The organism is Bacillus sp. FJAT-49711 (assembly GCF_018343715.1).
Classification (GTDB): Bacteria; Bacillota; Bacilli; order Bacillales; family Bacillaceae_C; genus Lederbergia.
Genome location: NZ_JAGYPL010000004.1, coordinates 288,358 through 403,700 on the forward strand (window position 1 = coordinate 288,358; position 115,343 = coordinate 403,700).

At 36.7% G+C, this 115,343-nt stretch carries 111 protein-coding genes, 2 pseudogenes and 2 riboswitches (2 of these 115 only partly in view); of the genes and pseudogenes, 20 read left to right on the forward strand and 93 right to left on the reverse strand.

All coding sequences use genetic code 11. The annotated features are described in order from the left end of the window. On the forward strand, window positions 1–419 hold the final stretch of the coding sequence (serA, locus tag KHA96_RS19040) for a phosphoglycerate dehydrogenase (RefSeq protein WP_213130896.1). 1,192 nt of this gene lie to the left of the window's left edge; only the last 419 of its 1,611 coding nucleotides appear in the window; its start codon lies beyond the left edge, outside the window; it ends in the stop codon at window positions 417–419. Between the two features lie 152 nt (window positions 420–571). Here serA and KHA96_RS19045 read toward each other — a convergent pair whose 3' ends face one another. The 3 genes from KHA96_RS19045 to KHA96_RS19055 form a co-directional block, all read right to left on the reverse strand. Then, window positions 572–799 carry a hypothetical protein gene (locus KHA96_RS19045; protein ID WP_213130897.1) on the reverse strand — a complete coding sequence of 76 codons (228 nt, stop codon included), beginning with the start codon at window positions 797–799 and terminating at the stop codon, window positions 572–574. 167 nt (window positions 800–966) lie between these two features. Beyond that, complete coding sequence (locus KHA96_RS19050; RefSeq protein ID WP_213130898.1) at window positions 967–2,103, reverse strand: HAD family hydrolase; 1,137 nt, start codon at window positions 2,101–2,103, stop codon at window positions 967–969. 65 nt (window positions 2,104–2,168) lie between these two features. Next, window positions 2,169–2,402, reverse strand: a complete 234-nt coding sequence (locus KHA96_RS19055; protein WP_213131106.1) for an excisionase family DNA-binding protein — start codon at window positions 2,400–2,402, stop codon at window positions 2,169–2,171. Window positions 2,403–2,470: 68 nt separating this feature from the next. Here KHA96_RS19055 and KHA96_RS19060 point away from each other — a divergent pair, with 68 nt between their 5' ends. Beyond that, on the forward strand, window positions 2,471–2,683 hold the full coding sequence (locus tag KHA96_RS19060; RefSeq protein WP_213130899.1) for a hypothetical protein: 213 nt from the start codon (window positions 2,471–2,473) through the stop codon (window positions 2,681–2,683). Between the two features lie 32 nt (window positions 2,684–2,715). Here KHA96_RS19060 and KHA96_RS19065 read toward each other — a convergent pair whose 3' ends face one another. From KHA96_RS19065 to KHA96_RS19095, 7 genes are all read right to left on the reverse strand, one after another. Next, complete coding sequence (locus KHA96_RS19065) at window positions 2,716–3,432, reverse strand: ATP-binding cassette domain-containing protein (protein ID WP_213130900.1); 717 nt, start codon at window positions 3,430–3,432, stop codon at window positions 2,716–2,718. Then, entirely contained in the window at window positions 3,429–4,223 is a 795-nt protein-coding gene (locus tag KHA96_RS19070) for a hypothetical protein (RefSeq protein ID WP_213130901.1), read from the reverse strand. Before KHA96_RS19070 ends, KHA96_RS19065 begins: the two co-directional genes overlap by 4 nt. After that, complete coding sequence (locus KHA96_RS19075) at window positions 4,216–4,767, reverse strand: RNA polymerase sigma factor (RefSeq protein ID WP_213130902.1); 552 nt, start codon at window positions 4,765–4,767, stop codon at window positions 4,216–4,218. The genes KHA96_RS19070 and KHA96_RS19075 overlap by 8 nt, the downstream gene beginning before the upstream one ends. Before the next feature lie 2 nt (window positions 4,768–4,769). After that, a complete protein-coding gene (locus KHA96_RS19080) occupies window positions 4,770–5,456 on the reverse strand; it encodes a hypothetical protein (RefSeq protein ID WP_213130903.1) in 687 nt (228 codons plus the stop codon). Beyond that, window positions 5,453–7,573 carry an ABC transporter permease gene (locus KHA96_RS19085; RefSeq protein WP_213130904.1) on the reverse strand — a complete coding sequence of 707 codons (2,121 nt, stop codon included), beginning with the start codon at window positions 7,571–7,573 and terminating at the stop codon, window positions 5,453–5,455. Before KHA96_RS19085 ends, KHA96_RS19080 begins: the two co-directional genes overlap by 4 nt. Beyond that, complete coding sequence (locus KHA96_RS19090) at window positions 7,570–8,445, reverse strand: ABC transporter ATP-binding protein (RefSeq protein WP_213130905.1); 876 nt, start codon at window positions 8,443–8,445, stop codon at window positions 7,570–7,572. The genes KHA96_RS19085 and KHA96_RS19090 overlap by 4 nt, the downstream gene beginning before the upstream one ends. Window positions 8,446–9,133: 688 nt before the next feature. Next, complete coding sequence (locus KHA96_RS19095) at window positions 9,134–9,271, reverse strand: DUF2292 domain-containing protein (RefSeq protein ID WP_213130906.1); 138 nt, start codon at window positions 9,269–9,271, stop codon at window positions 9,134–9,136. Window positions 9,272–9,365: 94 nt separating this feature from the next. Continuing rightward, a riboswitch (SAM riboswitch) is annotated at window positions 9,366–9,479 on the reverse strand. Between the two features lie 162 nt (window positions 9,480–9,641). Continuing rightward, window positions 9,642–9,686, forward strand: a riboswitch (PreQ1 riboswitch). A gap of 8 nt (window positions 9,687–9,694) precedes the next feature. Between KHA96_RS19095 and KHA96_RS19100 the strand changes: the two genes are divergently transcribed. After that, a complete protein-coding gene (locus KHA96_RS19100; RefSeq protein ID WP_213130907.1) occupies window positions 9,695–10,183 on the forward strand; it encodes a QueT transporter family protein in 489 nt (162 codons plus the stop codon). Window positions 10,184–10,212: 29 nt separating this feature from the next. Here the strand turns inward: KHA96_RS19100 and KHA96_RS19105 are convergent, their stop codons facing one another. From KHA96_RS19105 to KHA96_RS19175, 15 genes are all read right to left on the reverse strand, one after another. Next, a complete protein-coding gene (locus KHA96_RS19105; protein WP_349305800.1) occupies window positions 10,213–11,034 on the reverse strand; it encodes an STAS domain-containing protein in 822 nt (273 codons plus the stop codon). A gap of 261 nt (window positions 11,035–11,295) precedes the next feature. After that, window positions 11,296–11,676 carry a hypothetical protein gene (locus KHA96_RS19110; protein WP_213130908.1) on the reverse strand — a complete coding sequence of 127 codons (381 nt, stop codon included), beginning with the start codon at window positions 11,674–11,676 and terminating at the stop codon, window positions 11,296–11,298. 145 nt (window positions 11,677–11,821) lie between these two features. Next, a complete protein-coding gene (locus KHA96_RS19115; RefSeq protein ID WP_213130909.1) occupies window positions 11,822–13,210 on the reverse strand; it encodes an extracellular solute-binding protein in 1,389 nt (462 codons plus the stop codon). 121 nt (window positions 13,211–13,331) lie between these two features. Beyond that, a complete protein-coding gene (locus KHA96_RS19120) occupies window positions 13,332–14,165 on the reverse strand; it encodes a carbohydrate ABC transporter permease (protein WP_213131108.1) in 834 nt (277 codons plus the stop codon). An 81-nt stretch (window positions 14,166–14,246) separates the two neighbouring features. Continuing rightward, entirely contained in the window at window positions 14,247–15,191 is a 945-nt protein-coding gene (locus KHA96_RS19125) for a carbohydrate ABC transporter permease (protein ID WP_213130910.1), read from the reverse strand. Between the two features lie 289 nt (window positions 15,192–15,480). Next, window positions 15,481–16,542, reverse strand: coding sequence for a Gfo/Idh/MocA family protein (locus KHA96_RS19130; protein WP_213130911.1), 1,062 nt, complete (start codon window positions 16,540–16,542; stop codon window positions 15,481–15,483). 12 nt (window positions 16,543–16,554) lie between these two features. Further along, window positions 16,555–17,418, reverse strand: coding sequence for a sugar phosphate isomerase/epimerase family protein (locus tag KHA96_RS19135; protein ID WP_213130912.1), 864 nt, complete (start codon window positions 17,416–17,418; stop codon window positions 16,555–16,557). Between the two features lie 51 nt (window positions 17,419–17,469). Continuing rightward, window positions 17,470–18,453 carry a Gfo/Idh/MocA family protein gene (locus KHA96_RS19140; protein WP_213130913.1) on the reverse strand — a complete coding sequence of 328 codons (984 nt, stop codon included), beginning with the start codon at window positions 18,451–18,453 and terminating at the stop codon, window positions 17,470–17,472. A gap of 1 nt (window position 18,454) precedes the next feature. Next, window positions 18,455–19,438, reverse strand: coding sequence for a Gfo/Idh/MocA family protein (locus KHA96_RS19145; protein ID WP_213130914.1), 984 nt, complete (start codon window positions 19,436–19,438; stop codon window positions 18,455–18,457). A gap of 19 nt (window positions 19,439–19,457) precedes the next feature. Further along, window positions 19,458–20,429, reverse strand: coding sequence for a Gfo/Idh/MocA family protein (locus tag KHA96_RS19150; protein WP_213130915.1), 972 nt, complete (start codon window positions 20,427–20,429; stop codon window positions 19,458–19,460). 11 nt (window positions 20,430–20,440) lie between these two features. Further along, a complete protein-coding gene (locus KHA96_RS19155; RefSeq protein ID WP_213130916.1) occupies window positions 20,441–21,262 on the reverse strand; it encodes a sugar phosphate isomerase/epimerase family protein in 822 nt (273 codons plus the stop codon). A 98-nt stretch (window positions 21,263–21,360) separates the two neighbouring features. After that, window positions 21,361–22,569: an ROK family transcriptional regulator gene (locus KHA96_RS19160; RefSeq protein ID WP_249315756.1), complete on the reverse strand. Its 1,209-nt coding sequence runs from the start codon at window positions 22,567–22,569 to the stop codon at window positions 21,361–21,363. A gap of 118 nt (window positions 22,570–22,687) precedes the next feature. Continuing rightward, a complete protein-coding gene (locus KHA96_RS19165; RefSeq protein WP_249315758.1) occupies window positions 22,688–23,407 on the reverse strand; it encodes a LutC/YkgG family protein in 720 nt (239 codons plus the stop codon). Further along, complete coding sequence (locus KHA96_RS19170) at window positions 23,404–24,834, reverse strand: LutB/LldF family L-lactate oxidation iron-sulfur protein (protein ID WP_213131111.1); 1,431 nt, start codon at window positions 24,832–24,834, stop codon at window positions 23,404–23,406. The genes KHA96_RS19165 and KHA96_RS19170 overlap by 4 nt, the downstream gene beginning before the upstream one ends. Before the next feature lie 131 nt (window positions 24,835–24,965). Then, window positions 24,966–25,682, reverse strand: coding sequence for a (Fe-S)-binding protein (locus tag KHA96_RS19175; RefSeq protein WP_213130917.1), 717 nt, complete (start codon window positions 25,680–25,682; stop codon window positions 24,966–24,968). A gap of 186 nt (window positions 25,683–25,868) precedes the next feature. On the opposite strand from KHA96_RS19175, the gene KHA96_RS19180 reads away from it, so the two are divergent. Further along, complete coding sequence (locus KHA96_RS19180) at window positions 25,869–27,509, forward strand: DUF4091 domain-containing protein (protein ID WP_213130918.1); 1,641 nt, start codon at window positions 25,869–25,871, stop codon at window positions 27,507–27,509. Between the two features lie 118 nt (window positions 27,510–27,627). Here the strand turns inward: KHA96_RS19180 and KHA96_RS19185 are convergent, their stop codons facing one another. The 14 genes from KHA96_RS19185 to KHA96_RS19250 all read right to left on the reverse strand — a co-directional run bounded on the left by KHA96_RS19185 (window position 27,628) and on the right by KHA96_RS19250 (window position 44,698). Continuing rightward, entirely contained in the window at window positions 27,628–28,113 is a 486-nt protein-coding gene (locus KHA96_RS19185; protein ID WP_213130919.1) for a DinB family protein, read from the reverse strand. Window positions 28,114–28,344: 231 nt separating this feature from the next. Further along, complete coding sequence (locus KHA96_RS19190) at window positions 28,345–30,714, reverse strand: glycoside hydrolase family 95 protein (RefSeq protein WP_213130920.1); 2,370 nt, start codon at window positions 30,712–30,714, stop codon at window positions 28,345–28,347. A gap of 91 nt (window positions 30,715–30,805) precedes the next feature. Next, window positions 30,806–32,050 (reverse strand): alpha-L-fucosidase, encoded by a 1,245-nt coding sequence (locus KHA96_RS19195; protein ID WP_213130921.1) that lies wholly within the window; start codon window positions 32,048–32,050, stop codon window positions 30,806–30,808. Window positions 32,051–32,155: 105 nt separating this feature from the next. After that, on the reverse strand, window positions 32,156–33,028 hold the full coding sequence (locus KHA96_RS19200) for a sugar phosphate isomerase/epimerase family protein (RefSeq protein ID WP_213130922.1): 873 nt from the start codon (window positions 33,026–33,028) through the stop codon (window positions 32,156–32,158). 18 nt (window positions 33,029–33,046) lie between these two features. Further along, window positions 33,047–34,324, reverse strand: coding sequence for an alpha-L-fucosidase (locus tag KHA96_RS19205; protein ID WP_213130923.1), 1,278 nt, complete (start codon window positions 34,322–34,324; stop codon window positions 33,047–33,049). A 123-nt stretch (window positions 34,325–34,447) separates the two neighbouring features. Beyond that, a complete protein-coding gene (locus tag KHA96_RS19210) occupies window positions 34,448–35,278 on the reverse strand; it encodes an amidohydrolase family protein (protein ID WP_213130924.1) in 831 nt (276 codons plus the stop codon). Between the two features lie 21 nt (window positions 35,279–35,299). Further along, entirely contained in the window at window positions 35,300–36,229 is a 930-nt protein-coding gene (pfkB, locus tag KHA96_RS19215) for a 1-phosphofructokinase (protein ID WP_213130925.1), read from the reverse strand. A 182-nt stretch (window positions 36,230–36,411) separates the two neighbouring features. Further along, entirely contained in the window at window positions 36,412–37,674 is a 1,263-nt protein-coding gene (locus tag KHA96_RS19220; RefSeq protein ID WP_213130926.1) for a Gfo/Idh/MocA family protein, read from the reverse strand. A gap of 38 nt (window positions 37,675–37,712) precedes the next feature. Next, window positions 37,713–38,876, reverse strand: coding sequence for an N-acetylglucosamine-6-phosphate deacetylase (gene nagA, locus KHA96_RS19225; RefSeq protein WP_213130927.1), 1,164 nt, complete (start codon window positions 38,874–38,876; stop codon window positions 37,713–37,715). Between the two features lie 45 nt (window positions 38,877–38,921). Next, window positions 38,922–39,761: a carbohydrate ABC transporter permease gene (locus KHA96_RS19230; RefSeq protein WP_249315759.1), complete on the reverse strand. Its 840-nt coding sequence runs from the start codon at window positions 39,759–39,761 to the stop codon at window positions 38,922–38,924. Between the two features lie 13 nt (window positions 39,762–39,774). Next, window positions 39,775–40,719, reverse strand: a complete 945-nt coding sequence (locus KHA96_RS19235) for a carbohydrate ABC transporter permease (RefSeq protein WP_213130928.1) — start codon at window positions 40,717–40,719, stop codon at window positions 39,775–39,777. A 289-nt stretch (window positions 40,720–41,008) separates the two neighbouring features. Beyond that, window positions 41,009–42,286, reverse strand: coding sequence for an ABC transporter substrate-binding protein (locus KHA96_RS19240; RefSeq protein WP_213130929.1), 1,278 nt, complete (start codon window positions 42,284–42,286; stop codon window positions 41,009–41,011). A gap of 105 nt (window positions 42,287–42,391) precedes the next feature. Beyond that, on the reverse strand, window positions 42,392–43,123 hold the full coding sequence (locus KHA96_RS19245) for a GntR family transcriptional regulator (RefSeq protein WP_213130930.1): 732 nt from the start codon (window positions 43,121–43,123) through the stop codon (window positions 42,392–42,394). A gap of 594 nt (window positions 43,124–43,717) precedes the next feature. Further along, complete coding sequence (locus KHA96_RS19250; protein ID WP_213131113.1) at window positions 43,718–44,698, reverse strand: 2-hydroxyacid dehydrogenase; 981 nt, start codon at window positions 44,696–44,698, stop codon at window positions 43,718–43,720. A gap of 113 nt (window positions 44,699–44,811) precedes the next feature. Here KHA96_RS19250 and KHA96_RS19255 point away from each other — a divergent pair, with 113 nt between their 5' ends. Both KHA96_RS19255 and KHA96_RS19260 read left to right on the forward strand, forming a co-directional pair. Continuing rightward, entirely contained in the window at window positions 44,812–44,976 is a 165-nt protein-coding gene (locus KHA96_RS19255) for a hypothetical protein (protein WP_213130931.1), read from the forward strand. A 131-nt stretch (window positions 44,977–45,107) separates the two neighbouring features. Beyond that, window positions 45,108–45,722, forward strand: coding sequence for a YktB family protein (locus KHA96_RS19260; protein WP_213130932.1), 615 nt, complete (start codon window positions 45,108–45,110; stop codon window positions 45,720–45,722). 422 nt (window positions 45,723–46,144) lie between these two features. Here the strand turns inward: KHA96_RS19260 and KHA96_RS19265 are convergent, their stop codons facing one another. Beyond that, window positions 46,145–46,966 (reverse strand): ABC transporter ATP-binding protein, encoded by an 822-nt coding sequence (locus KHA96_RS19265; protein WP_213130933.1) that lies wholly within the window; start codon window positions 46,964–46,966, stop codon window positions 46,145–46,147. 132 nt (window positions 46,967–47,098) lie between these two features. Here KHA96_RS19265 and KHA96_RS19270 point away from each other — a divergent pair, with 132 nt between their 5' ends. Next, window positions 47,099–48,568, forward strand: coding sequence for a cellulase family glycosylhydrolase (locus tag KHA96_RS19270; protein WP_213130934.1), 1,470 nt, complete (start codon window positions 47,099–47,101; stop codon window positions 48,566–48,568). Window positions 48,569–48,603: 35 nt separating this feature from the next. On the opposite strand, the gene KHA96_RS19275 is transcribed toward KHA96_RS19270, so the two are convergent. The 3 genes from KHA96_RS19275 to KHA96_RS19285 form a co-directional block, all read right to left on the reverse strand. Beyond that, window positions 48,604–49,788, reverse strand: a complete 1,185-nt coding sequence (locus KHA96_RS19275; RefSeq protein WP_349305801.1) for an MFS transporter — start codon at window positions 49,786–49,788, stop codon at window positions 48,604–48,606. Between the two features lie 96 nt (window positions 49,789–49,884). Next, entirely contained in the window at window positions 49,885–50,676 is a 792-nt protein-coding gene (locus KHA96_RS19280) for a histidinol-phosphatase HisJ family protein (RefSeq protein ID WP_213130936.1), read from the reverse strand. Window positions 50,677–50,694: 18 nt separating this feature from the next. Next, the gene (locus tag KHA96_RS19285; protein ID WP_213130937.1) at window positions 50,695–52,092 is read right to left on the reverse strand and encodes an ABC transporter substrate-binding protein; all 1,398 of its coding nucleotides are present in this window, start codon (window positions 52,090–52,092) and stop codon (window positions 50,695–50,697) included. Window positions 52,093–52,281: 189 nt separating this feature from the next. On the opposite strand from KHA96_RS19285, the gene KHA96_RS19290 reads away from it, so the two are divergent. Together KHA96_RS19290 and KHA96_RS19295 are read left to right on the forward strand one after the other, a co-directional pair. Further along, the gene (locus KHA96_RS19290; RefSeq protein WP_213130938.1) at window positions 52,282–53,127 is read left to right on the forward strand and encodes an AraC family transcriptional regulator; all 846 of its coding nucleotides are present in this window, start codon (window positions 52,282–52,284) and stop codon (window positions 53,125–53,127) included. A 139-nt stretch (window positions 53,128–53,266) separates the two neighbouring features. Further along, window positions 53,267–53,677: a YuzC family spore coat inner layer protein gene (locus KHA96_RS19295; protein WP_213130939.1), complete on the forward strand. Its 411-nt coding sequence runs from the start codon at window positions 53,267–53,269 to the stop codon at window positions 53,675–53,677. Between the two features lie 123 nt (window positions 53,678–53,800). On the opposite strand, the gene KHA96_RS19300 is transcribed toward KHA96_RS19295, so the two are convergent. Next, window positions 53,801–54,112, reverse strand: a complete 312-nt coding sequence (locus KHA96_RS19300; RefSeq protein WP_213130940.1) for a DUF3892 domain-containing protein — start codon at window positions 54,110–54,112, stop codon at window positions 53,801–53,803. 44 nt (window positions 54,113–54,156) lie between these two features. Then, on the reverse strand, window positions 54,157–54,765 hold the full coding sequence (locus KHA96_RS19305) for a class I SAM-dependent methyltransferase (RefSeq protein ID WP_213130941.1): 609 nt from the start codon (window positions 54,763–54,765) through the stop codon (window positions 54,157–54,159). Between the two features lie 73 nt (window positions 54,766–54,838). Between KHA96_RS19305 and KHA96_RS19310 the strand changes: the two genes are divergently transcribed. Further along, window positions 54,839–55,879, forward strand: a complete 1,041-nt coding sequence (locus tag KHA96_RS19310; protein ID WP_249315762.1) for a mechanosensitive ion channel family protein — start codon at window positions 54,839–54,841, stop codon at window positions 55,877–55,879. On the opposite strand, the gene KHA96_RS19315 is transcribed toward KHA96_RS19310, so the two are convergent. The 6 genes from KHA96_RS19315 to KHA96_RS19340 all read right to left on the reverse strand — a co-directional run bounded on the left by KHA96_RS19315 (window position 55,854) and on the right by KHA96_RS19340 (window position 60,595). Next, window positions 55,854–56,411 carry a hypothetical protein gene (locus tag KHA96_RS19315; protein WP_213130942.1) on the reverse strand — a complete coding sequence of 186 codons (558 nt, stop codon included), beginning with the start codon at window positions 56,409–56,411 and terminating at the stop codon, window positions 55,854–55,856. The genes KHA96_RS19310 and KHA96_RS19315 overlap by 26 nt on opposite strands. Before the next feature lie 3 nt (window positions 56,412–56,414). Continuing rightward, entirely contained in the window at window positions 56,415–57,047 is a 633-nt protein-coding gene (locus KHA96_RS19320) for an SCO family protein (protein ID WP_213130943.1), read from the reverse strand. Between the two features lie 115 nt (window positions 57,048–57,162). Continuing rightward, on the reverse strand, window positions 57,163–58,842 hold the full coding sequence (locus tag KHA96_RS19325) for a cbb3-type cytochrome c oxidase subunit I (RefSeq protein WP_213130944.1): 1,680 nt from the start codon (window positions 58,840–58,842) through the stop codon (window positions 57,163–57,165). 13 nt (window positions 58,843–58,855) lie between these two features. Continuing rightward, on the reverse strand, window positions 58,856–59,323 hold the full coding sequence (locus tag KHA96_RS19330) for a cytochrome c oxidase subunit II (protein ID WP_213130945.1): 468 nt from the start codon (window positions 59,321–59,323) through the stop codon (window positions 58,856–58,858). A 15-nt stretch (window positions 59,324–59,338) separates the two neighbouring features. Continuing rightward, window positions 59,339–59,473: a cytochrome C oxidase subunit II gene (locus tag KHA96_RS19335; RefSeq protein ID WP_213130946.1), complete on the reverse strand. Its 135-nt coding sequence runs from the start codon at window positions 59,471–59,473 to the stop codon at window positions 59,339–59,341. A gap of 492 nt (window positions 59,474–59,965) precedes the next feature. After that, complete coding sequence (locus tag KHA96_RS19340; RefSeq protein WP_213130947.1) at window positions 59,966–60,595, reverse strand: hypothetical protein; 630 nt, start codon at window positions 60,593–60,595, stop codon at window positions 59,966–59,968. 141 nt (window positions 60,596–60,736) lie between these two features. Here KHA96_RS19340 and KHA96_RS19345 point away from each other — a divergent pair, with 141 nt between their 5' ends. Beyond that, window positions 60,737–61,141, forward strand: coding sequence for a hypothetical protein (locus KHA96_RS19345; RefSeq protein WP_249315763.1), 405 nt, complete (start codon window positions 60,737–60,739; stop codon window positions 61,139–61,141). Window positions 61,142–61,182: 41 nt separating this feature from the next. Here the strand turns inward: KHA96_RS19345 and KHA96_RS19350 are convergent, their stop codons facing one another. Both KHA96_RS19350 and cyoE read right to left on the reverse strand, forming a co-directional pair. Beyond that, window positions 61,183–61,854, reverse strand: coding sequence for an RluA family pseudouridine synthase (locus tag KHA96_RS19350; RefSeq protein ID WP_213130948.1), 672 nt, complete (start codon window positions 61,852–61,854; stop codon window positions 61,183–61,185). Between the two features lie 84 nt (window positions 61,855–61,938). Beyond that, entirely contained in the window at window positions 61,939–62,847 is a 909-nt protein-coding gene (gene cyoE, locus KHA96_RS19355; protein WP_213130949.1) for a heme o synthase, read from the reverse strand. Between the two features lie 127 nt (window positions 62,848–62,974). Between cyoE and KHA96_RS19360 the strand changes: the two genes are divergently transcribed. Continuing rightward, the gene (locus KHA96_RS19360; protein ID WP_249315765.1) at window positions 62,975–63,397 is read left to right on the forward strand and encodes a cupin domain-containing protein; all 423 of its coding nucleotides are present in this window, start codon (window positions 62,975–62,977) and stop codon (window positions 63,395–63,397) included. A 229-nt stretch (window positions 63,398–63,626) separates the two neighbouring features. Here KHA96_RS19360 and KHA96_RS19365 read toward each other — a convergent pair whose 3' ends face one another. Next, window positions 63,627–63,809: a hypothetical protein gene (locus KHA96_RS19365; RefSeq protein WP_213130950.1), complete on the reverse strand. Its 183-nt coding sequence runs from the start codon at window positions 63,807–63,809 to the stop codon at window positions 63,627–63,629. A 101-nt stretch (window positions 63,810–63,910) separates the two neighbouring features. Next, the gene (gene speD, locus KHA96_RS19370) at window positions 63,911–64,723 is read right to left on the reverse strand and encodes an adenosylmethionine decarboxylase (protein WP_213130951.1); all 813 of its coding nucleotides are present in this window, start codon (window positions 64,721–64,723) and stop codon (window positions 63,911–63,913) included. A gap of 281 nt (window positions 64,724–65,004) precedes the next feature. Here speD and KHA96_RS19375 point away from each other — a divergent pair, with 281 nt between their 5' ends. Both KHA96_RS19375 and KHA96_RS19380 read left to right on the forward strand, forming a co-directional pair. Continuing rightward, window positions 65,005–65,490, forward strand: a complete 486-nt coding sequence (locus KHA96_RS19375; protein WP_213130952.1) for a GNAT family N-acetyltransferase — start codon at window positions 65,005–65,007, stop codon at window positions 65,488–65,490. Then, window positions 65,483–65,665: a PspC domain-containing protein gene (locus tag KHA96_RS19380; protein WP_249315769.1), complete on the forward strand. Its 183-nt coding sequence runs from the start codon at window positions 65,483–65,485 to the stop codon at window positions 65,663–65,665. Before KHA96_RS19375 ends, KHA96_RS19380 begins: the two co-directional genes overlap by 8 nt. A gap of 7 nt (window positions 65,666–65,672) precedes the next feature. Here the strand turns inward: KHA96_RS19380 and glsA are convergent, their stop codons facing one another. The 5 genes from glsA to KHA96_RS19405 all read right to left on the reverse strand — a co-directional run bounded on the left by glsA (window position 65,673) and on the right by KHA96_RS19405 (window position 71,946). Then, a complete protein-coding gene (glsA, locus tag KHA96_RS19385) occupies window positions 65,673–66,602 on the reverse strand; it encodes a glutaminase A (RefSeq protein WP_213131118.1) in 930 nt (309 codons plus the stop codon). A 264-nt stretch (window positions 66,603–66,866) separates the two neighbouring features. After that, window positions 66,867–68,240, reverse strand: coding sequence for an MDR family MFS transporter (locus KHA96_RS19390; protein WP_213130953.1), 1,374 nt, complete (start codon window positions 68,238–68,240; stop codon window positions 66,867–66,869). Between the two features lie 198 nt (window positions 68,241–68,438). Then, window positions 68,439–68,654 (reverse strand): helix-turn-helix domain-containing protein, encoded by a 216-nt coding sequence (locus KHA96_RS19395; RefSeq protein WP_213130954.1) that lies wholly within the window; start codon window positions 68,652–68,654, stop codon window positions 68,439–68,441. A gap of 10 nt (window positions 68,655–68,664) precedes the next feature. After that, window positions 68,665–69,144: a DUF2975 domain-containing protein gene (locus KHA96_RS19400; protein ID WP_213130955.1), complete on the reverse strand. Its 480-nt coding sequence runs from the start codon at window positions 69,142–69,144 to the stop codon at window positions 68,665–68,667. A 180-nt stretch (window positions 69,145–69,324) separates the two neighbouring features. Further along, window positions 69,325–71,946 (reverse strand): putative bifunctional diguanylate cyclase/phosphodiesterase, encoded by a 2,622-nt coding sequence (locus KHA96_RS19405; protein ID WP_249315771.1) that lies wholly within the window; start codon window positions 71,944–71,946, stop codon window positions 69,325–69,327. Between the two features lie 305 nt (window positions 71,947–72,251). Between KHA96_RS19405 and KHA96_RS19410 the strand changes: the two genes are divergently transcribed. Continuing rightward, window positions 72,252–73,985 carry an ABC transporter ATP-binding protein gene (locus tag KHA96_RS19410; protein ID WP_213130956.1) on the forward strand — a complete coding sequence of 578 codons (1,734 nt, stop codon included), beginning with the start codon at window positions 72,252–72,254 and terminating at the stop codon, window positions 73,983–73,985. Window positions 73,986–74,474: 489 nt separating this feature from the next. Here the strand turns inward: KHA96_RS19410 and KHA96_RS19415 are convergent, their stop codons facing one another. The 5 genes from KHA96_RS19415 to KHA96_RS19435 all read right to left on the reverse strand — a co-directional run bounded on the left by KHA96_RS19415 (window position 74,475) and on the right by KHA96_RS19435 (window position 78,084). Then, window positions 74,475–74,669: a hypothetical protein gene (locus KHA96_RS19415; RefSeq protein WP_213130957.1), complete on the reverse strand. Its 195-nt coding sequence runs from the start codon at window positions 74,667–74,669 to the stop codon at window positions 74,475–74,477. Window positions 74,670–74,689: 20 nt separating this feature from the next. After that, complete coding sequence (locus tag KHA96_RS19420) at window positions 74,690–76,144, reverse strand: DUF4153 domain-containing protein (protein WP_213130958.1); 1,455 nt, start codon at window positions 76,142–76,144, stop codon at window positions 74,690–74,692. Between the two features lie 65 nt (window positions 76,145–76,209). Further along, window positions 76,210–76,848, reverse strand: a complete 639-nt coding sequence (locus tag KHA96_RS19425; protein ID WP_213130959.1) for a DUF1700 domain-containing protein — start codon at window positions 76,846–76,848, stop codon at window positions 76,210–76,212. Then, window positions 76,829–77,176, reverse strand: a complete 348-nt coding sequence (locus KHA96_RS19430) for a PadR family transcriptional regulator (protein WP_213130960.1) — start codon at window positions 77,174–77,176, stop codon at window positions 76,829–76,831. Before KHA96_RS19430 ends, KHA96_RS19425 begins: the two co-directional genes overlap by 20 nt. A 122-nt stretch (window positions 77,177–77,298) precedes the next feature. Further along, window positions 77,299–78,084, reverse strand: coding sequence for a pirin family protein (locus tag KHA96_RS19435; protein WP_349305803.1), 786 nt, complete (start codon window positions 78,082–78,084; stop codon window positions 77,299–77,301). A 360-nt stretch (window positions 78,085–78,444) separates the two neighbouring features. On the opposite strand from KHA96_RS19435, the gene KHA96_RS19440 reads away from it, so the two are divergent. Beyond that, window positions 78,445–79,521, forward strand: coding sequence for an RNA-guided endonuclease TnpB family protein (locus KHA96_RS19440; protein ID WP_213130961.1), 1,077 nt, complete (start codon window positions 78,445–78,447; stop codon window positions 79,519–79,521). Between the two features lie 343 nt (window positions 79,522–79,864). Here the strand turns inward: KHA96_RS19440 and KHA96_RS19445 are convergent, their stop codons facing one another. The 21 genes and pseudogenes from KHA96_RS19445 to KHA96_RS19545 form a co-directional block, all read right to left on the reverse strand. After that, complete coding sequence (locus tag KHA96_RS19445; RefSeq protein ID WP_213130962.1) at window positions 79,865–80,866, reverse strand: LacI family DNA-binding transcriptional regulator; 1,002 nt, start codon at window positions 80,864–80,866, stop codon at window positions 79,865–79,867. A 25-nt stretch (window positions 80,867–80,891) separates the two neighbouring features. Then, the gene (locus tag KHA96_RS19450; protein ID WP_213130963.1) at window positions 80,892–81,935 is read right to left on the reverse strand and encodes a Gfo/Idh/MocA family protein; all 1,044 of its coding nucleotides are present in this window, start codon (window positions 81,933–81,935) and stop codon (window positions 80,892–80,894) included. Between the two features lie 7 nt (window positions 81,936–81,942). After that, the gene (iolE, locus tag KHA96_RS19455) at window positions 81,943–82,839 is read right to left on the reverse strand and encodes a myo-inosose-2 dehydratase (RefSeq protein ID WP_213130964.1); all 897 of its coding nucleotides are present in this window, start codon (window positions 82,837–82,839) and stop codon (window positions 81,943–81,945) included. Window positions 82,840–82,854: 15 nt separating this feature from the next. Further along, complete coding sequence (iolD, locus tag KHA96_RS19460; RefSeq protein ID WP_213130965.1) at window positions 82,855–84,789, reverse strand: 3D-(3,5/4)-trihydroxycyclohexane-1,2-dione acylhydrolase (decyclizing); 1,935 nt, start codon at window positions 84,787–84,789, stop codon at window positions 82,855–82,857. 11 nt (window positions 84,790–84,800) lie between these two features. Continuing rightward, on the reverse strand, window positions 84,801–85,088 hold the full coding sequence (locus tag KHA96_RS19465; protein ID WP_213130966.1) for a hypothetical protein: 288 nt from the start codon (window positions 85,086–85,088) through the stop codon (window positions 84,801–84,803). Between the two features lie 4 nt (window positions 85,089–85,092). Next, complete coding sequence (locus KHA96_RS19470) at window positions 85,093–86,535, reverse strand: CoA-acylating methylmalonate-semialdehyde dehydrogenase (protein ID WP_213130967.1); 1,443 nt, start codon at window positions 86,533–86,535, stop codon at window positions 85,093–85,095. A gap of 21 nt (window positions 86,536–86,556) precedes the next feature. After that, window positions 86,557–87,555 carry a 5-dehydro-2-deoxygluconokinase gene (gene iolC, locus KHA96_RS19475; protein ID WP_213130968.1) on the reverse strand — a complete coding sequence of 333 codons (999 nt, stop codon included), beginning with the start codon at window positions 87,553–87,555 and terminating at the stop codon, window positions 86,557–86,559. A gap of 2 nt (window positions 87,556–87,557) precedes the next feature. Continuing rightward, window positions 87,558–88,370, reverse strand: coding sequence for a 5-deoxy-glucuronate isomerase (iolB, locus tag KHA96_RS19480; RefSeq protein ID WP_213130969.1), 813 nt, complete (start codon window positions 88,368–88,370; stop codon window positions 87,558–87,560). Next, window positions 88,363–89,391: an inositol 2-dehydrogenase gene (iolG, locus tag KHA96_RS19485; RefSeq protein ID WP_213130970.1), complete on the reverse strand. Its 1,029-nt coding sequence runs from the start codon at window positions 89,389–89,391 to the stop codon at window positions 88,363–88,365. Before iolG ends, iolB begins: the two co-directional genes overlap by 8 nt. 478 nt (window positions 89,392–89,869) lie before the next feature. After that, window positions 89,870–90,213, reverse strand: a pseudogene (locus tag KHA96_RS19490) (transposase); the annotation flags it as partial. 55 nt (window positions 90,214–90,268) lie between these two features. After that, entirely contained in the window at window positions 90,269–90,730 is a 462-nt protein-coding gene (locus tag KHA96_RS19495; RefSeq protein WP_213130971.1) for a VOC family protein, read from the reverse strand. 209 nt (window positions 90,731–90,939) lie between these two features. Then, entirely contained in the window at window positions 90,940–91,506 is a 567-nt protein-coding gene (locus tag KHA96_RS19500) for a DUF1697 domain-containing protein (protein WP_213130972.1), read from the reverse strand. Window positions 91,507–91,584: 78 nt separating this feature from the next. Continuing rightward, window positions 91,585–92,007 (reverse strand): VOC family protein, encoded by a 423-nt coding sequence (locus KHA96_RS19505; protein ID WP_213130973.1) that lies wholly within the window; start codon window positions 92,005–92,007, stop codon window positions 91,585–91,587. A gap of 83 nt (window positions 92,008–92,090) precedes the next feature. Beyond that, entirely contained in the window at window positions 92,091–92,528 is a 438-nt protein-coding gene (locus KHA96_RS19510) for a hypothetical protein (protein ID WP_213130974.1), read from the reverse strand. An 11-nt stretch (window positions 92,529–92,539) separates the two neighbouring features. Next, window positions 92,540–93,214 (reverse strand): alpha/beta family hydrolase, encoded by a 675-nt coding sequence (locus KHA96_RS19515; protein WP_213130975.1) that lies wholly within the window; start codon window positions 93,212–93,214, stop codon window positions 92,540–92,542. Continuing rightward, window positions 93,207–94,037 (reverse strand): PP2C family serine/threonine-protein phosphatase, encoded by an 831-nt coding sequence (locus KHA96_RS19520; RefSeq protein WP_213130976.1) that lies wholly within the window; start codon window positions 94,035–94,037, stop codon window positions 93,207–93,209. Before KHA96_RS19520 ends, KHA96_RS19515 begins: the two co-directional genes overlap by 8 nt. Window positions 94,038–94,522: 485 nt before the next feature. After that, window positions 94,523–95,540 (reverse strand): annotated as a pseudogene (locus tag KHA96_RS19525) (alpha/beta fold hydrolase). A 624-nt stretch (window positions 95,541–96,164) separates the two neighbouring features. Further along, on the reverse strand, window positions 96,165–96,926 hold the full coding sequence (locus KHA96_RS19530) for a CsxC family protein (RefSeq protein ID WP_249315775.1): 762 nt from the start codon (window positions 96,924–96,926) through the stop codon (window positions 96,165–96,167). A gap of 162 nt (window positions 96,927–97,088) precedes the next feature. Next, complete coding sequence (locus tag KHA96_RS19535; RefSeq protein ID WP_213130978.1) at window positions 97,089–98,438, reverse strand: BC_2427 family protein; 1,350 nt, start codon at window positions 98,436–98,438, stop codon at window positions 97,089–97,091. Between the two features lie 318 nt (window positions 98,439–98,756). Beyond that, complete coding sequence (locus tag KHA96_RS19540) at window positions 98,757–99,635, reverse strand: aminoglycoside phosphotransferase family protein (RefSeq protein ID WP_213130979.1); 879 nt, start codon at window positions 99,633–99,635, stop codon at window positions 98,757–98,759. Window positions 99,636–99,721: 86 nt separating this feature from the next. Beyond that, window positions 99,722–100,453: a class I SAM-dependent methyltransferase gene (locus KHA96_RS19545; protein ID WP_213130980.1), complete on the reverse strand. Its 732-nt coding sequence runs from the start codon at window positions 100,451–100,453 to the stop codon at window positions 99,722–99,724. 718 nt (window positions 100,454–101,171) lie between these two features. Between KHA96_RS19545 and KHA96_RS19550 the strand changes: the two genes are divergently transcribed. Together KHA96_RS19550 and KHA96_RS19555 are read left to right on the forward strand one after the other, a co-directional pair. Further along, on the forward strand, window positions 101,172–101,684 hold the full coding sequence (locus KHA96_RS19550; RefSeq protein WP_213130981.1) for an RNA polymerase sigma factor: 513 nt from the start codon (window positions 101,172–101,174) through the stop codon (window positions 101,682–101,684). Then, window positions 101,671–102,888, forward strand: a complete 1,218-nt coding sequence (locus KHA96_RS19555; RefSeq protein WP_213130982.1) for a hypothetical protein — start codon at window positions 101,671–101,673, stop codon at window positions 102,886–102,888. Before KHA96_RS19550 ends, KHA96_RS19555 begins: the two co-directional genes overlap by 14 nt. A 103-nt stretch (window positions 102,889–102,991) precedes the next feature. On the opposite strand, the gene KHA96_RS19560 is transcribed toward KHA96_RS19555, so the two are convergent. Then, window positions 102,992–104,095: an SH3 domain-containing protein gene (locus KHA96_RS19560; RefSeq protein WP_213130983.1), complete on the reverse strand. Its 1,104-nt coding sequence runs from the start codon at window positions 104,093–104,095 to the stop codon at window positions 102,992–102,994. A gap of 508 nt (window positions 104,096–104,603) precedes the next feature. Here KHA96_RS19560 and KHA96_RS19565 point away from each other — a divergent pair. Further along, a complete protein-coding gene (locus KHA96_RS19565; RefSeq protein ID WP_213130984.1) occupies window positions 104,604–106,034 on the forward strand; it encodes a hypothetical protein in 1,431 nt (476 codons plus the stop codon). Window positions 106,035–106,353: 319 nt separating this feature from the next. Then, window positions 106,354–106,815 carry an SRPBCC family protein gene (locus KHA96_RS19570; RefSeq protein ID WP_349305815.1) on the forward strand — a complete coding sequence of 154 codons (462 nt, stop codon included), beginning with the start codon at window positions 106,354–106,356 and terminating at the stop codon, window positions 106,813–106,815. Window positions 106,816–107,275: 460 nt separating this feature from the next. Here the strand turns inward: KHA96_RS19570 and KHA96_RS19575 are convergent, their stop codons facing one another. The 6 genes from KHA96_RS19575 to KHA96_RS19595 form a co-directional block, all read right to left on the reverse strand. Further along, window positions 107,276–108,109 (reverse strand): YitT family protein, encoded by an 834-nt coding sequence (locus KHA96_RS19575; RefSeq protein WP_481748256.1) that lies wholly within the window; start codon window positions 108,107–108,109, stop codon window positions 107,276–107,278. Window positions 108,110–108,720: 611 nt separating this feature from the next. After that, window positions 108,721–110,652 carry a ribosomal protection-like ABC-F family protein gene (abc-f, locus tag KHA96_RS19580; protein WP_213130987.1) on the reverse strand — a complete coding sequence of 644 codons (1,932 nt, stop codon included), beginning with the start codon at window positions 110,650–110,652 and terminating at the stop codon, window positions 108,721–108,723. 600 nt (window positions 110,653–111,252) lie between these two features. After that, window positions 111,253–111,648: a VOC family protein gene (locus KHA96_RS19585; protein ID WP_213130988.1), complete on the reverse strand. Its 396-nt coding sequence runs from the start codon at window positions 111,646–111,648 to the stop codon at window positions 111,253–111,255. 578 nt (window positions 111,649–112,226) lie between these two features. After that, window positions 112,227–112,577, reverse strand: a complete 351-nt coding sequence (locus KHA96_RS19590) for a VOC family protein (RefSeq protein WP_213130989.1) — start codon at window positions 112,575–112,577, stop codon at window positions 112,227–112,229. Between the two features lie 76 nt (window positions 112,578–112,653). After that, window positions 112,654–112,782 (reverse strand): hypothetical protein, encoded by a 129-nt coding sequence (locus KHA96_RS23305; protein WP_283248475.1) that lies wholly within the window; start codon window positions 112,780–112,782, stop codon window positions 112,654–112,656. A 404-nt stretch (window positions 112,783–113,186) separates the two neighbouring features. Next, on the reverse strand, window positions 113,187–115,343 hold the 3' portion of the coding sequence (locus KHA96_RS19595; RefSeq protein ID WP_213130990.1) for an AAA domain-containing protein. 72 nt of this gene lie beyond the right edge of the window; only the last 2,157 of its 2,229 coding nucleotides appear in the window; its start codon lies beyond the right edge, outside the window; it ends in the stop codon at window positions 113,187–113,189.

The following is a 115,343-nucleotide window of genomic DNA, read 5'->3' on the forward strand; positions in this document are numbered from 1 at the left end:
CTTCAAATGTTTCTAAACATCCTAAGAGTAAAGGCTTTGCAAGTTACGTGGAACTTACTCTTTGTAGAGATGGCGTCAAGTCCAATATTGGAGCAACGGTTTTGAACGGATATGGAGCTCGCATTGTTAAAATGAATGATTATCGTATTGACGTTCGCCCGGAGCCATATCTTTTATATATAAAACATCATGATATCCCAGGCATGATTGGCCGCGTCGGCTCTACACTTGGCGATTTTGATATCAATATTGGCACGATGCAGGTGGGACGTTCTGAAGTCGGCGGCGAAGCGATCATGGTACTCACCCTTGATAAAATTGCCGATAAAGACGTGATTTATGCTTTAACAGTAATAAGAGGTCTAGAATACGCACAATTCCTTGAACTTCCCAATGGTGGAATTCCAGTGATGAGTTAATTTTTTTAGATAGCAGTTAAGGTGCAAATATTGTTTTTGGGACAGAATCTCCGGGATGTATGCGGGGGGCTGTCTCCTTTTTTATTTGCTTTTGGAGTGGGTTGATTTTTGAATTTCTCAATAGTTTTACTCTCTGATGGATAATTTTCGATTCATGCAACGATTTTGTCCAGCATAACCTCTCTGATGGACAAATTTTCAAATCGTACAACGATTTTGTCCAGCATGACCTCTTTGATGGACAGATTTTCAAATCGTACAACGATTTTGTCCAGCATAACCTCTCTGATGGACAAATTTTCAAATCGTACAACGATTTTGTCCAGCATGACCTCTTTGATGGACAGATTTTCAAATCGTACAACGATTTTGTCCAGCATAACCTCTTTGATGGACAGATTTTCGAATCATGAAACGATTTTGTCCATCATAACTACTTTGTTGGACAAATTTTCGAATTAGAGAAATGGTTTGTCCATCATGATCTGACCAACCCTATTACATCATAAAAATATCCGAAGGAAGCAGGATCTTCCTCCGGATATTTTTATTTTACTAATGAAAGTACTAAATCTTTTATATCTAGTACACTATCTAGAATGTAATCCGCATTATGTTTTTCAAACTCTTCTCTTGCGTCTTTTCCTGATAAGCCTGTCAAGACTGCTGCAAATGTACATCCCATTTTTCGAGCCGCGAGTAAATCTGCAAAAGAATCTCCTACAACCAATGTTTCTTTACCTTTTGGAATGGGCATTTTTTCCTTAATGCACTCTAAATCAGTTTTCGTTTTTCCGGATAAGGCCTTTACGTATGTAAAAGGATTTGGTTTTGAAAGCCCTGTCATCTCTGGAATTGAGCGTTCCGCATTTAAAACATCGTCAGCTGTAACAATATAATTTACATCAAAATGTGTTAACCAGCCTAAATATTTAAATGGCTCAATTGTTTCGAGCTCTGGGCGCCCTGTCCCGATACCGATTGTAACGCCTGCTTTTTTCAATGAATCAAATAACTCCGAAATATCTGCTGCCGGAGCTAAAACTTTTTCAGAAGATAAAAATCCTTCTTTTCCGGTTTGAACAGAAGGCCTGCCCGTCGATGCCAATACATGCTGATCCCCTACATACCACTCTTGAGAAACATGTTCACAAGTTGACCAAAGTTCCCCGATTTCTCCAAATACAGTTTTTTCAACCCCGAGCTTTTCTTTTGCTAGAAAATCAAGATGTGAAAATAAGCCCTCTTTCGTACGTTCTGCCTGTTTGAAATCATCAAGCAAGGCAGCAAAATCAAGTTGTATCTCTTTTTCAGCCAAAGCTTTTCCAATTTCCTGTAAAACAGTACGATCAATCTCTTTGGAAACCCATTTCGCAACTTGTTCGGATTCTTTTATTTGTTCTAAAAAGCGAATCAGCTGGTATGCTACCGTTATATAAATCATGTCCCAATTCGCATTCAATCCACAGGACTTTTGAAATTTTAGAACGAGATCGTTTTCAAAAACGCAGGCGCGAATATTCTCGATTTCAGAATCAGTATAATTCACTTTATATTTTTCCGGATTCAAGGCCAAGTAATTTTGGCTGTATAATATTTCCCAAACTGTTAACGCTGAGGCATCGAAATAGCGTTCCTCACTCAGTAAAACTCCATCCACATCGAATAAAACCGTCTTTATCATAATTCGTCTCCTTGCATACATGATCGGCACTTCTATCCTTTAGTGTAACATAGTATAACTCGGTTTCAATCCTCATCTTTTACATCTATATCTTCCGGAATCGGTTCGTTCGCCAATTCTTCTACAAGTACTTTATATTTTTCGAGCTGCTCAAAATGTGTTCTGAATTGCTCTTTATAAATCAATACTGCCCCTTCACTATCCCGCAAAAAGCGGATTTTCCCTTGTAAAATTAATTGCTCCACATAAGGAATAGAAACTGATAAGTACTCTGCTGTTTCTTCAATCGTTAAATACATTTTCATCACCCTAACGCATAATTCTTATTATATAATACCATCCTTATGCTTAAAGGAGTGAATAAAAAATGCCAAGAAAAACAAGAGACACAGGCTCGCAGGCGTCTTCCCATTTTGACGGGGAATATGAGGATATTATTAATGATCCAGGGCTGCAAAGTCCACAAATGGGATTGAATATAAATATTACTGGTAAACAAAACCCCTTTCATGTATCCGAGCTTCCTAACGACGATCTGAAAGATTTTGAAGAGCTGACGAGAGGTAAAAGTGTAGAATAAAAAGCATGAATGGACGGTAATGATAACGTCCTTCATGCTTTTATTAAATCTTTATTTACTTCCTCAAGCTTTTCCATTCCACCAAAATAAGCTATTTTCCCTTCGCTTATATAGATTAATTTATCATCACTAGACTGCTGAATCTCATCGACTAAATGGGTGCTAATGATTATTATACTATGATAAGAAAGCCGCTCGAGAATGCGTTGAAAGTGAAGTCGCTCCTCGACGTCCAACCCTTCAAATGGCTCATCTAAAATACAAATTCTCGGTAAATTGATGAGTGCCTGGATGAGACCAACCTTTTGCCTTTGTCCCCCTGAAAGTTGACGAAGCTTTCTCCGCTTTTCTTGAGATAATTTGCTTTTATTCAACCAATGCTCAACCGTCTTTTTTACAAGATTTCGGGGTATCCCCTTATGAAAAGCGATGTATGTTACATACTTTTCAACTGTCATATCTAAATGACCAGTAAAATGCTGTGGAAGAAACCCAATGATTTTTCTAATCTCTTCAATATTTAGCTTTTTTCTATATGTTCCATGCTCCTCATCTCGGACTAATAAAGTATAATTGATTTCACCATGTTCCGGTTGTATGGCGGTGGCAAGAAGCTTCAAAAGTGTAGATTTTCCGGCTCCATTATTCCCAACAACATACGTAATCCCTCTAGAAAAGGAACATGAAATACCATTTAATACTTTCGTATTTTCAATCGCGTATCCAATGTTATTTAGTAATATTCTCATTCCACGTTCACCGAAAACCGTCTCTTAAATAAAATACTGCTTAATATAAGAATAGAAAATCCTAAAATGATCGCATTCATCACTAGAAAGTCGTGATCACTTGGAGATAGGAACAAAAGCTTTTTCTTTAATAATACTTGACTGAACCAAATGATCAGTGTAATCGACAATCCTATTTTTTGCCCTAACCAAAAAATCGCTACAAAACCGATCACTCCAAAAAAGAAAACAGGTATAAATGAACTCACTAAATACAATATTGTGCTTTCTTTCCCTACAACGACAAAACTTAACGGAAGCGCCAGTACTATCTGGAATCCCATTACAATCATAAAACGGGTAAATATTTGTTGTATCATCGGATAATAGCTTAAAGTTTCAATGATCTCATTTCCTTCATTTTTAGATCGGAACGAATAACCAATAACCGCAATGACAAGAAGCGTGATCCACTTAATCCAACTTGCGAATCCAGTAATAGCGTCGCCATAATTTTCACTTATAGTAAAAGTAATAGCAATCATAAGAATTCCAGTTAGCAACCAGCTTGTCATGCCGTAAAAATTCCATTGCGATAAAAACATATTTATTATTTTAGATCCAGGAGATAGGGAATTTTGAGTCGTTTCCAGCTCTACACGCAAATCAGCTGGACTTTCATTCTCCTCAATATTCTTTATTCGTTGAATCAAATCGAGCGTCATTTCTCTCGTCGGCTCTGGGGCAGTAAATCTTTCAAAATGAGTCTTCCATTCTTTTTCCATCTTCGACAGTTCTTGATTTTCACTCATTGATCCCAACCCCTTTCCGTTCATCTTCAACTAAGATGTTTTCTAGCTGTTTTAAACCACGTGCAATACGTGTTTTTACAGTATTTATCGGCATATCTAAAGCCATTGCGATTTCCGAGTATTTCAAATCCTGATAAAAACGTAAATAAAGAACCGTTCGATAATCAAGTGAGAGTTGATTCAATGATTCTACCATCCATTGGCGTTCAAGTTGATGATCAATAATGTGATGGACCCGTCCTTTTCCTTCAATTTCTTTATCCGTTACATATTCCATACGCGACACAGGCTTTCTCCAATAATCCTTACAAGTATTCGTCGCTATTTTATACATCCACGGTTTAAATTGATCAGGGACAAAACCTTTTTGCCCTTGTTGATAGATTTTCAAAAATGTTTCTTGAACAACGTCTTCAGCCAATTTTTCATCATCCAACAATCTGTATACATAGCCGAACAAAGGTTTATGATATCGGAAAACGAGGATATCGAACGCAGAATCTATCCCAAGTGTTAGTTGTCGCATATAGTCTTCATCTTGCATTCTTATCCCTCCGTTTTTCGATTAGTTTTAAAAACAGCTCCTACCATACATAATACTCCTAGTCCGATATAAAACAATCGGTTTAAAAGGATCCAACGATTTTCTCCTGCTAAAAAGCCACTGTCTCCACTTACAAAGCTTTCAACACTTCCATAAATAAGCAAAATTGCATTTAAATCGCGCAATAATGGACCACCGAATAGGATCATCATCCAAAAGAAGATTCCTGCTATTATTCCACCGAGTGAATGCTTCCCTATCATCGTTCCGAAAATAACAAATGCTCCTATTGCCAAGTTTACGGGAACGGTAAAAACGAAGCCTTGCCACATAAACTTTCCAAATATAAATCCTAAAGGAAACGTAACGATACTTGTTAATCCGAAAAAAAGAATGGCTGAAAATAAGGCTCTCTCTAATAAAAATTTCCACTTCGCTATCGGATACGTAATGAGTTGATTGTAAAATTTCGAATCTAAATCGATCGAAAAGCACCACTGAATAATAAATACAAACCATATTGTGGCTGTTTTTTCATAAACAAGGCTAGATACATCATCTACAGTATACGACCCATAGTTGAATATAATTAGACCGACAATCGGAATAAGCAATATGGACATAAGGGAGTATATGGAAGTAAACCATAGTTTTAAAAATAGTTGCAGTCGAATCAAACATCCCTTCATCGCGTTGATTCTCCTTCGTATTTCTTTAAGGATGCTTCCATGTCAAAATCCAGTTTGTTCTCAAGGCCTTTCCAATCGTTGAAAAGATATTTTACGACCTCTTTGAATGATTCTAAACCTTTTTCCTCATAAGGCTGCAATAAATTTAAAAGTGTAAGATCCTCGCCAGCACCCCACCATGTTGATTTATACCATTCCGAAAAACTAATCTGTTCATGTAATTGATTCATAATCAGCCATACCATCGCATCATTGATTATTCTAAAATCGTCATTATAACCTTCCGAGATTTCTGGAGATATTTCATTAATAATGTCATATCCAATATCCCAATCATCCAAAGCTGCACTTCTCATCACAAAAAAATCGTGATTAGCGCCATTTTTTATTAGAAAATAATAGTTATCACTCATTACATAAATAACGGAAGGACTCAGCGAAATTCCAAGCCACTCTTCTGTAAAATTCCAAGCGCTTTGATATCTTTCCACCTCATTTTTAGCACCATTAAATGCTTCAGGATGGGCAACAACTCGAACCGATCCTACATTCTCTTCCTTGAAATTTCCCCCTACCAACGATAGACCATATTGGGAAACTCCTTGAAACGTATCTTTACTTACTTCCGGAATCGTCAATACAAGCGGAGTTTTTTGATTTTTTCTTTTAACCTCAACTGAAAACTCCGTAGGAAAATCTTCTACAAGCCGCGCATTTCTTAGTTCAAACTGTGCATACAGATTATTATGGTCCCGAGCAATGACTAGATTACGATTCCCAATTAACGGATACCAACCCGCTTCTTTTGGAAGATACACTCGCTCATTTTTTATAAAAGCTTGTTCTATATAGCCATCATCGCGATATTGCAAGATTTTTCCGTCATAATGAAGATCTAGGTCAAATGTTTCATCTGGCTGGATCGCTTGTTCAAAATGTAGTGTGATTAAATCTCCTTCCCGTGAACATGATACAGCCTTATCGCTCGTACAATCTTTAATCTTTAGCCCATGATATAAAGTCAGGAATACATCATTTACTGACTCGGTACCGTTATTTTTTATTGTTAAAGCACTTCGGACTCCAATGTGATCATCCTCATGAAGATCCACACTTAAATTTGTTTTTTCCATTGCAAATTCATATGGTTTATCGTCTTTATATTCTTCATAGTAGGAATTCATCCATTCGTCATAGTTACCCTCTCCATCAAACGATTTAGCATATCGCTCGCCTGTTGAAATAAATTGTTTAAGTGCCGAATCATACTGCATGTAACGCATTCCACTTAACACAATTGTTGGAATAAGGACGATTGAAATAAGAATGGGAATCATCTTTTTTTCTGTACTGCTTCTACGATTACGTCTAAACAAAAATAGAGCTAAAGCGATTATTGCAATCCCCCAAAAAACAATGGCACTTTGATGGAAAATGGTATTTTTAAATACATGTTGAATCCCCCATATCCCTTCATATGGCGATCCAACAAACATAAAATCAAATGGAGTTAATAAATGGAACTTTGGATAATCCCATATTTGGGCTTTTCCAGTATAGTCAAAGGGTAAAAGTAAACTTAGTACCAAAAGAGCTGGAATAGCAAGATACGCGATCATTGATTTAATCAATATCGCAAATAAAAAAGCAATCGAGATAAGAAGAAATAATGCACCTTCCATTTGTATAAACACGTAAAAAATATTATTAAACCAATCTCCTATTGTCATTTCCGCACTTATGAACCATACAGCTTGAACAACAATCGTAATGGCCGCGATACATAAACCGTAAAGTTGAGTAATCAGCCATTTCCCAATAATCCAATCCACATTCTTCACATTGTACGTTATAATTAACTGTTCAAAATCGTTATCCCTGTCTTTACTTGCCATATAAACGGCAAACAGCCCTACAATGAGAAGGTTTAGCAGCATTATCCATAAGAAGCTTTCGTAAAATGAAGCTGCACGTTCTTCATAATGGATGGGCTGCATTTCATAAGAGATAATGACATATCCCCAATACAAAATATTAAGGAACAGCGGTATGGCCATAAATTTATTTCGAAGTAAAAGCAACCCTTCATTTTGAAAAACGGATTTCATTACATTCATGACATCACCCCGTTTATAATAGCCATGTAGCCATCCTCAATGGATGGTTGTACGGGGATCACTTCACCTTTTGGAGTTTCTTTTGAAATAATTCGAAAAACAACTCGATCTTTTTCTTTTCGACTGGAAATAATGACATATTCTTTTTCTACTTTATCGTATTCGGAAAAAGGCGCCGCTAACTCCCAAACTACTTTTTTCGCCTTCTCCGCTAAATCATCGGTGGATCCTTGGAAAAGAACCTCACCATGATTAATGACTGCCACATTTTCACAGCTTGATTCAATATCACTAATGATATGGGTTGATAAAATAATAGAATGGTCTTTACTCAATTTTTCTATCAAATTTCGAAAACGAATCCGTTCCGAAGGATCAAGACCCGCTGTCGGTTCATCCAGGATAATCAATTTCGGATTTCCGATTAAAGCTTGGGCGATTCCAAGCCGTCTCTTCATCCCTCCCGAATAGCCTTTTATTTTTTTGTTAGCTTGCTGGACAAGGTTAACTTCTTCTAGAAGTTTCTCTACTTGGGCGTTTCTTTCCTCCGAATCTGCAACACCCTTCATGGAAGCAACATAATGTAAAAATTCCCTTCCCGTAAATTGTGTTGGCACGTTAAAATGTTGTGGCAAATAACCGAGCAGCTGTCGCACCTTATCTCCTTCTTTTATAAGATCAAAATCGTAAATCGTTATGGTTCCTTCTTGAAAAGGAAGGATCGTACTAAGAATTTTCATTAGCGTTGATTTTCCCGCACCATTTGGACCAAGAAGACCGAATAATCCTGTTTCCATATGTAGATTAATATTTTTTAATGCTTGAAATGTACGATAGGATTTTTGTAATCCTTCTATTTTTATAGTCAACATCTTTTCCCCCTTAAAAACATCATTCTGAACCTTACACGGAAGGAAGAAATAAAATGTTTCGTTTTTAATAAATTTCTTTTCACAGAGAGGTGTGAGATTAGCGCTAAATTCCATCGCGAATCAAGATGATATTTCACGACCAAAATCAATTTCTTCTCAGTATCGTCGGGAATAAGTATCTAATTCTCGAACAAATCATAATTCCAAACAGTTTCATCGGGAATAAGTATCTAATTCTCGAACAAATCATAATTCCAAACAGTTTCATCGGGAATAAGCGTCTAATTCTAGACCAAATCCAAATTCTAATCTGTTTCATCGAGAATTAGTACCATTTCAGTTTCTTCCCAAGTCAGAAAAAAACCATGAAAATGAGTAACTTAAATAAATTCCATTTGTCTGTTTAATTGAAGGTGTTGAAAATTGAATAAAATAATTTGCAGATTATTTTTGATGCTTTTGAAAACGGAATGGCTACTAAATTGCCGATAGGGGCTAATATTTAACTACGAGGCGGTATATTACTATTAGAGGTAAATAATGAAGAATTGTATTATTTAACTTTAGTTGAAAGGTAGACATTTTGTTTAGCAATATAGTTTTTATAAAAAAATGAAAGCAAAAAAGTTTGGAGCTTCCAAACACTTTTTGCTTTTTTATTTGAGTGGACGATTTCGACTACACCTAATCACCAATTTTCAATCCGGATGATTTTAACGATCCTCCCATCTTCAACAGTGATTTGCAATTCACCTGAATTCATATTATTTAATGAATCAACAATTACTTGTAGTTGATCACTTTCAACCATAACTTTTTCAGCCATTCCCTTCACCCCTTAATCCAATTTCCGAAGCAACAAGAAAAAGACCCCTTAAAAAGATAAGAGGTCTGCGCTTTAAATATGTTTAAGCGTTTGTCTCTTATCTGTCAGATCATTAAAATCTGCTGGAATTGGCACCGTTTGAATAAAAGAATATTCAATGGTTGCCGAGGTTTCAACGGGCCAGTCCCTCCACCTCTCTTTATAAGAGTAAAGATTATGAAATTTTCACGTTAACATTAATTGTATTTGGAAAAAAATGAGTTGTCAACCAAGAAAAATGTTTTATATAACAGTAGTAAACTGAAAAATAAACTTCACTTTTTCTCTACTTTAGTTATAATAGAGCATGTTGACATTTTTTCAACAATCGAAAGACGTGGTTCGTGACCATCCCACGAAAAAAAACTAGGGAGAGAATTGAATATGAAAACAAAAACATTGGTGATCAACGGAATCATTGCAGCACTTTATATTGTTGTAACTCTTTTGATTAAACCATTTGGTTTTACAAGCATCCAGTTTAGAGTATCTGAGATGTTTAACCATCTAGTAGTATTTAATAAGAAATACTTTTTTGGTATTGTTGTTGGTGTATTTATAGCAAACTTGCTATTTTCGGAGTTGGGATTATATGATCTAATCTTCGGAGTTAGTCAATCGATTATCGCTTTATCTATTACGATATTTTCAGGCAAATTTATTAAAAGCATTTGGGGAAGAATGATTTTTAATACGATCATTTTTTCTTTTACGATGTTTTTTATTGCCACAGCGCTTAATTTAGCTCTCGGCTTTCCATTTTGGATTACTTGGTTGACGACCGCAATTAGTGAATTTATTGTGATGATCATCGGTGCACCTCTCATGATGGCACTAAATAAAAGAATTAACTTTGAAAAATTACTTTCATAATGTAAAAACCCCTTGAAAGGGGTTTTTATTTATTCAGAGATATGGTTTTTTAACGCTTGTTCCAACGAAGCGACTATATTAGCTTGTTCAAAAGTAATTCCTAAAAGAATCATATTTTTTACAACGTCTGGACGAAATCCGGATATAATTGCTTTACATCCCATCATCACAGTACCATCAATGACCTTTTTTAGCTGGTCGATGACATCGGGTTCCATTTCAGCAACTCCGGATAAATCAAAGATTAAAGTTTGAACCTTCAAATTGGAAATTTCAGTTAATACTTTTTCCATTATAAAGGTAGCTCGATTCGAGTCAATGGGTCCAATTAGAGGCAAGACACATGTTTTTGCATTTACTGGGATGATCGGGACGGAAAGATGCTCAACAATTTTATTTTGCTGCTCTATTAATGAATCCTTATACTCAGAGTAACTCATAAAAAAGCAATTCAAAAATTGGTCAATTTGATTATTAATTTTGTTTTCAAGACTATAGAAATCTTCTTTATTAATCTTGTTATTCTTAACGTTGTCAAACTTATGTAAAAAAGTCCAAATTGTTCTTCTAATAGCGTGAAGCCACTCTAGCTTGAAAGCCAAAGTTAATGAAAACTTCGCCCAAATTATACCCTCTTGTTTTGCAAATTCAATTACCTCTGACTCTCTTTCTTCAATTACATAAAGAATCAGACGGTGTGCATTTTCTACTAAATTTATATTTCCAATTGAATGAATCAATTCAATCTTATCTCTAACATTTACTGCTTCTGATAATAGATTCTCTTCAAATTCTTGACGATTTTCAATAAAAAATTCTTTTATTGCCTTTTCATCATATGCAGATTCCACGATATCTCTTCCCCTTTTTGGTGAATTGAATCCCATAATCTTGATCTTAATTCCTTTAATATTATCATAACCCAGCTTTTTATAAAAAGGTAGAAATAGCTTGCTTTGAAGTATAAAACCAGCCCCTTTATTGAGTAGGAACTGGTCATATATATTTATTAAACTACAGCGCCTATCGACTAGCAAACTTCTCTGCCTTCGCCTTACGATAAGGAAGCCAGACTCACACCATCCAACTGTAGGCGCTTCCCGTTTTTTGTACTATTTTCTTTCCGGTGGAACTTCTTTGTTTAGCACATCAAAGAATTTCAGAACTGTAAAATAGCTTAAGCCTAAATCTCCTAACCCTTCATATGCCGATACGATATCCACACTGCATCGCAATGGTTCGACTTGAAGAACGGTTACGACAATTTGGTTCTGCCTCATCGTCTTTTTCTCAATTAACATTTCGCCGCGATCCGCATCCAAATGCGTCAACTTCCACCCCGGAAGTTTATTATTCACGACATACGTAATTTTTTCAAGCAACACACGTTTATTCACTTTATAATATCGTGTTTTCAATTGTGGATCCTTGGCACGATCACTTGTCTCCGTACTATTTTTCCATAGTCCAGTTAATATACGGGCAATAGACACGCTTTTCCCCCCTTTATTAAAATATCTAGTAAATATGTAGATATGCGTATATTATATGTCTTTTCAGATGGTTATGTCTATTAAGCTGTAATTAAAATGCAAAAAGAAAAGAAAGTCCGAGTTTTGACTTCCTTTTCTTTCTACTTTATTGTCTTGCAGACCAATCTTCAGCCCGTTTTTGTAAATCATCTAAAAACTTTTGAATATCTGGAGCTTGATCATTTGCAGCCTGGCTAATAAATCCATTGATTGCCGGAGCAATTTCGCTGCTAAAGAACGGATTAGCTTCGTCCATCATAACTGAAGGAGAAACAGCTGCTACTTCCATCGCTTTTTGAACAAATTTATCTTCAGACGGTACGAAATCAGCTTCTGCTAAGGTTGGTGTCGCTTGGAAGTTCTCGTAATTCCATTTTTGAGTTTCATAGCCCGTTAAAAACTTCATAACTTCCCATGAAGCCTCTACATTTTTAGCATCTTTTGCCATAACAAATGGATCCATAGCTACCCAGCCTTCACCCTTCGGTCCAAGGTTTAAAACCGGTACAAAACGATCTAATAATTCTTTATCTTTGTTAGCGCGGTATTCACCCATTGTTGCACCACCTGAGTGATCTAGGGCAATGGCAATATTATTTGTTTCAATACCAAAGTTTTCAGCACCTTGAGCGTTCACGAAATCTACTGGAGGATATTCTGCTGCTGCCTTTAACCACTCCAATACTTTAACCATTTCAGGTGTGTTTAGTTTCCATTCGATATTTTTAAGGTCATCTAGGGAACCAGTAGCACCTTCTGCACCAAAAGCATGAGTTAAAGCAACAAAAGTAGAAGCATTTAAAGCATTGCCGCTCCACCATAAACCATAGTTATCTTCGCCAGTGACTGGATTTTTGCCTGTCATTTGTTTTGCTTTGTCTAGAATTTCTTCTGGTGTTGGATTTTCAGATAATGGTTCCACTCCCCAGTCTTCAAAAATCTTTTTGTCATAGATGGTCACCCTTTTTCCTAGGATGGCAGGAAGTCCAAAACGAGTATTACCATCAAAAGCAACAGTACTATAGGAGTTTTCCCAAATTCCTTTTAAATACATATCACCACTAAAGCCTGAATCATTCGATAATAGATCATCGATACTTCTTAAAAGGCCTTGCTGCATCCATTGAGAGGCAAAAGCTCCACCTGTATAGATAAGGTCGACATCACCTGATTGCAGCATGGCAGTTTGTTTTGCTTGAGCGTTTTCCCAAGGTACTTGATATACTTCTAGCTTAATATTCGGAAACCTAGGGTTAAATTCTTCTTTGATAAAAGTATCAAATCCTACGTTGTCTATGCCTGTAATGGGATCAATACCATCTTCAAGCTGCCAACCAGCTAAAGAAACGCGAACGGTTGCCTCAATATCCGAAACAACTTCGATATCGCTTTTTTTCTTATCTCCGCCTTTGCTGCCACTACTACCGGAGGAAGAACATGCCACCAATCCTAGAGCTATTAACATTACACTAAAAATCGTAAATAGTTTTTTCATTACTTGCCCCCTCATATTATTTTTGAAATTCAGTAACTACATCAAGGTCTTTTAAAGCTATCACCCCCTTTAATAGAGTTGATACTTAAAAGGAAAGGCTGGTAACATTGCAATAATATGTCTATTGCTTGATTCCTGACAAAGCAATACTTTCTACAATATACCGTTGTAAAAATAAATATAATGCTATGACAGGTATTAAACTTACTGTAGTTGCAGCCATGATGATAGAAGGGAGTGCTTGGTTTTTATTATAGGTAAACATAGCCAGACCAAGTTGAATCGTATATTTATCTGGTGTTTTCAATGCCAATAATGGCCATAATAAATCGTTCCAAACCCCTAAAAACTGAAGTATCGTCATCGTAGCAATGATAGGAACACATAAAGGTAAATAAACTTTAAAAAATACTTTAAACTCTCCAGCACCATCGATAATGGCGGCTTCCCTTAAAGAAGAAGGCAGCTGGTCAATAAAAGATTTCGCTAAAAATGTACCGAATGCGTAGTTAAGTGCTGGTAGGTAAAACGCCCAATATGTATCTAGTAAATTTATTTTTGCAAAAAGCAAATATTGTGGAATCATTGTCATTTCAAAAGGAATCATCATCGTGCTAAGTGCCAATACAAGCACAATCATAGACCCTTTGAATTTTAATTTGGAAATCGCATAGCCTGATAGAAGCGCCGACATCATACTAACAAAAATGACCCCAATTGAAATAATCATAGAGTTAACCATATATTTAAACATCGGGATATTTTTGAAAGCGAGTTCATAAGTTCTCGTAGAAAAATCCTTTGGCCAAAATCTTGGTGGAAAAGGAATGTTTAGCCTAGCTGCCCAATCAAAACTAGTCAGTAACATCCAAACAAAAGGAATAATCATAATTAATGATCCTAATAATAGGATAATTAAAAGTGTAAAGCTACCTAATAACTTTGATTTTTTCATCGACTTTCCCTGGAAGGATTTTGAATCTTCCACTTTCAAATTAGAAATGCTCATTGGATTGCCCATATCATTCACTCCCTCCTAATCAAGATTGCTCTTTCTATTAGATAGCAACATCACAACCGTCAGTATAAGAATAATCATAAATAAGATATACGAAGCTGCTGTAGCAATACCCATTTGACTTGCTAGGAAAGCATTTCTATAAATATATAAAACGACAGTCATTAAAGATCCAGCAGGATTTCCGGCCGTCCCTCCTATGAGCCAAACATCCGTAAACCGTTTCATAGCGCTAATCGTACTAATAATGACCATAAATAAAATGATTGGCTTTAAATATGGAACAGTAATATATGCCCATTTTTTAAACCAATTGGCTCCATCTACTTCCGCTGCTTCATATAAATCCCTTGGCACACTCGTCAATGCAGCAATAAAAATAATCGTATTATAGCCGAGCATTCCCCATAAAGTCATTAAAACGATGCTAAATCTTGAAAAGCTGGGATTTGTGAACCAGCCAATAGGATCCATTCCTATCCAGCTTAAAGTAAAGTTTAAAAGCCCCTCTTTACCGGGGTTAAATAGAAGTTGAAAGAGAATACTAGTGGCAACCAAAGAAACAACATTCGGAAGAAAATAAACACCTTTGAAAAAATTCCTCCACTTAAGCCAGGGGATATTATGAATAAAAGTAGCTAGAATAAAAGAAGCCGCAACTCCCAAAACTACCGCTAACGCACCCATATAAACAGTATTGTAAAGTGACTTCCAAAATATTGAATCACTTAGTACATGCTTATAGTTGGATAATCCGGTCCATTCGCCGCCGAATGAGGAAGCTGACTTTTGAAAACTTAATACAAGTGCTCCAATCATTGGATAAATGGCAAATACGAGCACCCCGACCACTAATGGTGCAGAAAACATGTACCCCGCCCAATCTGTCGATGTTAACTTTTTCTTTTTACGAGGATTTATTCGCACGCTTTTTTTCATAGAAAGTCCGGTTTTGGTTTCCATCCTTTCACTCCTTCACTATAAAAATGAAAATATCAGAAGCTTCTGTTTCAAAATGTTAGCGCTGTCATTAAATATTATAATGCCCCCTTCAAAAAAAATGAAAACTATCTTTCTCCAGTGCCTTTATTAAGTTTACAATAACATAAAATAAGGCGAGGAATCAACCATTTTTTATATTTTTAAAACAATCAGATACTTTGATTAAAACAGCTTTTTCAATTAAACAAACGGGTATTCATACTTATCTATAAAAATGAATACCCGTTATAATTAGATTTATCAATATTAATTATTCAAAATAAATTTCCTTGCCTTTTTCCGCAGATTCATAAATACCACATAAGATTTTTGTCATTTCGACACCATCTTGGACTGGGCTAAGCGTTTCTTTCTCACCTAAGACAGTATCGACAAAGTGATTAATCTCATTTTGGAAACCGTCGATGAAATCAAATGTTAAACTATCTACTTGTGGAGTGACATTTAAGATTGTATCGTGTTTTTCAGTAATGATTGCAAGTTCCGGCTCTACTTCTGCCCCACCTTTTGTACCATACAGCTTCACAGCAATTTCATCCTTTTTAGCATGAAGCGTAAAACTTACATCCACAAGCATGGAAGCGCCATTTTCAAAGCGGATTAATGCATTTGCCATATCTTCAACCGTATTTTTCTCTGGATCATAATCTGCCGCTTGGTAGAAAGATAGATTTTTAATATTTTTACGGTTTCCAAGTTTGTTATACGTATTGCCAGAAATAGATTTTACTTTTGGACGACCCATCAAATACCATAAAACATCAATGACGTGTACGCCGATATCAATTAAAGGACCTCCGCCAGATCTCTCAACATCTGAGAACCAACCACCGGGATTCCCGAGGCGACGGATACATGTTGCTTTCGCAAAATAAATCTCACCAAGCTCATCGTTTTCGATGAAATTCTTTAATATTTGTGTATTGGAAGCATATCTTCTCACAAATCCTACTTGCAATTTCTTACCGCTGCTATTCACAGCTTCTTCCAGCTTTAATGCTTTTTCAACACTTGTTGTCATTGGCTTTTCAGTAAGAACGTGTTTGCCACTATTTACTGCAGCTGTTGCAATTTCGGCATGAGTGTTGTTCCATGTACAAATACTTACAGCATCAATTTCCGGGTCATTCATTAATTCGTTATAATCAGTGTATACTTTCTTCGCCCCATATTTTTCAGCTTTATCTTTTGCTCTTTGTTCATTTAAATCACAGATAGCATAAAGTTCAACCTTTTCATTATTTACATAAGCACCTAAGTGCGCCTCTGAAATAGAACCTGCTCCGATAACACCAATTTTTAATTTACTCATATATTTTCCTCCTCACTCTTCTCCTAATAGTCTACGAACATTATCTAAAGCTATTTTAGAAGCTTTCTTGCATTCTTCCATACCTTCAAATTCAATTGAAATATACCCATCAAATCCTGAGTTCTTAACGATTCTTGCAATCTCTCTCATATCGATATCACCTTGGCCAACTATCGCGCCTCTTAAATAGTTTCCAGCGATTGTTTGGAAAAATCCTTCACCAGGGTTTTGATAGGATGGTCGAATATAAAAATCTTTAAAATGGACAACTGATGCATGTCCGATATTTTTCTTTACTGCAGATACGGGATCTTCATCTGCACATAAGAAGTTGCCGATATCGACTGTCGTTTTAAAGTTTTCCCGGTTCACTTCATTCAATAAACGAAGGACCCGGTCACTTGCTTGAACATGAAAACCATGATTTTCGATGCTTGTCGTAATGCCATATTGAGCTGCATAATCAGCAATTTGTTGGCAAGCATCCACGATTGCAGGAAGATCTTTTTCAAACTGAACTATTGAGGTATCTCCAGGTGCACGCCAAGCAACATCATGTCTCATGAATTTAACTCCGAGAGCATTGGCAATATCCACTTGTTTTTTAACTCTATCAATTTCAGCTTCAAAGGCATCCTTTGTTTCCGTCAAAAAGTTAGCTCCGATTAAATAATGTGATAGTTCAATACCCGCACTTTTTGCCTTTTCCTTGATTTGCTCAACCAGTTCCTCATTATCGTCTAGACTATATCCGATTGGAACAATCTCAATATGGTCTCCGCCATTATCCGCTACCCATTGTATAGCATCTAAAATTGTCATTTCGCCAGAATTGATCGCTTGGTATAAACTGTATGAACTTAATCCAATTTTCATTTTATCCACCTCGTATGGATGTTTCGAATTTTTGTTTCTTAGCTGCAGCGCTTATTGCCTTTCTAGCAATACTGTTTGGCCTTTTTCACTTGATTCATATGCAGCCTTGACGACCTCTAATGTACGCAATCCATCAGTGCCAGTAATAGAAGGACTTCTACCTTCTTTTATAGATGTGATGAAATCATTAACGAGCCCTTCGTCCATATCTTCTGCAAATGGAAGTTGCGAAATTGCTTTTGCATCATCATTGTAATAAACGGAATGTTGTTTAAATGCATCAACCTGTAAATTCCCTTTTGTTCCAATGAAGTTAATAATGGCGTCTCCCCATGTTGGGAATGTTTGTGGTCTTGACCAGCTAGGATCGATGGATACGATGACCCCAGACTCAAGCTCCAATGCAACCATTCCACAGTCTTCCACATCGATATCGTAAAATCTTCTACCAATCTCTGCGTAAACACTTTTCACTTCATCATTTAGTACCCAACGAATAATATCCATGATATGGACGATATGGTCCGTGGCAGCACCGCCCCCAGACAATTCCTTTTCAATAAACCAGCCTCCCGGCATCTTGCCGTGATTCGTTCCATTGATAGCAACAATTTCACCAAGAGCTCCAGAATTAATCAATTCTTTCGCTTTTTGGAATCCTGGTGCAAAGCGAACTGGGTATGCGATTTGCAGGATGACCCCTTCTTCTTCACAAGCCCTGATCATTTCTTTCGCATCTTCTATTTCAGTAGCAATTGGTTTTTCACATAAAATATGTTTTTTAGCTCTTGCCGATTTGACAACATGTTCTTTATGATTAGCATTTTCAGAGCAAATCACTACCGCTTCAATATCTGTACTTAGAAACTCGTCCAAGCTTGATAAAAATTCACACTCAAAATGGTTGGCCATTTCCTGTCCGCGCTTAGAATCTTCGTCCCAAATATATGCTAATTCAGTATCAGGATGATTCACTAAATGAGTTGCGTAACTATGCGCATGCATATGAGCAAAACTAATGATGCCGACTTTCATGTTATTTACCTCCTTTTCCTAGGGTGACGGGTTGTCCTTCTTCAGCTGATTGTAATGCGGCCTCAGCAACCCTTATCACATTTAACGCATCCGAAGCTGTTACGATTTGTTTTTCTTCTCCAGAAATACATTTTACGAAATGCTCCAGTTGACGTTGATACGGATCCTTTTCCAAAATAGTTCTCGGAATTTGCACATAATCTTCTGAACGGAATTGAACGGCTAATGGATAGCTATCATCGTAATTATATGTAATCATTCCTTTATCACCCGTTAATTCAAAGGAAGCCTTAAATTTCGGCTCTGCCCATGAAAGCTCAACATGCGCAATGGTACCGTCTGCCATTTTTAAATTAATAAATCCATACTCTAGATTTCCATCCTCACTACTTCGTTTTACACGTTTAGCCATTACTCGTTCTACATCGCCAAATGTCCAGAGCAGCCAGTCTAAATCATGTACACCAAGATCTACGAATAGTCCACCGCTTTTTGACTCATCGCTATACCATGAATCTGCAGCTGGGTGCGGAACACCTCTTGACATTCTAATAACTCCCGGATTACCAATTGCTCCATTTTTGACTTGATTTCTTGCATCCACATATTCCGGGAAAAAGCGAAGTGTTTGAGCTACAAAGAGTTGAACTTTGTTCTCCTCACAAACCTTGATAATATCTTCTGCCTCTCCACTGTTCAAAGCTAGTGGTTTTTCACAAATCACATGTTTCTTATGATTCGCCGCTTCCACAACAAGGGCTGCATGCGTATGAGTAGGTGTGCAAATATCAATTACATCAACTTCGGAATTTACTACAAGCTCTTCAATGCTGCTGAAAGCTTTTGTTCCATATTTATTTGCTACTTTATTAAGTCTCTCTTGATTTCGGGCGATCACTCCGACTATTTCTATTCCCTTTACTTTTGACCATGCGTCTAAATGTCTTTGTCCAAGTTTCCCCGAACCAATTACTGCTATTTTCATTTACAATCCCACCTCATAATTATAAATCGGACAATCTAATTACTTTATCTTCTTGATTTGATTGATTAGCCGCGAGTGTTACAGCTAATGTTTTCAAACCATCTTCGTAAGAAGCCAAGATTAGATCTTGATTATTCGTTCTCACAGCTTCGATAAAAGCACGATCTTGAACTTCGTAAAAATCAACTTCTGAATCATACGTTTCTGTATGATCTTTCTCAACAATTTTAAGACTAGTTCCAACTAACTCAACTCGGAAATCACGACCTAATACTTCAACTCCCATGCGATGATCTGGTTGAGTGAAGGAACAATCCAAATGTCCTACTGCACCGGATGAAAAAGTGACGTTAACAGAAGTTACATCCGGAATATCAATGTTTTCAATATCATCCATTACCTGTAGTGACATATTTGCACTAACCTTCTCAATTCCTCCTCCGAGATAAGCCATTAAGTCCATCACGTGGGTTGCTTGCTCAACCAATTGACCGCCGGATTTGCTCTTAATGCGATACCAAGGCGTTTGCACGAAACTAGAAATATATTGACCACGAACCATGGCAATCTCTTTATCTGCTAAATATTCCTTAGCCTTTTGGATTGTATCTAAATAACGAAGGCAATATCCAGAAGCATTAATGACACCAGAATCACGAATAACTTTTGCTTTTTCCTTCGCTACCTCAAGATCCAGTTCCACAGGTTTTTCAACTAGTAAATGAATTCCTTTTTTGATAGCTTTTTCTTCTATTTCACCATGTGCAAATGGCGGTACACTCACAAATAATGCATCCAATTGTTCATCTTCCAACATTAAATCAAGATCAGTATAGAAGGTAGCGTTATATGCTTCACCTTGTTTTTTTGCATTTTCTTCGTTTATATCACATACAGCAACGATTTCAGCATTTTCATTTTCAGAAACATTTTTTAAGTGGACAGTAGCTATACCACCAACACCAACAAACCCTACTTTTACCTTTTCCATAATTCACTCTCCTAAGCTTTTAAAATAACATCTAAATGACGTGCAGTATCATCGGCTAAAGTACTTGGACATAATGCATATGGTGATAGTTCCGCAACTAATGTATCATCATACCCAACTTGTTCAAGTGCATTTCTGACTGCTTTCCAATCAACATCGCCTGCGAGCAGGGGAACGAAGCCAGTAATATTTCCTACACTTGTACTAAAGTCTTTCACATGTACTTTAAAAATTCTTTTGCCTAAAATGTTGATCCATTGTTCAGGAAAACCAAACTGTAAAACATTCCCAACATCAAAATAGGCTCCAATGTAATCTGAATCTAGCTCATCAATGTATCTAGCCATCTCAAGTGGAGAGAGTAAAAATTTATTCCAAACATTTTCAATGCCAATTTTAACATTGTATTTTTCTGCTGTCGGGATAATTTTCCTAATCGCGTCTTGACTTCGTGTATAGCATTCATCGTAAGATACTTCTTTGGAAACGGCTCCTGGTACAAGTAAAATTGTGTCGATCCCTATGAAACTAGCGATCTCCAACATTTTCTCAATAACACGTATGCCTTCTCTTCTAACATTTTCATCAGGTGAGCTTAAAGGAGTTTTCCATAACAAAGATGTAGACAAGCTCCTTAGCTGCAATTGATACTCACCAGCAAGTGCAAGGATTTTCTCCGCTTCTTCTTTCGTTGTCTCTACTGTAAGTCCAACGCCGCCAGCTTCATTTAAATTGAGCTCGACAGCATCAAACCCAGCATTTCTGCTATACTCGAACACTTTCTCAATTGGCGTGCCCTCAGGATAACACCATTGATTAATTCCTTTTAGCATAAAACCCCTCCTAATTTATATAAAAATGTAAGAAAGAATACATTTTTTTAAAGAAGTTAATTTTTCACTAGCTAGCTCTAGGCGCCTTCCGCTTTTTGTTACTTTAATGTGAAATGAAATAATTCATGAAGTAACAATGATGCGGAACCCACTACCTCCGAATCGTTTCCAAATGAACTAGGCAATACTTCTAAATTGTGTGTATGCGTTTGCAGTGCGAATCTAGAAATATGGTCATTCACCTTTTTGATTAATTGCGGATTTTCAAATGCCAAATCCCCACCTAGAATAATCCTTTCCGGGTTAAATAAATGAATAAGATTGACCAAGCCTGTCCCAAGATAGAAAGCCACATCGTCGAGAATAGAATTTGCTAATACATCTCCATCGTAAATAGCCTTTCGAAATAAATCAGGTGTAATATTTGAAAGGTGCCCATTTACTTCTTCTACTAATAGGGATTTCTTTCCTGCCTTAATGTCTGAAACAATTCGTGAATAAATGGCGTGCCAGCTAACATAATTTTCAAGGCAGCCAACGTTTCCACAATTGCAAGTTGCTCCTTCGTAATCAATCGTTGTATGGCCAAACTCACCAGCTCCCCCATGGTAGCCACGAAAGATTGAATCATTAACAAGCATACTGGCTCCAACTCCATCACCAATTGTCACATAAATTAAGTTTTTGGATTGCTGATACATTCCAAAACCTTTTTCAGCCAGTAAACTTCCATTCGTATCATTATCTATATATGTAGGAATATTAAACGCTTCTTCTATTGCATTTTTTAAAGGCAGATCATGGATTTTAAGTTTTGGATTATAGGCCACAATTCCTTTTTCAGAATCGACAATACCTTGAATGGTGATCGAGATGCCAAGACAATCCTGAAGGTTTTTACACTTTTTGAAAAAATGCTCGATTATTTCTATCAGTTCAGTACTCAAATCTAGATCGACATTTTCTTCTAAAGAATGAACTTCCTTCCTTGTTACTTTAGCATTTAAATTTAATTCGGCTATCGTAATTTTTGAAGCATCAATCGCTACACCTATAAGAAAGCAAATATCTGGATTCAATTGTACTAATATGGGTTTTCTTCCACCGCTTGATTCCCCTGTTCCACCTTCTACAACGAGTGAATCGCGAATAAGATCGCTTACCGCAGATGTAACAGTGGTCGGGCTTATATTAATCTTCTTAGCAATCTCCGCCCTTGAAATAGGACCATTTTTGCGGATAATATCTAAGATTATTGACTTATTTAGTTCTTTAATAAGCTGTAGGTCGCCTGTTCTTTTCAACATAATCTCCTTCCATTGAAATCGCTTAATAAGTTTCTTTCTCCAGTGCCTTTATTAAGTTTAGAATAGCATAATGAACCTATTACTTTCAATCCAATACCTTTATTTACGAGAATTTTTTCTATAAATCTTGTATTACGATATATGCAGCATTTACCGGCCCATGAACCCCGACAACAAGATTCATTTCAATATCTGCGGAATTGCTCGGTCCAGTAATAAAATTTATGCATGAAGCAAGCCGTTCTCCATTTTTTACTTTTTCCCTGATCATCCTTGCAGCCTGGGTCATCCGTGGAACGATAGAGCTTTTGGGTATTAGGATAATAGATTTTAAAGGTAAAAAAGTAACAGATCTTCCATGATTTAAATCGCTGAATAAGACAGCAGTCCCCGACTCGGCTAAAGTAATATCACTTATCGTTATTCCAACATTCGCATTTTCCGCGTACTTAATATTTTCTTCACCTAGTTGTGGTTCCCATTCGTGAATTTCAATATTTTCAGCTGGCCATATTTCTTTAAATAACGGTGAAAGACCGTAATCATTAAAACGGGAATCTTTCCAGGTTACGATAGGTCCCCCACCATATTCCGAAACCATTTTTATCAACGTATGAACCAAGTCCGCCTTATTTGTTTCGATTAAATCTGTGTGAATTTTTGTGCATTGTGTTTTCAAAGCTTCCAATAATTCCTCTGCATCAGCTTCCTTTAATACGGCATCTTGAGGATGATAACTCCACTCGGGTCTTTCGACATTTGATAGGAATGTATCTCTCCCTAATCGGTTCGCAATTTTATTTAGAAAGGAGTCTCGATTTTGGACTGTTCCACTCATGATTGATCCTCTCCTTTTGTATGCTCCTTAAACCAATCTCGGAATCTCTCTTTATTCGGAGCAGGAAATTCACGAATATCAGTCCACGCTTTTAGCGGACCGACACCTTTGGAAATCTTATTGTCATTTGTAAAAGGGTTCATAGCTGTAGGAGCTATTTTTGAACCTATTTTATAAAGGGACGGGGACGCAGCGCCTAAACCAAAAGCTTTCATGGCTAGTTTTTCAGAGATTGGAGCTCGTCCTTCTTTTTCTACAATCACTTGTCGATGTTTATGCAATAAATCATGAAGAGGAATTTTTACAGGACATGCTTCTGTGCATGCACCACATAATGTTGAGGCATACGGCAATTCTTTATAATCATTATAACCACCTAATAATGGTGAAAGAACAGCTCCAACAGGACCTGAGTAAATTGATCCATAGGAATGCCCACCTACATGCCGATATACAGGACATACATTTACACAAGCCGCACAGCGAATACATTGAAGAATCGATTGAAATTCTCCGCCTAAAATATCAGATCTGCCATTATCAACGATAACTAAATGAAAATCTTCAGGGCCATCCACATCTCCCTCATCTTTTGCTCCTGTCAGTACCGTAATATAACTTGTCAGCTTTTGCCCAACTGCACTTCTTGTGAGTAGACCCACTAGGACTTCCAATTCTTCAAAAGTAGGGACAAGCCTTTCCATTCCCATTACTGTAATTTGTGTTTTTGGGAGAGCCGTAACAAGATCTGCATTTCCTTCGTTTGTCACTAAGCAGATAGATCCCGTTTCGGCCACTGCAAAATTACAGCCAGTAATGCCGACATCTGCCGTCAAATACTCCTGCCTTAGCATTTGCCTTGCATGCCAAGCCAGTTCTTCTGGTTTTTCAGTCTGCTGATAGTTTAGCTTTTCCGTAAAAACATCTCTAATTTGTTCTTTATTCTTATGTAAAGCAGGGGCAACAATGTGAGATGGTGGATCGTGATCATCTACTTGAAGAATATATTCACCGAGGTCGGTTTCAATGACTTCACATCCTGCCTCCTCAAGACAAGAATTCAAATTAATTTCTTCTGTTACCATTGATTTTGACTTGACGATCTTTTTTGCATTTTTCTTTTCGATTACATCACGAATGTATGCATTCGCTTCATCAGGTGTTTCAGCAAAGAAAACATGTCCTCCTCTGTCTGAGACATTCTCACTTAATTGATACAAATAATAATCAAGATTTTCCAATACATGCTGCCGGATTTCTTCCCCAAGAGAACGCCACTGTTCCCAGTTCCCAAGTTCTTTCGCTGCATCCAACCGCCTTGTCTGCAGCCTTTCTTGAGCACCTGAAACGGCTCCTCTCATGAAATTATTATGGATTCCAGTATCAACTCGCTTTTTAAAGTCGCCAGTATCAATTTTCATTGGCAATGTGATCACCCCGCTTTTTTATAAAAAGGCTTTTTCTAAATTTCAACGACGAATAGTAGTAGGTTCTATTTTAAAAAATAGAAACATCCAATAGAGAATAAAGCCATACTTTAAGAAAACGCCTACAAACATTACCGATGATTTAAAACTTCCGCAATATGCAGCACCTTTACCGGCTTTCCAACTCGGTCTATTCTTCCTCCGATATTCATTAAGCAGCCGCAATCAGCGCCGATTAAGTATTCCGCTTCCGTTTCTTCTACATGTTGTACTTTTTCATCGACCATTTGTTCCGAAATTTGAGACATCTTAACCGAGAAAGTTCCTCCAAACCCGCAGCACAGATGTTTCCCTGGAAGCTCTGTAAATTCAAGACCCTTTACATTTTTCAAAAGTTTCATAGGCGCTTCAGTAACCCCTAAAAGTCTTGTCATATGACAAGAAGTGTGATACGTTACATGCCCATTAAACGAAGCCCCAACATCTTCAACTTTTAAAACATCCACAATAAATTCGGTCAATTCATATGTTTTTTGCTTAAGAGCTTTTGCTTTTGGCTCCCATATGGGATCCCCTTTAAAAATATTCTCATATTCGTGAAACATATATGCGCATGAACCTGAAAGCCCAACGACATATTCTGAATCTACAAATGCATCCATCATTCTTTTCATCGCTTCTTTTGAATTTTTCACATAGCCGCTATTATATGCCGGCTGACCGCAGCAAACTTGAGACTCAGGAAAATCGACTTCACAGCCGAGTCGTTCCAGTACCTCGACAGCTGCTTTACCGACATGGCTATGAAACATGTCTACTAAGCATGTAGCAAATAAACTGACTTTCATTCTTTTCAACCTTCTTCCAAATATTGAAGATTCATATAATTCTACTTTATTCTTTTATCAATCTGTAGTCAACAGACCATCTTATGACTACTTTTTTACTATCCATTGATAAAAATCTCCTCTAGATTTAATATTATAACTGTGAATAGAAAAACGTTTACAATTCCATCAATGGAGGATTTATGAATGGCTAATTTTGAATTCCGGTTCACAGATTCATTAGAAAAGGTATTTCCAGTGAACCCGCCAAATGCGATACAAATGAATGATATTACAATTTTTCAAAATGAACATTTTTCTTTTCAAATTGCGTATTATTCTCACGAGAATAATAAAGTACATATTCTGCTAGAAGCTGATAATACAATCGAAACATCTATTAGCCTCGTTAAAAAAGTACCTTCTACTTTTCCAGCTTATGCTGATTCACATGATGAAAATTACCTTTCTATTTCACCAGGACTATTTCCCGATTTACTAAAGCCAGTGACTGCTGAGGGAATTGAGCTAGAGACGGATGGTTGGAACTCCATATGGGTTGATGTTTTACCTAAATCAGAAGCTTCTGGCGAGAAGAGGTTAAAAATAATCATTACGGATGAAAATCATCATTCTATTTACGAACAGTCTTTAACGATTCGAGTCATCCCATATGCTCTACCTGAACAAAAACTAATCCATACACAATGGTTTCACACAGACTGTTTAGCCGACTATTATAATGTGGAAGTTTTTTCGGAAGAACATTGGAGAATTATTAAAAACTTTATCCAAACAGCCAATGAAAATGGGATTAATATGATTCTCACTCCTATTTTCACTCCACCTTTGGATACGAAGGTTGGAGGTGAACGAACTACTGTACAACTCGTGCAAATTTCGTATAAAAATGGCAAGTACGATTTCGATTTTACACTACTGAAAAAGTGGCTAGAGCTTTGTATACGCAAGGGAATAAAATACATTGAAATTGCCCACCTATTTACACAATGGGGGGCAGAGTTCACTCCAAAAATAATGGTGTTGGAAAATGGGAAGCTAATAAAAAAATTCGGCTGGGACGTAGCGGCTGACAGTACAGAATATCGATTATTTTTAGATTCGTTTCTCCCTGAATTGACGGAGTTTTTAAAAGCAAACTGGAACTCTGATAAAATATATTTTCATATATCAGATGAACCAAATGAAACAAATATAGCGACATATTCGAAAGCAAAAGAAATAGCAGAGCCATATTTGAAAGAATTTAAAATAATAGATGCATTAAGCGATTATTCATTCTATCAAAACGGGATCGTTACGAAGCCTGTTGTTGCAAATGATCATATTCAAACATTTCTCGATCATCATGTCCCTAATTTATGGACTTATTATTGCTGTGCTCAAAATCAAAAAGTAAGCAATCGATTTATGGCGATGCCTTCCGCAAGGAATCGAATTATAGCAACACAATTATTTAAATACGATATCGAAGGCTTTCTTCACTGGGGTTATAATTTTTACCGCAGCCAATACTCGATAGAGCCGATTAATCCTTATGAGATTACAGATGCAAAAGGTGCTTTTCCATCAGGCGACACGTTCCTCGTCTATCCTGGGGAAAACGGAGAAGCGATTCCCTCTATTCGCTCTCGCGTCTTTTATCAAGCATTGCAAGATTTACGCGCGTTTCAATGGCTTGAACGATTAAAGGGAAAAGCCTTTGTTTTGAACATTATTGAAAAAAGTTACACGATTACTTTTGATGATTATCCGAAAGAAAAGGAATATATTTTCCAAATTAGAGAAGAGATTAATAGAGAAATAGAAAAAGCACTAAGTGAATAAAGTCAAAAGGCGATGGGATTGTCCTTCGCCTTTTTTGTCTTTTAAGTAAATGCCTCTTAACATAGACGTTGATTTCCGCTATGTAACATCGTGTGAAATTGGTTTTAATCTTATTTAACTATTCTATCCCTGACTGCCAATCCAATTGAAGTTCTTTTCTTATATAGACCATTTGTCCAATATGATAGGCATTATGAGAAGCATTTATTCCAATATACTCCCACCATATTGTATCTTCTGGATCGTTTATCATGAGTTCATCTAATTCTTCTTCTTTCAAAATATCTTTCCAATGCAGTAACGTACTTATTAATTTAGCTTTTTTATCTTCAAATGATTCTTCATAATCATAAGTAAATGTTTCTACAATTTTTATTGATTTATAAGCTTTTTTATCTCTAGCTAAGTAACGTTTCTGCCATATTTGATTCCAATATATCAAATGATTTACAAGTTCATATATACTATGTGCATTCTCAGAGGACTTCCACCTTGCTTCGTCCTCCGTAAGCCCTTCAACTGCTTTTTGAAAAGGTGAATAAGAACTAGGGCTGGAGGCATTCGCTATGAACAAATCAACTAGTAATGCTTTTACGTGTGTCATTTGTTCACTCCCTTTAGTATTTTAAGAAATGTAAATACGATATAAACGTTATCTAAATAATAAAATAACCTATCATTCTAGAAACTCGCTTTCCGCGGGAAGATCGGGATTTTCCTTGGCACTATGTGCTTTTAATATTTCCGGTGGACTCTCCTTCTTACAGGAGTCTTGAGCCTTTCGCTCCAATCAACAAAATTGAAAGGTCACTACTGAGCTTTCCCCATAGCCTTATTAAAATAATAGTTGATACTCCCCGTTTTTATTCATCTTAATTTCTATTAATTCATCAACAGGATCCACTATTCTATCCTTTTCTTCCTTTTCACGAACGATGATCGGTTTTTTTGATTTAAGAATAAATGACTTCCCCGCATTACAGGTTATTTTTACTGCCGCAACCTGTAATTTGTCCCAAGTAATATCCACTTCAAAACCGCCTTGAACGCGAATTCCCTTAATATAACCTTTAGTCCATGTGGATGGAAGTGCAGGTAGAAATTCAATATACCCCTTATGGGATTGTACGATCATTTCAACTACTCCAGCTGTATAGCTGAAATTCCCATCAATTTGGAACGGCGGGTGCGCCCCAAATAGATTCGGATATATCCCACCCCCAACGAAAATTTCTTTATTAGCATCAACTATATTAAATAATTGTTGAAATAATGCGTTAACACGTTCACCATCTTTCAATCTTGCCCATAGACAGATTTTCCATCCGAGACTCCAACCAGTTCCTACATCTCCCCTTCTGTTAAGAGTCTGCTTGGCAGCACTCATCAAAGGACCTTGTATGATTTGATTGCCCGGATAAACTCCATATAAATGAGAAACATGGCGATGGTGTGGTTCAACATCTTCGTAATCGATCGACCATTCCTGCAATTGACCATATTTTCCAACTTGCATTGGATATAAACGATCTTTTGCCTCTTTCACCTTATTAACCCATTCTTCTTCAATACCTAGTACTGCAGCGGCATCGATACAATTTGTAAATAGATCCCAAATGAGTTGCAGGTCCATTGTTGCACCTTTAGTGACCGAACCGACTTGTCCTGTTTTTACATAAAAGAGATGTTCCGGGGAAGTAGAAGGTGAAGTTGTTAAATAACCATTCCCATCGTCTACTAACCAATCTAAACAAAAATCTGCTGCACTCTTCATAAGAGGTAACGCTTCGTTTTCTAAATATGTTACATCTTGAGAAAACACAAAATGATCCCATAAGTGTCGGCAAAGCCAAGGGCCTGCCATTGGCCAAAACGCCCAGATTGGATCCCCATGGCGATTGCCTCCCACCGGGTCTGCTTTTCTCCATATATCTGAATTGTGATGCGCTGTCCATCCTTTTAACCCGTATCGCTTACTTACCATTTTCTCTCCGTTTACTGCTAATTCACTAACAAGTTTTAATAGAGGACGATGGCATTCCGCTAAATTCGTTACTTCTGCTGGCCAATAATTCATTTCAGCATTAATATTTAATGTATAGTTAGATGACCATGGTGGTCGTGTTGAATCATTCCAAATCCCTTGCAGATTTGCGGGCTGTGTCCCTTCCCTTGATGACGAAATCAATAAATATCGACCATATTGAAATAAAAGCTCTATCATTCCTAAGTCGTTCGCACCGAATTTTTTCACTCTTACGTCTGTATCAAGTACTCCTGCAGCCGGCTCGTGATCTAAAGAGAATTCAACACGATTAAAGAGACTTTGATAATCCCGAATATGTTCAGCTTTTAACTGCTCATATGAAATGTTCATCGCACTTGAAAGCAACTCTTCGTTTTTTCGAGTTAATTCGCTAAAATATTTCCCAGGCAATTGGTCGAAACCGTTAAATGAAGTTGCAACTGAAAAGTATAATATGGCTTTAGTAGCATTCGTAATGGAAAGAACACCATTTTCAGAACTGACTTCTCCGTGCTCTGCTAAAACTCCCAATCTCCCTTCACAATGAATCGCGTCAGTATCCCCGAATTCTCCATAAACAATAGGGAGTTCGTTTTCATGAACATAATTTGGTTCACAGTTTTCCGGACAAATTCCTTGTAAAATCAATTTATCTTCCGTATTTGAAATTTTATATTTTAACGGACTGTCGAGTGTAATATTTACATTTAATTTATTTTCTATTGAACTTGTAAGCTGGATGACTAGTACCTGATGTGGGTGAGAAATGAACGCTTCCCTTGTATATTCTGTTTTACCTGCTATGTATGTTACAGTTGAAATTGCCTCTTCTAACTTTAAATTCCTTTCGTATTTTTGAGCTTTATCGCCATGTAAATAATGAATTTTTAGATTTCCAAGAGGCATGTATGCTTGCGAATACGGACCGAACATATTTTTCGTTTCGCTAGCCGCTTCTTCATAATTTTCTTCATCAATAAGTTTTCTTACCTTATTAAGTGATTCCCGGTCATCATATCGCTTATCCTGTCTAGATGGGCCAGACCATAGCGTATCTTCATTCAACTGAAACTGCTCGACTTCAACGCCGCCAAAGTGCATTGCACCCATTCTTCCATTACCTAGAGGCATTGCTTCAGTCCAAGTTTTTGCTGATTTTTTATACGTTAATAAGTTCAATAGAGAATCCTCCGTTATAGTTATTTCCAAGCAAACATCATAATGAAAAAAGAATACACTTCAAGATCACGGTGTATTCTTTTCTATTCAGCTATATCTTTACATTCGTTCTGTAACAAGAAAATTCTTTAATTATTGGAGGGAGTACTGAATCCGTCACCCTCAATTTTAATTTATGCGTTTTAAGGGAAGGGACTTGCTTAATATACCGATGACCGATTGCTGATCCTTCTGCAATTACTGTCCACTCTCCATTGACCAAAGCTAAGATTTCAAATTCACGTATTCGTTCGCCATATTCAATATTTTCCATTAAAACAATATGATCTATACACATTTCATTTTCTAAAGTTAATTCCAGCTCCGAGCCATTACCAGATACCATCCCTAGAGGATTTGAAAATCTTTTGTTAATTTCAGCACCGAATTCTAATAGACGCTCCGCATCACATTCGGGAATTAAGCCACGATTGTCTGGTGCAACATTTAATAATAAGTTTGTCCCATGTCCGACAGAATTGTAATAAATATGCATCAGCTCATCTAAAGAGCGCAGACTTTCTTCATCATTTGGGTGCCAAAACCAGTGCAGCTTGCGGATTGGAACATCACATTCGGCAGGAAGCCATTCAGGTGTGTCCCGCAGCCACTTCACCTTTTCATCAGAAAACATGCTAATTTTAGCAGCACTTTCGGTATTCCAGCAAGGATATGGAGCTAAGCCCTCTTCATTGCCTACCCACCTAATGGTCGGTTGCCCCATATTAAAAATCATTGCATCTGGCTGATATTTTTTTACAATACTGATGATTCTTTCCCAGTTATACTCCCTGCCTTCTGAACCCGCACCATCAAACCACACTTCTACGATGGGACCATACTGTGTCAATAATTCTGTCAGCTGCTCGCAATAAAAATTATCGTACGCATTTGCATCATCATAACAAGGCTCGTGCCGATCCCATGGAGATAAATATAGTCCAAAGTAAATGCCTTCTTCTTTACAAGCATCTGCACATTCACGGACAACGTCGCCATTGCCATTTTTCCAAGGACTCGATTTTACTGAATAATCAGTCGTAGCTGTTGGCCAAAGACAAAAGCCATCATGATGTTTTGCAGTCAACACAAAATATTTAAATCCTGCGTCTTTTGCAAGCTTAACCCATTGAGCAGCATCCAATTCCGTTGGATTAAACAATTCCGGAGAATCCGTCCCTTCTCCCCACTCTTGATCACAAAAGGTATTCATTCCAAAATGGCAAAAAACACCTAATTCAAGGTTTTGCCAAGCTAGTTGTGATTTTGTAGGGAGTGCAAGTTTACTTATTTCCATTTTTGGTCACACCTTGTGTAATAAAATATGTAGACTTCTTCTTTAACAGATTGCTATTTGTAAAAATTAAAACAACATAATCTTTATATTTGTATTGTGATTCCCTTAAACCTCATTCCAAAATCTTCTTACATTATCCATACCAACCTTAGAACCTACCTTACAATCTTCCATTCCTTCAAATTCAACTGTAATATAGCCGTCGTACCCTGATTCTTTAACAAGCTTCACGACTTCTCGGATATTAATATCTCCTTGTCCAACAATGGCACCCCGCAAATAATTGCCATTCGCTGTTTTGAACCATCGGCCTTCCCCTGGATCTTGATAATATGGTCGATAATAAAAATCTTTAAAATGAACAAGTGAAGCATATGGTAAGTTTTTCTTGACCCCTACTAGGGAATCTTCATCTACACACATAAAATTTCCGATATCTACAGTTGTTTTAAAGTTAGGACGATTCACTTCCAGCAATACCCTTTGCACCCTATCACTTGCCTGCACACAGTGCCCGTGGTTTTCAATCGTGGTTGTTATACCGAAATCCGCGGCATAGTCAGCAATTCGTCTACTACCTTCTACCATTAAGTGCAAATTTTTCTCAAACCATTCAATTGTAATTTTTTCCGGAGGTAGTGTGAAGGCTGTAACATCATGGCGCATATGCTTAATTCCCATACGATTGATTAGATCAACATGACTTTTTAACCTTTCTATTTCCGCTTCGAATTCTTGCTCCGTTTCTTGTACAAAGTTTGCCGGCATAGAATAGTTGGATAATTCAATCCCGACTGACTCTGCTTTATCACGAACAGCGTCAGCAAGCTCTAGGTTATCGATGAGTGTAAAACCGTATGGAACGATTTCCATATGTTCCCCACCATTGTCAGCAATCCATTGAACAACATCGAGAACATTCATTTCCCCTGAATTTAGTGCGCCTAACAAGCTGTATGTACTTAAACCGATCTTCATAACAATTTCCTCCTTCTATTAATCTTCTACTAGTTCCAATTCAATGACTGTATCGCTTTCATCAGGAAGCCTTGCTCCTTCTAAATTGATGAATGCTCCGCTTTCTATATCTGAATATTGCTCTGCCATCCAAGGGGTTTCGACTTTTAACTCAGATCCATCAGCAAGTAATCTAGCTTTTTTAATTTTGCCTTTTAATCCGGCAAAATAAATTGGTCCAATGCCGCGGTCAAAGACATGTGCATAAAGTTTATTGCCATTCTTTGTATATCTGCCCCATTCCGGTTTTGGCAAGTTGGCGGCTTTACATCCGTATATACTTTCTCCGTTTCTTATCATCCATTTACCGACTTCTTGTAAAATTTTTAGCGATTCTTCTGGGATTATTCCTCTTGCATCAGGTCCTACATTTAATAGTAGATTCCCGTTTTTACTTACACACTCAACTAATGTTCGAATGACTTGTTTCGTTGATTTGTAATTTTTATCTTTTGAATGATAGCCCCAGTTATCATTTAGTGTGATACATGCTTCCCAAGGAATTTGTTCTCCATTTTCATCTATAATTCCTTCTGGAGGCACAATTTGTTCTGGTGAGTAAAAATCACCCGCATATATTTCTGGAGTGCTCGATTTTATGTTTCCGCCAAGTCTATTATCAATGATAATGTCAGGTTGGATATCGCGGATCATCTGAATTAGTTCAGTCGCCTTCCACTTTTCACCGGTCATATCATCGTAAGAAAAATCAAACCACATAATATCAATTTTCCCGTAATTAGTGAGCAGTTCTTTAACTTGTCCATGCATATATTCAAGATATTGCTCGAAATTAATATCTTTTTCTCTAAAACTTTCATTATCCCGCATTGGATGATTGCGGTCGCCAAAAGCAGGGTAATCCTCATGATGCCAATCAATGATTGAATAATAGAAGCCTACCTTCAACCCTTCTTCACGGAAAGCTTCTACATACTCTTTAATTAGATCTTTGTTTGCCGGAGTGTTGGTAGCTTTATAATCCGTTAGTTTACTATCAAATAGACAAAAGCCATCATGATGTTTCGTTGTAAGTACTGCATATTTTTGCCCTGCTTCCTTTGCTGCCCTTGCCCATTCTCTTGGATTGTAATGGGATGGGTTGAACTCCTCGAAATATTCCTCATAATCTTCATTACTTATCCTTTCAACACTTCTAACCCACTCACCCCTCGCAGGAATAGCGTATAAACCCCAGTGTATAAACATTCCAAACCTATCATCTAAAAACCATTTTGTACGGTCAGTTCTATTCATCCTTCGCCACCTCTTTCAATATACCCTTAAGATCGTAGAGCGTTTACATTAAAATTAGCACCTTACGAAATCGCTGTCAATTCGACTTGTTGTAAGAAAAAGATTTGAAACATCCAAGCTTGCTTATATTTTATAAAACCTTTTTGCATTTTCTCCAAAAAATAAGCCATTATCTTTTAGTGGCATCTTTTTCACTAGATTTTCATTGACGACTTGTATAACTTCATCATATGTAGCGGCAAGAAGACAAACAGGCCAATCACTTCCAAACATAATTCGGTCAGCGCCAAAACAATTGAGAATATGTTGTATATATAGTTCAAAGTCACTTAACTCCCATTTTTCGTGATCCGCCTCTGTTACAAGTCCTGAAATTTTACACATAACTGATTGAAATTTCGAAACTTCCTCTATTCCAACTGCCCACTGATTCCATTGTTCCTCTTTTATATTTGGCTTTGCACAATGATCAATAACGGCTCTTAGTGTTGGAAACTCTTGTAAGAGCTCTAAAACAACAGGAAGATGTTTCGGATAGATTAACAGATCTATAGGAAAATCATTTTCAATTAATATTTTAATACTCTTCTTTACTTTAGTTTTTAATATCCACCGGTCATCATCCATATTTTGAAGCATCGGTCTAATTCCTACAAATTTCGGATGATTGTTCAGCTGTGCAAACTGATCTGGAAATTGATCAGATGACAAGTCGATCCAGCCAACAACCCCTCCAATCGAATCGTATTGTTCCGCGAGCTCCAATAAAAACTCGCTCTCCTTAAAATGAGGAGCTGCTTGGACGGCAATTGTCTTTTCAATGTGATGTTTCTTTAAATGCGTCTCAAGATCTTCGGGAAGGAAATCGTGATAAATCGCCGTTAAATCAGAAGTTGGCCAATCAGTATGTTGATTTTCTAGCTTCCAATAATGTTGATGTGCATCGATTTTCATTTTATCCATCCTTATAAAATCTTATATTTTTGTTATTTTAATCTCCGACAATAACTTCTTTATTATGTTTGCTTGAACAAATCCAGTCTTCTTTTCCATAGCATTTGCCATTCCACAAGCACAAGCCATCTTAAGGCTATCCTTAAGGGAGTAGTTATGATAAATGGAGTATGCCATTCCTGCTATCATACTATCACCGGATCCTACCGGATTAGCTACGGCAATTGCCGGAATATCCGCTTTCAGAACAATGTCTTTTCTAACAAGCACGGCACCGTTTTCACCTAATGAAAGAAGAACATGTTGAACTCCTTGATCGCAAATTTCTTTTGCCACTTCAACCATTTCATCAATGGCCTTTAAATTTTTCCCAGCGAATTGAGACAATTCTTCTTGATTCGGTTTAATTAAAAAAGGACTGCCTTCAATTCCAGACTTAAGAGACTCTCCGCTAGTATCTAAGAGAAAAGGAATATTATATTCATTTGCCAATTTACTAATTTCTTTATAAAATGATGATTCCATTCCTAAAGGTAAACTGCCTGATGATACGATGAGTTTAGCCTTTTTAAACATTTGTTTATATGTATAAAGGAAACTTGCTTTTTCTTCCTCTGTGATAACAGGTCCCTTTTCCATCAATTCTGTCTGTGTAGACTGATTTTCATCGATAAACGCTAAGCATGTTCTAGTATCCTTATTAATTGTTGTAAAAGACTGCTCCAAATCATCCAATTTTAATTGATTCTTAATCCATTCCCCATTTTGTCCTCCAAGAAATCCCAAGCAAAGCGGCTGCGCACCAAGTTGCTTGAGTACACGAGAAACATTTAAACCTTTTCCACCCGCAGTCTTATTTCCGTTTTCCACTCGATGACCTTTACCTAACTCAAAGTTATTAACACGATAGGAAACATCAATTGCAGGGTTTAAAGTGACTGTTATGATCAAAATATCAACCTACTTTATACGTTATTTAACATTTAAGATATCAATAAACGAGTAGGAAGCAAAATGTTCCTACTCGAAATTAACATTTATTATTTAGAAGCTATTAAAGCTTCAAATTTGGTCCAACTAACTTCACTTTCCCCTTCAATGGTAGCTTAATGACAGGAAAGTTAGTCTTTTTATCATACTACTGTTCTATTATTTCTCAATTGGGTTACGTAATCATTCATATCAATCGTTTTTCCTGATATTCTTGATTCTTCAGCGGCAAATGCAATTAAGTGACTTTTTGCCGAAACTATACCTGAGCTATGACTCTTGTTTACATTGCTTCTAACTTGTTTAACGAAATCTTCCATGATTAGCGTGTCAGCTCCATCATGTCCCCCTTCAACTTTTTCCGGATTAATTTTTTCAACTCTTCCAGAAAAATGTTTAATTTCAATTTCATTAATATAATGGTTCCCGCGGATTTCACCTTTTGTTCCCATGATTTTGAACGTTCTACTTATCTCGTTCGTAAATGCGGACATCGTAAATGCCACAGTGACTTCATTGTCAAATAAAAGATTAACGACTTGATGATCAACCACGTCATTATCACAGCGATAGACACATCTTCCATATGGCCCTTCTTGCAAGGCCTTTAGTCTTTTTTCATATTTTGGTTCAAGGGTGACTACATTTGAAGGCCATTCATCCTTCTCATTTAAATACATTTTAATCGCTGAGAATGGGCATTCTCTTTCTACCTTACAACCATCTGTGCATCTAGCGGTAGAACCTTCTGGAGCATTTTCCTCATTAAAATAGGTTAAGCTCCCAAAAGATGAGACTTTCACACATTCCGCTCCGACCAGCCACTGCAACATATCCATATCATGACAGCTTTTTTGCAAAATCATCGGACTTGATTCCTTGGAATTACGCCAATTTCCACGGACAAAGCTATGAGAATGATGTAAAACACCAACATTTTCATTCCACTGTATAGCTGTGATTCTTCCAATCACTTTTTCTTCGAGCAAGCGCTTTACTGCTCTATAATATGTCGAATATCTCATACCATGACAAACAGATAAGAGACTTCCATGTTTTTCAGCTTCCTCTGCCATTTCTAATGATTCCGCTGGAATTGGTGACATCGGTTTTTCCAATAATATTTTATAACCTTTCTTAATTGCTTTCATAGTAGGATCATAATGCATGCGATCTTGCGTACAAATTAATAATGCCTCACATATTTTTGGTTGATCTAAAAGCTGTTCCCAACTTGAAAATTGCATATCTACAGGAATATTATGATCTCTAGCAAACTTCTCCCGTCTTTCGGGATTTTCTTCTGCAACGGCAATAAACTTAATTTCTTGTGGGTTTTTTATTGCATAACTAGCATATGCATTCATCCCTCTAGCACCAGCACCAATTAAAGCAGCATATATCATTTTTTTATCATCCTTTCCATCATAAATTTATATAGAAACTAAGATAGCTTAAACACCTCAAGCCCTTTTACATAAGTAGATAAAATGGAGAACTCATCATCAATGATTAAAAAGTCGGCATCCTTCCCCTTTTCAATTGATCCCTTTAAATGATCGATCTTAGCTTGTCTTGCAGGTACCATTGTGTAAGAAGGAAGCACATCAAACAGAGAATACCCAGTAAAGGAAATCACATTTTTCAGTGACTGAATCATTGTCAAAGTACTTCCTGCAAGGGTTGACCCATCTGATAGATATACTTGACCATCTGTTACATAAACACGTTCATATTCTCCGTCTGGAAGACCTGCACAAAATACAGCATCCGTGATAGCGCAAATATTCCAAACTCCTTTCATTTCAAAAAGAAGCTTTACCATCTCCGGGTGTACATGGATGCCATCTGCGATAATTTCTGTTGTAAGTTCTTTTAAAACCAATCCCGCACCAGCAACTCCGGGTTCTCGATGATGCAAAGGACTCATCCCATTAAAATGGTGAGTTGTATGTGTTGCACCAGACTGAATCGCTTCAATTACCTCTTTAAAATTTGCATCGGAGTGTCCAATAGAAACTGTTACTCCTAGATCATTGAAATATTTCACTGCTTCATAACCATTTTTAACTTCCGGGGCAAGGGTTACTAATTTAATAAGATTTTTGGAAGCTTCCATGTATTCATCAATTTCATTAATAGATGGTAAACGAATATCGGACTTTTCTTGAGCTCCACTTCTTTTTTCATTAATAAAAGGTCCTTCCAAATGCACTCCTACTAAATCGGCTCCCGGCATTCCTTTCTCAAACGACTCCGCGGCGCAAGTTAAGGCTTTAATAATTCTTTCTTTTGATGCAGTAGAAGTCGTCGCTAAAAATGCAGTTGTGCCATGTTTAGCATGAAAAGCACTAATTTCTGCTAAGGAATCATATCTTCCATCCAAGAAACTATATCCGTTTCCACCATGAATATGAACGTCAATAAGACCAGGAATAATAGATTTCCCCTGTACATCTACAATTACATCATGAGTTAAAACTTCTGGGCTTCCTTCACCGATTTCTTCAATTTTTCCATTCTCATTAACTAGTATCCAACCTTGATCAATGATCCTATCTAACATAAAGATACTAGCATTTTTAAATAGAGTTACTTGGTTTTTCATAAAAACGTCCTTCCTTGTAATATATACTTTTAAGAAAAACTTACTTTATCCTTTCGTCCCTGTCAAAGCGATTCCTTGAACAAACTGTTTTTGCAATACAATAAACATAAGAATCATTGGCCAAGTTGCAAGTAGGGAGCCTGCCATTAGAACAGGGAAATCCGTTATATATTGTCCTTGAAGAGATGCTAAACCAGCAGATAAAGGCATCTTACTCGGTGAATTATTAACTATAAGAGGCCACATTAAATCATTCCAAGACCATAAAATGGTGAAGATTGCATGTGCAATCAGTCCTGGTTTAGCTAATGGAAGCATAACTCGCCAGTAAATCTGAAAACGATTACACCCATCCAATTTTGCTGCATCTTCAAGCTCGCCAGGGATAGTCATAAAAAACTGTCTAAGTAAGAAAGTTCCAAAGGCACTCGTAATACCGGGTACAATTAAAGCCTTCAGTGAGTTTAGCCATTCCAATTTAACCATGATTAAATACTGTGGAATGATATACGCTTGATTTGGGACCATTAAAATCGATAATAGTAAAATGAACAAAACGTTTTTTCCAGGAAAATCTATCCTAGCAAATGCATATGCAGCTAACGAACAAAATACTAATTGTCCAAGAGTTTTAAAAAAGGTAGTGAATATGGTGTTCCAATAAAAGTTAAAAAACGGTAATGTAATAAATATTTCAGTAAAGTTTTTCCATTCAAGATGACTTGGAAAAATAACTGGAGGTACTTGGGTTGATTCTCCAAACGTTTTCAAAGCTGTTAAAACCATCCATAAAAATGGGGTGGTCATAATAATTGCTCCTAATATTAAAACGATATGGATCATTGCTCTTTTGGGTTTCCCATTCGAAATACTATGTACAGACATTTAATATCCCTCCTCAATCATAATGAACCCATTTCTCTTGCATTCTAAATTGTAAGATCGTGAATATTAAGATAATCACAAAAATAAAGAGAGAGATGGCGGCCGCATAGCCTTTATCATTATTAATGAAGGCTTCCTCGTAAAATAAATAAACTAAAGTATGTGTATCGCGAATAACTGGGCTATTTGGCCCAATCATCATAAATACTAATTCAAATACTTGAAATGTATTGATCAATGACATAACGGAAACAAAAAACAGTGTTGGTGTTAATAATGGTAGGGTAATTTTAAAAAACTGCGAAATGGGACTCGCTCCATCAATTTCAGCTGCTTCGTAATACGTTTTCGATATACCTTGCAAACCTGATAAAATAATGACCATGTTATAACCGATTGCCCCCCATACTGCTACTAAAACTAACGAATAAAGTGCTATTGACGGGTCTGTCAACCAGCCTGGACCTTTGATTCCGACTAAACTTAACACGTAGTTAATTAAACCAAAGTCTGCGTTATAGAGCCATTTCCAAACGATTGCTACTGCAGCGGGCATTGTAACGACAGGAAGAAAATAAAGAGTTCGATAAAATGATACTCCTCGAATTTTTTGGTTTAATAGAACCGCTACCAAAATAGATAATGAAATCCCTAATGGGACGGATATTACGGTAAATATGGCTGTATTTTTAAAAGCTGAAATAAGATTTGGATCTTGAAAAAGCCGTTTATAGTTTACCAATCCTGAAAATGAGTATTGTCCAAACCCTCCCCATTCGGTTAGGCTTAAATAGAATGATTGAAAAACGGGCCAAATATTAAAAATAAGAGTACCTGCCATTGTTGGGAATATCATCGCATACGCCCAAAAATAATCAGATCTTTTAGTACTGCTTAATTTTCTTTTCGGTTTCTTATTTAAAGGGACTTCTCCTTTATGGGCCTGTATTTGCTGCATTGATCTCACCCCTAATTTACTATTTTGGAAGAAGTGACAAGGACATAACTATTTCCGACAAAGATAAATCCGAACAATAGGTTGTTTAGTGTATATACCCGCTCCGGAAATATACTTCGCTTTCCGTGGGCGGCTGGCGAGCCTCCTCGCTCGTCCCGAGCTGCGGGGTCTCACCTATGCCTTCCTCCCACAGGAGTCTTCGTATATTTCCTCCGCTAAGTTAGATCATTGTTCGACTTTAGGTTTGATTGTTTTAGTTATGTCCCAGCCTCCTCCTCACAAAATATATTTATTTCTTTTCCTCTGCTAGGACTTCATCTACCTTCTCAGCAACTTCCTTAGCTGCATCCTCAAGACTTTTATTTCCTGCCCATGCTTGAGTAAGAATTTCTGTTTCAATTTGCTGCCATTTTCTTGTTTCGATTGAAACAGGATAAGGTACTGAATCTTGAGTCATGTCAATAAATACTTGTAAATTGAAATTAGGATTTGATTGTACCCAAGCATCTTGTGTTCCTTGATATGCTGGAATAACAGTACCAGTTTCAGCTTGGATTTTATGTGCTTGTTCCGATCCTAAAAACTTTGAAAACTTCCAAGCTTCTTCAGGATACTTAGTGTTTTTGGCAATAACATTTCCAAGTCCATGAATGACTACCGCATCTTTTTCACCAGCAGGTAATGCTGTAACGTCTACTTTATCTTTTGTATATTCGTTCTTTGCAAATTCCACTTGCATCCATGATCCTTCAAACAACATAGCAACTTTACCAGATTCAAATAGTGATGCTGCAGGAGTATCTGTCATTTGTGCAACTGTAGGAGAAACTTTATGTGTATGGATCATGTCATACATAAATTTAATTCCTTTTAACGTCTTTTCATCTGCATGGCCAGCATGGGTTAAGTCATCATTAAGAATATATCCACCAGCCTGATAAACTGTATTATAAATACCCGTTTGTCCTGCAAGAGGTGATGCAAATCCCCAAATACCATTTCCTTCATCGGTTAATTTTTTTGCATTTTCAATTAGATCATCCCATGTCCAATTTTCATTTGGATATTCTAACCCTGCATTATCAAATAGTTCTTTGTTATACCAAAGACCGATCGTATCAAAATCTTTCGGAAAAGCATAAAGCTCATTATCTACTGTATAGATATTAACAAGCGCCTCTGGATATTTAGACAAATCTACTTTATCTAAATCAGCTTGTTCGGTAATCGGTAATAACACTTTACCTTTAGCATACTTTTGAATATTAGATGCATTTAGCCAAAAGAGATCAGGTAAGCTCCCGCCAGTTGCGGCAGTTTCTAACTTCGTCCAATATTGATCCCAAGGTGTAACTTCAACCTTAACCTTAATATTAGGATTTTCTTCCGTAAATTTATCCGCAATTTGTTGAAGGGCAGGTGCTTGGTTTGCATCCCAAATTGCATAAGTCAAGGTTACATCACCGGACTTTGATTTACCTCCGCCGCCAGTCGTTTTTCCATCACCCGAGCATCCAGACAAAAACATAAATAATAGTACAACAATAATGGACAAATACTTTTTCATTCACAATCCCCCTAAGAATTTAGTAGTTTTATTTATTCTTTCTGCGTATTTACGCAAAAAGGTATTCCACTATTCGGTATGTTTCGGGATCTTGATGATTTACATTTATAATAATTCTGTATAAAATCTACAGCGATCACCTCGAACAATTGAGTGGCAAAATTCTATAGGAACTTCATATACATCAAAGGCTATTCTATCGAGTGCCAATGCAGGATAACCTACCTCCACCTCTAAGAACTGACTTTCATATGACCTGATTAGGATAGGTTCAAATGTTTCTTTTGCCTTTGTAACAAAAATCCCATATTCTTTTTGCATTAAATCATAAAGAGAATTTTTCTCTAGCTTTTCACGAGATAGTGTAGGGCAATATTTTTCTGGTATGTAAGATGTTTCAAAAATCACTGGTTCACCTTGGGCATAACGTATACGTTTTAATTCAAAAACATAATCTTCTTCATTAATTTTTAATTGCTTAGCAATCCTTGGTTTCGCTTTCATTTTTTCAATATTTTCAATAACATCCTTAGGCGACAATCCTCTTTCCTTCATTACTTTACTGAAACTATAAAAACCAATCAGTGACTGTTCAAATTTCGGCTTCGATACAAAAGTTCCTTTTCCTTGCACACGATATAAGATTCCATCCTGAACAAGATTTTCAATAGCTTTCTTAACAGTATTTCTACTAATATTATATTCTTGCATTAATTGATTTTCCGAAGGGATCATATCGCTTGGTTTCCAAATTCCCGATTCAATATTTTCCCTCAATATTTCTTGTAATTGATGATAAAGCGGAAGAATGCTTCTACTATCCAATATTTTCTCCATTTTTTCCCCCTTGCAGTGGACGGTTTTTTTATGTTTTCAATTATAAATACTGAATCTATGTTACTTGTTAGAATATGAAATGAATTTTTGTATCAACAAGATTTATTTAATTTAGAAGATAAGAAGAAGCTATTAAATTAGAATCTAATTATTTTCATAAATACTATCTTTTAAATTTAGTTACTTTTGATCCATTAAAGGTAGAGAAAAATTAAGAAGAATACTTATATAGTGGTGTAAGATTATGAGTTAAAAATCAGGAAAATTTCTTGAATATGTTGAAATAAATGGTGTGTTAATCTGAGGTGAAATAATTCGCTATTATATCTTGAGGTGATAGGTGAAAGTAAGTAAGTGAGATACAATTGTAGAGAATAAGTTCTTTATTGAAGACCGCAAATAAGCTAAACATTTAGAATTATTGAAATCATAACACGGTAGGGTTGTTGGGTCAACCCTTTATTTTTTTATTTAGAATATGAATTCTAATGAAAATATAAATAACCCAAAACAAATGTTCTGGGTTATTCTTCAATAATTCTATTAGTAATATTCATATTGGAAATCGTTATACTACATATTTCATCCCATATTCTAGTAAACCGAATCAACTTCACCTTTCCCAGTTACACCAGCCACTATGTTCTGCACTGCCCGCATCATCATCGCATCTCTTGTTTTCTCTGTAGCGGATCCTATATGTGGAACGGTTACAACGTTTTGCATTTTTAGTAATGGGTTATCCTTTTCTACTGGCTCTTTTTGAAAAACATCAAGTCCAGCACCATAGATTTCTTTGTCTTCCAAAGCTCGGATCAAAGCTTTTTCGTCAACCGTCTTTCCGCGGGAAACGTTAATAAAAAACGCGGTCTTCTTCATCAGTTTAAATTCTCTTTCTCCGATTAGATGCTCTGTTTCCGGTGTAAGTGGTGTAAGCATTACAACAAAATCGGATTTTTTCAATAAGGAATCTAAATCGCAATATTCAGCCTCATATTTTTCCTCCGCATCCGGCTTTCTGTTACGGTTATAATAAAGTACATCCATATTAAATCCAAATTTTGCCCTTCTTGCTACTGCTTCTCCAATTCTTCCCATCCCTACGATCCCAATTGTTGAACTATGTACATCTAAGCCAAAAAAGGCCTTGTCATCCTTTGCTGGATACCAATTTCCCATTTTCACAAGCTGATCCAATTCAGTAATTCTTCTCGCAGAAGCTAAAATAAGAGAAAATGTTAAATCAGCCACCGTTTCATCAAGAACAAAAGGAGTGTTCGTGCCGATTACATTGTATTTTCGCATCGCTTCTACATCAAAATTGTTATAGCCTACAGATACATTGCTGACGATTTTTAACTTGGGTGCTTTTGTTAAAAGCTCTTCGTCAATTCGAATTCCCGAAGTTAAAAGTCCATCAACTTCTTCTATTTCTTGTAACAGAATATCTCGCGGAATACGACCTTCCCCAGTCCATTTGTTGACTTCACAGTATTCTGAGAGATATTTTTCTACTTCATTTGTTATTGGCAGAGTTACATAAATCTTTGGCTTCACTATTTTTCCTCCTCTTATGACGACAACTACTCTTACATTTTAACATATTGACAGACAATACTGACAAAATTCCTTTCTCAAATATTTTTTATGAAGTTGGTAAAAAATAAATGAGATGGGAGGGATAATAAATGGAAGAAGACAAAAGTAAGCGGAGGAACGAGCCTAAGGTGGCACCAGGTATTGATGATGAAGACTCTTATGGTGAGGAAGCAACACAATCGGAAATAGATAAGGGGGATTATACAACAGTTACAAGACTTATATATGACGAATATGACCCAAGTGAAAAATAAGGATTTTCGCTCTTGAAGATTTATCGTTTGCGATATTTCTTCTTTTTTTCTTTAATCCATTCCAATTAACATACGAGCTAAAATATGAGATGATTAACTTATTAAAATTGAATTGAAAGGAAATATATTATATGCAATTTACAGGTTTTATAAAAAATGATTTTAACACTTTTCATATAGGCGGCCTTGAGGAAAGAATGGAAGCAATCCAACAAAGGATTCAACCGAAATTTAAAGTTATCGGCGATATATTGACGGATGATTTGTCCGCAATGATTGGATCCGAGATGTTTTTACATATAGCGAAACATGCAAGACGAACAGTAAATCCGCCAAAGGATACGTGGCTTGCGATTGCGGGCAATAAACGAGGATATAAACAGCATCCGCATTTTCAAGTTGGACTTTTCGACGACCATGTTTTTATATGGTTGGCTTTCATTTATGAATTACCGAATAAAACAAATATCGCCAAAAGTCTACTCAAAAACATACAGACGATTAAAAAGACTGTACCAACAGATTATGTAATATCTTTGGATCACATGAAAAAGGAATCTGCTTCGATGGCAGATGTAAATTTAAAAGATTCCCTTACCCGATTTCGAGATGTGAAGAAAGCAGAGTTTTTAATTGGGAAGCATATCGATGCAAATGATCCCATTCTTCAGGATGGAGATCGTTTTATTGAATTCGTGAAAGAGACGTTCGAAACATTGGTTCCAATATACAGACTTGCTTATTAATAACATGACTAGGCTCGCACTTTTTTATGCTTGTGGGCATTTTAATGCCCCTATTGTGACCATGCTGGCGATTTTTTCTTGGGTGAGGACACATTTAAGCTCCAATCGTCACCGTGCTGTCGGTTTCTTCTCGGGTGAGGGCACATTTAAGCTCCAATCGTCACCGTGCTGCCGGTTTCTTCTCGGGTGAGGGCACATTTAAGCGCTTATCGTGACCGTTTTGGTGATTTCTTCCCGGGTGTGGACACGATGAAGCGCTCATCGTGACCGTGTTATCGATATACCTTACTTCAGAACACAATGAAATGCCCATCGTCACATGAAGGCATAAAGCGTATTGTAGTGTGACTAGGTGACCCTTTTAATAATTGAGAACATCTAACAAAAGGATAGCTCACTCTCGGCTACAAGTCCTATTCAACTTATTTCGTTTCTGCCTTTCCAAATTTCGTCCGTTCCATTTCCTTTTTCACGGAAAGCCACGGGCGACTATCTTTCCAATGGACTCCGACGGAAATGCCAAATGTTTCTGTTAATAATTCATCCGTTACTACTTCAAACTTGGGGCCAGCGGCAACTATTTTCCCATTACGAAGAAGCAAGACATGACTGATTTCTTCTACAAGCTCTTCGATATGATGCGTTACATAAATTAAATGGCAGTTGTAATTGGCAATTTCTTTCGTTAATTGTAAAACGTCTTCTCGGGAAAGAATATCCAACCCTGAACACGGTTCATCCAAGATAAGAATTTTAGGATCGCTCATTAATGATCTGGCAATCAATACTCTTCTCTTTTCACCTTGAGATAGGAGATTATACCTTTTCCCTTTTAAATAATCTAGACGGAAATTTTTTATTAAAGAATCTGCCTTCTCCCAATCCTCTGCTGTTACTTCCTCGTACAATCCGATAGAAGCGAACTTTCCACTTACGACGATTTCTTCTACTGTCTCGTAATCAAGCACTTCAGAAAATCGTTCTAACGCACTGCTGACAAATCCAATTTCTTTCCGTAAATCCGGTATATATGTTTTTCCAAATTGACGGCAAAGTACGTTAACATCACCAGTTGTCGGGAACTGATAGCCTGTAACAATATTAAGAAGGGATGTTTTCCCTGATCCATTTAAACCAAGAATTGCCCAATGTTCATTCTTGGCTATTTCCCAGTCTATCCCTTTTAAAATTTCCTGTTTATTTCTTCTGAATGAAACGTTCTTCATTGAGACAATTTTTTCCACCTTCATAACCCTCACTTTGTCTAATCTGTTCGAATTCCTCTATTATAACATTAAAATATTTCATTTTTAAAAATATTCAAGCCTTTAAAATGTTAAAATTATATTATAAAAATAATTAAGGGAGATGGGACCGTGGCTGGACGTATAAAGGTGAATGGAAATCATTTTGTTGATGAATTCGGTAGACACGTGCTTCTTCATGGAATGAACATGGTATGTAAGGATAAAAGTCAAAATTATATCGGCTCTTGGAAAGAAGAAGATTTTAAAAACTTACATACTTGGGGGATGAATGTCATTAGGTTTGGTGTCATCTGGGATGGAATCGAACCAGAACCCGGACAATATGATGATTCTTATATTGAAAAAATACGTCAATTGATTCAGATGGCGAATAAATATGATCTTCATGTGTTTCTTGATATGCACCAAGATTTATTCAGCTCGGATTTCGGAGATGGCGCACCTGCTTGGGCCACGATGACGGATGGAGAAATTTATGAACCAGGCCATGTTTGGAGTGATGCCTATTTATTTAATCGTGCTGTCCAAAAAGCCTTCGATCACTTTTGGAACAACACTCCCGGACCTGATGGAACTGGCATACAAGATCATTTTATAAATGCTTGGGGATACCTTGCCCAAAAACTGCACAAAGAACCGAACATCATTGGCTATGATTTAATGAATGAGCCGTTTATAGGGAGTCCTGTCCAACAAGTAAATGAGCAAATGTTTAGCACATTTGCTCAAGTTTATGGGGAACGATACGGTGAAGTTGATATAGAGCAATTGTTTTCAGCATGGAGTGATCCGAATAATAAACATGATTATTTAAGCTTGCTTGAAAATATTGATGCCTTTAAAAGAGTAATAGATTCCCCAACTCATATTTTACAAGCATTTGAGGAAAGTCATCTTTCCATGCTGTATCGTAAAGTGGGGGCAGCCATACGTGAATCGGACAAAGAAGGAATTTTATTTTTAGAAACAAATTATTTTTCAAATTTAGGAGTGTCTAGCATGATTCTCCCAGTTGAAAACGAGCAAGCCCAAGCCTACGCTCCTCATGCTTATGACTTAGTAACTGATACAGAATTAGCCCATACTGCAAACGACCGTAGATTAGAGTTTATTTTTGAACGGCATGAAGAAACACGAAAAAGATTGAATATGCCGATGTTAATTGGTGAATGGGGAGCATTTTATGAAACCAACAATACCGCCCACGTCTCTCTTTATATTCAGAGACTTATAGAAGCATACTTATGCAGTGATACTTACTGGAGTTATGTCCCAAACATGGATCAAAGCTTATCCTTTTTAGGTGTTCAGCGTGGCTTTCCAATAGCTGTCGCGGGAAAATTATTGCAATACCGATATGAGCATCATGTGAAAACCTTCCAAATGAAATGGGATGAATCTCCGAATATAGGAGCACCAACCGTTATTTATCTTCCAGATATTCGCAAATTGAATATTACCTTAAGCCCTGAGAGAAGCGAATATGAAATTAGACCAATAGACGATTCCCACTCAGGTTACTTAGAAATACCCCAATTGATCGATGGAATTCGTAGTATTACAGTTATACAAGATTAGCAAAACCGGATTTCCCAAAAGGAAATCCGGTCATTTTATGCTGACAATGATAATTGTTTTTGACGATTTTTTAATGCCAGCCCGCCCATCAATAAAATTCCCACACCGACGAGGATGCTTGGAATAATAAAAATTCGCGGACTATATCCTTCAATTAAAAACGGCAACGCATATCCTGCCAGGGACGCCATTTGAAATAAAAATACGTACATACTTGATCCGAAACCAATTTTCGTATGGAACATTCTTTGCACATACCCCATCACGACGCCATACAACACGGAAACGTAAAATGAATATAGTGGTTGTACTAAGAAAAAGACGAAAAGTGGTGGACTTGTACTATAGATCGTATACGTAATGAGTGCACAAAAACTACTTAATAATATTACACGTTTACTTCCGAATTTCATTGCCCAATATCCTGCGAATGTCATGAAAAGTAATTCGAAAACTGCTTGAACACTCCATAAATAAGACATGATTTGTGGTTTTTCAAATAAATCAACGACGACAAGCTGTAAATAAAGCCCTCTTAAAGAGTCTGCACAGCCGAGTAATAACAGGGCAAATAGCATAATGAACGAAAACGCCTCTCCTTTTGAAACATTTGATTCGATATCAATTGGGTCATATTCCTTGTATAGTAGAAGGAGAACGAAAAGTAAAAAATAGCCTGCTAAATTTCCTATAAGAATTCCTTTGAAACTAGCGATTAAGAATAAATTTGCTCCTAAAAGAAGTCCTACGAAAAATCCTACACTCATCATGGCACGCAGCCAAATTTGGGCGATTTCAAAAATAGAAGGAGCAAGCTTCATGAAATGATTTCGTGCCATTGCGAAAAACTGTCCCATAATTAACCCTGAAGGAGCAATGGCAATGATCATCCCTATAAGGGCTTCTATATATGTATCCGCTCTCATATACAAGATAAGTCCAAACATGCAAAGCACTAATGCAAATAGAGGCAATGGCTTTTTGCGTTTCATTTTATCACTAATAAAACCAACCATAATCGTAATAGCCATATTCATTAATACAGATACTGAGAAAATGGAAGCGATTTGAACTTTAGTCAAGCCGATTCCTTCACTCATATAAATCGCATTCATCGGGGCTAAAATTCCTGTCCCAATTCCGTACAAAAACAATCCAACAAGTAAATACCATGCCCCTTTAATACTTAAAAACTCTTTAAAGTCCTTGAATATACTCATTTTTGCTTCTCCCATTTCCTGATACGATATTTTAGTATTATTATATAACAGCATAGCAAGATAAAAAAGAAGCAGGGAAATCCTGCTTCAAAATTATTATAACGGCTGCATAAATCTTTTCCTCTCACGAAACGTAGCCCACTCACGAAAACCTATTTCTTTTAAATGTTCTTTGACTTCCTCAAAATGAATTCCAACCTCTTCTGGCTTATGGGCATCCGAGCCAAATGTTACCTTAACACCATGATAAAGTGCTCTTTCCAGAAAGTCAGCTCCTGGAGCCCAATTTTCATCAGATGAGTTGATTTCAATGACAATATCATTTTCGGAAATTTTCTTCAAAGTAAAATCCGTCATCTCTGTCTTTACATCCGTATATCCTGAATAATACCTCTTCAAAGCATCCACATGGCCTAAAATATCATACATTCCGCTTTCAGCAGATTGTGAGATATAGTCATAGTATTTTTCTTTTACGTCAACCTTTTCTTTTGATGTTAGACCATCCCAAAATTTCCCGTCATAAATGCTTATGTCGTGATACCTATGCACAGAGCCTATAATATAGTCAAACGGATATGAATGGATTACTTTTCTATACAGGTCCAGATGGACTGGAATAAAATCGGCTTCGATGCCTAATAGGACATCAATCTTCCCTGCGAATTCCTTTTTTAAATCAAGAACTTCCTGTATATAAATTGGAAATTCACTTTTCGCCATAGCACCGCCGGGGGATGGTTGATCCTCATCTCTAGCAAATAAAGGTGTATGGTCCGAGATTCCAATATATTGTAATCCTTTATCGATAGCTGCAATGATGTATTCCCTCACAGAACCTTTTGCGTGACCACAACGTTCATGATGCGTGTGAAAATCAAATTTCATAGTAACCTCCATTATAAATTAATCTAGATCAAGTGAACGAAGATGCCCTTCTGTTTTCTTTAACCCATCCTCAACACTGTCTTTTCCGCTAAAAACAGAAGACATTGTTTGATTAACCGCCTCCATAATTACATTGAATTTTACAATAAGATGATTTTCCGCTTCTCTGCCGTGTTTCATTGACCCTTCATGCACTTGTCTAAATTCATCTACATTCATTCCAATAAGTTCCGCTTGTTCTTCGTACCATATTTCAAAAAGGGTTGAATCTGCAGGCGTTCTTCCTACTTCGGACATATATTTGTATGCTGGACCCACCTCTTTTTCAGGATCGGCCAAATGCTTAACAAACCTCCATGCCGCTTCAGGATGCTTACTAGTTTCGGAAATACTCCAAGGGTCAACGTAAAGTGGAACTTTTCTTCCCTCATGATAAGGAACAGCGGCAATCCCCCAGTTAAATTCCGCCTCTCTGAAAGATCCTAATCCCCAGCCACCTGTGATTGTCATAGCAACCTTTCCAGTCATAAATGGATCACCAAGTTGGGAAATGGCATCTAATGTTGACTGATTTGGAGAAACTTTATACTTGTTAATTAGGTCGACATTGTATTGAAGAGCCTCGATATTTTCTTGTTTGAATAAATCAGGCTCTCCCATCTTTCCAGTCGTGTAAGCCTCTGCTTTAAAGAAGTCGCCGCCAAAAGCCCATGCCATAGCCGTTGGGGAGAGTGAATTAGAAAAACCAAAAACTTGATTTTTACGATCACCGACATCATGAGTTAACTGTTGTGCAACTTCGAGCATCTTCTCAAAATTCCATGAAGTATCATCCCAATCCGTTGTTGGATAAGGAATACCTTCCGCATCAAATAAATCTTTATTAAAATATAAATAAGTAGCATTACTTACTAATGGGACACCATAATATTTACCATTAACTTTATAAACATTTAGCAAATCTTTGTTCATTGACTCGAGTTCTGATGCTCCATCTCCAATGAACGGAGTCAAATCTTTTAGTGCTCCCATTTGCATATATGTTGCAAATCCACTTTCTGCTTGGTTGGGATTCCAAACATCGGGAGGATTGCCGCTTGAAATCATCGTAATTAACTTTTGGTCAAATGCCTCATATGGATAATTTTCTATTTTCACCTTAATATCTGGATTCTTTTCTTCAAAAGAAGCAACAACTTCCTTCTGCCACTTTTCTTTTACAGGGTCAGATGCCATCGTCCAAACAATTTCAATTTGTTCTGCTTTAGCTTCATTTTTGTTTTCGCTTTTATTTTCATTTTCATTCTTTTTTCCTTCGGTTTTGCTGCTATTCCTACAGCCAGATAACATTAACGCGCCAAGCAAGAGCAATATTAAAGGCAATAAAAATGATTTCTTTTTTAAAATACCATCCATCCAATATCCTCCCCCATGTTAGATTGATGCAAAAATAAATAAAAAATGCTTCTCTTGTCATTCCTTCCTTTACCTAAGTATGTTAGCAAGTATAGATTAGCATTATGATAGAATGATATTCTATACGTATATTCTTTTTCTTCTGACTGTTCTACATATTCTATTATAAGTTTTATTGGGGGGATCGATTTGGTAACTAATTTTTATAGAGCTACTCCTCTTGATATTAGTCGAGAAAAAAAGATTCACACTACAATGCCAGACCGCCACTATCACGATGGGTACGAAATTCTGTATCTCGTTTCAGGAAATGTTTATTATTTTATAGAAGACAAAACATACCAAGTATCTAATGGGACACTTCTCATCATAAATAAAAATGATATACACAAGCTAGTTAATTCAAGCGGGACAACTTTTGAAAGGGTCACATTACTTTTTAAATATGAATTTATTAACAAGATTTTGAATACAGGTTGGGGATACGATGTGCTCTCCATTTTTTCTTCTGGACGAAATATTATCAGATTAGAAGTCAATGAACAGAATGTAATAGAAAATTTATTCGATAAAATGGTCTTTGAATTTAAAATACACCCTGCTGGGTACGAGGACAGCTTAAGAATTTTACTTCTCGAGGTTCTTATCTTCATTAAAAGAATCATGGATTCTAAACGTAGCGATGATGACGTTGAAACAAATTTTACCCACAAAAAGGTATTTGACATAGTTGACTTTATCAACCAACATTATCAACAACGTTTGACAGTGGAAGAAATCTCAAGAAAATTTTATATTAGCCCTTCTTATTTTTATAAAATATTTAAAGAAAATACCGGATTTACATTTATCGAGTATCTTAATAATGTTCGGGTAAAAGAGGCCATTTCTCTATTAAAAGAGAATCGTTATAAGGTTGGAGAAGTAGGGGAAAAAGTAGGATTCGAAAGCATAACACATTTTGGACGAGTTTTTAAAGGAATTACCGGATACTCTCCTGTTAAATATCGCAACATCCACTTTTTGAAAATCTGATCGTTTTGGCGATCAGTTTTTTTTGGTTATTATTTTTGTGGCTGTGCAGCATCCTTTCACCACTACGGTTCGTTAAATGTGAAACTTTATCGTGAACTGAAGCATATGATATATGGCGTATGAGGAGAGGGGGGAAATTTTGTATACTCCTAATTATTACTGCAATCCATATGGTTATTCATACAGGGAAGTCTTAGCCATGCATCAATTCCCTTGGATGTATTGGACGGGACCACAAACGACGATCCCGCGACAAATGTTTCCGCCTATTAGTACTAAACAATTTGTCCAGTCAACCCAAAAATATCAGGCCCTCGTGAATGAAGCGAATAAAATAATAAATAAAATAAGCACCACTCCAAAATTGGCGCACGACATTATGGATGCTGCTCAAAAATCTAATCAAAGCAAGGTAGATCAATTAATTCAATCCACCGGAATCACGGTTAAAGCTAAAAATCATTTCACACCCGATGGCCTTGTCATTGAGTTATCAAATGCAAAAGGTCCCGGTGATTGCTGCACGTTAAGGTTAGCATTGAAATGGTGATTAGAAAAGCGGACAACGTACAAACATCAAGAACTTTGATAGGAAAAGAACTAGAAGTTTACTAGTCGATAGACGCTCAGCTTTAAAATAAGGAACCCCCATGAGGAATCCTTATTTTTTAATTTAAAAAGATGGTAAATTATCTAAATTATTTTCTTTAATTCCATCAGGTTCGCTGCGAATAATATCTCTTCCATACTTATGAAATACGTCAATATGAGCTATCTTCCCAGACTTCGCTTCATCGAGTGCTGTCACATAATCCAATTTACGGCCAGATTGGGTTTTAAATGCAATAATATCCCCATCATCATTTTTCCTGACAGCTACAATATGCTCTTTTCCATCTTGATTTGTAACACTTTCATTCATTACTTGCTCTTCGCTCTGTTCGCGGTACTCATTATAAATTTTTTCAAAATCCTTATCATCCATTTTCAACACCTCCCAAATAGTATGTTCTACCATCTAGGAGTGTTTTATGTAGATAACGTATAGATTAAAAACTTCTCATTTGGATTATACCGGTAAAGATCTGGAATGATGATTTCATTTTTCAATTCAAATGGAGTATGATTTTCTAAATAAAATATATAGTCCTCAGAACTGTAATATAAGATTAAATTTACTTCTCTTTTACTCTGTTCAACGGAGCGCAAAATATTACCGACCACTTTCATAAAAATTTGAATCGTAAATGGATTAAAAAAATAGAAGTGATTGTCTTGCGGATGGATCTCATATTTTTCCGCCAGGCTGCATAGGAACTGAATTTTGTCATTTCCAGATCGATGTTTCTTTATAAATCGCTTTTTATTTTCAAGCGCTTCTCGATACAACTCCTCATTCATTTCAATTCCCGTAACGGAGGATTTAAATATGTGATGGATATAAAAAAGCATGCGGCCCTTCCCGCAACCAAAATCAATGATGCGATCGCTGCCCTTTAGTTCATATTCATTAAATAAAATCTCTAACCCATTATAAGGAGTTGGCTCATATCGGTGGTAATGAAAAGATTGATTAAAGCCCATCTGTTCCCCATCTGTTTTTATATTTAGTAAGGCATCATAATATTTTTCATTCACAATTCGGATTCCTCCATTTAGTTTGTTTCCTTTATTAAGAGGGTACATTTTCGGTACGAGGGGGATTTTTGATATGGAGCTATTTCAAGGAATCTCATTTTTAAAAACATTATCGTTAAAACAAATTCTTTTATTTTTCGTATATGTGATCGCCATTTTTTTCGTAAAATGGGTGTTGCTCTTCTTTTTAAGAAAATGGATGAAGTCAGATTGGTCGAAACAGCGCTTGCTCCCTACTATCCATGCCATTTTGAATTGGACAACCTTTTACGGAACAATCCTTTTGTTCCTTTTTTATTTTTCCAATGAATCATGGCTTTTGTCACCTATTTATGAAAAAGATGGAGTTGAAGTATCACTAATTCTCATTATTGTAGCCATTATGATTATCACATTTACGAGCAGGCTTGTAAAAGCATTTAATGCCCACATTATGCCTTTTTTATATGAAAAATTTGATGTTGATATTGGATTAAGTTTTACAATTAATCGCCTCATTTATTATGTAGTGATGATAATTGCATTGCTTATTAGCTTTCAGACGGTCGGATTAGATATGCGCGCATTTACAGTCGTTGTAAGTACGCTCGGAATTGGAATAGGATTTGGTCTTCGCAATGTTGCCGCAAACTTTGTATCGGGGATTATTATTTTATTCGAGCGGCCAATGGAGGTTGGAGAAACGATCGAAATAGAAGAAAAGGTAGGCCAAATTTCAAAAATCAACTTGAGATCTACCGTCATCACCCATAAAGGAGGAAGATTGGTTGTTCCAAATCAATATTTTATCGAGCAAATCATCAATAGTCGATCAGGTGAAAAATTGACTGCAGAAGTGAAGGTGAGCGTTCCTTTTGGTTTTGATTCCAAAAAAGTTGAAGAATTACTTTATAAAGCAGTTGAAAATATAAAGGATAAATCAACTCCTACTATTAGATTTATTGCTCTCAGGAATTCAGCTATGGATTTTTCTGTGGAACTTCCATTGCAGAATGATGAGTCTAAGGATGATTTAGAAAGCAAAATAAGACATGTCATTGCAAAAGTTTTTTCAGAAAATAATATTGAACTTGCCAGTTGTATAAATCCTATTCATATTTCGAAGAGTCAGTAAAGGTAATATAAAAAAGATAAATAACCATACAAATTGCCATTGTCATAAAGCCCCAACCAAGGGTGATTTGCTGAATTAATAAATAATTATTGCATAATTGTACTGGAGCAAAAATGTATAGCCAGCCCATTCCAATAAACATAATAGTAAAACTGATAAAAATGACATTTTTCCATTTACTGTCGAGTTTTTTCCAACTATCACGTAGTGGCACGCCAGCTAAAAAAGGCAAGCTTACAAACTTAAAAATTTCTACAGTTTGAATAGTTAGTGCATCGTCCATTGTTCGCGGGATCATCCAATATACCCAAATAATCGTGAATAATAAAATTCCCGGCATTCCATTTTGATTCCACTTTTCAAAAAATCGTGGAAATTGAAGCTGGAAAAACCTTCCCATAAGAAATCCTGCAATGATCAATAACGGCATTTGCATATGCATATGAATAATCATGACGGATTCCATTAAAGAAGCAACTGGAGGAATAATTAAGAAAATAAATAAAACGAGACCATATAATGATTGTTTCATAACCTATTCCTCCCCTTCTTTTTCAATCGTACTTACAATTTTCTTTATTGCTCCATCTACATTTTTATAATCCATCACTTCAATAAGAGTCCCTTTTTTATCGACTAAATAAAAAGCGGAATTATGAGCAAAGTTTCCATATTCGTCTGGAATAACAATAACTCCGAACTCTTTTAATAAGGTATCCAATTCTTGTTGATTTGGAATTCTAGCCATCCTCCAAATTTCTCCATCACTACTAAAATGGACCCGGTACTTATCTAAAATATCCGGTGTATCTCTTTTTGGATCAAAGCTAATGCTTAAAAAGTCAATTTCTTCCCCTTTATATTTGTCTGGTATTTGCTGAAATACTTGCGACATATTCCACTCCAAATCCACACAAACAGTCGTGCACGACGTATACATAAACGAAATTAATACATACTTCCCCTTAAACTCCGAAATACTATACTCCCGTCCTTTACTATCCTCCAGCATCACATTCGGAAACGCCGGCTTCTCCTCCATCAACTTACTAACCCTCGCAGACTCCGCCGTAAAGCTGCGAAACCCATCCGTCCCCGTATAAAACAACACAAAACCAAATACCAAAACAAACATGATCGCTAACAAATTACATCCTGCCCTCATCATTAATCACATCCTTTTTGGTGCCAGGCACATGAATTGTTTGAGTGCCAGGCACCCAAACAACTCTGAAACAATTCGGAATTGTGTCTGAGTTGTTCGAGTGCCAGGCACTCGAGATTTACCAGGTTTTAAATGGCGGTGATCCTGGTGGTGCGTTGATGATAAAGTCGACGAGTGGGATGACGTAGCCCATGGCGACGACGAGGAGCATGAGTAGGATGGTTCGGCTCCAGCGTTCTGTCCAGTATGGGGTTTTGACGGCAGTTTCTTCTTCTTCGGCGATTGGGAATTCGGTTTCGCCTTTTGGTGCAAAGAACATTAGGTGAATGACTGCATACACTTGCATGAATACACCGATGATAAGGAGGGTTCCTCCGACTGCTAATAGCATTAAGTATGGATCCCAGCCTAATGCTGTTGCATTATCTCCGTATGTTGTATAGGAAGTTCTTCTTGGAGCTCCTAAGAGTCCAACATAGTGCATGGATGCAGACATACATGTCATCCCAATTGTCCAAATAATCGTTTGGATGACGCCTAATTTATTCATTTTTGGTGTTAACACACGTTTTGAAATATAAGGCACTAACCAGTAACTAATTCCAAAAAATGTTAGAATAACTGATGTTCCAACTGTCAAATGAAAGTGGCCGACTACCCATAATGTGTTATGAACGACCTGGTTTAACTGGTTTGTTGTTTGTGCAATTCCACCCGCTCCAGCCGGAATAAATGCGATCATAGCGATCATTGGAGCTAAGAAGCGTACATCGCCCCATGGCAATTTTTTGTACCAGCCAAGTAATCCTTTTCCGCCTTTCTTCCTTGCAGTCCTTTCAAAGACTGCAAACATTGCATAAGCGGTCATTAAAGAAGGGAATCCGATTGCTAAGCTCATAAATACGTGCATATATTTAATGGATTCTGAAATACCTGGGTCGATAATTTGATGGTGGAAGCCGCCAGGAATATTCATAATGACTAACGCGATAACTACAAATCGAGTCAGCGTATCATTCCAACGGCGACCGCCAATAATTTTTGGTACGATTGTATACCATGCTGAAACGGCGGTCAAATACCAAATGTTTACTAACGTATGACCGAATGCCCAAAATAGTGTACGAGCTACCATAACGTTAATTGTTTTTACCCAGCCGAATGACCAAGGAATAATCGTTAACACTTCAATGGCGACAGGGATACTACCGAAAAACAAGAGTACGAAAACGCCTGTAGCAAAGAAGGAAAGAATTGGTATGTGCTGCCCTTTATGTTTTTTTCTCCAGTCCGCCACTTGCATAAATGCTCCAAAAGCACACATCCATACACCTAATACGATGAAGACTAATCCAATGTAATAATAGGGTGATGCTGCCATTGGCGGATAAAATGTATATAAAACAGATGCTTTATTTAACAAAATGGGAACGACTGCAAATACGAAACCTACTAGCTTCATTCCAAAACCGATCCAAGCCATTTTCCGAACCTTTGGAAGAAGCCCCCCTAACGTATGAGAAAGTCCGGCATAAAAGTAACCGATTGTAAAAAATGCAGTTAATACGAGAACTAACAATAATCCATGCGCTGTCAGAACTTGATAATAGTTAAACCATGATGGCAATTCCAGAAGTCCTGCACGGTTCAATCCTTGTAATAATCCAAGGATTCCTCCAACAAGTAAGGCTGCAAATGCTACTAATAAGTATGATTTCGTTAATATTGCATCTTCTGGACTGATTCCTAATGCTTTATTCGCTTTTTCCTTAAACGTCTCTTTTACCACTGCTTCCATTTCATACACCTCCTTATTTAACCGTAATTGTTGTGCTCATATATTGGTGGCCAGCACCGCAATACTCATTACATAACACTAAATATTCCCCAGGCTTATCAAACTTCTGCTTCACTTTTTGAATATAGCCGGGCATGACCATTGCATTTACGTTTGTTTCAGCAATTTGGAATCCATGAACGACATCCTTAGATGTTAAAATAAAGTGAACAGTGGAACCAGCTGGCACTTCAATATTGCTTGGAGTAAAATTAAACACTTCCAATGTCATGACGACTTCATATTCTTTATCACCAATTTGTTTTATGCCTGGTTGATCAAATGGAGCTGTCTGATCTACTTTTTGAGGATCTATTGTTTCCTTATTACTTGGTGGCCCCATCCCTTGAACGAATGTTTGGTACCCCGTTAACAGCATAAAACCAATGATCATTCCGAAACTTAAAATAAGCCATATTTCCTCCGAACGATGCATCTTCATAATGTTTATCCCTCCTTATAATCTGACCATGTAAAGCCCGTAAAGAACTAAATATGTGACAAGAATAACGGCTCCTACTATCCCTACGGAAAACAATGTTCCCTTTGTTGTTTCTTCATTTTCTTGCTTAACACGGTTAACCTTTGCCATTTAAAAATCAACCTCCTAACGTGTTCTTACTTGCATCTTAATTGATAATGTTTCTCAAAGATGTGATGTGGCTCACATATATACGCATTGCATATTTGACAAATTTTTGAACGAACAAAACGAATGGCCGCGCCTACCGATATAGATGCCTATAGGATGAGGGTCCGCGGTTTAGTAGACTTTTCTTTATTGCTATAAAAGAAACACATTAAGGTGGGAAACGGAAGACATCTGATGAGATATTAAAAGCGAAACACGCCTTTTTCAGGCTCAGGCAGTGACGCACTATCGTTTCACCTGCAACTTGTACCATGTATGCCGCAACGCATTCTGGCCTCTGAAATGCAAATTTTATGAGACTGATAGTCTGCTCATAGACTTTTATAAACTCACGTTATCGACCTGGAAGGATGAGACTGTTTAACTAGAAAAACAAAAAAGCCCTGAAAGTATGCTGCTTGCATCTCGCATACTTTCAGGACATGTGTTCATTTATCTTTTTTTGGAAGATCCTAACGGTGAATATGTGAATAATAAGACAACAATTCCATTTATTATTAAAAACAATGACCACATTAAACTAGTTCGGTTTAATATTTCATTTTGAAAAATATCTTTCGTTTGATTGCTAATTAGATCCGAAATATAGTTAGCTGATAAAGGCGGCCACGCAAATTCTATTAGCAATAATATATGAACGATAAGAAAAATACTTACATGCATGGCAAACCCTTGCTTTACTGCCTTTGCATACTTCAATTGTGATAGGCTTGCGGTAAGACGCTTGTCCTCCATTGACACTGGTTTACCTTTCAAAACGAGAATTTTCCTTTTTATATACAAATCTAACTTTTGCATATTTTGATTTCCAAAAGTTAATGCATAAAAATAAACAAGCAAAATGGTAATTTGAAAGAAAGATATTCGTCCTGTATTTACATAATCCATAATGGCAATAGGTAAATCTAAACATTCAAACATAATAGTAAAAGTTAAAAAAATAATCTTAGCCTTTGTATCGAACCAATATTTAAGTACTAAAAAAGTAATAAAAGCCAGCCAAAATAAAACCTCTAAGGCTATTAACAAATGCCATTTATATGTAGAAATAATTTCTAGCAAACCTATCCCTCACTCCCGCACCTAGAAGGTCTATTCATAATCTATGACCCATCTTCCTAATGAATGCATTTTTCATTTTCAGTCATATTTTCTTACAAAACTTTATATGATAGTGTATCTACAATGGTTGGAGGGAAAATCTTGAAAAATAATCAGGACACGCTAATAACTGGAGAAATGCTAATCAATTATTACGAGCTGAATAAGAGGAAAAAAGAAATCGAAGCAGAAATGAATCAGTTAAAAAAAGTTTTTCATGATTATTTCGATCATCTTATAGGCTCCCAGGATAAAGGTGAAGTCACTTTAAATGGATACAAACTTCAACGACAAATAAGAAAAACAGAAAAATTTAATGATGAGGAAACAATTAAAAGGTTGGAACAATTAAAAATGAATGATCTCATTCAAATTGTAAAAAGGCCAGACACTATAAAAATCAAATCAGCAATAAATTTAGGATTTTTACAAGAAAAAGATTTAGAAGGCTGTATCGTAACGACTTCTTCTCCTGCAATATCCGTAAAACCATTAACACCAAGATAAAAAAACAAAGTACTCTACAACTGAGTACTTTGTTTTTTCTATTAACTCCACATATTCCAAGGATATTCCTTTGGGGGAAATGATTGAAATTCTACTATTTCTTTTTTTATTGGATGTGTAAATTTTAGCGAGTGGGCCCATAATGCTATCTGCTGTCCAGGTTTATTGAGTGCTTGGCCATATTTTTGGTCGCCGAAAAGCGGGTAGCCTGACGCCGATAGCTGAACACGAATTTGATGAGATCTACCTGTTAAAATATTAATAGTGAGCAGACTGAAATCTCCATTCTGTTCAATAACTTCATATTCCAGAATGGCCTGTTTTCCATTTTTATCGGTGGATTGAACAGTATACACAATGTTTTTACGTTGATCTTTATACAGATAATGCTCCAAAACCCCTTGTTTTCTTGGCAGCGCTCCTCTTACAACAGCTAAATATTTTCTTTCCATCGACCGCCTGCGAATCTCATCAGATAATCTGGAAGCGGCTTTGGATGTCTTAGCAAAAACCATAATACCACCTACCGGCCGATCTAGACGGTGAACAAGACCAAGATAAACATTCCCCGGCTTCTCATAACGAACCTTCAAATCCTGCTTCAGCAAAGTCAGCAAATCTAAATCCCCTGTACTATCCCTTTGCACAGGAATATTAACAGGCTTCTCTACTACAAGCAGATGATTGTCTTCAAATAAAATCGGAATATCCATGCAACTACCCTTTCGCAGTGCCAGGCACTCACACAACTCAGACACAATTCAGAATTATCCCGAAGTTGTTTGGGTGCCTGGCACTCATACTAATATAATCATTAGAAGAAATAATATGGTTAAGTAATTTACGGAATATAGGAAGTTTGCATGCGCCCATTTAAGGAGGTTTTTAGTGAAAAATCCTCTGATACTGAGTACTAGCCATCCTATATTTAGTATTGTTGCTATGACGATGAATGTTGTGCCTAGCTGGACTAGAAAAAATGGCAGTGGCAGCAGGCAGGCAATGTATACTACCATTTGCCGCTTCGTTACTTCAAATCCTCGTACAACTGGAAGCATAGCAACGCCGGCAGCCTTATATTCATCATGTTTTTTGATGGCAATCGAAAAAGTATGCGGCATTTGCCAAATAAATATAATCATAAATAAAACAATTGGAAGCAGAGGGATTCCAGGTATAATAGCGGCCCATCCGATAAGAGGGGTAACAGCCCCAGAAATACTCCCAATCACAGTATTCAATGTGTATCTGCGTTTAGACCACATTGTGTATAAAATAACATATGTGAACCAGCCGATGAAGGCATAAAAAGTCGCTTCGATTGTTGTGAAAAAAAGTAGGATGAATCCAATTATAGAAAGCCCGATCCCGATCGTCAAAACAAAAGGAAGAGAAAAATGTCCCGTTACAGTTGGCCGATTTTGAGTTCGTGCCATAACCTTATCAATATCGACATCGTACCAATTATTAATGACAAGTGCCCCAGCCATCACCAAAGTGCTGCCGATTATCGTCAGCAAGAATAAATTAAGATTTTCCATAAATGATTGATTTGAAAAATGCAGTGCTAACCAGAATCCAGTAAAGACCGGCAATATATTTGCGAGTAATACTCCCGCTTTAAAAAGTGATTTTATATCTGTTATGAAAGTTGAAAAATTTCGTTTCTTTTCCCCTTTTTGGGAAGGCAAAGCGTTTTTATTCATCCAATATCCTCCCGTTGAAAATGAAAAATAATCTTTTTTCATTATAGCATTCATTTAATATTAATTCGTTCTTTCTATTTTATTTGAATTGTTTTATGATTTATAAAAAAGTAGGGAGAATGTTGACTTGGCTAAACTTTCAATTACAGATTTTATAATGCGTACGAGCAACGGGCAAACCCATGCACCAGAAGGCTCAAATATTACTATTGCCGAATGGAGCGCGGAAGGTACTCTTAATGGAGAAACACCTATGTTAATGGCTCCGCTTCATTTGCATTATGAAGATGATGAAGCATGGTTTATTCTAGAAGGGACACTTGGATTTCAGATTGGAGATGAAAAAATCGAGGCTAATCAAAATGAGGCAGTAATCGTGCCACGTGGAACTCCACACACATTTTGGAATCCCAAACAGGAGACCGCACGTTACCTTATTATTATGAATAAGCAAACACAGGAATTGATTGACGCCATACATAAGACTAGCGACCGCAGTCCTGAAATGATGAAAAATCTTTTTAAACAGTATAGAGCCGAATTGCTTTAAGCTGATGGTTGTTATGAAAAAACTAAAGTAGATAGATGATTTCTAGCTTATTTTTGAGTTCTTAATTTTGTTTTTTCCGACCGGCGGTTTGGGTTCACTGGTTGTCAATTCAAGTTTTCTGGCCATCATCTTGAATTTACCGGCCGTCCCTTCATATCGCTCAGCTTTCAATCTATCTACATGAAAAAGGGAGCTATTCGATCCACCCAGCTCCCTTAAAAATAGTGAATTAGTGCATGCCGCTCCATTCACCTTGATTTTTAGATTTTTTCTCTTTTTTCGCTTTTTCTTTATGAGCGCGATTTGCGTTGGCGCTGCCAAATTCTTTGGAGAACTCCGAATCCGTTTTACTAGAATCAAACCCTTGTTTATTTTTTTGCTCAGGATCATTTTTCTTTGTGCGCTTTGCCATGATTGAATATCCCTCCTTCTTTACTTTAGTATGGGAATCGAAGGAGGAATTATTCTTCATCGCATTGCACTACAAAAAAGCTATATTATTTGGCTTGGATCCTAGTTATCGTAAATGTTTTTACCATAAAAGATTTCATCCATTTCATTTGTAATTCTTTCAGTAATTTCCTCTGCTTCTTCACCTTTAAGGTTTTCTTTTGACCGATCAAATAAATAATTATCTAAATCAAATTCCTTAAGCTTACATTTTGTATGAAAAATATTCTCCTGATAGACATTGACATCAATCATATCAAATTCTGCTTTTATATCATCGGGAATGTAATTTTGGATAGAATTAATTTCGTGATCAATAAACAACTTATGACCATCCTTCGCCCGAGTAAAACCGCGAACTCGGTAATCAATGGACATGACATCTGTCTCAAATGAACGGATCAAATAATTTAATGCTTTTAATGGTGATATTTCCCCACAAGTGGTCACATCTATATCCGCTCTAAATGTGCTTATTCCTTCATCTGGATGATACTCAGGATATGTGTGTACGGTAATATGGCTTTTATCAAGCTGGAGTACTACATTGTCAGGGAGCGGTCCTGGTGACTCTTCATACGATTCAGCCGGAACTTCTACGACAGGCCCCTCCGAAACAAGGACCGTTACACTTGCTCCTTGTGGCACATAATCTTGCTTCGCAACATTTAAAACATGTGCACCTATAATATCAGCTACATGCTGTAAAATTTCTGTTAACCTATCAGCGTTGTATTGTTCGTCAATATATTCGATATATGCCTCACGATCCTTCTTCGTCCTTGTAAAACAAATATCATACATATTGAAGCTTAATGATTTTGTTAAATTATTAAAACCATGAAGCTCGATCCGCTGCGCAGGAGTAAGTTTCATACTGAAGATCCTCCCCTATGTATGTAATTTTTATCTTTCCTTATTACAGTATTGTTATATTACCCTTTCCGTGAAATAAAAAAACAAACATTCTTCATCAGAAATAGGGATTGAAGCTCCTGCTTCCTCCTCTTTTTCTATTGTTATTCTTGTCTTTCTTATTTTATATATTCTCAAAATGAAGGTTGCCAACTCCCCAAACGCGTTTTCTAAAAATGGTGTATGTATAAGCCATTACATGCAGGAAAAATGTTACAATATCGGTAAAAGGGGCGTTGAATGTGATTTATTTTGAACGGATAACCGAAAATACGCTGGAAAACGCATTAATAATTATTAATTCAAATTCTGTTTACAATATTTTAGAAAGTGGTATTCCATCGAGGGATATTTATGAAATAAAAGAACAATTTCTCAATCAAACTACTGATAGTTTCTTAATAAAAACGGAAGATCAATATATTGGACTTATCGATTTTATGAAAAATAACCCTAAAGACAACTGTCCGTGGTTAGGTTTACTCATGATTCATGGAGATTTTCATTTTAAAGGTTATGGCAAGACCATTTATCAATCGTTTGAAGATAAATTTTTAAGCGAAAAATTTCAAAAAATTCGGATCGGCATTATTAAAGAAAATGATCAAGCGAAACGATTTTGGACTGCATTAGGATTCGAAGTCTATGATCAAAATCCTTGGGAAGGAAAAATAGTTGACTGTTTAGAAAAACACATTCATGCGAAAGGAGTAAAAGCTATTGAATAAAAAATTAATGACATCTTCAAAAAACAAGGCATTACACGGAGTCTGTGCTGGTATTGCTGAGTTTTTCGGCATCTCTCCATTTATTGTAAGACTAATTTTTATCTTTACACCCGGCTCGCTTCTAATATACATTCTTCTCGCTCTTACATTGCCTGAAAACCGGGCTTTATATTAGTGACATGCTAAAACATACTTAATTGATAATTTTTAGAAAGCAGCTCCAATAATTTGATACCAGCAATACTGTTTCCTTTCTCATCTAATGCAGGGCCAAAAATACCAATGCCAAATTTACCTGGAACTGCGCCCATAATCCCACCTGAGACACCGCTTTTTGCTGGTATCCCTATTTTTATCGCAAACTCACCTGATGCGTTATACATCCCACATGTCACCATGAATGTTTTACATATACGAGCAATATGAACAGGAATGATTTGCTTGCCGCTATCTGGATCTACCCCATCCATGGCAAAGATTAGGCCAATCCTTGCTAATTCCAAACAATTCATTTCAATAGCACACTGTCTTGTGTACAAATCAATTAGCTCTTCCACATCTTCCTGAATGATGTGATGTTGTTTTAAAAAATAACTTAAGGATCTATTTAAATACGCAGTGTTAAATTCTGACTTTGCCACTTCTTCGCTATATTGAATTGTAGCATCATTTCCCAATTCTCTTATAAAAGATAATAGTCTTTGAAATCTCTCATCAATACTGTTTCCTTTTATCATATGAGTTACGACAAGCGCTCCAGCATTAATCATCGGATTCAAAGGTTTTGCTGGAGACGATGTTTCTAATTTTGCAATCGAATTAAAAGGATCGCCTGTTGGTTCCATACCAACACGATCAAACACGTAGCTTGGTCCCCTATCCATTAAAACGAGCGCCAAGCTGATCACCTTTGATATACTTTGAAGTGACATTTTCCTCTCAATATCACCTGCAGATATACATTGTCCATCAGGGTACTGAATGGCAATCGATAAATCATGAGGATTTGCTCTTCCTAGAGCAGGTATATAATCAGCAACCTTGCCATCTTTTGTAAACTCTCTTGCCTCTTTTACTAAAACATTTAATTCTTCGCTTGATTGACATGGCATCTTCATCACCCAAACATAGTATGAACTATTGCTTGGAATATCACTCTAAATTTTATTTAATCATTTAGGTCTCTTACTTCCGTACTTACTTGTATCCAAGCTAGGTTATTTCCTAATAGATTATAGCGCCCGTAGCTTTCCATATGAGGTGATTCGATAATGGCTTGTCACAAGAAGAAACCAAAAGTTAACTAGGGGTCTAGAAAGCAAATAAAAGACAATAGGTTAATCCAAAATTCCGGATTAACCTATTGTCTTACATACTTAACGAACAGCCAGTTCCTTGCCTTTTTTACTCAAAAGCATACCCGTTACTGCTATAGAGCATATTCCAAGTATAAGCAGTAAAATAAACACATGATGCAAGCTTGATTCCAATGCGATCCCTTTTAATTCGTCACTCAACCATAATCCTGAAACAGCAATCCCAATTGCCTGTCCAAGATTTTTCAATAAATTATGGGAGCCCATTGCCACTCCGCGTGTCTCCCATTCTACGGCGGATTGAACAGCAACCGTGAATGCAGTATAGGCTAGACCAAACCCGACTCCTAATACCCCTGTTACGACCATCATCCACGCCACTGTCGTTTCAGTATGGAAGAATACCAATCCAACACATCCGATGATAATAATGGCAATTCCAGCCATTGTAATATGAGCAATTGGTTTCTTGCTCATCCACCTTCCTGCAAATACAGCACCAATCGGCCATGTAACAGACATTGGCAACATGGCAACTCCAGAAAAAGTAGCATTTAAATTAGTGACACCTTGCACCCATAAAGGGATATAGAAAGTGACCGTGACAAGAATAAAACCTAATAAAAATCCGGCAACATTTGAAATCGAAATAAATTTATTTTTAAATACAGAAAGCGGCAGCATCGGTTCTTTTCCCTTTGCCTGAATCCAAATAAACGCACAAAGTCCAACGAAGGCAATAATAAATAATATAGAAATTTGACTAGTTATTTGTTTATACTCTTTTACTAATGTTAAAGCATATAAAAAAGAGCTCATACATATGGTAAAAGTTAAAATGCCGGCATAATCAATAACTTGTTTTTTCTTTTCAATATGTTCATGCAAGGCAAACCATAAAAGAAATAAAGATATGATTCCAAAAGGAAGATTCATAAAGAAAATCCAATGCCATGATATCGTATCGACAATAAACCCGCCGGCAAGAGGACCGAAAATACCGGCAATCCCCCATACACTGCTCATCCATCCTTGAATTTTCGCCCTCATGTTAAATTCAAATACATCACCAATGATTGTAAATGGAATCGTCGATAATGCACCTGCCCCGATTCCTTGAATAAGACGGAATACTACGAGCTGCTCCATCGTTTGGGATAGACCAGAAAGCATCGACCCTATTAAGAATATAATAGTCCCAATTGTAAACATAAGCTTTCGGCCATATAAATCAGCCATTTTCCCAAAGATTGGCGTACTAATTACTATAGCTAATAAATAGATGGAAATAACCCAAGTATATAAATGGCTTCCGCCTAAATCACCAACAATTTTAGGCATTGCCGTACTTACAATTGTTCCTTCAATTGCAGTAAGAAATGTAGAAATTAATAACGCTATTACGACAGACTTTTGTTTTGTCTCTTTATTCAATATCTCTCCCCCTAGTCCCGAGCCGAAGCTTAAAGCTTTATTTAGTATAACAAAATAATCTGCTCGTTACACTCTGTCAAATCCTGCTATCACAAACAAAATTGGGTTTCGTTAACACATTTGCCATGATAAAAAAATAGCAACCGAATATTCAGTTGCTAGTTATAATTTTTCAATTATTGTCGCATGAGTAAAAAATCAATCCTCATCATCGCTTTTGTATTCTAAAATATCTCCAGGCTGGCATTGTAAAGCCTTGCAAACTGCCTCCAATGTTGATAGCCTTATCGCTTTTGCCTTTCCGTTTTTTAGAATAGACAGGTTAGCCATCGTGATTCCCACCTTCTCCGAAAGCTCCGTGACACTCATTTTCCTTTTAGCCAACATTACATCAATATTGATTATTATTGCCATTTTTTTCACCTCAGACTGTTAAATCATTTTCTGATTTAATATCGATGGCATTTTTTAATAGCTTTTGAAGAACAGCTGCAAAGACTGCAACCACCATGCTGCCAAAAATAATGACCATTCCGATTAATATAATTCCTGGGGCATCGTCAACCTCTGCCATGAGATATATAAGCGGCATAAATAATACAAATAGGGCACTGATGATGATCGCACAGTATTTGATATTCTTTAAAGCCTGAACAGATAACTCCGAAAACGCCAGATTCTTATCGATATAGCTTAAAAGCCTTAAAGCCTGGTACAATGCAACAAAAAATACAAGCGCTGCTGCATACAAACCGATTAAAAAGGGATATTGCAAATAACTTAGCTGTGGATTTAATTCTGCAAAAAACTTAGCTATCCTCGGCAATACAAATATACACATAGCTAGGACAGGAAGTCCCATAAGAACAACAGCGAACTTTAAAAAGATTGTTTCCCGTTTCATAAAAACACCTCACTTGCTTAATTTCAATTTGATTTTAACAGATTATTTATCGTTTCGCAATAAATTATTATCCTTTATGATAATATAATTATCGTTTTATAAATATCCTTTTTATTTTTGATAAAAATAAAAAAGCATTCCTCATTAAAAGAAATGCTTTATAACTTTTCATAATTACCATCATGTTTTGTTTATTTTTAGATTCCCCATTAACAATGATTCTATTTCTTGTGCCTTAATAGGCGGACTGAATAAATACCCTTGGAGCTCATCACATCCCATTTGCATTAGCGTATTTCTTTCGTCCTTAGTTTCAATTCCTTCTGCCACCACATTTAATTGGAGTCCTTTTGCCATGCTAAGGATTGATTGGACTAGACGGGATTTTTTCATATTTTGATCGATATCGGAAATGAATTGCCGATCGATTTTTATTTCATCGATTGGAAGCTGCAATAACGGATATAAAGATGAATACCCTTTTCCAAAATCATCAATTGATATTTTGACGCCAATCTCTTTTAACTGTCTAATAATACTTGCTACGTGGTCTAAATTTTTGATAAAAACACTTTCCGTTATTTCCAACTTAATATATTCAGGAGATAATCCTGACATTTTCAACGCTTGTTCAACCATCGATACTAAGTGATCTCGTTGAAACTGTTTCGCTGAAATGTTTACGGATATAGGTATTTTCGGAAAACCTTGATCCTGCCACTCTTTATTTTGTTTGCATGCCTGTATTAAAGACCAACGATCGATGTCTAATATTAATCCAATTTCTTCAGCGATTGGAATAAAAGTGGCTGGAGAAACAAAACCGAGCTCCGGGTCTATCCATCGAATTAATGCTTCCATACTTGTAATTCGGCCAAATTGATATTTTGGTTGATAATATAGTTCAAAATCTCCCTTATCTACAACTAACCTTAATGAATTTTCAATAAGAAGACGGTCATCATATTTATTTCGCATTGAGTCATTGAAAAAGTGAGCAACATTGCCACCTTTTTCTTTTGAATGATACATCGCAATATCTGCACATTTAATGAGGCTATCTATATCCTCTCCATCATCCGGATACACACTGATTCCAACGCTCGCCGTAACATAAAGCATATGGCCTTGCACAGAAAAAGAAGTGGAAAATTCATGAAGCATTTGTTTTAGTGTTTCATTTACTTCTTCTTTCTCTTTTATATTTATTACGATGACAAATTCATCTCCGCCTAATCGGAAAATATGACGACGTTCATGTTGTAATGCACGAAGGTGGTCTGCAACTAACTGAAGTAGTGTATCTCCAGCTGCATGGCCAATTGTATCATTGACTTGCTTAAATTGGTTAATATCAATAAATAGAACAGCAAAAAGTGAAGAAGGCTGGTTGTAAATTAAACTTTTTACATAATCTTGAAAATGGCGGCGGTTAGGCAAACCCGTCAACACATCGTAAAAAGCTAAATGATTTAATCTAAATTCAGATTCTATTAATTGCTCTGTCTGTTCCTTCAATTTATGATTCATTTCATGGCTTTCTCGGAATAACTCTTTTAGCTTCTCCGCCATTTCTCTTAAATTTTTCGAGAGTACTCGCAGCTCGGAAACATGACTATGCGGCCATTCAATATGTTCATATTGAATTAACTTTTCTGGTAAACGTGTAGATGCTAAAGTCAATTGTCTAATATTATTCATAAAAATACTGCTGACATTCTGCACAAAAATGGAAAGGAATAAAGCAAAAAGGAAGGAATAGCCTAGTTGCTCTAAAAAAATATCAAAAAATTTATTTTGATATTGGGAGATTGGGAGTCGAACATTTATTTTAATTCCCGATGATACTAATTCATCATCATATAAATAATATCCTTTACTCCATTTACTAATTGGCTCAAAACCCCCATCTTTAGGTAATATGACAAGAAAATCTTTATTAGGCTGTCTTAGTACCTCTTGATTTGCCATGCTATAAACAGTATGTACAGGAATATCTTGAGAAGTTGAAGCGTACACCTCATTTTTGTCGTTCATAATAACAATATCTAACTCTTTGGAATCAAAATGATGGACCAAATCATTCATGAGATCAATTTGTTTTGCATTTTTTATAGACAATTGCTTTACATCTTCTTTACTCCAGTTAGAAATATCATTTTCCATATGGGTGACTATGTTTTTTACATCAGAAATATTTTTACTATCTAATAACGCTTGAGCATTGCGCGCATTAGATACCACGCTAAAAAAGAAAGGCACTATAATAGAAATAACAATTAAATGAAACAAGAACTGGTGAATAGAAAAATTGTTCTTATTCACCTTATTATTGTTGAAAAATATATAAAAAGGAACATAAGCCAAAAGCATATCTGCAACTACTACATTAAATAAGCCATTGACAATCATTTTTGATATTTGAAAGTAAAGCGCATTCCCTGTCAAAAAAGGCTTATTGATAAATAAAAGGCCCATTAAACCGATGGTCATCCAAAAAAGGATATCGACAAAAAACATTTTAGCGCGTCTACCTTTACGGAAAAATGCACCTACAAAAACAATTTCTACTATGAGCAGCGCCTGCAGTGCAACAGAAGAAAGATGATGAGGTATAAAAATGAACGATAGCAATCCAGCGAACACCGCTTGCGGAAGCCCAAAAAGACGGAGCATTAAAAATAAAAAGATACTTGTAAAAGCAAAGGTAATCCCATAGGGTAATGCTATATAGTAGCTTGAAGATAAAATAATAAGTCCTAAAATAAGAAAAAATAGAAAAACCGCACTATTTTTCTTCATAAAGTTAAACATATAAACAACCCAATCTATAAAAATTACTTTCATCTATTATATAAATCATAATATATGGAAATAGTCTTAATTGTAAATGCCTGTCCAATATTGCAGGAAGTAGATTGTGAGAAGTGAAGAAACAGTTCATATTGAGTTCATAAACTTATTATAAGATACTTATTGTACTTGAGGATGAGTAAAACACTTAGCATTGTGAAAAAACATTGATATGCATGATTCGATAGTAAGTATAAAGCAGTATAAAGTAACTGCTTTTATCGGAAAATTACCGAAGAACGGAGCTACAAACTATGAAAAATAAGCAAAATAGCTTAAAGCCATTTATTTCACTGATTTTATCAACAAATATTCCAAAGCTAGCATTAACGCTCGGGTTAGTCGCAAGTTTGATTACGACCATTGCGGGACTCGTTGTTCCACTACTAACAAAAAATTTAGTAGATGGCTTCTCAGTTTCACTTTTAAGCATTCCCCTTATCATTGCCATTGGGATTGCATTCATAGCCCAAGCAATTATTAGTGGATTCTCTCTCTACCTGCTTACATCTGTTGGTCAAAAAATTGTCGCTAGACTTCGTGATCGCATGTGGGTAAAGCTCATACGGCTACCTGTAAGCTATTTCGATAAAACATCAAGTGGGGAAACAGTTAGTCGAGTTGTGAATGATACTAGCATCGTAAGAGAATTGATTTCACAACATTTTCCGCAATTCATTACAGGTATTATTTCCATTATAGGTGCTGTTACCATCTTGCTCATTATGGATTGGAAAATGACGCTAATGATGTTAATTGCCGTTCCAATAACTATTGCCATTATGTTTCCTCTTGGACAACAAATGGCGAAAATATCTCGTGGTTTGCAAGATGAAACAGCTGTGTTTACTGGACATATTCAACAAACACTTGGTGAAATCAGATTAATGAAAGCTTCAACGGCTGAACAAAATGAAGAGCAAAAAGGCTTATCTGGTATTCAAAAGCTATTGAGCTTTGGACTAAAAGAAGCACGTGTCTTTGCATTAATCGCTCCGATTATGCAATTTGTTATTATGCTCGTTATTGTGATGATTATCGGATACGGCGGGATGCGCGTAGCAAGTGGAACGATGTCCACTGGCTCACTCGTTGCTTTTCTGCTTTATCTTTTTCAAATTATCATGCCAGTTACTACTTTCGCTATGTTTTTTACACAATTACAGAAAGCAAAAGGAGCAACAGAACGGATTATCAATATATTAGAATTGCCGTTAGAAGAAGGGCAGGAAGGACTAAATATCGATATAACAAACAAGACTGTCCATGTTGATAATATATCGTTCGCATATAGTGAAGATGAACCTGTTTTAAAAAATATATCGTTTGAAGCAAAATCGGGTGAAATGATTGCCTTTGCTGGACCGAGCGGCGGTGGAAAAACAACGATGTTTGGCTTATTAGAACGATTTTACGAGCCGACTGCTGGTGACATCCGCATTGGAGACACTTCTATTAAAGATTTGTCTATTGAATCTTGGCGTAGTCAAATAGGTTATGTTTCTCAAGAAAGTGCGATGATGGCAGGAACGATTAGAGAAAATCTTTGCTACGGCTTGGAAAATTGGAAGGAAATAGATGATGAACGTCTTTGGGAAGTAGCAAAAATGGCATACGCAGATCAGTTTATACGCTCTTTCTCACATGGATTAGATACAGAAGTTGGCGAGCGCGGGGTAAAATTATCCGGTGGGCAAAGACAAAGAATCGCGATTGCACGAGCATTCTTACGAGATCCTAAAATATTGATGATGGATGAAGCGACGGCGAGTCTAGATAGCCAATCAGAAGGTATCGTCCAACAAGCCTTGGCACGTCTAATGGAAGGAAGAACTACCTTTGTCATCGCTCACCGCCTATCCACAATCGTTGATGCCGATAAAATTATCTTTATCGAAAAAGGGGAAGTAACCGGAAGTGGAACGCATAAGGAATTGATAGCAACCCATGCACTGTATCGGGAGTTTGCCGAACAGCAGTTAACGTAGATTAGAAAAGCGCAAGCGCCTTGTTCATCGACGTACTGCCACCATGACGCGGGTCCGTCGACGTTGCCACAGGACGTGGCGGTTTTAGTTGACGCTCCTCATTAGTCCTTCGACTGAGATAAAAGAAACACGGTGATGAACGAGCCAATGTTGCCTTTTGGACATGAAATTTGCCAGTCGATAGGAGGTGGAAAGCAAAAGCCTCATTTAAAAAAACAGATTTTTTACTCATGAAAAAAGACCAGGACATAACTATTTCCGACAAAGATAAATCCGAACAATAGGTTGTTTATAGTATATACACGCTCCGGAAATATACTTCGCTTTCCGTGGGCGGCTGGCGAGCCTCCTCGCTCGTCCCGAGCTGCGGGGTCTCACCTATGCCTTCCTCCCACAGGAGTCTTCGTATATTTCCTCCGCTAAGTTAGATCATTGTTCGTCTTTAGGTTTGATTGTTTTAGTTATGTCCCAGCCTCTTTTCCCATTAACTTATTGTCTTGTTAGTGTCTTCGATTTTTTTCCCATTAATCTTTGGTAATCAGAAATATCTTCAGGTTTATCAGGATCAACAGTAATCATCACCTTCCAACCCATTTCCTCAAATACTTGCTGAAATTCATTAGCATTTTCCTCTGAATTAACGTATAAAACGGCTGGTCTCGCATTCGATCCTAATTTAGACATTTTCCTTCCTCCTTATAAGATTAATTAATATTTAACTCCAAAAGCTGTTCATGCGCTTTATTTCTTGTAAGATTTTTCGACTGCCATGATTCGTTTTTTATACTTTCTATGTCTGCTTTACGCTCTTTTAGCAAATCCTTCAACTCTGGAACATTCGGATTCTTTTCGTATACCTCTAATAGACCTAAGATCCCTGTCGCTGATAAGCTGTTTAAATAATAAATATCAATTTTTTCAGTAAGCTCAAATCGGTCAATATTTCTTTCAACAACAAACTTATCGATATTGACAATATTCAGTCCAACGTAGTAAATGAGAGATGCAATAAAATAAAAGTGAAACAAGGAAAGCTTATCAAGCCAAATTTTAATTAAGGTATACGCAAAAATAATCATTAAGAAAATCATGAACGAATGAGCTAGCACCCTTGTAAATGTAAAGCCATACGCATCTTCATACATGGTCATTCGCATAAATGCCGATACGAGGAGGACCCCGCTTGATAAAACGAGAACCGTTAAGGCAATCCGAATTGTCTGTTTTAAAAAGCCATGAATATGTTTTGTGAAATTAATAACTCCTGTTGTAACACTAAGATTAATTAACGTGACAAATAGCAATTCAAAAAAACCACGCCGTGCATATTCCGCATAAGTGTATCCTTCATCGAGCGAACCGCTGAAAAAGTATTTAAATTGGATGGCAACAAATAATACATAGACGATATCAAGAAGTACTAACATCGTAAGCGTAATAATTCCATCCATTACAATCGGCTTAACTTCCTTTTGGACATTATTATCATTTTTTCGTGATAAAACTTCCATAAAACCAAAGAAAGTGAATGTGTAGATTAAAATAATAAGGAAACGAAACAAATATTCTGCGTTAAAGTTAAATAGGCTAGGAATATTATTAATTAGCCTTTCAAATTGGGTATCTGCCGAAATTAATAAATTTAGTATGATAAATAAAATAGGTATTGATACAGCGATGCCTAGAATAATTTTTATCCAAATATCATAGTGCTTTTTGTTCGTTTTTTTCCTAAACAAGCCTGCAACATGTTTTGTAAATATTGCGCTAAAACCGATTCCTTCAAAAAGTCGACGAGCAGCGTAAAAAAGAAAGCGCAGATTGCTCCATTCTCTTTTCTGTGGTGAAGTAATTAATACTAGATGAAAAATAACAAGTGCGGGAATAACCACAATATTCAACGTATAAAAAAGAGCAGTATCATATAGAAAATAACAAATTGCTAAAATCCATATTGATATTAATACTAAATACCCGAAACGTTGATGTGAGAATGGATAAGTTCTAAACTTATAAAAAACAATAGTATAAAACACAACCGTAAAAATGATGTAGGATATTCCGATTTGATCCCTGAAAAACGCTTCTTCAGCAACAATCCCTACTAAGAAACACATAATGAAGAACAACCAGTCTACTCGTTCAATTTTCAATTCCATCTAAAGACCCCCTATATTGTTATTCTATATATATAGAAATTCTATGTATGGTGTTAAAAAAAAGCTCAGATGGAAGCTTTTTTCCCCCATTTATAGCTAATTAGGCAAACTGGGTATAAAAGAAGCGTGAATAAAATGCAAAGGCCAATAAAGGTTTCCGTCAACAATGGGTAAAACCATTTATGAGGGATGATTTTAAAAACCGTTAAAACCATAAGTATTAGATTCGGGATTAAGGCTAATAAGAAAGTTCCTTTTAACAATTTCCTCCCACTATGTCCAAAGCCTCTGCCTATCTCATAACCAAGCAGCGCCCAAAAAAACAAGTAAATGAACGCTATTACGATTGGAAAGCTCGTTAACAGATTCCATATGCTCGTCAACCAGTTCCAATCAAATAAATTATGCGCTAGAGTGAGGACAGCCCCACCACCAAAAAACAAAATATTTACCGCAATAAACAGCCATTTCATATTGCTCGGTGTAACGGAAAGCTCTTCCTTCCACATCGCGGCAATTTCAGTAGGTGTTCCTAGCTTTGAATATATTTGATTCCGCAGCTCGACTTCATCAGCTAGATGGGAGTGGCGGTCTAGAAAATCATCGAGATGGAAATCATATTCTGTTAAAATTGATTCAATTTCCTTATGATTTGCGAGATTCTCCGCAAGTTCTGTTAAAAACTCATTCTTCAGCCGTTCCACGATTTTTTCTCCCTATCACCCTGTTCATCACCGAAACAAAGTCGTGCCATTCATGCGTTTTTTCCAGAAGCATTTCTTTTCCTTCTGAAGTTAGGTGATAATACTTCCTAGCCGGCCCTTTTTCTTGTTCCTGCCAGTAACATTCGATATACCCTTGCTTTTCAAGCTTATGAAGTGCCGGATATAGCGTGCCCTCTTTGAAGGAAATCCCGTTACTGCTGCGATTCTCCAGTTCCTTAACAAGCTCGTATCCGTACATATCCCGCTCATCTAATAATTGAAGCAGCAAAAGAGATGTACTTCCCTTTACCAATTCACGATTAAACATTTTATCACCTACCTAGTTGTTTTAGGTATATAGAAATTCTACATGAAGGGAAATATAATGTAAAGGATTTTTCCATTTTTTAATGAAAAATATTTAAATTGGAACTTCGATTTCCTTACATTCTATTTTGCGGGAGGCCCAAATTTCCCTTCATGAAAATCGCGAAATGCCTGTTGAATTTCTTCCATTGAGTTCATGACAAAAGGACCGTATTGAACGACATCTTCTTTTAAAGGTACTCCTGAATAAATCAGTAATTTTGCGCGTTCGTTTGCGTTGATGACTAATTCACTCTCCTGATCATTGCCATCTTCTTTAAAAGTAAGGGTTGCTACGCCAGTTTTCTTTAATTTGACTTTCGACTCACCTATTTCCACTTCACCAGCACGAACAACTATAAAAGCATTGTGATTTTCTGGGAGGTTATATGTGTACTTTCCCGTCTCGGTGAAAGTTATTTCTGTCATAGTAATGGGGACAAGACTATTCATCGGACCAACAACTCCTGAAATGTTCCCTGAATATACCTTCAGATATCCATGTTCAAACGAAACAACTGGAACCTTTTCCACATGTATATTCTGATACGATGTTTTCGTATTTTTTAAGTGTTTCGGAAGATTTAGCCATAGTTGCAGAGTATGAATTAAATCATCATCGACTGCTTCTTCTGCATGCCTCGCCGCCCATCCAGCATTCATATATTGTACATCTCCTGCTTCCAAGATTGAATGTCCTCCGTGGTTATCAATATGCTCGAGTCTTCCATCAATTACATATGTAATAGTTTGAAAGCCGCGATGAGGATGGTCCGAAAAAGTTCCGCGCTTAAACCAATCATCAGCCATTAAGATAAACGGATCAAATTCTTCTTTTCGTTCTGGCGGCAATATCCAGCCTTGCTGCACATGAGGATAGCCATTTTCATTGTATTTTACAGATCTTCCGAACGAGAAAGCCCATTACGGTGCGGCAGCATCACCTTTAGGAATGGGATGAAAGTTCGGTCAAATGCGGACCACATTAAACCGTAAGGTTGTGGTACTTCAAGCATTTGAAATATTGCCCCTCTTATAACGAACGTATGTTGCCACTTCGAACAAAAACTAATACAATATAGGTACAGGCTAATTAAGGTGAACAGGCACCACCGTGTCATCTAATAACGATTTTTATTCTTGATTCAAAGATTGAATAAATACTGTTGGAAATGGATCAAGCCAATCAACCGAACATATGTTGAACAACTAAAACAAGGGGGTGAAATCATGTCTCAAATAATCACGGTGAAAATCAAACTGTTGCCTACAAAAGAGCAGGCTTTGGTCTTGACTGAAATGTGTAAAACATATATCTCAACGATTAACGATCTTGTATCTGAGATGGTAGCGGAAAAGAAAAGTACAAAGAAATCAAGCAAGCATATTGATGCTCCCCTGCCAAGTGCAGTGAAAAACCAAGCGATCAAAGACGCTAAAAGTGTTTTTAAAAAGGCAAAGAAAAGTAATTATGAAGTGGTTCCCACTTTAAAGAAACCTATGTGTATATGGAATAATCAAAACTATTCTTTTGATTTCACCCATTTTTCAATGCCGCTCATGGTGGATGGAAAAGCAAAGAAGACGCCTATTCATGCCTTATTGGTTGATAAAGACAATCGCACCCTTGATTTGCTTAAACATAAATTAGGTACACTTCGCATCACCAAAAAATCAGACAAATGGATCGCCCAAATTTCTGTCACCATTCCAACCGTCCAAGGATCAAGTGTGAAAGTAATGGGAGTAGACCTTGGTTTAAAAGTACCTGCAGTTGCTGTAACAGACGATGAAAAGGTACGGTTCTTTGGCAATGGCAGACAAAATAAGTTTAAAAAGAGAAAATTTCGTTCGGATCGTAAAGCGTTGGGTAAAAAGAAAAAGTTAAATGCTATTCGTAATTCACAAGATAAAGAGCAGCGTTGGATGAAAGATCAAGATCATAAAATCAGTCGTGCTATTGTCAATTTTGCTAAAGGTAATAAAATATCTGTTATTCGCCTGGAACAATTGGCGAATATTAGACAGACGACACGCACAAGTCGTAAAAACGAAAAGAATTTGCACACTTGGTCATTCTATCGTTTATCCCAGTTTATTAAATACAAAGCAAAAATAGTGGGGATTAAAGTTGAGTACGTGAATCCTGCATACACAAGTCAAACATGTCCAAAATGCTCTGATATGAATAAAACGCAAGACAGAAAATACAAGTGTAAATGCGGATTCCAGATACATCGTGATATCGTCGGTGCAATGAATATTCGATATGCACCTGTGGTTGATGGTAATAGTCAATCAGCCTAGGGAACTATATGTTCTGCCCTATGGGGGGTAATGAGATACCCTAACCTTGCAGGCTGTTCAAAGCAGAAATGAATTGAGAACGTTTAGTCATGCAAGAATCCCACCCGTTTCACCGTAAGGTGTAGGGCTTGCGACTTTAGTCGTGGGAGTCTCAAGTACCAATGATCCTTCACATCTCTTTGAAAAATTGATAAATGTTGATTTTTCATTATCATAACTCCCCGTTGTTGTTTGAATATCTTTATTCAACTTTACAATTTGATGTTGACTTGTGTAAATATATTTGTTTTGGTCATATGAATTACTAATGATTGTTATCGATTTTCAAATAAGATTGATCATCTCATCTTTTAGCCTTAGCTGTCGTTCCCCGAATAATGAGATTTGGTTTAAATAATATTCGTTCCTTTGTTTGATTTTTATTTTTGATTTCGCTAATGATGACATCGACAACCTTCTTTCCCATTTCAGTTATAGGTTGTGCGACTGTCGTTAAACCAGGGACGGTTGTAGTAGCTAAAATCGTATTATCGAAACCGATGATTGATAAGTCTTCTGGAATTTTTAACCCTATTTCCTTAGCTTCTTGTATAACACCAACGGCGATAAGATCGTTGCACGCAAAAATTCCAGACGGCACTCTTCCTTTTTGAACAATTTGCCTAAAGCATTCTTTGCCATTTTCTATTGAAGCGACTGTTCTACATATATTTTCTTCACGACTTACTAAATCATGCTCTGCATGGGCTTCTAGATACCCGTATATTCTTAGCTTACTACTTTTGGCATATTCAGCAATGATAAGAATATCTTGATGTCCTTCTGAAATAAGATGAGAGGTTGCTTCATATCCTCCTTTAAAATCATCCACAGATATCGATGTCACTCCAAGACCCGCATCGTCCCGGGTTAACATAACAAGTGGAATTCCCCTACTCGCGACACCTTCCAAAACTTCTTTATTATGGAAGCTTGAAGCAACAATCATTCCATCCACATGTTTTCTTTGTAAAAGTTCTATGTATTTCTTCTCTTTTTCCACGTTTTCGTCTGTGCTGCAAATGATTACACTCATTCCACTTTCATGCGCCCGATCTTCAATTGTTTTTGCCATTTCAGAAAAAAATGGGTTTGAAATATCGGGGACCAAAAGCCCAAGTGTTTCGGTCCCTTTTCCAGTTAATGCAGAAGCCATCAAACTGGGATGATAATTAAGCTTCTCCATTGTTTCTTTAACTCTTTCCCTTGTTGTATCGCGCATTTGTCCAGTATTGTTTATAACTTTTGAGACAGTAGCAATAGATACTCCAGCCGCTTTGGCCACATCATAAATCGTTGGTTTCATTTCTTAGATGCCTCATTTCTTGGTCTTACTCATATATCATATTTTTGGCTTTTACTTGAACTAATTGACCTGTTTCAAATGATGTTTTACATGAATATCCGAGAATGGTTGACTGTACGCCATCCTCAACATTTATATTCGGTGTGCGATTCTCCAAAATGCAATTGATAAATTCCTCTGCTTCACTTAAATATGCCTGCTCAAAGCGTTCCAAGAACCCATCTACACATTCTTGAATCACACCTTCATCTTTCATGATAACAACTTGATTTCTTTCTGGAACTGTTCCAATTCGAAGAGTCCCCTTCGTTCCGATAATTTCAGTTTCGATATGATATCCATGGGCACAATTGCGGCCAGCTACAAAAATTCCGATCGCATTATTATCAAAACGAACCATTGCCGCACCCGTTTCGGCATCATCAATTTCATCAAATTCCGGACGAGCGTAACTGCCCCCAATTGCCCAAACTTCCTTTGCTTCTACTCCTAGATACCAACGCGCCAAGTCAAAATCATGGATGGACATATCAAGGAAAAGACCTCCACTATAATTCGCACGGGCAAATTTTAAAAAGCTCTCCATTTTATTAGCCGGGTCCAAACCGTAACAACGAATTAAAATTGGTTTACCGATTACTCCCGCTTCAATTTTTTCCTTTGCCGCCATATAAGAACGGTCATATCTGCGCATAAACCCAAGCATGAACACTTGATTAGGATGAGCTTTTACTGCCTGTTGAACATCATAAGCTTCCTCCACGTATAGTCCCAATGGTTTTTCGCTAAAAACATGAAATCCAAGATCTAGAGCTTGTTTAATTTGCTCACAATGGAAATTAGAAGGTGAAGCGATAAAAATGGCATCTAATTCTTTATTCGCGAGAATATCTTCATATTTTGTATATCCGTAAGGTATATTCCATGCTTCCATTACCTCTTGAACTTCTTCTTCTATAACACTGCATACCGCTGATAATTCGCAGCGTGGAATTCTAAATGCCAAGTTTTCCGCATGCCTTCTGCCTAGCCGACCAAGACCTACAATTCCAACTTTAACTTTTTTCATTTAGACATCACACCCCGGCTGTTTCTTTTATAAAATGTCGTGCCTTTAAAGCGTATTCGAACGGATTAGCTTGTGCTGGATCTTGCTCAGCTTCAACAATCATCCAACCTTTATACCCTGACTTTGACAACACTTGAAATACTGGTTCAAAGTTGATGACTCCGTCACCCGGGACAGTAAACACCCCTTTTTTCACAGCTGTTAAAAAACTAAGACGGTCCTGTATGACTTCTCTAGCAATCTCAGAACGAACATCTTTTAAATGAACATGCTTGATTCTTTTGAAATGTTTTTCTAAAACCTCGAGTGGGTCCTCCCCAGAAAAATAAAGATGACCAGTATCATATAAAAGAGATACGAAATTCGGATCCGTCATCGCCATTAGGCGATCTATTTCTTCTGTTGTTTGCACTCCGGTTCCCATATGATGGTGGTAAACGAGTTTCATATTTTTCTCTTTTGATAGTTTACCTAATCTATTTAATCCTTCCGCAAGCTTCGTCCATTCCTCATTTGTAAAAATAGGTTTTTCCGCAAACAAAGGAGTATTTACATTTCCTTGAATACTGCGACCTTGTTCAGAAACAACGATTACTTTTGCACCCATTTCATGTAAAAAATCGCGATGGGCAATATACGCTTTTTCTGTTTCCTCAAAAGGCTTTGTCGTTAAAAAGGCACTGAACCAAGCACTTGCAATTTCTAAATTTCTTAAAGCTAGTGCTTTTTTTAGTATCGGAATATCTCTAGGGTATTTGTTGCCGACTTCGGTTCCTGAAAAACCAGCAAGTGCCATTTCGCTAATGCACTGTTCAAATGTATTTTCTCCGCCAAGCTCGGGTAGGTCATCGTTCGTCCAACCAATAGGTGCAATTCCAAGCTTAACTGCGGTAACATCAAACATAATAGCTTCCTCCTTTCAATACTGTCTCGCTTTTTTCAGTTGTTCTTCTTTTTCTGCAAAAGCGGATTGAATCGAATCATTTTTAGACACTTCTGCAACTCCGACATGCCACCATGCACCGTAGCCATCTGTCATTGTTTTCGGAAGTACTTTAATATCTATTAAGGTAGAAACAGCTTGTTTTTTAGCATCTTCCAATGCTGCGAGTAATTGCTCCATTGTTCTTGCTGTGTAAGTTTTCACACCGTATCCAGCAGCACTTTGCGCATAATCAATATGCATAATGGATCCAGTCAATTGATTCGTTTTAAGATCACGCATACGGAATTCCGTACCGAAGCTCCTTATTCCGTTCCCCATTTGCAGGTTATTAATACAGCCAAAGCCTGCATTATCAAAAAGGAGGACATTAATTTTTTTCTGCTCTTGAATACTTGTAATCAGCTCTGAATGAAGCATTAAATAGCTGCCATCCCCAACAAATGCATATACTTCTTGGTCTGGTGCCGCCATCTTCGCTCCAAGTGCTCCCGAAACTTCGTAGCCCATACATGAATAACCATATTCCATATGGTACGTATTTGGTGTTTTACTCATCCACATTCTTTGCAAGTCTCCTGGCAAACTACCGGAAGAACCAACAACAATTGCGTCATCATCAATAGATTTATTGATTTGACCGATAACAGCGGTTTGTGTAAGACTTGATCCGAAGATTTCTTCATATTCAGCTAATTCTTCATCTAAATGTCCCGCCACTTCAGGTTTAAAATCGGCCGCTCCGTAATTTGTTTCGCAAAGTCTTTTTAACTCAACTGCCCATGAAGCTTTTGCTTCTTGAATTTCACTCTCATATGAGCTCTTATAATGGGCATCTTTCAGTTCTTCCATTAGTGCATGCAGTGCCGTTTTTGCATCAGCTACAACTTGGGTAGCATCTAATTTACCTGCATGGAACTCGGATATATTAATTGTGATAAAATCAATATCCTCTGATTGAAAAAGATGCTTTGAAGCAGTTGTAAAATCCGTAAACCTTGTACCAATTCCAATGACTAGATCAGCGGATTTTGCAATAGAATTCGCAGCAGCATTTCCCGTTACACCAATTCCACCTAAATTAAGTGGATGTGAGCTTTCAATCGCACTTTTTCCAGCTTGCGTTTCGGCAAAAGGTATATGAAAGGCTTCGGAAAATTCACGCAAAGTACTTGCCGCTTCCGAATAACGGACACCTCCACCGCAGATGATAAGCGGTTTTTTCTTACTTTTAATTAATTCAATTGCTTCATTTAAAGCTCGATCCGTTGGCCTTTTTCGATTAATCGTATAAACACGCTTTTTAAAAAAGGAATCAGGAAAATCATATGCCTCACCTTGAACATCTTGCGGAAGAGCAATCGTAACAGCACCGGCATCTCCTTGACTCGTCAACACACGCATCGCATTTATCATCGCGGACATCAATTGCTCGGGACGATTGATGCGATCCCAATATTTACTGACAGCCTTGAATGCATCATTCGTAGAGATCCCAAGATTATAAGGTTGTTCAATTTGTTGAAGAACCGGGTCGGGTTGTCTAGTTGCAAAAGTATCCCCTGTTAGCAAGAGCAAAGGAATATTATTAGCTGTTGCCGTTCCAGCCGCTGTTACCATATTTGCCGAACCAGGGCCAACCGAAGTAGTACAAGCAATTAATTGTCCGTGATGCATTTGTTTGGCAAAAGCAGTTGCCGCATGGGCCATCCCTTGTTCATTTCGACCTTGATATACTTCAAGATCACCACTGTCCTCTTCCAACGCTTGCCCCATACCGAGCACATTTCCATGACCAAAAATCGTAAAAATTCCTTTGAAAAGCTTTTGCTCCTTGCCATCTCTCTCCATATATTGCTGATTCAAAAACTTTATCAAAGCTTGAGCAGTTGTTAGTTTCATAAAACTCACCTCATTTTTTGTTAATTGGGGTTGAATCGCTTGTGCATTTCGCAGAGATTTTCGATTAAATCTATTCTCGGCACCATTACATCGAGAATTAAACCTGAATTCTCGATCAAACCTTCTCCCAGAGTCGTTTCATCGTGAATTACCGCTGAATTCTCGGCCAAACCATCTACCAGTGCTATTTCATCGAGAATTAACTCAGAATTCTCGACCAAATCTCTTCCCAGCACTATTTTATCGAGTATTAACGAGGTATTAGCGATGAAATTATCTAATCCATTAATTTCATCGTGAATAAACAATCATTTATACCCAGCGAGCAGTTACAACTTTCTTTCTCGTATAAAATTCCACGCCATCTGTCCCATTCGCATGCAAATCTCCGTAGAAGGAGTCTTTATATCCTGAGAATGGGAAGAATGCCATTGGGGCTGGGACTCCGATATTGACTCCAAGCATCCCCGCATCGATCGTTTCGCGGAACTTGCGCACGCTTCCTCCATCTTTTGTAAAAATACAAGCGCCGTTTGCAAATCTTGATTCATTCGCAAGTCGTACTGCTTCTTCAAGATTTTTCACACGTGAGATAGACAATACGGGAGCAAATATTTCGTCTTGCCATATTTTCATTTCACTTGTCACTTCGTCAAATATTGTTGCTCCTACGAAATATCCGTCCCCATCCACGCTGTCCTTACGACCATCTCGAACAATACGGGCACCCTCTTCTATACCTTTTTCAATATATTGCAATGTTCTTTCTTTATGCTGTTCACGTATAACTGGTCCTAGGAAAACACCTTCTTCTAGTCCATTGCCTATTTTAATGTCGTTTGTTTTTTGTAATAAGATGTCGATAAATTCATCGGCAACTGCCTCTTCCACCGCAACAACTGAAGCTGCCATACAACGTTCTCCTGCGGAACCAAACGCCGCATTCATAATTTGCGTTGCAGCATTATCCAAGTTGGCATCATGTAATACGATGGAATGATTTTTCGCGCCAGCCAGTGCTTGAACTCGTTTTAAATTTTGCGTTCCACGTTTATAGACGTATTCCGCCACTGGTTGGGAGCCGACGAATGAGATTGCCTTCACATCCTTGTGATCCAATAATCCATTTACGACGTCGTGGGCACCATGGACAATATTCAGCACTCCTTTAGGCAATCCCGCTTCCTCAAATAGCTGTACTAAACGATTCGCTAGTAACGGCGTCCGCTCGGAAGGTTTAAGAACAAACGTGTTTCCTGTTACGATTGCCATCGGAAACATCCAGCACGGCACCATCATTGGAAAATTAAAGGGGGTAATTCCTCCGACAACACCGAGCGGATAACGATAAACTCCTGATTCAAGATCCGTAGCAATAGAAGGTAATTGTTTTCCCATCATCAAAGTTGGTGCACCTGAAGCAAATTCCACACACTCAATGCCACGCAATACTTCCCCATGGGCTTCAGTAAAATTTTTGCCATTTTCTTTTGTAATTAGTGTTGCTAGTTCATCCCAATGCTCCACTAAGAGTTGTTGATATTTAAATAGAATACGGGCCCGTCTTGGAACAGGCATCTCTTTCCAAGCTTCAAATGCATCTGCCGCTGCTTGAACTGCCCTGTCCACATCTTCTTTTGATGAAATGGGAACATGTGCAAGCTCTTCCCCTGTTGCCGGGTTATAGACGATTTCCGTTTTCGCCGTATTCGCATTCACCCATTCTCCACCTATATAATTTTGTATATGTGTCATGTTCAAAACCTCCAAGTATGATTAATCAATTGCCACAGCGTCATCTATAAACTCATCAATTTCACTCTTCGTTGGCATCGCATCTGAACAGCTATGTTTGGAAATGACGATCGCTGCTGAAGCACTTCCGAATTCCATCGCTTTTGGAATATCCCAACCATTCATCAATCCGAAAATAAATGCTGATGCATACGCATCACCTGCTCCAAATGTCTTCAATACTTTCGTTTTAAATGTGCCGCCTTTATGAGAATCGCCATTTTTCGTATAGGCAATTGATCCTTCAGAACCATGTTTGATCACCACAACTTCAGCACAGTAATCAAACCATTTCTGAGCTGTTTTTTGATCATCCTGATTGAAATCTTTTTCAAATTGCTCCATCATATCGAATTCTTCACGTGTTCCGATGATGACGTCACACTTTTCCGCAGCCAAATTATAGTACACCGCCGTTTCCTGAGCGGATTTCCAAGTATACGGACGGTAGTCCAAATCCATAATGAGGACAACATTATTTTTTCGTGCAAAATCCAACGCCAGAAAAACTGCCTCTCTTGAAGGGCTTGCCGCCAGCGCAGTACCAGAGACAAGTAGAACTTTAGATTGTTTAATATAATCTTCAGAAACATCGGCCGTTTCTAGTTTTAAATCCGCCACATTATCGCGATACATTAAAATACTGCAATCTTCCGGACTTTTAATTTCTGTAAAAGCAAGCCCTGTTACAGCACCAGTATGATCAACCGAAACTTCGGAAGTATCGATATCGTTAATTTTTAAGTATTGAACGATGAAACGCCCCATTTGATCGTCCGCTACTTTTCCGATAAACCCTGTTTTTAAACCTAATCTGGAAGAGCCAATCGTAATATTCGCCGGAGATCCTCCAACATATTTTGTAAAAGAAGATGTTTCTTCCATTGGACGATTGAACTGATCAGCATTTAAGTCTATGCAAAGCCTGCCAATTCCAATTAAATCGAGGGAACGATCTTGTTTAAAATTTAAGTTGTACACTGTTAGTCACCCTTCCTATTAAAAAGCCATTCATGATTCGGATCATTATGAAACTTCCAAGTCCGATTCGGACCTGCCATCACGTTTAAGTAATACGATTCATATCCAGCAACAGCTGACACTGGGTGGTAGCCTTCTGGGACCAACACTACATTTCGATGTTCGACGCTCATTGTTTCATCTAAGCTGCGGTCATCATTATAAACTCGCTGGAAAACAAATCCTTGAGACGGATTAATCTCGTGATAATATGTTTCTTCTAAATATGATTCATAAGGTAAGCGATCCTCATCATGTTTATGTGGCGGATAACTTGATGTATTCCCATCAGGTGTAAAAACCTCCACGACTAGTAAACTATCAGCCTCTTTTTGTTCGGGTAAAATATTATGGATTTTTCTACTCATCTTTCCCGATCCACGATCTTCTTGCCCTACATCCTCAGGGGAGATTAATCTTGCCGGATAATTTCCTTTTCCAGGCGCTAGACAAACAGCCAGTTCTAAATCGGTTAAGGCTTTCACCGTATAGGAGTCATCATTCGGAACATATACAGAATATGGCGGGGTTTTTTCAAAAACACTCATTCTTCCACCAATATCGCTAAAGGTTTCCTTTTCTGTCTGGACATCTGCTTTTCCGCTTAATAAAACAAGGCAGGCTTCACTTTTTTCGGTTAATCTCGTGAATTTCTCCCCTTCTTTTAAGGAATACACTTCAAATCCAACGTATTCCCAATTCGCCGTTTCCGGTGAAACGTGTAAAATCTTCCCTTCATCGTCGCGCTTTTTAGGTTTTACAAGTAATTTAGACACGTACATCCTCCTTTTCCAACTCTGACAATGATACAGAACGCTTTTCCTTTACTGATACTTTCGCAGCAAGTGCGATTAACTCAGCCTTATAGCCATCTTCTCCACTACAGGATACCGCCTTATTTTCAATGATCGCTTTTGCAAACTCGTGAATTTCAGACATAAAAGCTGCTTTATACCGATCAAGGAAGAAAAACTTAGGATGATCTAATAGAATAGAATCTTTTGTAGCTATTTGAACGTTCGTATATCTTTCGTTTTCGGCAAAAGCAACACCTAGGTCGCCAAACACTTCTATTCGCTGGTCGTAGCCATACATTGCTTGTCGGCTATTATCAATGACACCGAGCGAGCCGTCTTCAAATGTAAGAGTTGTAATCGCAGTGTCTACATCATTGTATTTCTCAAAAATGGGATCAACTAAATTTGCAGCTTTTACAGATACTTCTACTACTTCTTTTCCTGAAAGGTAGCGAATCATATCAAAATCGTGAATCGTCATGTCCATGAACATGCCGCCGGAACGTTTAATGTATTCCTCATGTGGTGGTTGTGGGTCTCGTGATGTTATTTTAATAATATGGGGATTTCCAACTTTTCCTTCTTTAACAGTTTCATAGACTTTTCGAAAATGTTGGTCAAAGCGGCGGTTAAAGCCAACTTGAAGCTTTACTCCTGCTTCCTGAACCGCTTTTAATGCTTCTCTCGTCTCTTCAATGTTAAAGCTTACTGGCTTTTCACAGAAAATATGTTTTCCTGCTTTGGCCGCATCTTTAATGAACTTGACATGTGTATCCGTGGAAGAACAAATAAAGACGGCATCGATCGCGGGATCGGCAAATATCTTTCTAGGTTCAGTCGTAATAAGCGGTATTTGTTGCTGAAAATGTGTGTCATTTAAATGCTCAATATGTAAATCTGCAATTGCTTTTAGATTAATCACATTCGATTGCAACATATTATCTGCATGCAGCTGACCAATCCTCCCTGCACCGATTATTCCAACATTCAATTTTCTCATCGCATTCACCTCTAGTTTTAGTTAAGCGCTTACCTTAAAAGAAAAAAATATGAACTTTATAGACTGCTAGTTCGTACAATATAGTAAATTATATGCATTAATAGAGCAACAACAATAGGTAAAGCGCTTTCTTACTTACTACTATATAACACTATTTTCCCCATATCAATATTGACTGTGAGAATATTTAATAATTTAAAAATAATTATATTACCTTAGTAAGTAAAGCTGCCAAATGTAATTATGGCAGCTTCAGATTGTCGACAAAAGGCATCGAGAGTACTCTCTTGATGCCTTCCTTTTGTCATTTTTATAAGGAATTGCGGTAACATCCCGTTGATTTCCGCTCCAGGTGCTTGCTTTCCAGGGGGCGTTCGCCAAGCCTCCTCGTCGCTGACGCTCCTGCGGGGTCTTGGCTGTAACGCTAATCCCCCAGGAGTCAAGCACCTTTCCCTCCAATCAACTAGTTTTTGTCTTCTTAAGCAAGTTGCCAAGTCCAATTTGCCAACTTTTTTAAATTCATGGCACTAAAAGTAAGCATCGCCTGTATGGAAAATTTTTAAGGCCTCTTAACGTTGTCCAACGCATACCATGCTTTTCCTTCGCACCAGCAAAGACCCTTTCAATCGTTTCTTTGCGTCGTGCATAGATCTCTTTTACATCTATTTGGTACCAGAGATGATCTGCCTCTTCTACATACTCTTCTCAAATATGATGCTGAATCAGTTTTTGATGGTTCTGACTTTGCGTACACTGTTGAAGCAATGGACAATTCACACATAGGGAAGGATTTGATTTGTATTGGCGATAGCCCTCTAATGTAATTATGGCAGCTTCTTTTTTGTTCACTTTACTTTTGTTATCGTTAGTAAAACAATTATGGTTGCCATATTTCCCATATATTCCCGTCAGGATCAGCAAACGTTACATTAGGACCACAAGTAACACGTTCGCCTAAAATGTTCACTCCGTTTTCTTTAAAACGTTCGAAAAGTTCTTGGATATGTGGGGTAATGAAACAGCCAACAGCGTGCCGTTTACCTCCGTCCACTGTCCACGAAAAGCCTAACCGCCCCCCTTCTTCCGCCGACTCGTGAAGGAACAAAGCAGGAATTGTACACGTAGCTGGGTCTGAAGGGTTTCCGTCTGCTTCGAAAAACCTCAAGATAGACATCTTCATCCCAGGCTCAACTTCATGGTTGTCTGCAGGTTGGCAACCTAGATTTTTCTGATACCATTTAACGGACTCATAAACGTTGCTGACTGGAACATAAATACAAGTCATCCCTGTAATCTCCCGTATTCTCTTTTCCACTTTGGTTTCTTCATTTGTTTGCATATCCCATCTCCTCTACATAATTGATGACAAATCATAGATATCTTCTGTTTCCATATAATGTTTTCCTGCTGCTGAAGAAAAAATGAGAATTACTGCCTTTCAAGCTTTATTTTTAAATTTAATTGCTATGAAATGAAATTGACTAAATTGTTCCAATTAAAAATACACTGTCCTTTCTTATAAAGTTACAGTGTATTTTCACTTTAGATTTATTTTTTATGGTCGAATTCCTCAACCATGCTCGATAGCTTATTGACTGTTTTCCAATTTCGGACAGTCGCCGGCACCTCAAGCTTCTTCAGATTATTAGCGAGTTTGGAATTTCGAACGCTGTCGTAAAATAAAAGGTAGACATCTTTACCATTTATGGCACAGAGTTCTTTTTCATTTATATAAGGTAATATCTTGTCCCTGTTGACTTTGGAAGGAGCTGTCTGCAGAAAAGCAACATGCATGCACTCTCCTTTAGATGAAGTACTTGCTTCTAGTATCATTTGATCTGAAAAAGGCGATTGATTGATAATTTCCTGTATTTCTTCGGCTGTCCTAATAATAACATCACTAAATATCCCAAAATCCTCTTTAATTTTCATATGAATTTTCTGTTGCAAAATTTCCTCAGGTTCGCTCGACTCAAAGAGAATATTTCCGCTTTGGATATATGTTTTAATGTTTTGCAACCTCAGCTGTTCAAGGGAACTTCTTAATTCTGCCATTTTAATTTTATTATGTCCCCCTACGTTTATCCCTCTAAGTAGTGCAATATATATGGTCATACAATCCCACCCACCATAAATTTATATATACATACGTCCGCGTATTCACTCCAACAACAACCTGATTTAGCCTTAAGCTTAGTCTGTAAACTCCCACTCTGGATTCCAAACGACTTCCCATAAATGACCGTCCGGATCTTGGAAGTATGCAGAGTATCCACCCCAAAAAGTTTTGTGTGCAGGGACGGTTATAATTGCACCAGCTTTCACCGCCTGTTTTATTACTAAATCTACCTCTTCTTTACTAGAAACATTATGTCCAATTGTAAATTCAGTAGGACTAGGTGGTGCTTTCTCCATATTTGTATCAAAAGCTATATCTTTTCGATTCCAAATTGCGAGTTTTAATCCTGACTGTAAGTCGAAAAATGCGACAGCACCATGCTCGAATTCTTTGCCTACTATCCCTTCTGTTGGCAACCCGAGCCCATCCCGATAAAATTTCAATGATCTTTCTAAATCATCCACACCTAATGTAATGACTGAAATTCTTGGTTTCATATTATTCTCCCATAGAAGCTTAGTCAGCAAAGCCCTCTCATAGTTTAAAAATGTCCTTCACAACTATCACATATTTGGATTTATTAATTCTCACAGTCTCTCACTTCGTAATGCTTGCCCTCATCGGGAAATTTCCCTTCAGCAGGCATCCATGCACCTTGGCAAATTCTCTTTTTATTTTTCACGAGATAAGCATAAGTCCAATCACTTTCATTTTCAAATTTTACAAGTAAATAATTTCTATTATATTGCCTTCCCGTTCGCCTCGTTATTTCCCAATTTTGATTAGGGTACTTTTTAATGAGGTATTGATTTAAATACTCCTTCTTTTTTGAAAATTGATAGTCGTGTATGTAGGGGCGTGTTGCAAAGAACATAAGAAGTAGACAAGTCAATAAACCAGCAATAAATATCCCAGGCTTCCTTAAACTTCTTGGTAATAAAATAGCGACAATAAATAAAGTAGCTATGAAAATACTTGATGCGATTGTTTCAATAACGGTTATTGGATGCAATTTCATCCCCCCATTATTTATTCTTTATATTTTTGTATAAATTTCTCAATAGACTCTATCACATCATAAACAATATTAATTGTCGTTTTAATATCTCCTTTTACCTCTAATCCATGATTTGCCTCAGGGATAACAAGTCCTGCAACGTTTGGATTTTCATTAATAGAAGTAATAAGCTCTTCAACATAATGAGGGTCATCCGTTCCTATTACATAAAAAGAAGGAATCTCTGTATTTGAAAGGGCATTGTACACAATCTCATCTTTTATAAGTGGTGTCAGCCAAATTCCATATGTATTTTGGCCACTTATAAAGTCCTTCTCAATCCATTCATATGCCATAGGAATGGTTCCAATAGATTTACTTAATATAAAATACGTTTCATACTTAGTATCTTTAAGAACTGCTGTAACCACAGACTTCACATCTTCATATATCCATTGATCCTGATCGTGATGGTCCAGTTTTTTAAAGGCTTCATTGCCTAAATAATTATAATTAATATGGAGAATATCAACATTTTCATTCATACATACATTTGTCGCATAATGAAAAAGCGGTCGCTGAGTTGTGTAGCCAAGTCCCGGAAACATAATGCAAAGACTATTATTTTTTTCTTTACCACAAATCCATGTATAGCTTATGGTTGACTGTTCATTTCTAACTACGTTTCCTTCATGAAACTCATACATATACTTCCCCCCTATTTGGTAGATCACTTGGATACTGGGCAGAAAAAAGGTTGTGATGTTCCCAACAAATGATCGTGCCACTATCACTGCCTTGATGATCGTGAACATGTTGTAACATTCGCCTTAAACCACTTTCTATTTCCATCTCATCCGGAAACTCGTTGTATATATTCTTACTATCTTGATAATATTCTTCCTCGCACTCCAATACGCCGTCCGTAAGCATTACAATTACGTTTCTTCCGGGTCTTAATTCCCTAATACCAGAAGAAAAACAAGGAACAGGTAAAGAAAAAGTATTAACATAGCCAATCCATTCATAAAATTGACGTTGATTCAATTTATATTGTCCTAACTTATGCAACTCGTCATGCAATAAGTAAACTAAGCAATCTCCTACCGAAAACCAGTAAAGATAATTTTCTTTTCTAACACATATGAGGCAGGCCGTTTCTCCCTTTACTTTTTCACAGGCGGCAATAAATTCAGCAGATTGAAAGACTGAAAGTAAATGACTTTCTAATAATGGAAATACACTTTCGATACGTTTACTTAAAATCTCTGAAATGCTTTCCCATTCATTTTGAATCGTACGGATTACGAGATCAACACTCTCCGAACTATCATGACCATCCAAGATCATGGACATCTCCCAATCCGCGCCCTTCCAAACTAAAGCACCATCTTCATTCTTATTGGCTCCTGCATTTGAATTACCGCCGTACGTGCCAATAAGAACATGATTGCATGAATCTATCTTTATCTCATCTATATATTGAATTTTGCTTCCGCTCCACTCAAATATGTTATTTCTATTTGACATAGAACTCCCCCCTGTTAGTCATCATAAATTACTATTGGCAAGTCTCATCTAAATTGTAAGAATTATACTTTTTATCATAAAGAAATCAATTATTTTCGAAGAGTGAGTGCCAGCATTTTGATAAATTTAACCTTTTCTTCCTTTATTAAGTAATACAAGTACAAATCATTATGATATTTCCGTCAGGGTCTTTAAACGTAAAATCTGCAAGATCAGGTAATGTTCCTATTTCAGTTACAATTTCCGCTCTCATAGCTTGGACTAATTCATAAGCAGCATTAATACCTCGTCAAAACAATGATTGTCTAACGTTAATCCAGGTCTCCCGGTCCCCATTTCTTCTTGAAATTGTATTCCAAGTAATGCTGAATACATCTTATCGATTCTTTTTAGTTACTAAAATGAATAAAAATGTAATTGATTTCATATACAAAATCCTTCCTACATTACTACTGCACGGTTATTAAAGAATCCTCTTTACTTTACTAATGGTTAAAATCTTCCCATGTATCGTTTAACCAATCAGCAAATAACTCTTTTTGCTCAAATTGTGGGTAATGAGCGGATTTATCGAAAACTACATACTCTTTAACTGGTGCCGCAATTTGGTCATAGTACGTTTTCGCAGCATGGACTGACGTCATATAATCATATTTTCCCATGACGATAAAACAAGGGGTTTCCAGTTTATCCACTATACTTGTAATCATTTTTTCGTTCCTCACGTATTAAGATCTTCTGCGAAAGAGAAACTCCCTTTATATAACGAACAACATCAAGAAAATTATATTCAGGACTAAAAACAAATCCTAAATAGTAATCCATATTGTCGTTAATCAGTCTTGCTGCTCCACCATATTTTCGGACGAAATTTCTTGGTGTAAGTATTTCACCATTTTCAATAGAGTTTCTGAGGCTTTCAAGTTTTTTTACATCTTTTGAATTTCCAACTAATGTTGCCTCATTGATGGCAAAATCCAAACTGTCTAATTCACTTTGAATCGAATTTGAAACCTGTCCAATTCCTATGTACATTGAAAATTTGTCTGGTACTTTACTTTCACCTTTCATTCCTATATACGCACCAAAAGAATGCCCAATTAATTTTACTTTTTCTTGTCCCAGCAATTCTTTTATATGACCCGTCATTTCCAAAAGGTCTTCTACATGCAAATCTGTTGATAGATTTGAATAATCCTCAAAAAATTGATATGACTTCTCGCTTTCTCGCTGATCATAATGAACAATCGTAAAATTCTTTTCCAGTACATCTTGGTACTTCCTAACATATGGAATTTCTGAACACCCTGGACCACCATGAATAAATATGATAGTCAGGTTAGAGCGATCATTACCTCTAATCATGACTTCCAATTTAGTCCCATTTATTTCAACTTGTTCCAAAGTGCTAATACTATTATTCCCTTTAATGCTTGGTGTCCATGTAGGGAAGACGAAACTAATTAGAACTAATGAAAAAATTAAACTACAAATTACAATCAGCTTCTTTTTTCTTTCCTAATATCTTTATTTACTTTTCTCTCCGTTAAATCTTCAAAGAAAAAACATTACTTAATAAAACACACTGTATCAATATTCCACGCAAAAGCTTCAATGTCCTACCTCTCCTAATGAAAAATAAACTAAAAAAATCATGACCACTGACAAATAGAAATCCAGGACCAAGATATTTAATGGTGAAATTAGGCAAAATATTATTAGTAATGATCGTAATGAATCAAATCAGTTTAAGATGATAATCGAACTACAAGTAACAGTGTTGCAAGCATAAATAATATAGAGGAACTTCATAAAGAGATGTTTAATGGCGGATAAGGTTTCCAGTTTTTGATACGAGTGGAAATCATTTGGGTATATGGAACAGCTGGCAAAAAATAAAATATAAGATATGAAGAGAAAACACGTAAAAACTCTACTTATACTGAGACTACGCCTGTTTCCTACTCAAATTTAGTTATGTCTGCTTGTATTAATATATCCAACACTAAATCAATAACATTTTCACTATTCATGCTATGCCCTGACAAAAGGCAAATTAAAAGGCTGTCGCAAAAAGTCAGTTATCACTCACATTTTGGTCAGCCTATTTTCATTATGATTTCATACTCACACTGGAGGAGTAAGTCCAGGGAGGATAGGTGTTACTAAGCTAACTGCACTAGCTAATGTGAGTTGCTGAACTTGAACGATTTTCACAGTAAGATCTAAAACAATTTTTTCACGCAATGTGTGAATTTTGCCCTCAGGATTTGTCATATGTGGCGAAAAATCTACTTCAAAGAAGTTGGCGGCTACTAATTCACCATATGGCTGTTCGTTATACTTAACAAGGTTTTGGAAGAATGCTTTATCTAACCTTGCGTCTAAGCCGGTTTTTTCATTAAGAAAGTTTGCTTCTGCTGACTCTGATATTCCTAAGACTGGAGTTGGTCCTCCAGCTCCGACAGGAAAAGTAATATCGGCAAAACCAGAAAACGGAACATCGACAATTCTGTCACGAATAACTCCATTACATGCTGCTGTTGCATATTCTATATTTTTGCGAATATGCCCTGCTACAAATAATTTCCCTCTAGTTACTCGAAAAAAATCAGTGTTATCAATACGCGCAAATGTAACCGGTACAAGTTTGACTTGATTTAAGAATACATTTTTTTTCACTCTTTTGATTTCTGTTGCTGCAGGAGCAAGATGAATATCCGACTCGACAACAATTTGTAGTGTCGGCTCCGCAATTGCAACCGGAACTTTAATAGTTGGAGTGGTAATAGGTGTAAGAACTACTGGTGTATTCGCAGCGCCTAATGGAATTTGTTCTTTTGCTGTCACTGGACAAGGCGTATTTGGATTAACAGGATGATCTGACAATTGAATTCCCCTCATTTCAATTATTTTAAGGGCTATGACCCTCTATATGGCTAGATTATGCAGAATATGAAATCATGAATGGACGATTGTAACAGTCGTATCTGCCTAATTTAATAAAAAAAAGGGGACAAACGAAGGGATTAATCTTTCAAGTTTTTATTTTCATCCGATCACCCGAACTTTTTGTGATTGCAATAAATGTATAATTAATTCCAAAACTATTTTTTGAGATAATTGAGTTGAATAACTGGCCGACTCATCTAGTTCCGGGATTGTAGCACTATCGTGGAATACTGTATACTCAATCTCTTGATGTATAAATCCTTCAACAAATAAATTTCCTTTAGAAGCTGTATATGTTCCATCATTTTGTGTTCTGGAAAGTTGGTTTGGAACGAATATACAGTTGGTTAGAATTACCTCTTTTGAGATTTCATTAACTTTTATCATTTTCTTTTCAAATACTATATTTTCTTCCAAACATATCTCAATTTTATATTCCCCAATGATAACCGGAACCCTTATATGAATAGTTTTATAAGGATCGATTGTATCATTCATTTCTTTTTTCGCAGTTAATTTAGTGTCATGTAAGGGAACTACAATTGATTTATGTTGGTTAGTCGTTAGAACCTCTTGATCAACATCAGTTTTATTCGTTAAAAATATCATTTCATCAATTGTTGTACACACTAAATGACAATCAGGCTGTTCTGGATAATGAGTCGTGGTATTTATAACTTTCGTTTCAGGTTGAGGCGCTTGGTTATTATTTAGGTCAAGAAATTCAAATGTATTTTTAACAATCTCCCCACAGATTGGTGCGTGAAGAAAGTCATCAATTTCAACATTAGTAGAAAATGGGGTTTTTCTAGTCGTAAAATACACTATTCCCTCTTCCAATTTAGTCATTTCATCCTCAATATCAGATTCAGGTTGTTCATCATCATCTTTTTTTAGTGCAAGATCTGGTTCTTCTGTAAGTATTATTTCATCTGTCCCCTCCTTTTCATGATGGATTATCAGATCATCTTTATAGTGAGATTCTGAGATAATCTTATTTTGTTTTGATGTATCGTGATGATCTATAAAATTCAATGTCTTTTCAGTACTGAAGTTGTCTTTTTCTTCTATATCAACCATCTCATGCTTAACGACAGCTTCGGGAGGGATGGAAATAGTATCATCTGAATAATCTGCAGGGTCCAGTGTCATTATAGGACTAAAATTATTTGTTTCCTCGGCAATGGGGTTTTCCATCTCATTATTTAAATCAGTAGAACTGTAAAGCTCGGTATCGGGATTACCTTTGCTTGCACCTTCCAGTCCTTCTATCTCTTTATTAACAAATCTATCCTCCATTTCATTTGCTAACATGTCAGAAGCATGATCTAGTTGAGTTGTATTATCTATTCGATCAGTAGAGATCGTTTTATTATTCCATGTGGTGTATTCAATTTGATTAGAGCATACTTCTTTCATACTTGTATGGTTAAGCCATGGAGTACTCATCTTATCACTCCTAAATCATAACATCATCATTATAATTATTTATGCTTTTATTTGGACTTTTGTCACTAGACATTATTGAATCACGATTTCATTACTTAAACTAAATATTTCGGAACGTCAAAAACGCAAAACAACCGACTACATCATAAGCAGAAGTAGTCGGTTCATCTAAATTTTTTTCCTAATAAAAAGAGAAAAGGGGTAAGACGACGTTTTATTTCATTTTCGCTTTGTTAAATTCTCCTCTATCCCTTTGCGATTTACCGTAATCGTACCAGTAAATTTCTTCAGGGCCCTTTCGTTATCTTTTAAATTATATCAGGAATTCACAAAGTTATTGGCATCCATCTCGTCTAGATAAGGATTGTTTTTAATTAAACTTTTTACCCTATCAATTGTATTAGGACCTTTCGGAACTCCACCATTTCTATAAAGTAAAATCCATCTAATACATGCTAAAGCTTCAAAAACTTCAAGTTCTTTCTCTCTTATGTCATTTTTCATTAGATAGGCTGAACGGAAAAAAAGTGCATGTCGTTCTGATATGTAAATTTTCTTCAATGTAAGTGACCACGCAAAATCGTATCTAGCATCACCTAGTTGTCCGTTTGTCCAATCTAAAATAGTAAATTGGTCATCTTCTTCAACAATATTTCCTAAATGAAAATCTCCATGAATAACATTTTCTTGCTTTATTTCGATTAGACGTACTAGAGATTGAATCGCGTTATGCAAGTCAGAATGTTCACTTAGTCCCGGAAAAACGTAGGAAACGAAATCGAACTTTGGAAGATGTATATCTCCAATATCGATTAGGGGCATTTGATGTAAATTTGAAAGTATATTTGCGATCCCGGTCATTTTCTTTTTATTTACTTTTCTAATAGGCATTCCATCAAAAGTTGTTAGCAGCACTTTTTCTGAATAAGGATTTACTCCCCAAGCTACTGGCCTAGAAACAGACAATCCTTTTTCAAAAAGTACATTCAATAAATGATATTGAAAACGAACATCTGGATTAGAACTTTTATTCCATATTTTTAATACAAAACTCTCTTTCTCTGAACTTATTTTAATCACTTCAGCTTCAAAACCTTGGTCCATTTGATGTATAGTTAATGTCGATTCATTGTGCAATAAATCATCCAACATTTCATTTTTTTCAATCCAATTCACAGTACTTATAGGAGTTGCCAATAATAATCTTCCTTTCTTCGATTATAATTATAAGCGGTACTCATCTTCTATTTTAAGTCCACTCGAAATGTATTAGTTATTAACATTCACTTTTCTACTGAAATGATTAAAAACATTGGTCTCCTTAGTTCGTCTTTCATTTCAGGAATACTCTTCAACATTTGTTCGGAAGGAATAGGTTCCTTAATCGCTTTCAAAAGAAAACCAGCATCAATTAAGTTATTTACATACGTTGAAAATGTTCTATGATATTTAATAACATTCTCTGTTAGAAATGTTGTTTCACGCACACCTTCAAATTGATAATCATCCACTGGCCAATGTAGAATACTTCCTTGGTTATCAAATTGCCAATCTTGTTCATTCCGAGAGGTGAAAATGGGATGCTCCACCGAAAATATAAATGAACCCCTTGGCTTTAACCAATGAAAGACTTTCTTACAGATTGTGTCAAATGACTTAATATAATGAAATGCCAATGAACTCATAACTACATCAAATTGAGATTCTGAGAAATCAGCATCCTCAATGGGCGTTTTAATATACGTAATGAATGGATCTTCCGTTTTTTCACGGGCTTTATTGAGCATTTTTTCGGATATATCTACACCTATAACAGAACTTGCATTTTGTTCGCGAGCATAACGACAATGCCAGCCAAAGCCACATCCCAAATCAAGCACATGCTTATTCAGCAAATCCGGAAAAAGTTCTTTTAATATGTGCCATTCTCCTGCTCCCTCCAGTCCTTTAGTAGATCTTGGCATTTTTTCATATGCGGAAAAGAAATTCGGGTCATCATACTTGTTTTGTTTCATAATTTGAACATCTCCTATTAATTAAGATAGCCACCTAAAAATTAATAACTAGTCTTTCAGGAGGCTACTTTTATCCTTCTAACCATTCCAATCACCCCACTCATTCCTCTTATTTCCAAACTTTTCTGTGGTTCAAAGCATATATTTAACTCACATTCTCATCTGGTTTATGGATTCCCAATATATTACCTTTAGTATCGATATAGTATCCTCGCCATCCTGGCAGCGCATGTTTTATTTACGACATTTATCACCATTCTTAAAACTCTGTCTTCTTTTAAATCAGAATTTTCTAGACTTGTTGTACAAGTAAATCCATTAAAAGGTTGTTTTTTGGCGCATAGTACTTTAACACAGCACCATTGCTCTCAGAATCATTCTCACTTATAGAATGGTGTGATACGACCATTCTGTAAAGGTCGATCTAATCTCTCTCAAAAAACATCCTTTTCGTTAAGTGTTACTTGTCATTTTACTATATTTCTAAATATCGGTGGGGACTATTACGTTTCAAGTTTTTAAATAGTACAAACTTTCTTTTTTCAACGCCACTTTGTATTTTACCTTCTACTATCCCACTTCTAAAGAGAGGAATAACTTGTGGAATTTCTTGGCGGGAAATCTGCAAACGCCTATTTTTTATAAATATAATATTTAGTGTCATAAGCAGAATTTAAATACGTCTAAATAAGTGAAATCAAAGACGGGGGACAGTGACATGTCAAAAAGCAACTCAATCATATCCGAATGGTTTCATCAATATAGCCATGATGTTTACGATTATTTAGTCTATTATACAGGGACAATTGATGTAGACGATTTGGTTCAAGAAGTTTTTATTAAAGTAATAAAGGGGTTGACGTCATATAGAGGACAATCTAGTCCAAAAACATGGATATTTAGCATTGCCCGTAATGTTGCAATCGATGAAGCTCGAAAAAGAAATAGAAAAAAGAAAATAGCCTTCGATGAACAAATGATCATTAAAGATGGGGAATCTCCTGAAAAAATCCTCTTACAAAATGAAGAAAAACAAACATTATACAATGATATTCAAAAGTTAAAAAGTAACTATAGGGATGTAATTTTACTAAGAGGGATAAAGGAAATGACGGTAGCGGAGACAGCTGAAATTCTAAACTGGAAAGAAGCAAAAGTGAGAACAAATTATCACCGAGCATTGAAATCACTAAGAAAGCTACAAGGTGGGGATTTAAATGATGAGCTCTAATCAAAAGGACATTGAACAAAAGCTCCGTGACTTACCATCCTTTAAATTAAACGAATCAAAACAAAAGATCATTCACACTCAGTTGATGAGAACTGTTATTCAATATGAAAATAGCGAAAGGAGGGCAACTAGGATGAGAAAAACCCTGGCAGGGATAGGCGGTGTCATAGCATGTTCTTTACTAATATTCTTCACTTTTATTTTTATTGATGGCAACCACTTTCTAAACAATGAAAATAGTAAACCGGGCGATGTACAAAATCCAACTATAAAAGAAAATCCTCCAAAACAAAATACGATGGAATTTAGTGCTGAAATAGCAAAGGAACTCACGAACCAATACAAGGAATCATTTGATTCATTAGTAAATGAAGCAAATGAAAATAATGGTCAAATAACCTCTTTCCATACAAAAAGAGAAATTCAACAACATTTCTCCATCATTATGACAGACGATTTCGCTGCATCTTTAGTTGACACTTATTTTAATGAACAAGACGGGAATGTATTTATTATTGCAATTGATGGACCGGCTTGGCTGATGGAAGATGAGGATTTTACTGTTCAAAAAGTAGAGAATAACTATTACACAGCAACCCAAGAACAAAATAATATATCAATTGGGCATGTTTTATTAACTTACCACTTTCAGCAAGTTGATGGGAATTGGGTCATCAGTAAAGCGGAAATAAAGAACCTTGACGAAAAAGTTATTCTACAGGAAACCGCACAAGCCATTATAGAAGGAATAAATGCGAAGGATTTTGCGAAGCTATCGGATTACGTCCATTCAGAAAAAGGTCTTTTATTTTCACCTTATGTATTTGTAAACGAAGATTCCGTCGTTTTCCAAAAGAATGAAATTAGCGAGTTATTACATGACAAGAAAGAATATTTATGGGGAAATTATGCCGGAAGCGGGATGTCAATCAAGCTTACAACAAGTGAATATTTTGCCGAATTCCTATCTGTAGAAAAATTAATAAAAGATGGTTTAGTGTTGATTGATGATTTAAAGGAACGCGGTAATATGAAGAACAATATTAAGGATTTCTTCCCTCAATCAAAAACGGTCGAATACTATCTCGAAGGCACCCCAGAAAATGGCGGAATGGACTGGGAAAGCATTATATTCGTATTTGAAGAAAGTGAAAATGGAGATTGGAAGTTAGTAGCAATTGTAAAGGACGGATGGACGATTTAACATCGTTAACATTACTTTTCAATTTTGAAAAAAGTTTATTGGGATAAGGGGCAGCCCTTATCCCAATTGTTATTACGCTATCTTTAAAATGATATATTTTGTTTTAATATTTCTTTAAGTCCTGAATTGGTGTTTGGATGATAACTGGATTCTTTTTAGGATCTAGCCATTTTAAAATTTTTACAACATTAGCTTCAGATGTTGCGGTGCATCCAAGTGTATAGCTATTTCCTATATGGAAGAAGATGGCACTGCCTTTATTCGGAATTCGTTTAGTATTGTAGTTGATAACGAAACCATAGGTATAAGCAGGAATATTCATATTTTCAGCACTTTTCCATTTTCCCTTTGTTTTCTTACGGGATTGCCATGTGTTATAAAGGGAAGATTTCGGATCATCAACCCAAACATCGTCATCTGTTATGTTACGATAAGATAATTTTGTTCCTGGATTTTTTTTACTGCCAAAAGCGGTTCCGATTGTATACTTTCCAATTGGAGATTTCTTGCCTCCCTCACTCATATTGGAGGTGAATCCGTATTTTCCAATATATCCTGTTGTAGCCAATACAGGAACCCATTTTCCTTTGGAATCCTTCTCAAAAGTGCGAATTTCAGCTGACGACGTATTCAAACCGTTTGTAGTAACAAGAATTAATTGTTTATTGTTTCTGATTGTTTTTAAACCTGCCGCTAAGTTTTTCGAAGCTGCTGGTTTAGTAGCAGTTAAATATTTGGTTGAAACCCAGCCTGTTTTACTTCCAACCTTTATTTTTCCCCAAGAGCCCTTTGTCTGATTAACAATAACAGATTGGCCTTTTTTGATCGTTGTGACCACTTTGTAATTTGTACTTGGGCCGCTGCGAACATTCAAAACACTCGCTGTGACATACATAGTTTTGGAAGTTGTTTTTTTCTTAGTGGTTGTTGTAGGCTTCTTAGTGGTTAAATATTTATTCGATACCCAACCCGTTTTACTTCCGACTTTTACCTTATCCCAAGAACCACTTGTTTGAGTCACCTTTACAGCATGATTCTTCTTAATGATGGTAATCACTTTGTTCTTAGTACTGGGACCAGTTCTAACATTCAATGCACTCGCTGTGACGTATTTTGTTTGGCTAGCAGCATGTACCGGCTCATCGATATAAAGTCCAGTTAATAAGATTAACATTGCAACAAAAATTGCGAATACTTTTTTTAACATCTTCTTCCCTCTTTTGCAATTCATTATGAATTTCCTTATTAAATTATAGCTAGGATTCAATGCTGGATTAACAGATGACTTTCTAAGTTTAAAACGTTGTTGGCAGGTTGCACACCCAGATTTAGTGTGATAACCCATCATGTAAATGCTCTAATTGCATTTTTCCATCTCCGGTACTCATGCTTCATTTTTTTCTAAATCCAATTGATCTTGATGGTCTTTCCTTTAATATTGGATTAAAACGCAAATGAGTAAAACCGAAAATATCATAATACTAATGATTATCCTTACTATCAATGTATTTTTACCCCATTTTTTTGCCTAATAACACTAATCTTTCTAGTATTATTTTTTTCTAATTGATACAGAAGCTCACTTTTCAAAAGCCCCTTTCAATCCTCATTCTAAAAACTTTTCTACACGTTTTCACTAAAGCCCAACTCCGCGCATAACCTAACTTAAGTATTTTATTGCTTTTCAATTTTACTTTCAAGGGGGGTTATTTTATATGGAGCTAACAGCCGCTCACTGGATGTATTTGGCAGGAACAGTGATTATTATTTTAACGATGTTATTTCGCCAAAATGTCGTTGTACCTTCGATTATAGTGACATTCTTAGTTGGTTGGATTTTTAAAGGTTCATTTACAGCTGGTTTGCAAACTATTTTTAATGCTAGTTTAGTTGCAGCTGGGGAGTTATTTAATATCTTCCTCATAATCGCAATCATGACTGCCTTGTTATACTCATTGAAAGAGCTTGGTTCAGATGAGCAAATGATCACGCCGTTTCAAAAAGTCATGAAGAATGGGCATATATCCTACTGGATCATCATTTTCGTCACATATGCGATTTCCCTTTTCTTTTGGCCAACACCCGCAGTCCCATTAGTTGGCGCCTTACTCATTCCCGTTGCTGTTCGCGCCGGTCTACCTCCAATTGGTGCCGCAATTGCTATTTCACTAGCAGGGCAAGGAATGGCCTTATCGTCTGATTATGTCATTCAAATTGCTCCAACCTTAACAGCAACTGCAGCTTCAATTGACGTTGGCCCCGTCGCAGATCGTGCCTTTATATTGTCCTTAATTACTGGGATTTCAGCTATTGTCCTTGCCTATCTTTCTCTTAGAAAAAAAATCTTACAACCATCTAGTCAACATCTTCAAGCATGGGAAAATAGTATTCAAAAAACGGTTGAAAGCGAAAGTTCATCTGAAACGAAGCAATCTTCAAAAAGTAAATATAGTCTTTTCTTTGCCATTCTCATACCTGTCACTTTCTTGGTAATCATTATCTATATGGTTTTGGCAAAGTTCTCAACAGTTCTCCCTTCCTTAGAAGGCGGCACTGGAGCAGCATTAATTGGCGGTGCTTCATTTATTCTCCTTATTGCAGCTTCTTTCTTTAAAAATATCCGCTCTTCCCTAAATTCAGTAAGCGACAATATCGTAAGAGGATTTGTATTCGCCTTTAAAGCAATGGGTCCAGTCATTCCTATCGCTGGTTTCTTCTTTATCGGCAGTGGTGAATTGGCATCGAAAATGTTCGGAATGGCTGTAGAAGAAACACCTTCTTTCTTATTTGATCTCGTTATAGCTGGTCAGCATATCATACCTGAAAATAGCTTTATTGCAGGCTTCGGCATTCTTATTATTGGTATGATTACGGGATTGGATGGTTCTGGTTTTTCAGGTCTTCCTTTAGTGGGATCATTGTCAGGAGCATTAGGAGAAAGTGTTGGGGTCGATGCAGCAACACTTGGGGCTATTGGCCAAATGGGTGCAATCTGGGTAGGCGGAGGAACCTTAATTGCTTGGTCGTCACTTGTGGCAGTAGCTGGTTTTGCAAAGGTTCCTGTTATGGAGCTTGTACGAAAGAGCATCTTCCCCGTTTTCATAGGATTGATTCTTTCGACGATCATTGGATTATTAATATTCTAAAGAATCGAGGGATTGTCCCTCGATTCTTTTGATTGACTTCATTAGAACATACGATTCTCACCAGCTGTGTCCTCTTGCAGTGATTGGCCTATATCCCACAGTTCAACGATTTTGGCCATCTTGAAAAGGAGAGATATATACAACTGTCCCACCAATATCATTTGGATTCTGCTCTATATGAGAGCAACAGCAACAATATCACCTTCTTGAATAGCAAGTTTTACCTAGTTTTTATAGGACATAATAAAATAATACCCAATACAGTGAATATACTAGCTAAGGTTTTGTGCTATTGTTTAAGAAAGAAGATTTTCTAGGAGTGAGTGGCTTGAGTATTTGTTTTGAAATAAAAAGGACTACTAAGGTTTCCAAGCAAAAAGCGTACAATGGAATACTTGATCTTGACTCTGCTAAGAACTGGATGCAGGGACTAGTTCGAATAGAGCGATTGGATAAGGGTCTATTACAGGTGGGAAGTCAGTGGAAAGAGACAAGAAAAATGTTTGGAAAAGAAGCTTCTGAACATTTTGAAGTAGTGGAGATAAATGAACCAGATAAGATTGTATTTCGTTGTGATGGAACGAAAGGGACAACGGGCAAAGGTGAATTTGTTTTTACTTACATACTTACTTCAACAGGCGATAATACAGGGATTTCATTGAATGGAGAAATAAATGGACTTACTGGATTATCTAAATTTTTCGGGAAATTGATATCGGGAACTTTTAAAAAAGCCTGTGCAAAAGATTTAGATTCGTTAATTGACTATTTAGAGAAATAAGGGCAAAGCAGTTTTCAAGTTTGATAGAACGGCTCCAGAGGCAACAGGCAAATTTCATACATAATCACGCCACACATTCTTTAAGTTCACAGTTAGAACAATTGAGAGTAATTAAGGAGTAGTGCTTGACATTTTTTTGTTTTCATCTAGGAATCCGTCTCTGAACTAACAAGTGATAGAAGGAGTGCTGACTAAAGAATTGTGACCAGGACATAACTATTTCCGACAAAGATAAATCCGAACAATAGGTTGTTTAGTGTATATACCCGCTCCGGAAATATACTTCGCTTTCCGTGGGCGGCTGGCGAGCCTCCTCGCTCGTCCCGAGCTGCGGGGTCTCACCTATGCCTTCCTTCCACAGGAGTCTTCGTATATTTCCTCCGCTAAGTTAGATCATTGTTCGTCTTTAGGTTTGATTGTTTTAGTTATGTCCCAGCCTCTAATAGTTATTGGTAACCAATTAATGAATATCATGCTTTTTGAAATTTCCACCTTTAACCTCTGATACTTCGTAAATCGCTACAAATGCCTTTGGATCAATTTCATTAATGATTTCTTTCATTTTACTTTCTTCTAACCGGTTTATGACACAAGTAATTTCCTTGAATTGTTCATTTGAATAACCACCTAGAGCTAATTGGTATGTTGCTCCACGACCTAATCTGTCACGTATCGTTTCAACCATTAATTCAGGTTGAGTTGTAATAATTTTAAAGGTCCTCAAGCCGCTTAATCCTTCCTCTACAATGTGAATCACTTTAGATGCAATAAAATAAGCAATAGCGGATAAAATAGCTCCTTGAAGACCGAAAACTGTGGATACAATAATAAAAACAAACATATTCAAAAAAAGGATTAAATCACTCGTCCCAAAAGGTAAATTGCGGGAAAGTAGTACAGCCAACATATCAATTCCATCTAGTGCACCGCCATTACGCAAGGCTAGTCCCATCCCAAAACCAATGATAATACCACCAACAACAGTTACTAGCAATGTATCTCCTTGAATGATGGTTGGTATATGGTGCATAAGGCTAGTACTAATAACTAGTGAGGCTATACCGATAACTGAATAAATAGCAAAGCTTTTACCGATTTGTTTATATCCTAAAAATACGAATGGGATATTTAATAATGCAATGAAAAGCCCAAGGGGTAATCCAAATAATTGTGAACCAACTATACTCAGGCCTGTCACACCGCCATCTGACACATGGTTTGGAATTAATACTGATTCTAGTCCATAGGCTGTAATAAATCCACCAATAAAAACTAATATTGCGCGCGAAACCATAAGAAGTTTATTACGTTTATTCTTTGTAGTGGTATTCAATATTATTTCCTCTTTTCCAACTTAAGTGAACTTTGTCTTTTACATTAAATTTTTAATAAAAATATATTTTATATAGCTAAAATCATTTAATTCTCATTCACTCTTCGTTAATATACCCACTAGCTTTAGCCTGTACTTGAATTGTTTCTAAAAAACGCCTCTTCCCTTCAAATTGTATAGGAAACGGAACCGCCCATCACTTTGATGATGTTTTCTTAATCAGGATGCCAGAGGTATTAAAATTATGGTGCGGCGAATGGGATAAATATTCTAGTAAAGTATAGTTTCTCATTTTATTACGAGAACAAGGAAAATATTTGAGGTGAAAAGCTCTAACTTGACCGAAAAAGTACAATGGTAACCATTTAGGGACATCATTTATTTCTTATTTTTATAATGTAGCATACGAATAGAAGGCATAACAGAAAAAAAGGTTTTAGAATTGATTCTTTTAAGCAAGTACTTATTTTATGGAACAAAAAAAGAGAAGCAAGACACTCCTCTTTACTATAATCTCGATTAAAGTTAATATCCTTTCTAGGAGAAATACATAGGCAGGTTTGATAATTCCTTCAACTATTATCCAAATTTAACCACAAGTCCATTACTGATTCGAGTTCTTTATTTAACTCAAGTTTCCTGCTATACAGCTTATTAAGCTCTTCATAATGAAGATGGTTTTCAGCCATCGTTAAATCTATCTCATTTATTTCATTTTCAAGATTTTCAATTCTCTCCAATGCTCTAGCTTTTGCTGTTTCTTTCTTTGAATCTTCAGAGGTTTTTCTTTGTGTTTTCACTTTTTCAGCTTTTATAACTGGATCCTTCACATCTTGATGGATTACTTTCTCTTTCTCACTTTTATAATAATCGTAATTGCCAAGATAGCTCTTCAAGGAATGCTCCTCTATAACGATAACTCTTTCACCTATTTTATTAATAAAATATCGATCGTGAGAGATAAAGAATATTGTACCTTTAAAGTCATCCATAGCTTCCTCAAGCGTTTCAATTGAATCAATATCAAGATGATTTGTAGGCTCATCAAGTATTAATAAATTGATATCTTGAAATAAAAGGATAGCTAGCTTTAGCCTGATCCTCTCTCCACCTGATAAATGCTTTACTTTTTTGAAGACGCTACTTTTATAAAACATGAATTTTGAAAGATATTCTCTTGCTTTACCTTCCATTATCAAAATGTCATCTCTAAAAGCTTCCAGCACCGTGTGGTCTTCATTATTAAACGTAATTTTTTGTGGCAAATATGCAGCCTTCACATTAGCGCCTAGTTCCACTAGACCATTATCAGGTTGCTCTTCACCTAATAGCATCTTAAGGAAAGTGGTTTTCCCGCTCCCATTAGGGCCGAGCAGTCCCACTCTTTCACCGAAATTAACTAATACATTTGTGTCCTTAAAAATAATTTTATCATCATAGTTTTTTGATAGAGCGATCGCTTTAATCGTTTCATTTCCGCTCCGACCTGCAGCTTTTAAGTCAAGTTTCATATTCTGTCTTTCAAAAACTGGTTTATCGATCCGATCCATTTTATCGAGCTTTTTTTGTATACTGGCAGCTCTTCTAAAGAACTTGTTATTATCAGCCCTCATTGCCCAGTCTCTCAGACTCATTACAGTCTTTTCCATGTTATTAATCTTTTTTTGCTGCTCTCTAAAATGCTCATATTGAATCCGCATATTTTCTTCCTTTTGATGTACAAAAGAAGAGTAGTTGCCCTTATAGGATTTCGATTCCATATCCTCAATTTCTACTATTTTAGTCACGACATTGTCCAAAAAATATCGGTCATGTGAGACAATCAGGACAATTCCCTTATAGCTTTTCAGATAGCCTTCGAGCCACTCAATTGATTCCATATCTAAATGATTCGTTGGTTCATCCAGCAGCAATATATCCGGGGTATGAATCAAGAGCTTCCCAAGTACGACTGTCGTTTTTTCCCCGCCGCTTAATAAATCAAAATCCCTGTTTAAAAAGCTCTCATCAAAATGAAGACCTGTACAAACCTTGCTTATCTTTTCTTCCCTTTCGTATCCGCCTTTTACTTCGAATAATTGAACGAGTTCACTATATTTTTTTAATGCTTTCTCCAGGGCATTGTTTTCCAATGACTTCATTTGCTCTTCTAATTCACGCATTTGTTTTTCGATGCAATCAATCTTCTTAAAGGCCAGGTTTAACACATCAATTACTTTTAATCCTTTGGGATACACTGGCGATTGTTCGAGGTAAGCCTTAGTCGCTCCTCTTGACGGGTTAATTAGACCTTCATCATATCCGGGGCTAGAGGTTTGCGGATAACCGGGATAATAATTCATCGGCTCTATTCCTGCAATTAGTTTAAGAATCGTACTCTTTCCACTTCCGTTTGCACCAATGATTCCAACTTTCTCTCCTTCATAAGCTTCAAAGGAAACATTTTTAACGACAAGTGTGGCATTCATATATTTTTTAACGCCGATTAATTTCAGTTCCTTCATGAAATTCCCTTCTTCCATCCATAATGTCGTTACGCTTTTTATGGAAAGGGTTAAAAAGACAATCTTTACTATTTTTTTGTATTAAAAAAGACCATAAGAAGATGGTTTCTTCTTACAGTCTATAATCAGCGAATATAATTTATTAAAATAAGTCTACACAAAAATGTGCATGCTAAAAAGCATAATCATGCCTCTATTCGCACCAGTTGTATAAAAACTGACGGAATATTTCAAGTGAAACCCTGAAATATTCAATAAATTATCATCTCGATATTAGTAAAGTAAGTAACCTTCTAAATTGCCTTATTCATAAAGAGCATAACAAATAAACCTAACAATAATAGGTAAATTTCCTCTTCATAAAATTCATATTAATTTTCAAAATCAATTAATATTAGCAATTAGTTGGTTCCATAAACTTACTTTCCTCCTCCGAAATTTCCCTTATTATCTCACCGTTTCATTTTTTTGTAAATAACTGATCGGGAAATTTTTGTATGTGGGAGGTGGCTGTAATCTGTTCATTCATTTCAAATGATTGGGCAAAAGGAAATACACGAGATGAAAAATATTCCTTTTCATCTCGTGTACTAATTTATCCTATTTTGCATTCTCATCAGGTTGATGAATGCCGAAAATATTGCCTTCGGTGTCAATATAATACCCTTGCCATGCCATTCCAGGGAGGGCATGTTTAGACTTGGCGACCTTGCCCCCAAGTTCAATAATTTTCGTTTCTGTTTTATCGTAATTTTCCACTCCCATTGTACATGCAAATCCATTTAAAGGTTGGTTTGTTTCCGGCGCAGCACTTTGACGCTGCATTAATGCACCATTAATTCCAAGTTCACTTTCCTCGCCTGTTACTGCTCCAAAGTAAGGCATTCCTGCATAATCACTCCAATCTTGAAATGACCATCCGAATACCTCTCCATAAAACTTCTTTGCCCGTTCCATGTCATTTACATGAATTTCGAAATGAATTAATCTGCCCATGCTTTCCTCCTTTTTTTCATTTGTATCCGATTACATTTTTCTATTATAAAGAGTTATAGAAGGAAATTCAATTTCAGTTAACATTTGATTAGCTAAGTTAATAAATTGTGTTATAACAATAATAATAATCATGAATATATAAAAAAGACCTTCCCATATTCCAGCACTGAAAAGGTCAATCAATGGGATCTCTTAAAGCCGGTCAGCAATAAGCAAGAAATAATACGTACTAACGCATTCAGGCGGTAAGGTCGGAATACTTTTTATAGTTAAATGCACAGTCTCGCCACGATTAAGCACCCAAACACCACCGCAAACATTACTTCTTCGAGCACGGTCATATACAGACTGCCAGGAAAATGGGGATTTACAACGTATGGAATATCCATTATTAAAAATCCGAACTTCTTTGCAATGCTACATTAGAGAATTCAGGCTTCCCGTTATTTCATTAAAACCTGTTTGTTGAAAAGTTGCTACATATTGTCTTTGTAATGTGCAGCAGTAACTCTTTTGAGTCTATACAACAAAAACTCCTGACTAAACTAGATATTTAACACATCTGTCATCTCATTTATCTAAAGATGACAAAGAATATTAATAAGCTTACCGAATGGATCTTTTACATAAAAACGTCGAACCCCCCACGGTTCTACAATTGGTCCATACTCAATTGGAATACCTGCTTTTTTTATGCGAGTTAGTGCATTATCGAGATCATCAACTTCAATTGACAAGTCAGGCACCGGTGTCCCTGAACCGCCCTCAGAAAGAAAGCTAATTTGAGTGTCCATTTTCTCATGCGAACCGTAAGTTGCAATAAATCCCATATCCATCAGTTGATCAAGTCCGAGCACTTCTCCATAAAAGTACTTTGCTTTAGATATATCCTGAGTCCCAACATTGGCAACAATTCGTATAACCTGCATTACTACATCCTCCTAAATTTTTGATATATCATTAATAAATGAACTGATCCAATAGTTCATCTTACAGTGAATAAATTTATTGCATATCATCTGTCAAATCAACATTTCCATTGAACTCTGCACAAAAGTTCACTGAATTTCCCCTCGTTATTTTAATAACAATCAAGACTTTGTCCCCACAACCATTATAATTCCAAAATTTCATTTTCCCGATCTTGCATTGCTTTACCGACACAAGCATATCCATATTTCGCCAATTTAGTCACTTATTTATCTTCTTATTTGAAATTAAGTTATGGACCTCTTGGCAGCTTAAAAATATCAATCTTCATTTTAAGTGTCGAAACATCACAGATAATGCTTCAAATAAGTATAGAAAATATCTGAGAACCATTTTACAGAGTATTGGTTCTATTATGTAAACACTTGCTAAAAGAACAAAGTTTTCATTTAGTGATTAAAATACAGCTAGATTAATGAAAGTAATATCACAAACCTTTTACATCAATATACCGGGCACTTCAAATGGCTTGGATGGAGATGTCAGATTAATATCGATGTAGGTTAGATCCTCTCTTCACATCAGCTAGTGTACAATAAATATTTAAACTAAATCTGTTTTAACAAGTATTCACAAACCTTACTCGAACTAAGCCTAGCTGCTACATAAGGGGGCTGGACTCCTCTAGCGCCTTCAAGCGGAAGTCCTAACCACAAAACTTTCTCGTCAATAATCACAAAAGGAAATGGAAAGATTTCATCCAGCCATACATCGCACTCGCTCCACTTTTGATTCGAAATAATGGTCAACTTTATTCGATTTCCTCTATTTAGTAACTGTTTAGTCCATTCTTCGGTTAAATTGCTTTCTTCTGGCAAGGAAATAGTAATCGATGACTTTGCCGATCCCATGTCTTGAAAAACAGCTTCCACTTTTCGCGCATGAATCCATCTTAATTTTGGGTGTTGGTTTTGAATCCATGAACCAATTACTTTTGTTGTGACCGTTTGTTTGTTCCTAACCTGATGGCTAACAAGTTGTCTCAGCGTCTTTCCCGAATACATGTGCTTTTCAATAAAATTTCTATTGCTGACGTGAAGAAATTTCCCTTTCGTTCTTGTAATGGCTACGTTAATCAAACGTTCGCTTTCCTTGCCAGTTATGAGCATACCCGCCCGATTTTGCGGAGCACTATCGACCGTATCAAATATCATCACATCCCGTTCACTCCCCTGGAATCTATGGACAGTAGCCGCAATAATATCCGCTTGCCTGCGCTTTTCTTCATATATCTCTTCAAGAAGCATGCCCATAAGATTCGCCTGGGCACGGTATGGTGTAACATATCCGATCGATTTAGCACCACTTAATGTTGATTCATGAATCAATTGAAAAGACAGCAACAGCTGCCATAGATTGAATCTTGAATTCGTTGTTTTATCACTTATACAATGTAGACCTGTAAAGCTAGTATCCAGGAGCACAGAAGCTCTCTCTTTAAAAGGAGCAAGGCTTGTGATGCTTTTCCTGCTTTTATAAACACTTTCGTGATTTCCAACGAGTGAATGATAGATGTACTCATTGGTAAAAGCTGATATATCGGGGTGCATCCTACGCTGTTCTTTTAATAAAAATAGTTGAGGGTGAAGTTTCTCTTCATTCAACCCTTCCACCACTCCAGCCTTATGGAATACATCTTCTTTCAGCCATTTGGCCACAAGCGGGTCACGGCTTGATGCAATCGGAGGCAACTGCTTGAAGTCGCCGCAAATAATGACTCGCTTTCCCAAATTTGCGGCAAAAGCTGCCTGTGGTACATAAGCCATACTTGCTTCATCGAGGATGACAAGATCATAATTAAGTTCATAAACGGCACTATCACTAGCTGCTTTAGCAAGCGTCGTTCCAACTATGAACGCATCTTTTACTAATTGAACTTCCTTCTTCCGGACCTTTTCTAGAATTCTCGTAATCTTGGTTTCTAGTTCCAGCAAAAGATCGGAATCTCGTTTACTAAAAGATAGAGCCAAGTCTTGCTTTAAGTGCCGCCTTTCTTCAACTAGTCTCTCTCTATCGTGAGCAAGGAGTGGGTCATGCTTTTCAATCATCAGATTTGTTGTAATTTCTTGATGAGCTGATAGAATTTCCCCGTTGAACCCACCGTAGCGGAGCACGTCCCCTTCTCGAAATCTTTTTTTCTTTTTTATAAACTCAGTCAGTTCCCCCATCAATACATCGACAGCTTGATTGCTATGGGACAAAATCAACACTTTTTTCTTCTGAAAATATTTATTAGCTGCAGTTCTGGCTAAGGTGTATGTTTTCCCCGTACCCGGAGGACCCCAGACGAAAGTAGCTGGATTGTATTTGGACCGCAAAATCAGTTCATGGACATTACTCTTGATCTTTTCTTCAGGATGTTTTGTTTCCATAGAAGGATTCATCAATCTTTTCACTCTTAGCCGCTTTTGTTTGCTTTTTTTGATTTCTTCGAAGCGCTCTATTAATTGTTCAAGTAACTCCCAAGGGTCATGCAACAGATAAGCATCTGGGATGAGGTCACCGAAGTTTTTTTCTAATGCAACAATAATTCCCCTTCCCTCAGAGGAAAGCACCCTTCCACTACTTTTCATCATTCCCCATTCCAATTTTATGGAGGAACCAACTGGTATTCTTATTGAGATGGCTGTATCAAAATAATAGCTATAAGGACCGTCGTTTGATAACAGTCTTCCATTTTTCACAGAATAGCGGCTGCCTCCATA

What these genes read in the sequence shown, in the direction of transcription:
- KHA96_RS19045 (WP_213130897.1), bottom strand. Translation starts at nt 799, where the DNA reads ATGCTGGACAAAATCGTTGTACGATTTGAAAATCTGTCCATCAAAGAG.
- KHA96_RS19050 (WP_213130898.1), bottom strand. Translation starts at nt 2,103, where the DNA reads ATGATAAAGACGGTTTTATTCGATGTGGATGGAGTTTTACTGAGTGAG.
- KHA96_RS19055 (WP_213131106.1), bottom strand. Translation starts at nt 2,402, where the DNA reads ATGTATTTAACGATTGAAGAAACAGCAGAGTACTTATCAGTTTCTATT.
- KHA96_RS19060 (WP_213130899.1), top strand. Translation starts at nt 2,471, where the DNA reads ATGCCAAGAAAAACAAGAGACACAGGCTCGCAGGCGTCTTCCCATTTT.
- KHA96_RS19065 (WP_213130900.1), bottom strand. Translation starts at nt 3,432, where the DNA reads ATGAGAATATTACTAAATAACATTGGATACGCGATTGAAAATACGAAA.
- KHA96_RS19070 (WP_213130901.1), bottom strand. Translation starts at nt 4,223, where the DNA reads ATGAGTGAAAATCAAGAACTGTCGAAGATGGAAAAAGAATGGAAGACT.
- KHA96_RS19075 (WP_213130902.1), bottom strand. Translation starts at nt 4,767, where the DNA reads ATGCAAGATGAAGACTATATGCGACAACTAACACTTGGGATAGATTCT.
- KHA96_RS19080 (WP_213130903.1), bottom strand. Translation starts at nt 5,456, where the DNA reads ATGAAGGGATGTTTGATTCGACTGCAACTATTTTTAAAACTATGGTTT.
- KHA96_RS19085 (WP_213130904.1), bottom strand. Translation starts at nt 7,573, where the DNA reads ATGAATGTAATGAAATCCGTTTTTCAAAATGAAGGGTTGCTTTTACTT.
- KHA96_RS19090 (WP_213130905.1), bottom strand. Translation starts at nt 8,445, where the DNA reads ATGTTGACTATAAAAATAGAAGGATTACAAAAATCCTATCGTACATTT.
- KHA96_RS19095 (WP_213130906.1), bottom strand. Translation starts at nt 9,271, where the DNA reads ATGGCTGAAAAAGTTATGGTTGAAAGTGATCAACTACAAGTAATTGTT.
- KHA96_RS19100 (WP_213130907.1), top strand. Translation starts at nt 9,695, where the DNA reads ATGAAAACAAAAACATTGGTGATCAACGGAATCATTGCAGCACTTTAT.
- KHA96_RS19115 (WP_213130909.1), bottom strand. Translation starts at nt 13,210, where the DNA reads ATGAAAAAACTATTTACGATTTTTAGTGTAATGTTAATAGCTCTAGGA.
- KHA96_RS19120 (WP_213131108.1), bottom strand. Translation starts at nt 14,165, where the DNA reads ATGAAAAAATCAAAGTTATTAGGTAGCTTTACACTTTTAATTATCCTA.
- KHA96_RS19125 (WP_213130910.1), bottom strand. Translation starts at nt 15,191, where the DNA reads ATGGAAACCAAAACCGGACTTTCTATGAAAAAAAGCGTGCGAATAAAT.
- KHA96_RS19130 (WP_213130911.1), bottom strand. Translation starts at nt 16,542, where the DNA reads ATGAGTAAATTAAAAATTGGTGTTATCGGAGCAGGTTCTATTTCAGAG.
- KHA96_RS19135 (WP_213130912.1), bottom strand. Translation starts at nt 17,418, where the DNA reads ATGAAAATTGGATTAAGTTCATACAGTTTATACCAAGCGATCAATTCT.
- KHA96_RS19140 (WP_213130913.1), bottom strand. Translation starts at nt 18,453, where the DNA reads ATGAAAGTCGGCATCATTAGTTTTGCTCATATGCATGCGCATAGTTAC.
- KHA96_RS19145 (WP_213130914.1), bottom strand. Translation starts at nt 19,438, where the DNA reads ATGAAAATAGCAGTAATTGGTTCGGGGAAACTTGGACAAAGACATTTA.
- KHA96_RS19150 (WP_213130915.1), bottom strand. Translation starts at nt 20,429, where the DNA reads ATGGAAAAGGTAAAAGTAGGGTTTGTTGGTGTTGGTGGTATAGCTACT.
- KHA96_RS19155 (WP_213130916.1), bottom strand. Translation starts at nt 21,262, where the DNA reads ATGCTAAAAGGAATTAATCAATGGTGTTATCCTGAGGGCACGCCAATT.
- KHA96_RS19160 (WP_249315756.1), bottom strand. Translation starts at nt 22,569, where the DNA reads ATGTTGAAAAGAACAGGCGACCTACAGCTTATTAAAGAACTAAATAAG.
- KHA96_RS19165 (WP_249315758.1), bottom strand. Translation starts at nt 23,407, where the DNA reads ATGAGTGGAACAGTCCAAAATCGAGACTCCTTTCTAAATAAAATTGCG.
- KHA96_RS19175 (WP_213130917.1), bottom strand. Translation starts at nt 25,682, where the DNA reads ATGAAAGTCAGTTTATTTGCTACATGCTTAGTAGACATGTTTCATAGC.
- KHA96_RS19180 (WP_213130918.1), top strand. Translation starts at nt 25,869, where the DNA reads ATGGCTAATTTTGAATTCCGGTTCACAGATTCATTAGAAAAGGTATTT.
- KHA96_RS19185 (WP_213130919.1), bottom strand. Translation starts at nt 28,113, where the DNA reads ATGACACACGTAAAAGCATTACTAGTTGATTTGTTCATAGCGAATGCC.
- KHA96_RS19195 (WP_213130921.1), bottom strand. Translation starts at nt 32,050, where the DNA reads ATGGAAATAAGTAAACTTGCACTCCCTACAAAATCACAACTAGCTTGG.
- KHA96_RS19200 (WP_213130922.1), bottom strand. Translation starts at nt 33,028, where the DNA reads ATGAAGATCGGTTTAAGTACATACAGCTTGTTAGGCGCACTAAATTCA.
- KHA96_RS19205 (WP_213130923.1), bottom strand. Translation starts at nt 34,324, where the DNA reads ATGAATAGAACTGACCGTACAAAATGGTTTTTAGATGATAGGTTTGGA.
- KHA96_RS19210 (WP_213130924.1), bottom strand. Translation starts at nt 35,278, where the DNA reads ATGAAAATCGATGCACATCAACATTATTGGAAGCTAGAAAATCAACAT.
- KHA96_RS19220 (WP_213130926.1), bottom strand. Translation starts at nt 37,674, where the DNA reads ATGATATATGCTGCTTTAATTGGTGCTGGTGCTAGAGGGATGAATGCA.
- nagA (WP_213130927.1), bottom strand. Translation starts at nt 38,876, where the DNA reads ATGAAAAACCAAGTAACTCTATTTAAAAATGCTAGTATCTTTATGTTA.
- KHA96_RS19230 (WP_249315759.1), bottom strand. Translation starts at nt 39,761, where the DNA reads ATGTCTGTACATAGTATTTCGAATGGGAAACCCAAAAGAGCAATGATC.
- KHA96_RS19235 (WP_213130928.1), bottom strand. Translation starts at nt 40,719, where the DNA reads ATGCAGCAAATACAGGCCCATAAAGGAGAAGTCCCTTTAAATAAGAAA.
- KHA96_RS19240 (WP_213130929.1), bottom strand. Translation starts at nt 42,286, where the DNA reads ATGAAAAAGTATTTGTCCATTATTGTTGTACTATTATTTATGTTTTTG.
- KHA96_RS19245 (WP_213130930.1), bottom strand. Translation starts at nt 43,123, where the DNA reads ATGGAGAAAATATTGGATAGTAGAAGCATTCTTCCGCTTTATCATCAA.
- KHA96_RS19255 (WP_213130931.1), top strand. Translation starts at nt 44,812, where the DNA reads ATGGAAGAAGACAAAAGTAAGCGGAGGAACGAGCCTAAGGTGGCACCA.
- KHA96_RS19260 (WP_213130932.1), top strand. Translation starts at nt 45,108, where the DNA reads ATGCAATTTACAGGTTTTATAAAAAATGATTTTAACACTTTTCATATA.
- KHA96_RS19275 (WP_349305801.1), bottom strand. Translation starts at nt 49,788, where the DNA reads ATGAGTATATTCAAGGACTTTAAAGAGTTTTTAAGTATTAAAGGGGCA.
- KHA96_RS19280 (WP_213130936.1), bottom strand. Translation starts at nt 50,676, where the DNA reads ATGAAATTTGATTTTCACACGCATCATGAACGTTGTGGTCACGCAAAA.
- KHA96_RS19285 (WP_213130937.1), bottom strand. Translation starts at nt 52,092, where the DNA reads ATGGATGGTATTTTAAAAAAGAAATCATTTTTATTGCCTTTAATATTG.
- KHA96_RS19300 (WP_213130940.1), bottom strand. Translation starts at nt 54,112, where the DNA reads ATGGATGATAAGGATTTTGAAAAAATTTATAATGAGTACCGCGAACAG.
- KHA96_RS19310 (WP_249315762.1), top strand. Translation starts at nt 54,839, where the DNA reads ATGGAGCTATTTCAAGGAATCTCATTTTTAAAAACATTATCGTTAAAA.
- KHA96_RS19315 (WP_213130942.1), bottom strand. Translation starts at nt 56,411, where the DNA reads ATGAAACAATCATTATATGGTCTCGTTTTATTTATTTTCTTAATTATT.
- KHA96_RS19320 (WP_213130943.1), bottom strand. Translation starts at nt 57,047, where the DNA reads ATGATGAGGGCAGGATGTAATTTGTTAGCGATCATGTTTGTTTTGGTA.
- KHA96_RS19325 (WP_213130944.1), bottom strand. Translation starts at nt 58,842, where the DNA reads ATGGAAGCAGTGGTAAAAGAGACGTTTAAGGAAAAAGCGAATAAAGCA.
- KHA96_RS19330 (WP_213130945.1), bottom strand. Translation starts at nt 59,323, where the DNA reads ATGAAGATGCATCGTTCGGAGGAAATATGGCTTATTTTAAGTTTCGGA.
- KHA96_RS19335 (WP_213130946.1), bottom strand. Translation starts at nt 59,473, where the DNA reads ATGGCAAAGGTTAACCGTGTTAAGCAAGAAAATGAAGAAACAACAAAG.
- KHA96_RS19350 (WP_213130948.1), bottom strand. Translation starts at nt 61,854, where the DNA reads ATGGATATTCCGATTTTATTTGAAGACAATCATCTGCTTGTAGTAGAG.
- cyoE (WP_213130949.1), bottom strand. Translation starts at nt 62,847, where the DNA reads ATGAATAAAAACGCTTTGCCTTCCCAAAAAGGGGAAAAGAAACGAAAT.
- KHA96_RS19365 (WP_213130950.1), bottom strand. Translation starts at nt 63,809, where the DNA reads ATGGCAAAGCGCACAAAGAAAAATGATCCTGAGCAAAAAAATAAACAA.
- speD (WP_213130951.1), bottom strand. Translation starts at nt 64,723, where the DNA reads ATGAAACTTACTCCTGCGCAGCGGATCGAGCTTCATGGTTTTAATAAT.
- glsA (WP_213131118.1), bottom strand. Translation starts at nt 66,602, where the DNA reads ATGCCATGTCAATCAAGCGAAGAATTAAATGTTTTAGTAAAAGAGGCA.
- KHA96_RS19395 (WP_213130954.1), bottom strand. Translation starts at nt 68,654, where the DNA reads ATGGCAATAATAATCAATATTGATGTAATGTTGGCTAAAAGGAAAATG.
- KHA96_RS19400 (WP_213130955.1), bottom strand. Translation starts at nt 69,144, where the DNA reads ATGAAACGGGAAACAATCTTTTTAAAGTTCGCTGTTGTTCTTATGGGA.
- KHA96_RS19405 (WP_249315771.1), bottom strand. Translation starts at nt 71,946, where the DNA reads ATGAAGAAAAATAGTGCGGTTTTTCTATTTTTTCTTATTTTAGGACTT.
- KHA96_RS19410 (WP_213130956.1), top strand. Translation starts at nt 72,252, where the DNA reads ATGAAAAATAAGCAAAATAGCTTAAAGCCATTTATTTCACTGATTTTA.
- KHA96_RS19415 (WP_213130957.1), bottom strand. Translation starts at nt 74,669, where the DNA reads ATGTCTAAATTAGGATCGAATGCGAGACCAGCCGTTTTATACGTTAAT.
- KHA96_RS19420 (WP_213130958.1), bottom strand. Translation starts at nt 76,144, where the DNA reads ATGGAATTGAAAATTGAACGAGTAGACTGGTTGTTCTTCATTATGTGT.
- KHA96_RS19430 (WP_213130960.1), bottom strand. Translation starts at nt 77,176, where the DNA reads ATGTTTAATCGTGAATTGGTAAAGGGAAGTACATCTCTTTTGCTGCTT.
- KHA96_RS19440 (WP_213130961.1), top strand. Translation starts at nt 78,445, where the DNA reads ATGTCTCAAATAATCACGGTGAAAATCAAACTGTTGCCTACAAAAGAG.
- KHA96_RS19445 (WP_213130962.1), bottom strand. Translation starts at nt 80,866, where the DNA reads ATGAAACCAACGATTTATGATGTGGCCAAAGCGGCTGGAGTATCTATT.
- KHA96_RS19450 (WP_213130963.1), bottom strand. Translation starts at nt 81,935, where the DNA reads ATGAAAAAAGTTAAAGTTGGAATTGTAGGTCTTGGTCGGCTAGGCAGA.
- iolE (WP_213130964.1), bottom strand. Translation starts at nt 82,839, where the DNA reads ATGTTTGATGTTACCGCAGTTAAGCTTGGAATTGCACCTATTGGTTGG.
- KHA96_RS19470 (WP_213130967.1), bottom strand. Translation starts at nt 86,535, where the DNA reads ATGACACATATACAAAATTATATAGGTGGAGAATGGGTGAATGCGAAT.
- iolG (WP_213130970.1), bottom strand. Translation starts at nt 89,391, where the DNA reads ATGAGAAAATTGAATGTTGGAATAATCGGTGCAGGGAGGATTGGTCAG.
- KHA96_RS19495 (WP_213130971.1), bottom strand. Translation starts at nt 90,730, where the DNA reads ATGCAAACAAATGAAGAAACCAAAGTGGAAAAGAGAATACGGGAGATT.
- KHA96_RS19500 (WP_213130972.1), bottom strand. Translation starts at nt 91,506, where the DNA reads ATGACCATATATATTGCACTACTTAGAGGGATAAACGTAGGGGGACAT.
- KHA96_RS19505 (WP_213130973.1), bottom strand. Translation starts at nt 92,007, where the DNA reads ATGAAACCAAGAATTTCAGTCATTACATTAGGTGTGGATGATTTAGAA.
- KHA96_RS19510 (WP_213130974.1), bottom strand. Translation starts at nt 92,528, where the DNA reads ATGAAATTGCATCCAATAACCGTTATTGAAACAATCGCATCAAGTATT.
- KHA96_RS19515 (WP_213130975.1), bottom strand. Translation starts at nt 93,214, where the DNA reads ATGTATGAGTTTCATGAAGGAAACGTAGTTAGAAATGAACAGTCAACC.
- KHA96_RS19520 (WP_213130976.1), bottom strand. Translation starts at nt 94,037, where the DNA reads ATGTCAAATAGAAATAACATATTTGAGTGGAGCGGAAGCAAAATTCAA.
- KHA96_RS19535 (WP_213130978.1), bottom strand. Translation starts at nt 98,438, where the DNA reads ATGAGTACTCCATGGCTTAACCATACAAGTATGAAAGAAGTATGCTCT.
- KHA96_RS19545 (WP_213130980.1), bottom strand. Translation starts at nt 100,453, where the DNA reads ATGAAACAAAACAAGTATGATGACCCGAATTTCTTTTCCGCATATGAA.
- KHA96_RS19550 (WP_213130981.1), top strand. Translation starts at nt 101,172, where the DNA reads ATGTCAAAAAGCAACTCAATCATATCCGAATGGTTTCATCAATATAGC.
- KHA96_RS19555 (WP_213130982.1), top strand. Translation starts at nt 101,671, where the DNA reads ATGATGAGCTCTAATCAAAAGGACATTGAACAAAAGCTCCGTGACTTA.
- KHA96_RS19560 (WP_213130983.1), bottom strand. Translation starts at nt 104,095, where the DNA reads ATGTTAAAAAAAGTATTCGCAATTTTTGTTGCAATGTTAATCTTATTA.
- KHA96_RS19565 (WP_213130984.1), top strand. Translation starts at nt 104,604, where the DNA reads ATGGAGCTAACAGCCGCTCACTGGATGTATTTGGCAGGAACAGTGATT.
- KHA96_RS19575 (WP_481748256.1), bottom strand. Translation starts at nt 108,109, where the DNA reads ATGGTTTCGCGCGCAATATTAGTTTTTATTGGTGGATTTATTACAGCC.
- abc-f (WP_213130987.1), bottom strand. Translation starts at nt 110,652, where the DNA reads ATGAAGGAACTGAAATTAATCGGCGTTAAAAAATATATGAATGCCACA.
- KHA96_RS19585 (WP_213130988.1), bottom strand. Translation starts at nt 111,648, where the DNA reads ATGGGCAGATTAATTCATTTCGAAATTCATGTAAATGACATGGAACGG.
- KHA96_RS19590 (WP_213130989.1), bottom strand. Translation starts at nt 112,577, where the DNA reads ATGCAGGTTATACGAATTGTTGCCAATGTTGGGACTCAGGATATATCT.
- KHA96_RS23305 (WP_283248475.1), bottom strand. Translation starts at nt 112,782, where the DNA reads ATGAAATTTTGGAATTATAATGGTTGTGGGGACAAAGTCTTGATTGTT.